Origin of the sequence: Tepidamorphus gemmatus (genome assembly GCF_004346195.1) — a bacterium.
Taxonomy (GTDB): domain Bacteria; phylum Pseudomonadota; class Alphaproteobacteria; order Rhizobiales; family Tepidamorphaceae; genus Tepidamorphus; species Tepidamorphus gemmatus.
Map to the genome: position 1 here is coordinate 54,754 of NZ_SMAK01000002.1, position 114,706 is coordinate 169,459.

Below are 114,706 nucleotides of genomic sequence, written 5' to 3' on the forward strand. Positions count from 1 at the left end.
CCCCATACAGCATGGCGAGCATGATCACGATCAGTCCGGCGTCGGACACGTATTCGCCAAGCTCGACCGACCGCGGCGTGATGCCACCGGTGGAAACGCTGGAGAATGCGAGCACCAGGGCCTCGAAGGCGTCGAGTTCGGTCGCCGCCAGTGCCAGGAAGGTCAGCGCGGTCGCGCTGAGATAGATCGGAAAGACATCCCGGACGACCAGCACAAGCCGGCGTTTCTCCGGCAATCCGCCGTGCTCGATCATCCGGGCGTGGGTTTCCGGCAGGCCGCCCACGCCGGTCGGCGCCAGCGCCAGCACGACGACGAGCAGCGTCAGTCCGCCGCCGATCCACTGCATCATGCCGAGCCAGAGCACGATCGAGCGCGGCAGCCGCTCCGGCGCAGGCAGCACGCTCGCCCCCGTGGTCGTCAGCGCCGAAACGGCCTCGAAATAGGCGTCGTTCGGCGACAGGCCAACCGCGCCCAGAAACAGCGGCAGCGCGCCGACCAAAGGCAAGAAGGTCCACAGCATCAGGGCGAGCAGATAGCGTTGCGCGGGCCGCAGCCGCCGTTCGCGGCCGCTGAGGCTGAGCATCATCGCGCCGGCGACGAATATGCACAGCACCGTGCTGATCAGGAAATCGACGACCTGCGCCCCCTCCCCCAGTCCCGCCGCGACGATGGCCGGGACGATCAGTGACAGCGACATGGCCGCCAGGAAGTATGCAAAGACGTAGACGACCGGAATCATCAGCGCGGGCGTCGCTCAGAAGAACTCGAGGCTCACCCGGAACATCTGTTCGACACGGCGCACCTGGTCGGCAAGCGCACACATGACGATGCGGTCATGTGGCTGGATCTGCGTGTCGCCGCGCGGCGTGATCACCTTCCCAGCCCTGTAGATGGCGCCGATCCGGATGCCGTCGAACAGGTCGAGCTCGCGCAGCGGCTTGCCGAGCAGGGGTGATGTCTCTAGCGCCTCGGCCTCGATGATCTCCGCCGCGCCATTCTGTACCGAATGCACGGCGCGGATGCGGCCCCGCCGTACGTGCTGAAGGATCTTGGAGACGGTGATCTGGCGCGGATTGACATAGGCCGAAATGCCGAGCGACCGGGTAAGGTCCGGGTAGCCGCGATTGTTGATCAGGCACAGGCTGCGCGAGGCCCCCAGGCGCTGGCTCATGACACAGGCGAGAATATTGACCTCATCGTTGTTGGTGACGGCAACGACGGTATCGGCATCGGTGACATCTGCCTCACGCAGCAGATCCTCGTCCAAGGCGCTGCCATGCAGGACGACGGTGCGTTTCAGTTCGTCGGCGATCGCCACGGCGCGGTCGCGCGAGGATTCGATGACCTTGACGCGGGTGCTGCGCTGCCGGGCCTCGATCTCGCGCGCGACGTAGAAGCCGATGTTGCCACCGCCGACAATCACCACACGCGAGGCTGCCTCCTCCTCGTGTCCGAAGATGCCGAGAGTCCGGCGGACCTGGTCGCGGTCGGCGGCGAAGTAGGCGATATCGCCCACCAGAATCTGGTCCTGGCCGGACGGCACGATGAAGCGGTCGCCGCGCTGCAGGCCGATGACGATGGCCTTGAGATCGGGGAACAGATCGGTCAGCTGGTGGAGTGGTGTATCGACGATCGGGCAATTCTCGTCACAATAGACGCCCGCGACCACCACCTTGCCGTCCGCGAACGTCACGGTGTCGAAAGCACCCGGAAGTGCGAGCCTGCGCAGCACCATCTCGCCGACTTCGACCTCCGGCGAGATGATGACGTCGATCGGAAGATGATCGCGCGAGAACAGGTCCCGCCAGTGTGGTGCCAGGTAGCTCTGCGCGCGCACGCGGGCCACCTTGGTCGGGACGGAGAACAGCGAATGTGCCACCTGGCACGCGACCATGTTGACCTCGTCATGCAGCGTGACGGCAATCAGCATGTCGGCCTGCTCGATCCCGGCCTGGGACAGAACGTCGGGATGTGCGCCATGTCCGACGAAGCCCCTGACGTCCAGCGATTCGGTGATCGACTGGATCAGCCTTGGAGAGCTGTCGATGATCGAGACATCGTTTCCTTCGGCAGCGAGCTTCTCCGCAATGCCGAAGCCGACCTGGCCGGCGCCCGAAATCACGACCTTCATGTGTCTTCGTCCCCGATTGCGCCCGCGCAGCCGAGCGGTTGCGCTTCGGCAGCGGTGTCATACCGCTTTTCCGCCGACTAGCCTACGCCGAGGCTCTTCAGCTTGCGGTGCAGCGCGGACCGCTCCATGCCGACAAACTCCGCCGTGCGGGAAATGTTGCCGCCGAACCGGTTGATCTGCGCGATCAGATATTCGCGCTCGAAGATCTCGCGTGCGTCGCGCAGCGGTAGCGCCAGCAGTTCCTCGGCCCGGCTGTTGCCCGGCGCCGGCGGCAGCGAGGCGCCGACTTCCGCCGGCAGGAGATCGGCCGTGATCACCGCCGATGGATCCCCGCCGGCGAGGATCATCAGCCGCTCCACGTTGTTGCGCAACTGGCGCACATTGCCCGGCCAGTCGTGCGATTGCAGCACCGCCATCGCGTCGGCGCCGATGCGCCGCGGCGGCAGGCCCGAAGAGGCGGAAATCTGCCGCATGAAGAAGTCGATCAGCTCGGGAATGTCGTCGCGACGTTCGGCCAGCGCCGGCACCCGTACCGGTACCACACTCAGCCGGTGGAAGAGATCTTCCCGGAACCGCCCTTCGCGGACCTCGACCTCGAGATCGCGACTGGTCGAAGAAATCACCCGAACATCCACATGGACACGCGTCGAACCGCCGACGCGCTGGAAATTCTGATCGACGAGGACGCGCAGGATCCGGCTCTGCGTCTCGCGCGGCATGTCGGCAACCTGATCGATGAACAGGGTTCCGCCATGCGCCTCCTCGAGCGCGCCGACGATCCGGCGCCCTTCGGCGGTCTCTGTGCCGAACAGCGCCACCTCCATGTTCTCGGGCGTGATCGTGGCCGCGTTGATCACCACGAACGGACCTCCGGACCGCGCCGACAGCGCGTGCAGGGTGCGGGCGGCCAGCTCCTTGCCGGATCCGGAAGGACCCGAGATCAGCACGCGGCTGTTGGTCGGCGCGATGCGCTCGATGGCGTTGCGCAACTGGTTCATGACGCTGGAGCGGCCGATAAGCTGGCCGGCGTCGACGGAGCGCTTCTTCAGATCCTGCACCTCGCGACGCAGCCGCAGCGTCTCCAGGGCGCGCGTTGCGACCAGGACGAGTCGGTCCGCCTTGAACGGCTTCTCGATGTAATCGTAGGCACCGCGCTTGATCGCCGAAACCGCGGTCTCGATGTTGCCATGACCGCTGATCATTACCACCGGCAGGTCTGGATGCTCGCTCTTGATGGCGTCCAGTAGCTCCAGGCCGTCCATACGACTTCCCTGCAGCCAGATGTCGAGGAAGACCATGGAGGGCCGGCGCGCCTGGATCTCTGCCAGCGCCTGATCGCTGTTGGCGGCCGATCGTGCGGCGAATCCCTCGTCCTCCAGGATTCCCGCGACCAGATCGCGGATGTCGGCCTCGTCGTCGACAATGAGAATGTCCTTCGCCATCTAACCCTGCTCCGCCCGCCGCTCCACGAGGGCGGTCTCCTGCCTTTCTGCCGTTCCGTCCGCCTGCTGGGTAGCGGCACGCGCGAAACGAGGGAAGGTCAGCCGCACCCAAGCGCCGCGGCCGCCGTCGGCAACCGATGGAGCATCCGCCAGTTCCACCCTGCCGCCATGCTCCTCCATGATGCGCGCCACGATCGCCAGTCCGAGTCCGGTCCCCTTCTCCCGCGTCGTCATGTACGGTTCGAGCAGGCGATGACGGTTCTGGCTCGGCAAACCGACACCGTTGTCGATCACGTCGATTGCAACCCAGCCTCCGATATCCTTCACAGATACCTCGATCAGCCCCTCGCCCCGGGCGTGCACGTCTTCGACGGCCGAGATCGCCTCGCTGGCATTCTTGATGATATTGGTCACGGCCTGCGAGATCAGCCGCCGGTCGCACAACGCCATCATCGGCGTTTCCGGACTGTCGAGCTTGATGGCAATTCCGGGATTGCCGACCCCCATCAGGAAGGTCGCCTGCTTCACCACCTCGCCGATATCCGTCGACTCCATGGCCGGCTTTGGCATCCGGGCGAACGCGGAGAACTCGTCGACCATACGCCCGATGTCGCCAACCTGGCGGATGATCGTATCGGTGCACTGGTCGAAGACATCGCGGTCGGTGGTGATCACCTTGCCATACTTGCGCTGCAGCCGCTCGGCCGAGAGCTGGATCGGCGTCAGGGGATTCTTGATCTCGTGGGCGATACGGCGGGCGATGTCGGCCCAGGCGGAGCTGCGCTGCGCGGTCACCAGCTCGGTGATGTCGTCGAGCGTGACGACGAATCCGAAGCCGCCGGAGGCAGACCGCTCCGCGGCGACTCGCACCGCGATCGTCCGCTCGCGGCCCGACCGCCGGATCATGATCTGGTCCTGCACTAGCCTGTTGGGCTGCTGGCGCGCCTGCTCGACGCAGGGCTGGAGCTCGGGAAGGATATCTTGGATTGCGGTCCCCACCAGGTCGTCCTGGGCGGACTCAAGCAGCAACGCCGCCGACCGGTTGGCCAGCGTGATCTCCCCGGTGTCGCTGACGCCGAGCACGCCGGCCGGAACACCAGCCAGCACCGCCTCGATGAAGCGGCGGCGCTCCTCCAGCTCGGCATTGGCTTCCAGCAGCTCATCGCGCTGCGAGCGCAGCTGCGTCGTCATCTTGTTGAAGGTCTGACCGAGGCTCGCCAGATCCCCCTCCTCCGGCCGGACCGGCACCTGGACATACAGATTGCCGTGCGAAACCTGGTCTGCGGCCCCGATCAGCCTGCGGATCGGCGAGACCAGCCGATTGGCGAAGCCAATGCCGATCCACACCGCCGAGAGCAGCAGGATCAGCGCGAATCCAACATACATCAGCGCGAAGGCTACCTGCACGCCGAAGCGGCGCCGCTCGAGACTGGAGAACTCGGCGACATTCGCCTGCGCCAACCGCAGATAGTTGATCACCAGCGGATCCACCGACCGCGCCACATAGAGCAGCGCGCCGTCGTACTTCTGCAAACGGACGATGGCGCCGACCTGGTTCGAGATGCCAGGTGCGATCACCACGACCTCGCCGTTCATCGCCTGTTCGACGGCGTTCTCGGGCGGCATCAGGAACTCCCGCTGTACCGGGATGTCGGCGCGCATCACCACGGACATGTCCTCGCGCAGGATGAAGGCTGCCGGAAGCGACCGGATCGCGGCCTGGGCATTGAAGAACTGCGCGAACCGCTCTGGGTCCTCGCGATACATCGGCTCGGCGCGATCGATGTCGGTCGCCATTGCCAGAAGATCGGCACGAATCACCTGTCCATGCTCGCGCAGATAGGCCTCGGCGACGGAGAGCGAGGTCTGGATGATCGTGCGCGTGCGCTCCGAGAACCACGTGTCCAGGCCCCGGTCGAGCGTGACGGTGGCAACGACCGCGACGAGCACCGCCGGCACCACCGCCATCAGCGCGAACAGGCTGAGGATCTGGAGATGCAGACGCGCGCCCGCGATTCCCCGGCGCCGCGCGATCAGCAGTCTGCCGACCTCGGTCGCGACGATCGCCGTCAGGCCCGCAACCAGGATGAGGTTGATGACGAGAGAGGCGGAGACCACCTCTTCGTCCGGCTCGATCGGGGTCAGCCCGGTAAGGATGGCGAAGGTTGCTCCGCCCGCGACAAGCGCCAGGGCGACGAGCAGCGACCCGGCAATGCGTAGCGATCTGCTGTGCCGGGTCGCCAGAACGGAAGGGGGAACCGGTCGCGTCTGTGAAGAAGACACTGGTCGATGATCCATCCGAACGAAACGGGTGTCCGGCGCGGCCGCCGGAGGCCGCGCCACGACACCGCCATCATCGGATCGTGGACTGCCCACCGATGCACATCAACCACAATTGTTGCAAAAATGAGACTGGCCGGATGACCGGTGGACAGTTCCGCTGTCAACGCCCGCCGCGGATCACCTGGATGTCGAGGTCGCGGATCTTCTTGCGCAGGGTATTCCGGTTCAGGCCCAGCAGCTCGGCCGCACGGATCTGGTTGCCCCGGGTCGCTGCCAGCGCCGCACCGATCAGAGGTTCCTCGATCTCGCGCAGGATCCGGTGATACAGGCCCGGCGGCGGCAGCCGATCACCGAATGCCTTGAAGTAGGTGGTGAGGTGTCGCTCCACCGATCCGCCCAGCGAGTCGTCCTGCGCTCCGCTGTCGATGGCCGGGGGCGGCAGCGACTCCGACAGCTCCGCCTCGACGATCCCTTCCGAGATCACCTCCTGCGGGTAAAGCGCGGCAAGCCGCCGCACGAGGTTTTCCAGTTCGCGGACATTCCCGGGCCAGCGATGCCGCCTGAGCCGGTCGAGCGCGGCCTGCTCGATCTGCTTGCGCGGCAAGCCCTCCTTCTCAGCCTGCGCGAAGAAGTGGCGCACCAGGTCGGGAATGTCCTCCGACCGTTCCCTCAGGGGCGGCAGCCTGATCGGCACGACGTTCAGCCGGTAGAAGAGGTCTTCGCGGAAGAGCCCCTGGTTGATGAGCAGCCGCAGGTCCTTGTTGGTCGCCGCGATGATGCGGACATTGGTTCGGATCGGGGTGCGGCCGCCGACGGTGGTGTACTCGCCCTGTTGCAGGACGCGCAGCAACGGGGTCTGCGCCTCCATCGGCATGTCACCGATCTCGTCGAGGAACAGTGTCCCGCCCTCGGCCTGCTCGAAGCGGCCGGTGTTGCGGGTCTGGGCCCCGGTGAAGGCCCCCTTCTCGTGGCCGAACAGCTCGGATTCGATCAGGTCGCGCGGGATCGCCGCCATGTTGATGGCGACAAACGGCCCCTTGGAGCGTTTGCCGTAGTCGTGCAGGGCACGGGCAACCAGTTCCTTGCCGGTACCCGACTCGCCGGAGATCATCACCGTCAGATCGGTCTGCATCAGCCGCGCGAGCATCCGGTAGATGTCCTGCATGGCCGACGACCGGCCGACGAGCGGGATGTTGTCGGCTTCCTCCTCGACGGTCAGCGACGCCTTCGGCTTCGGCTCGGCGAGCGCCCGGCCGACTATGGTCACCAGTTCGTTCAGGTCGAACGGTTTGGGCAGATATTCGTAGGCGCCGCGCTCCGAGGCCTTCACCGCCGTCAGGAAAGTGTTCTGCGCGCTCATCACGATGATCGGCATGTCCGGCCTGAGCTTCTTGATACGCGGCAGCAGGTCGAATGCGTTCTCGTCAGGCATCACCACGTCGGTGATGACGAGATCGCCATCCCCCTGCGCCACCCATCGCCACAGCGTCGCGGCATTGCCGGTCACCCGCACATCGTAGCCCACCCGCGACAGCGCCTGATTCAGCACCGTGCGTATCGCCGCATCGTCGTCGGCAACCAGAATGCTCCCCGTTGGCATCGGCGATCAGTCCTCGCTTGCGTGCGACGGCTCGTCACGGCCGCGCGTGTAGATCGGCATCAGGATCCGGAAGGTGGTGCGACGCGGCTGCGATTCGCACTCGATGACGCCGCCATGATCGCCGATGATCTTGGCGACCAGCGCCAGACCGAGGCCGGATCCCGACATCTTGGTGGTGACGAAGGGATCGAACAGATGTGGCATGAGGTCTTCGGCAACGCCCGGGCCGTTGTCGCGCACGCAGAACTCCAGAGGCAGCGAGACGCGCTCGGCATTTCCCGGCACAGACAGACGGACGCCGGGCCGGAACGCGGTGGTGAGCACGATCTCGCCATCACCCGCGGTCGGGCCGATCGCCTCCGCCGCGTTCTTGATCAGGTTCAGGAATACCTGCACGAGCTGGTCCCTGTTGGCCAGGACGGGCGGCAGCGAAGGATCGTAGTCTTCGGTGAAGCGGATGTGTCGGGCAAAGCCGTTCAGCGCGATCTGCTTCACACGGTCGAGCACCGCATGGATGTTGACCGGCTCGCGCTCGATCGGCCGCTGGTCGGCGAAGACTTCCATACGGTCGACCAGCTTGACGATGCGGTCCGTCTCCTCCCGGATCAGGCGGGCGAGCGCGCGATCGCCCTCATCCACGGTCGACTCGAGCAGCTGCGCGGCGCCCCGGATCCCCGACAGCGGGTTCTTGATCTCGTGGGCCAGCATGCTGGCGAGCCCGGTCACGCTGCGCACGGCGGCGCGATGGGTGAGCTGCCGGTCGAACTTCTCGGCGATGGTCCGCTCATGGACCATCACCACGACGTGTCCGGGTTCCTCGGGTACCGGCGAAACATAGATGTCGACGAGGCGCTCGCCGCCGGTGCGCGGCGTGCCGATCGCCACGCGGTACTCGCTGACCGGCGCGTTGCGCTCGCGCACCTGGCTGATGAGATCGAACAGCGGGCTGCCGAATGGCACGAGCTCGCTCAGTGTGAAGCGCCGGAGCACCGGCAGACTCGCCTGGAAGAAGACCTCGCCGGCCGCGTTGGCAGCGACGATCCTGTCGCGCGCATCGACCGCCACGATCGGATGCGGCAAGGCGTTGAAGACAAGTTCCGGTACCGGCATGGAGGAGCTTCCGGTCGGCAGGGACTCGATGATGTCCGCCATCATTACGCAGCGTCCTTGAGATCGATCTCGGCGAATGCCTCGGAGATCGCTGACAGTACGATCCTCGGGTCGTCCTCCGTCATCAGCCGCCGGCGCAGGCACGGGTCGACCGCGCAGCTGGCCGCGTGGTCGAGATACCAGCCGACATGCTTGCGGGCGACGCGCACCCCGACCGGCTCGCCGTAATGCGCCAGAATCGCCTCGTAGTGTTCCACGACGAGGCCGGCGAGATCCTCCGGCCCCGGCAGCGGCGCGCGACCCGAAAGAGCCCGGTCGATCTTGCCGACGATCCAGGGGCGGCCGCAGGCGCCCCGTCCGATCATCACTGCGTCGGCTCCAGACTCGCTGAGGGCGCGCCTTGCGGATGCAAGATCGATGATGTCGCCATTGACGACGAGCGGCAGCGAGGTCGCATCCCGCACCGCACGCACCGCGCGCCAGTCGGCCTTTCCCTTGTAGAAGTCGCAGCGCGTGCGGCCATGCACCGTGATCATCTTGACGCCGAGCAACTCGGCGCGGCGTGCCAGATCCGGCGCATTGATCGAGTTGCGGTCCCAGCCGAGCCGCATCTTCAGGGTCACCGGCACTGCCGCCGCCGCGACCGTCGCCTCGATCAGCCGACAGGCATGATCAAGATCGCGCATCAGTGCCGAGCCTGACCAACCGTTCGTTACCCGGCGCGCGGGACAGCCCATGTTGATGTCGATGATATCGGCACCTGCATCCATCGCCCGGCGCGCGCCCTCGGCCATCCAGAACGGATCGCGACCGGCGATCTGGATCACGTGCGGAACGAGACCGCGGCCCTCGGTGCGGAGCATCGTTTCGGGATGCGCCTCCGCCAAAGCCTCGCAGGCAGCCATTTCCGAGACCACGAGCCCCGCTCCGAAGCGATGGGCTAGACGCCGGAAGGGCGCATCCGATATGCCGGACATGGGTGCGAGGACGGCCCGCCCGCCCTGGGCGATGGCCGCGATCGCAACCTCTCCGCGCGATCGCGCGGCGCCGTCACTGCTCATTTCGTGTGCGATGGCCATTGTGCCCACATCTTAGACATGAAGTTGTGCGACGCAACCAAAACATCGGGGTGCCGCCGACATGGTGAACACTTTCGTTGGGATCGATATTATCCCATTAATATCAATATGTTGATGGAGATATTTTGACCGATATATCAGCCATCATCGTCGCCGGCGGTCTCGGTGTGCGGGCTGGCTGGCGCGCCGACGACCCGCCGAAACAGTATCGCAGGATCGGCAGCGACACGGTTCTTGCCCGCGCCGTCGCGCCATTCCTGTCAAACCCGCGTATCGCCACTGTCCAGGTCGTGATACGGGCAGGGCATGGCGAGGTCTATGCGGCTTCCGTCGCACCGCACGAGCGGCTGCTGCCGCCGGTCATTGGCGGCCATCGGCGGCAGGATTCGGTGCGGGCCGGACTGGAGGCGATCGCCGGACTCAACCCCGATGCCGTGCTGATCCACGACGCGGCGCGGCCTTTCGTGGGGCCGGATCTGATCGACCGGGTGATCGATGCGCTCGTGGACCACGACGGGGTCATCCCTGTTGTCGCCGTCATCGACACCATCAAGCGCGTTTCCGCCGACGGCCTCGTCGCGGCGACCGTCGCCCGCGCCGAGCTTCGCGCCGCCCAGACGCCGCAGGGCTTTCGCTATCGGGCGATCCGCGCTGCCCATTCTCGCGCCGCCGCGTCCGGCCTAGACTTCACCGACGATGCGGCCATTGCCGAATGGGCGGGAATCGCGGTCGCCTGCGTGGCGGGCGACCCGTCGAACCGCAAGCTGACAACGGCCGAGGACTTCGACCTGGCCGAGGCACTGATGGCACGACAGGCACATGTGGGCGCATTTGAACACGGGACCTGCGAATACAGGACCGGCTCGGGGTTTGACGTGCATCGGTTCGGTCCCGGCGATCACGTGATGCTGTGCGGTGTCCGGATCGCGCACGACCACGCGCTGATCGGTCATTCCGATGCGGATGTCGGCCTGCACGCGCTCACCGATGCCCTGCTCGGCGCCATCGCCGATGGCGACATCGGCAGCCATTTTCCGCCCTCCGACCCGAGGTGGCGGGGAGCGGAGTCGGCGCTCTTCCTGCGCCATGCCGCCGGGCTCGTGGCGGCACGCGGTGGCGAGATCATCCACGCCGATATCACGGTCATCTGCGAGACGCCGAAGATCGGCCCTCATCGCGACGCCATGCGCGCGCGCATTGCCGATATTCTCGGAATCGCTGCCAACCGAGTGGCCGTCAAGGCAACCACCAGCGAGGGTCTCGGCTTCGCCGGACGGCGCGAGGGCATCGCCGCCCAGGCGACCGCGACCGTGCGGCTTCCGGAGCAGCGGCCTTGATTGCGGACGAGGCGCTTATCGAGAAGGCCGCGGGCCTCTTGCAGGCCTGCCGGTCGGCGGGTGTGATGCTGGCAACGGCCGAATCCTGCACCGGCGGGCTCATCGCAGGTTACCTCACCGAGATTGCGGGATCCTCAGATGTCGTCGAACGCGGCTTCGTGACCTACTCCAATGCCGCCAAGCAGGAGCTGCTCGGCGTGCCTGCCGCCCTCATCGCGGCGCATGGCGCTGTCAGCGCCCCGGTGGCGCGCGCGATGGCTGAAGGGGCGATCCGGGCTTCTCATGCCGGCATAGCCGTTTCGGTCACCGGCGTCGCCGGTCCGGGCGGCGGCTCCGCGCAAAAGCCGGTCGGTCTGGTCCATTTTGGCTGCGCCAGCAGCAAGGGGCTGACGTTGCACCGCGAGCGCCGCTTCGGCGAACTCGGCCGCCATGCAATACGGCTGGCGAGCGTCGCCGAAGCCTTCGATCTCGTCGAGGAGATGCTCCGGCTGACGTGAGCCGTCAGGCGGAGTGGGCCGGGCGGCCGCGCGCGGCGACCGGTCGGGACCGTCCGTAGATCGCATCCGCCCGCCGTTCGAACGCCTCGGCGAATCGCGAGAAGGCGGCATCGAACATCGCGCCCATCAGCAGCTGCAGGCTGCGGCGGCGGAACTCGTACTCGAGATGGAAATCGACCTCGCAACCGCCGTCGTCCACCGGCACGAACCGCCAGCGGTTCTCCAGATGCCGAAACGGTCCGTCCAGATACGCGACGGAAATCTCGAGCCTGTCGCGATCGAGCGTCACGCGGCTCGTGAAGGTCTCGCGGAAGACCTTGTAGGCGGCAGTCATGTCGGCCACGAGCACCTCGCGACCGTCCTTGGCAACGCTGCGGCTGCGTACCCTCAGGGATTCGCACAGCGGGACGAACTGCGGATACTTTTCCACGTCGGCAACGAGATCGAACATCCTCGCAGCCGAGTGCGGCACCTTGCGGCGGGTGGCGAATGTCCGCATCGCGAGGCGTCAGCGTCCGAGCCGCTCGCGGCGCGCCGCGCGCAGTGCGGCGAAATCATCGCCTGCATGATAGGATGAGCGCGTCAACGGGCTCGCGGCAACCAGCAGGAAACCCTTGGCCTTGCCAATCGTCTCGTAGGCCCTGAACTCCTCCGGCGTGATGAAGGCAGCCACAGGATGATGCTTGCGGGTCGGCTGCAGATACTGGCCGATCGTCAGGAAATCCACGTCGGCGCTCCGGAGATCGTCCATCAGCTGCAGCACCTCGTTGCGCGTCTCGCCCAGACCGACCATGATGCCGGACTTGGTGAAGATCGCTGGATCGAGCTCCTTCACACGCTGCAACAGGCGAATCGAGTGGAAGTAGCGCGCGCCGGGACGCACGGTCAGATAGAGCGAGGGTACGGTCTCGAGATTGTGGTTGAAGACGTCCGGTCTCGCCTCGACGACGATCTCCAGCGCCCCTTCCTTGCGCAGGAAATCCGGCGTGAGCACTTCGATCGTGGTCGCCGGTGTCCGTCTGCGGATCGCGCGGATGGTCTCGGCGAAATGGCGCGCGCCGCCGTCCTCGAGGTCATCGCGATCGACCGAGGTTATCACGACGTGATCGAGCCCCAGCCGCGCGACGGCGTCGGCGACCCTGTCCGGCTCGCCTGCATCCAGCGGACCGGGAAGTCCGGTGCGCACGTTGCAGAAGGCACAGGCCCGGGTGCAGGTGTCGCCCATGATCATGAAGGTGGCGTGCCGTTTCGACCAGCACTCGCCGATGTTCGGGCAGCCGGCCTCCTCGCAGACGGTCACGAGCCCGTTCTTGCGCACGACATCGACCGTTTCACGATAGACCGGCGATCCGGGCGCCTTGACCCGGATCCACGCCGGCTTGCGCAGGATCGGTGAATCCGGACGCTTCGCCTTCTCGGGATGGCGCGGCCGGTTCGACGGATTCGTGACGGTGTCGAGGATGGTCACCATGCCATTCGCTTCGCCGATTGGAGTCGCCGCGTCAAGCGCCCCCGCCCCTGCATACGCCATACCGGGAGCGCTCGGGGCGGAATCTAGGGGATATCGTCCAGCCCGCCAGGTGGTGCGCGCTCAGACGGCAGGCCCCCCACACACTGGCGAACCGTCATCCGCCGCCGCGAGAGCCATCCCGTTCAGCGCGCCACGCAGGTCGGCTGCCGCGACGCTCGAGATATCACCGGGCCTCTCGAGCGTGTCGGTCTGGCAGCTCCGGGCCGCCTGCCCGGACAGTCCTGACCGATCCTGCCATCGCAATCTTCTGTCCCCGAACTTCTATCCCCGAACGGACCGTGGTCCGCACCATCCGCGCGGTCCGCCTCGGCACGCGGACGCGCGACCGCCATCCCGGCAATGGCCTCGGCGGACCGATCAAGTCAGCCAGGCTCAGAACGGGATGTCGTCATCCATGTCGTTGCCAGCGTATGGCTGGCGCCCGCCTCCGCCGCTGCGTTCCATCGGGCCGCCGCGGCCGAAATCCGCTCCCCCGGACGATCCGTAATCGGTCTGTCCGCTTTCGCCGCCCCGGGTATCGAGCATGGTCAGTTCGCCGCGATAGCGCTGCAGCACCACCTCCGTGGTGTACCTCTCCTGGCCGGACTGGTCCTGCCATTTGCGGGTCTGCAGCTGCCCCTCGACATAGACCTTGGAGCCTTTCCTGAGATACTGCTCGGCCACGCGCGCAAGCTGCTCGTTGAAGATGACGACGTTGTGCCATTCGGTACGCTCGCGCCGTTCGCCGGACTGCTTGTCGCGCCAGGTCTCGCTCGTGGCGATCCGCAGATTGACCACCGGCTCCCCGGAGGGCAGCCGCCGGACCTCCGGATCCCGGCCGAGATTACCCACCAGGATGACCTTGTTGACGCTTCCCGACATGTCGGCTTCCTCGCTGTCCCGTTTCGCGGTGACACTAGTCACTTCCCCGCCGCCCGTCGTCGCCTGCCCACGGACTGGCGCCGTTATCCACAGGCGTTTGGCCGCCTCTGCCGAACGCGGCGCGCCCGATCGGCCATTGCCGTGCGCGCATGTTCCTATTATGTTCCGACTGCGCACGCAAGAGCCAGGGATTCGCGACCGGGATCCGACTGCAATGTCGCCAGTTCTCAGCAGCATTGACGGCCATGCGAGATCGCGCCTTATCGGTCCGGTCGAGGCGCCCTATATTGGTCCGGGAACACCGATCCCCGCCCTTTGCCCTGGCCGATCCGGCGATGCCCGTCGCGCCGGGTCGCTCCTCGACTGACGAGAGCCGGACGCTCCATGCAGAAATTCATCTCCGTTTCCGGCGCGCGCGAGCACAACCTCAAGAACGTTTCGGTCGACATCCCGCGCGACAAGCTGGTGGTGATCACCGGGCTCTCGGGTTCTGGCAAGTCGTCGCTTGCCTTCGACACGATCTACGCAGAGGGCCAGCGCCGCTATGTGGAAAGCCTGTCGGCCTATGCCCGGCAGTTCCTCGAAATGATGCAGAAGCCGGATGTGGATCACATCGAGGGCCTGTCTCCGGCAATCTCAATCGAGCAGAAGACGACATCACGCAACCCACGCTCGACAGTGGGCACCGTCACCGAGATATACGACTATCTGCGCCTCCTGTTCGCCCGGGTCGGCATTCCCTATTCGCCGGCGACCGGTCTGCCGATCGAGAGCCAGACCGTCAGCCAGATGGTCGACCGCGTGCTGGCGCTGCCGGAGGGCACCCGGCTCTATCTGCTCGCTCCCATCGTGCGTGGCCGCAAGGGCGAATACCGCAAGGAGCTTGCCGAGCTGATGAAGCGCGGCTTCCAGCGCGTCAAGATCGACGGCGCCTTCCACGAGATCGCCGAGGCCCCGGTCCTCGACAAGAAGGTCAAGCACGACATCGACGTGGTGGTGGACCGCATCGTCGTCCGCGCCGACATGGCCTCGCGGCTGGCAGATTCGCTCGAAACCGCGCTGCAGCTGGCCGAGGGGCTTGCGGTCGCCGAATTCGCGGACGAGCTCGACGAGAAGGGCGGGCCGCGCCGGCTGATGTTCTCCGAGAAGTTCGCCTGCCCGGTTTCGGGCTTCACGATCCCGGAAATCGAGCCTCGGCTGTTTTCGTTCAACTCACCGCACGGTGCCTGTCCGGTCTGCGACGGCCTCGGCTCGGAAATGCGGATCGACCCCGATATCGTCGTGCCCGACCCGGAACTGACCCTGAAGGGCGGCGCGGTCGCCCCTTGGGCACGCTCCTCCTCCCCGTACTATCTCCAGACCCTGGAAGCGCTCGGCCGCCACTACGGCTTCAAGATCACTGCTCGCTGGAAGGATCTGCCGGAGGCGGGACGGCAGGCGATCCTGTTCGGCTCCGGCAAGGAGGTGATCCGGTTCGTCTACGACGACGGAATGCGCGCCTATCAAACCAGCAAGGTCTTCGAGGGCGTCATCCCCAATCTCGAGCGGCGCTGGAAGGAGACCGAATCCTCGTGGTCACGCGAGGAAATCGAGAAGTTCATGCGCCAGACGCCGTGTTCCGCCTGCGGCGGCTATCGGCTCAAGCCGGAATCGCTTGCGGTGAAGATCCGCGGAATGCACATCGGTGAAGTCGCAGATCTATCGATCCGCGCCGCGCATGCGTGGTTCGCGGCGTTACCGGATGCCCTGTCTGCAAAGCAGAACGAGATCGCCGTCAGGATCCTCAAGGAGATCCGCGAGCGGCTCGCCTTTCTCAACGATGTCGGTCTCGATTACCTGACCCTGTCGCGCGCCTCCGGCACGCTGTCCGGCGGCGAGAGTCAGCGCATCCGCCTCGCCTCGCAGATCGGCTCGGGGCTGACCGGAGTCCTGTATGTGCTCGACGAGCCCTCGATCGGGCTGCATCAGCGCGACAATGCCCGACTGCTGGCGACCTTGCGCCATCTGCGCGACCTCGGCAATACCGTCATCGTCGTCGAGCACGACGAGGACGCCATCCGTGAGGCCGATTACGTCATCGACGTCGGCCCAGGCGCAGGGATCCACGGCGGCCAGATCATCGCCAGGGGAACGCCCGACGAGATCATGGCCAATCCGGCGAGCCTGACCGGACAGTATCTGACCGGCTTCCGACAGATCCCGGTTCCGACCGAACGGCGCGCGATCTCGCCGCACCGGCGCATCCGCGTCGTCGGTGCGCGGGCCAACAATCTCAAGAATATCACCGCCGAAATCCCGCTCGGCACGTTCACCTGTATCACGGGCGTCTCCGGCGGCGGCAAGTCGACACTTCTGATCGAAACGCTCTACAAGGCGATTGCGCGCAAGCTTCATGGTGCCCGCGAACACCCCGGAGCCCATGACCGCATCGACGGCCTTGAGCACATCGACAAGATCATCGACATCGACCAGTCGCCAATCGGCCGCACGCCGCGCTCCAACCCTGCGACCTATACCGGCGCCTTCACGCCCATCCGCGAATGGTTCGCCGGGCTGCCGGAGGCCAAGGCGCGCGGCTATCAGCCGGGCCGCTTCTCGTTCAACGTCAAGGGCGGGCGCTGCGAGGCCTGCCAGGGCGACGGCGTCATCAAGATCGAAATGCACTTCCTGCCGGACGTTTACGTCACCTGCGACGTCTGCAAGGGCCGCCGCTACAACCGCGAGACGCTCGAGGTGACCTTCAAGGGCAAGTCGATCGCGGATGTCCTCGACATGACGGTGGACGAGGCGCGTGAGCTGTTCGACGCGGTGCCTGCGATCCGCGAGAAGTTCGAGACGCTGCAGCGGGTCGGTCTCGGTTACATTCATGTCGGGCAGCAGGCGACCACCCTTTCGGGCGGCGAGGCGCAGCGTGTCAAGCTCGCCAGGGAACTGTCGCGGCGTGCGACCGGCCGTACCCTCTACATCCTCGACGAGCCGACGACCGGCCTGCACTTCCATGACGTGGCCAAGCTGCTGGAGGTGCTGCATTCGCTTGTCGACCAGGGCAATACGGTTGCTGTGATCGAGCACAATCTCGAGGTCATCAAGACGGCCGACTGGATCGTCGATATCGGTCCTGAAGGCGGCGATGGCGGCGGCGAAGTTGTCGTCCAGGGCACGCCCGAGGACGTCGCCGCAGAACCGCGCAGCCATACCGGACACTTCCTCAGGGCACTGTTCGCGCGCCGCGCGGGACGGCCGACCGAAGCCGCCGAGTAGGCGGACTGCGCCCTAGCGCGTCCTGCGCATTCGCGTTGCTCGAAACGCCCGGACAGGCGCATGCTGCCCCCCCCCCCCGGCAACATCCGAGGGAACCACCACATGGCCGACGCGCTCGCGCAGAAGCGGGATGACCTCGTGCCGACCGACTGGTTCTCCGTCATGGCGCTGGTCCTGCTCGGCACCCGCTTCGTACAGGGCTTGATCTTCTGGGGCGGGGCGAGCTGCAGGTTGTTCTACGACTTCCACGAGACGGCGGGCGTCGATCTTGCGGTGAAGCTCGATTTCGACAGGCCGGGGTTCGTTGTCGGCGATCGTGGCCATTGCTTGCCTGCGTTGATGCGTCGAATCTCCTTGTCGACGGCTCATGGCACGTCTGGTTCCCTTCCCCGATCTGCCTATGAGAGGACAGCCCATCGGGTGACCGGGGTGCCCGCACCTGCCACGAGCCCTTTGCCTTTCTCTGGCAGCACGACTAGATAGCGCACATGGCTCACATTCACCCCGTCCATGTCGTCGGCGCCGGCCTCGCCGGCTCGGAAGCCGCCTGGCAGATTGCCGAGGCGGGGGTTCCGGTCGTCCTGCACGAGATGCGGCCCGTGCGCATGACCGAAGCTCATGTCGGCGATGGATGCGCCGAACTGGTCTGTTCGAACTCCTTCCGCTCCGACGACGCCGAAACGAATGCCGTCGGCCTGCTGCATGCCGAGATGCGCCGCTGCGGCTCGCTGATCATGGCGAGCGCCGACCGCAACCAGGTCCCTGCCGGCGGCGCGCTGGCGGTCGATCGGGTCGGCTTTTCCGATGCAGTGACCGCCGCGCTGTCGGCCCATCCGCGGATCGAGCTTCGTCGCGAAGAGATTGCGGGGCTGCCGCCAGAGGACTGGGACAGCGTCATCATCGCCACCGGCCCCCTGACCTCGCCTGCGCTCGCCGAGGCGATCCGCGCCGTCACGGGTGAGGACTCCCTTGCCTTCTTCGATGCGATCGCGCCGATCGTCTACAAGGACTCGATCGACTTCTCGAAGGCCTGGTTCCAGTCGCGCTACGACAAGGCCGGTCCGGGAGGAACCGGCGCCGACTACATCAACTGTCCGATGGACCGCGACCGGTACGAAGCCTTCGTCGACCTGCTGCTCGCCGGCGAGACATCGCAGTTCCGCGATTGGGAAAGGAACACGCCGTACTTCGACGGCTGTCTGCCGATCGAGGTGATGGCAGCACGCGGCCGCGAGACGCTTCGGCACGGGCCGATGAAGCCGGTAGGACTGACCAATCCGCACGCGCCGGACGTCAAGCCCTATGCGGTCGTACAGCTTCGGCAGGACAATGCGCTCGGCACGCTCTACAATATGGTCGGTTTCCAGACCAAGCTGAAATACGGTGCCCAGGCCGCAATCTTCCGAACGATTCCGGGGCTGGAAAAGGCCGAGTTTGCCCGTTTCGGCGGCCTGCATCGCAACACCTTCCTGAACAGCCCGAAGCTGCTCGACGGCACGTTGCGGCTGAAGGCGATGCCACGGTTGCGCTTCGCCGGCCAGGTCACCGGCGTCGAAGGATATGTCGAATCTGCTGCCATCGGGCTGCTCGCCGGTCGCTTTGCCGCCGCCGAGCGATTTGGTCGCCCGGTCGATGTACCGCCGGCGACAACTGCGCTGGGCGCGTTGCTCGGCCACATCACCGGCGGGCATCTCGCCGAGGATGGCACGACCCGCAGCTTCCAACCGATGAACGTCAATTTCGGTCTGTTCCCACCCGTCAAGATCCCCCGCGTCCCGGGTGTCCGGCTGCGCGGCAAGGACAAGACGATCGCGCGCAGACGGGCGATGACCGCGCGGGCGCTCGCAGATCTCGACGGCTGGCTGGGCGGACCGGCGCTGGCGGCCGAATAGGCGCACGTCCGCCAGGGACACCGCTTCACCGCGATCGAGCCTCTCCGCAGCGCTGCGCATGACGGGCCGCGCGCCACAGCACCAGTTGCCGACGCCACTGCGGCACCACGCAGTTCGAGGCGAACGGACGGTAGTCCGCCCGGTCCATTCGCTCGAGATAGGGCTTCACCAGCGCGATCGGCAGCAGGGCCGCCATCGCCTCCCTGCGGATGTCGGGAATGCATCCGCCCGCATCGCAAAGATGCGCCCAAGCGACCTTGCGCAGCTCCGCGAGGGCGGCGAGCAGCTGCGGCGTCTCACGGCCGGCGAGAACGGTGGCGATGTCGGCGCCGTGCCGCGCCAACAGGTCCTCGGGCAGGAACACCTGCCCTCGAGCGGCATGGAACGGTATCGCTCGCATCAGACCCGTGAGCGCATAGGCGACACCACCCTGCTGCGCCATGGCGGTGGCAGGCAGGCAGTCTCCGGCGCCCAGGACACGGATCCCGAGCCGCATCAGCGCCGAGGCCGTGGCGCGGCAGTAGCACTCCAGATCGGCGAGGGTTGGCATCGGATCGTCGTAGAGATCGAAGGTCCGCGCCTCGACCAGCTCCAGGAAGGGATCGAGCGGCAGATCGAACCGGTCGATAGTGTCGATCAGGGCAGCCGCGACCGGATGACGGCCGACCTCGCCGTGCCCGCAGCCGGTCAGCGCATCGCGCCACCATTGCAGGCGCATCTCGCCGGGAAGCGGATCGCTGACCAGATCCCGTACCCGCGCAACCTCGATGTTGAACGCGTAGAGCGCCTGCAGGGCCGGGCGCCGGTCGGCAGGCGCGAACAGCGTCGTGAGGTACCTGTCCTTGTCGCCGCGCCGGACGAGATCCTCACAAACCTCGAAGCTGGTCCACGACGCCGCCACTCCGCCCCTCACGCGACTGCGATCAGCGCCGCCCCGACCGACCGCTTCTCGGCCAGGAGAACGTTGTAGGTCCTCACTGCCGCACCGGTCGCCATCACCTCCAGCCTGATACCCTTCGACGACAGCGCCGCCCGGAGATCGCGCGGCACCGCGACGATGTCCGCGCCGGTGCCGAGCAAGAGGAGCTCGGGGCGCGCTTCGGCCTCGAGAATTCGCACGAGACTGCCAACGTTGATCTCGGACGGGCTCGTGACGGACCAGCCGTGAATGCCGTCCGGCGCGATCAGCAGGGATCCGCGATGCGACATGCCGGCGAACCGGAAGCCGCCATTCCCATAGGCCTCTATGGGCGCAAGGCCCGGATAGTGCGCTTCACGCATCCGCATGGGTCGGTCAGGGGCGGATCGCCACCCCTCTCACTGTCCGTCGTCCCGGTCAGCTGCTGCCCTGCGCGGCCGCCGCAGCGGCGTCGCCTCCGGGACGCAACCCGAGGTAATGCAGGATCGGCGCCGCCACGTAGATCGAGGAGTAGGTCCCCACCAGGACGCCCCAGATCATTGCGAAAACGAAGCTGCGGATCACCTCGCCGCCGAAGACATAGAGCGCCACCAGCGCGAGCAAAGTGGTGAGCGACGTCATGACCGTGCGTGACAGCGTCTGGTTGATGCTGAGGTCGATCAGTTCGGGCACCGCCATTCGCTTGAATCGACGCGCATTCTCGCGGATCCGGTCGTAGACCACGACCGTGTCGTTCAGCGAATAGCCGACGATCGTCAGGATCGCGGCAATGCTCGAGAGGTTGAAGTCGAGCTGCAGGACGGCGAACAGGCCGATCGTCAGCACGACATCGTGAATCGTCGCGACGACGGCGCCGACGGCGTACTGCCATTCGAACCGGAACCAGATGTAGATCAGGATCGCGATGATCGCCACGATGACGGCAATCGTGCCGGTGCGCGCCAGTTCTGCGCTCACGGTCGGTCCGACGATTTCGACGCGACGGTATTCGACGCTGTCGCCAAGTGCCTCGCGCACCTTCGTGATCACAGCCTGCTGGGCAAGTTCGCCGCCCGGCTGCTCCACCACGCGGATCAGCACGTCGTTGGGACCACCGAACTCCTGGATCTGGAGGTCGCCGAGCCCGAGCCCCGATAGCGTCGCACGCATCTGCGCGATGTCGGCGGGGCCATTCCGGGTCTGGACCTCGATCAGCGAGCCGCCGCGGAAATCGATTCCGAAATTCAGCCCGACAACCAGGAACAGCACGATCGACAACACCGACATGGCGGCCGACAGCGGCATCGTGAAGCGCCGCAGCCACATGAAGCGGATATGGGTGTCGTCGGGAACCAGCCGAAGCAGCCGCACTGTCGTGTTCCTTGTCGTCCGCTCAGATCGGCACCACGGATGGTCGCCGCAGGCGGACCCACTCGGCGACGATCAGCCGGTTGAACAGAAAGGCCGTGAATACGGTTGTGACGATGCCGATGGCCAGCGTCACCGCGAAGCCGCGGATCGGCCCCGATCCCAGATAGAACAGGATCACGGCGGCGATCAACGTCGTGATATTGGCATCCATGATCGTGCCGAGCGCTCGTCGGTAGCCCGAATCGATCGATGCGATGGCGCTCTTCCCGGCCTTCTGCTCCTCCCGTATTCGTTCGTAGATCAGCACGTTGGCGTCTACTGCCATGCCGATGGTGAGCACGATGCCGGCGATGCCCGGCAATGTCAGCGTTGCCCCCAGCATCGACAGCACGCCAATGATCAATGCGATGTTGACCGCCAGTGCGATGTCGGCGAACAGGCCGAGCAACCCGTAGACCCAGAGCATGAACACGACGACGGCGAGCGTGCCGATGATCGCGGCGATCTGCCCGGCGGCAATCGAGTCGGCGCCCAGCCCGGGTCCGACAGTGCGTTCCTCGAGGATCGTCAGCGGCGCCGGCAGCGCACCGGCTCTCAGCAGGATGGCGAGATCGTTCGCCTCCTCGACGGTGAAGTTCCCGCTGATCTGGCCCGATCCGCCCAGGATCGGCTCTCGGATCACCGGCGCGCTGATCACCTCGCCGTCGAGAATGATGGCAAAGGGACGGCCGACATTCTGCTGCGTCGCGGCGGCGAAACGGCGCCCGCCATTCGTGTTGAAGCGGAACGAGACGATGGGCTCGTTGGTGCGCTGGTCGAATCCCGGTTGCGCGTCGACGAGATCCTCGCCCGACACCATCACCCGGCGTTCGATCAGATATGGAACCGGCGGATCGTCGCGGGAGTAGAGGATCTCGGAGTCGGGCGGCGGACGGCCGTTCAGGGCCTCGGCCACCGGCATCGACAGATCAACCAGCCGGAAGGTGAGCTGCGCGGTCTGACCGATCAGCGCCTTAAGGCGCGACGGATCGTCGAGACCAGGCACCTGAACGAGGATCCGGTCCGGTCCCTGGCGCTGGATGGTCGGCTCGGTCGTTCCGAGTTCGTCGATGCGCCGCCGCACGATCTCGATGGACTGCGAGACCGCCGAGCTGATGCGCTGGTTGATGCCTTCTTCGGTCAGCGTCAGCGTGATCAGCCCGTCGCCGTCACTGGCAATGTCGACGGTGCGCCCTCCGCCACCGCCCAGCACCGATCCGACCGGCTCGGACAGACTGCGCAGTGCCCGCAACGCCTCCTCGACCTGTCCGGGCTCGCGAATGCGCACCTGGACCGTCCGGCCCTGCCCGGTGAGCCCGGTATAGCCGATGCGACGGTCGCGCAGCGTCTGGCGCACGTCATCGCGCAGGGCGTTGAGCCGGTCGGCGACAACCGCCTCGGCATCTACCGCCAGCAGGATGTGCGAGCCGCCCTGCAGGTCGAGGCCCAGCACCAGCTGACGGTGCGGAATCCAGTCCGGCCACGCGGCGAGCTGCTCCTTCGAGAAGAAGTTCGGAATGCAGGCGAGTATCCCGACGAGACAGACGCCGAGTATGAAGAGGACGTTCCAGCGGGAGAAGTGAAGCATGTGGGGTGCGCTGTGGGCGGGGCGGCGGCTGCCGGACTAGCCTTCGTCCTTGACCGGTTCGCCCTTTGCGCGGACTTCGGCGACCATCGGACGGGCGACACGTACTCGGATCCCCTCGGCGATCTCGACCTGGATCTCGCGCTCGTCGATCACCTTGGAGATCTTGCCGATCAGCCCGCCCGCCGTCACGATGGTATCGCCGCGGCGCAGCGAGGCGATCATCTCCTGCTGCTGCTTCATCCGGCGCTGCTGAGGCCGGAGGATCAGGAAGTACAGCACGACGAAGATCAGCACGAACGGCAGGAGCGAGATCAGGAAGTCGCCCCCTCCGCCCGCCGGCGATTGAGCGAAGGCTGGCGTGACGAACATTCTGTCCTCCCGGTCTTGCATGCGCCCTGCGGACCCGTGCGCGGGGCAAAACTCACCAGGCACCGTCCGCAGGATGCGGGCGGCGCGAGCCGGCGGAATATAACGACGCAGCCAAGCTTTGCAAACCGGCAGACACGCATGGCGCCGCGCGTCCGTTGCGATTGACCCGCCGGGTCCGCCCCACTACCGTCCGCGCGCGGCAGCGGTGGACAACAACTGCTCGGGCCAAAGGGAGATCGGAAGGTGACAAGCGACGCGGATCGACTGGCGGCGCTGCTCGGCCGGATCGCCGACAGCCTGGAACGCATGGCCCCCCCGCCCCCGCCCGCCACCGATCTGAACGCCACCGATGCCTTTGTCTGGCAGACGTCGCCGCCTGGACTGATCGCGGTTCCCGCCGTCAACCGTGTAGACATGGTGCTGCTGCGCGGCATCGACCGCGCCCGCGATATGCTTGTGGAGAACACCGAACGCTTCGCCCGCGGCCTGCCGGCGAACAATGCCCTGTTGTGGGGCGCGCGCGGCATGGGCAAGAGCTCACTCATCAAGGCGGCTCATGCCGATGTGAACGCCCGTCTGGCCCGTGAGGCCATTCGCCCGCTGAAGCTGGTCGAGATCCACCGCGAGGACATCCAGTCCCTGCCCGATCTGATGGCGCTGGCACGCGCCAGCGACTTCCGGTTCCTGATCTTCTGCGACGATCTGTCCTTCGACTTCGACGATACCTCCTACAAGTCGCTGAAGGCCGCTCTGGAGGGAGGCCTCGAGGGACGTCCTCACAACACACTGTTCTACGCCACCTCGAACCGTCGCCATCTCCTGCCCCGCGACATGATGGAAAACGAGCGCTCCACCGCGATCAATCCGTCCGAGGCGGTCGAGGAGAAGGTGTCGCTGTCTGACCGGTTCGGCCTCTGGCTCGGCTTCCACCGGTGCAGCCAGGACGACTACCTGGAGATGGTGCGCGGCTATGCGCGCCATTTCGGGCTCAAGGTGGATGCTGAGCAGCTCGAGCGGGCGTCGCTCGAATGGGCGACGACGCGCGGCAGCCGCTCCGGCCGCGTCGCCTGGCAGTTCATCCAGGATCTTGCTGGGCGCCTCGGGCAACGGCTGGATCCGGGCGCCGGTACCTGACCCCGGAACGTCAACAGGCCCGGGATGCCCGGGCCTGCGGTTCGGCGGTCAATGGCGCCCGTGGTGGCGATGCCCTCGGGCTCAGTCCCCCGCCAGGTACTTCAGCGGATCGACCGGCGTCGATCCCTTGCGAAGTTCGAAGTGAATCTGCGGCGTCTGCACCGATCCGGTCTGGCCCGCCTTGGCGATGACCTGACCGCGCGTCACCACGTCGCCGCGCTTTACCAGAATGTCGCTGTTGTGCGCATAGGCCGTCACCCAGTCGTCGGCATGGCGGATCAGCACAAGATTGCCGTAGCCCTTCAGCTCGTTGCCGGCATAGGCGACGACGCCATTCTCGGCCGCCCTGACGGAGGTGCCCTCCGGGACCGAGATGTTGATGCCGTCATTCTTGCCGCCGTCGGCCTTGTCGCCGAATGCGGAGATGATGCGACCACGCGCCGGCCAGCGGAAATTCGCTGCCGATAGGGCCGCCGGCTCCGGAATCCCGGCCCGCTTGTCGGCAGCCGCGTCACTGGCATCTGCCGGTGCGGCGTAGGCGACCTGCTGAGGCTGTTCCCCGGGCGCAGGCAGTGCATTGGCCTCGATACCCTGCTTCACCGCAGGCGGCTGTGCCGGCGCGGAGGCGATCGCCGGATCGATGCCGCGCGTCTCCCCTGCCGCCGACGGCGAGGTTGCGGCGGCGGATTGCCGGACGGGTTGGGCAGCGGCGGCGGATGCAACAGTCGTGGCACCGGGAATGCGGACCGTCTGCCCAATCTTCAGGCCGTAGGGAGGCTGCAGATTGTTGGCGGCGATGATGTCGCCCGGACGCACATTGTATTTCCTGCCGAGCGAGTAGACCGTCTCGCCCGATGTCACAGTGTGCGTCCCGCCGGAAGCGGCAGGACGCGTCTGAACCGGCGCACCGGCGGACGCGGCGACGCTCGCCGGCGTTGGACCGGCCACCTTCACGGTGGCGCCGGCGACCTCAGGCCGTACCCAGCCGTTATGCGCCTGCGAGAACACCGGGATTACCAGTCGCTGCCCGGGCGGCACGGCGTTCGGATCGGTGATGTTGTTGACCTTCATCAACGCGGTGGTCGGAACACCGTAGCGATTGGCGATGGTGAAAACCGTCTCGCCGGGCCCTACCACGACCGAGGTGCCGTCGGAGGGTTCGAGCGGCGCCGAGGCGACGGGCAACTGACCATAGGCCGGTTGTGCGAGCGGATTGGAAGCCGGCCGGCCGTTGGTCACGTCTGCCGTCGGCGTGATCGACCCGGTAACGTCCTGATCGAACGAGCCGCCGAAGAACGAGCCGAACCGAGTAGAATCGGAGCTGCAGCCGGCGACCATCATGCCCGCCGCTCCGAGGATCGCGATCCTCGCCAGCAACGACGAGGGCAGATTGTCCAGCACCTTACGCATCGTACCACTCACGCCGCTCGGAAACCTCGGACACCATTAATGCGCGTTGAGGTAAAGATTGACTTAAACGCCGGTGAGGTGCGGAAACCTGTTCCGGAACGTCAATTCGGAACTTCCCCCTTTACTCATCCGGGACCCCCGCGTGGTGGCTCATGTACCGGCCTTGCGGGTCGGCCCGATTCGATGCGCCGACATCCATGCCGGCGCCCGCCTCGCCCGTCCGAAACGACGCGGGGGATCGCTGTGCCCGAGACCGGCTCGCTCTTGCGATTCAGATCGCCTCGGCCTTGCCCGGCACCAGCGGCACGAAGCGCACGGGGATCAGTTCCTCGTCCTCGTAGCTCTCGTCCGTGCGCACCAGACGGTGCAGATGCTGGGCTCCGCCGACAGGCCCGACCGGGAGCACCATGATGCCGCCGACCTTGAGCTGCTCGACCAGTGCCTGCGGCACGCGCTCGGCAGCAGCGGTCACGATGATGCGGTCGAACGGCGCCTGCTGCGGCCAGCCCTTCATGCCGTCGCCTAGCATGGCGGTGATGTTCGCGATACCGAGCGCCTTGAACCGCTGCTCGGCCTGCCGCAACAGCGTGCTGTAGCGTTCGATCGTGTAGACGCGCCGGCACAGCCTGGCCAGCACCGCCGCCTGGTAACCCGAGCCGGTGCCGACCTCCAGCACCTTGTCGCGATCGCCGACCGACAGCTTCTCTGTCATGTAGGCGACAATGAAGGGCTGGCTGATCGTCTGACCGCAGTCAATCGGCAGCGATCGGTCGGCATAAGCGATATCGGCGTATGCGGCCTCGACGAACAACTCTCGGGGGACAGTCTCGATCGCCTTCAGCACGCGCGGATCGCGGATGCCCTGCGAGCGCAGGCCGAGGATCAGCCGTGCGACGGCGACCCTGCCCTCCCCGTCCTCGTCCAGACCTCCTGCCGCCATGAGCTGGTCATGCCTCCTGCCCGATCGCCAGGATCTCGAGCAGCCTCGCGTGCGCGACGGTATCGGTCAAGTTCAGTGTCAGCGGCGTGATCGAAATGCAGCCGTCGTAGACGGCTCTGAGGTCGGTACCGCGCGCTGGGCTCGATTTGCGACGTTCGAAGCCTGTCCAGAAATACGGGTTGCCGCGGCCGTCATGACGCTGCTCGATATAGAGGAGCGACTGGTCGCGCCGCCCCTGCTGGGTGATCTCGTGGCCGCGCACATCAGCCGGAGCGCAATCCGGGAAGTTGATGTTGAGAACGACGGACGGATCGATGTCCGCCTTGAGCAGCATCCGGATGATGCGGGCGCCGTGCCGGGCGGCCGTCTCCCAGTGGATCATCGAGGGATCGCGGTATGCCTGGCTCAAGGCGAACGACCGGACGCCGAGCAGTGAGCCCTCGAAGGCGCCGGCGATGGTGCCGGAGTAGGTCACGTCGTCGGCGAGGTTCTGACCGCGGTTGACACCCGACAGCACCAGGTCGGGGCGGCGATCCTTCATGACGTGCTTGAGGCCCATGATGACGCAGTCGGTCGGCGTGCCCTTGACCGCGAAGTGCCGGTCGCCGACCTCGCGCAACCGCAGCGGATCGTTCAGCGTCAGCGAGTGCGATGCCCCGCTCTGGTCGGTCTCCGGGGCGATGATCCATACGTCGTCGGAAAGTTCCCGGGCGATCCCTTCGAGGATCCTCAGCCCCGGCGCGTGGATACCGTCATCATTGGTGACCAGGATGCGCATGTGTCAGATATCCGTTCCGATCGCATGGGGCGAATGGACCGCAGCCGGCAACTGTCGCCAAATTCGCATCGCTCATTCCATTCGCTGTCCGTCAGGGCACTATTCGCTCGCGCGAATCACCTCGAGGCCGCCCATATATGGCCTGAGTGCCTCCGGCACGATGACGGTTCCGTCGGCCTGCTGGTAATTCTCGAGCACCGCGATCAGAGCGCGGCCGACCGCGACGCCGGATCCGTTCAGCGTGTGGACGTGGCGAACCCCGGAGCCGTCCCTGGGACGGTAGCGGGCATCCATGCGGCGGGCCTGGAAATCCCCGCAGACAGAACAGCTGGAAATCTCGCGATAGGTATCCTGCCCCGGTAGCCAGACCTCGATGTCGTAGGTTTTGCGCGAAGCGAAACCCATGTCGCCGGTACACAGCGTCACAACGCGGTAGGGCAGCCCGAGCCGCTTCAGGATCGTCTCGGCCGATTCCGTCATCCGCTCCAGTTCCGCCATCGACTGCTCCGGCGTGGTGATCGACACTAGTTCGACCTTCGAGAACTGATGCTGGCGGATCATGCCGCGCGTATCCCGCCCCGCCGCACCGGCCTCGGCCCGGAAGCACGGCGTCCACGCGGTGACGCGCATTGGCAGCGAGTCCTCCTCGAGGATCTGCTCGCGGGCAAGATTGGTGAGTGGCACCTCTGCGGTGGGGATCAGCCAGAAATCCTCCTTCAGCGGCGCCTTCTCGATCGTCCGCTCGACGAGCTCGGTCAGGTCGATCTCGCCGCGCGCAAAGGCCTCGCGGTCGCCCTCGTCAGCATAGCCGAGCGCGCTATGCAGAAGTTCGGCGCGGGTGATCGTCCGCGTCGCGAGGAACTGGTCGTCGACGAATTTGGGCAGCTGGGCGGTGCCGAACATGGTCTCGTCACGCACAAGCAGCGGCGGGTTGACTTCGGTGTAGCCGTGCTCGGTCGTATGGATATCGAGCATGAAGGTACCGAGCGCCCGCTCGAGACGCGCCAGCATCCCCTTCAGCACCACGAAGCGCGCCCCAGACATGCGGGCAGCGGCCTCGAAATCCATCAACCCGAGCGCCTCGCCGATCTCGAAATGCTGTTTCGGGGCAAAGTCGAATCGCTTCGGCTCACCGACGCGGCGTATCTCGACATTGCCGTGCTCGTCGGTGCCGTCCGGCACCTCGTCGAGCGGCAGGTTGGGCAAACCGGCCAGAAGGCCATAAAGCTCCGCCTCGACCGCCTTCACCTCCGCTTCCAGCGCTGGCACCTTCTCCTTGATCGCCCCGACCTCGGCGATCAGCGCTTGCGCGCGCGCCTCGTCCTTCGCCGCCTTGGCCTGCCCGACTTCCTTCGAGGCCGCGTTCCGGCGCTCCTGTAGCGCCTGCAGCTCGCTCACGAGCGCACGCCGCTTCTCGTCGATCCCGATCAGCCGCACCGCAGTGCCGGCGAAGTCGGGCGAACGGCGCATCAGCGCCGCGTCGAAGACGTCCGGGTTCTCGCGAATCCACTTGATGTCGTGCATGGCAACCGCCGCAAGCGCGGGCCCCGGGAGGGCCGTTCAACCGGGAAAACCGGTCAGGACGCGGCTTCTTCCGCCTCGCGCGCGGCCTCGGCCTCGGCGCGCCGCTTTTCCACCAGCCTGACCGAAAGGATCGACAGTTCGTAGAGAAGCAGGGTCGGCAGCGCAAGCCCGATCTGGCTGATCGGATCGGGCGGCGTCAGGAAGGCGGCAACCGCGAACGTGATGACGATCGCATACTTCCGCTTCGCCTTGAGGCCCTGCGAGGTGACGATGCCCACCTTGCCGAGCAGCGTCAGCAGGACCGGAAGCTGGAAGCAGACACCGAAGGCGAGGATCAGCGTCATGATCAGCCCGAGATACTCACTGACCCTCGGCAAGAGGACGATCTGAGCCTGCCCTTCCCCGGTCTGCTGCATCGACAGGAAGAAGGCCATCACCAGCGGCATGGTGAAGAAGTAGACAAGTGCCGCCCCCGCCAGGAACAGCAGCGGGGTTGCCACCAGGAACGGCAGGAAGGCGTTTCGTTCGTTGCGGTAGAGCCCCGGCGCGACGAACATGTAGAGTTGCGTGGCGATCACCGGGAACGCCAGGAACACCGCCCCGAAGAAGGCGATCTTGAGCTGCGTGAAGAAGAATTCCTGCGGCGCAGTGTAGATGAGCTCGAGGTCCTCCACCTTGCCCGTCGCCCATTCGTAGGGCTTGAGCAGAATGTTGAAGATCGGGTTGGCGAAGTAGAAGCAGAAGACGAACGCGATCGCCAGCGCGAGCAGCGACCACATCAGCCGCTGACGGAGCTCGATCAGATGCTCGACCAGCGGGGCCTTCGTGGCGTCGATGTCATCCTGGCTCATTTAGGACCGGCCGGCCTTCATGCTGCTGTACCGGTATCGGCGGGCTTGGCGGACTTGGCACGCGGCTTCGACGCAGGCTTCGCTTTGGCCGGCGTCGCGGCATTCTTGGCCGACGGAGCTTCCTTCGGCTTGGCTGCCGTCTTCATGGCAGCCGGTTTCGACGAAGCCTTCGCAGCAGGCTTTGCCTGAGCGCCCTTCGGCGCAGGCGAACCGGCGACACCGGCCGCGTCGGACGGGGCGACCTTCACGGAACCGGCCTTCGCCATCGCGGCAGGAGCCGGCTGCGGATGCGGCGACGCCCCGGTCGGCGGTGACGCCTGCGCGGACCCTGCGGCCGACGCAGCCGGCGCAGTGGCCGCGCCAGCCGTCTTCGGCGCAGCCGGATCCTCGATCGCCTTGCGCAGATCCTCCCCGGCCGACTTCAGCGGGTTGAGGCTGTCCTTCATCTGATTGAGCGGGTTCACCGAGCGCACGCTCTCGATGCCCTTGCGCACCTCGTCGAGTTCAGCCTCCTTCAGCGCATCGTTGAGCTGGCGCTGGAAGTCGCCGGCCATCCGGCGCATCTGACCCACATACTTGCCGAATGTGCGCAGCATTCCGGGAAGTTCGCGCGGACCGACGACGACCACCGCCACGATGGCGATGATCAGAAGTTCGCTCCACCCGATATCGAACATGGAACGTCTCCCACAGGCGAGCCTCGCGCCGGCCGGATCTCGGAAAGTCCGACCGACGGCGCAGCCCCCCGGAGGGGGCAGGGCCGATCTCAGCCGACCTTCTTCGCGGGCTCGGCAGCCGAGCTCTTGGCCTTCGCCTCGACCGTCTCGGCGGCCTGGTGCTCGATCGTCTTGGTCGGCTCGGCCGCTGCCGACTCATCCTCGCTCATGCCCTTCTTGAAGCTCTTGATGCCCTTGGCGACGTCTCCCATCAGCTCGGAGATCTTGCCCCGGCCGAACAGCAGAACGAGCAGCACGACGACGATGAGAATCTGAAACCAACTGGGAGCCATACGCGCTCTCCTCAAGTGTTCGCGATCCGGGAACGTCCGATCGGGGCTGATCCCCGGATATCAGGGTTCCGCGAGACATTATACGGGGCCCGGCCAGCCGGCAACACGCGTCTGGCCCGTTCGGTTACCACTTCCGCCGCCTGCCGCCTCCGGTTCCTAGACCGGAAACATGAGAACGGCCGCTTCGTCGATCAAGATGCCGACCTCGCTCCCGACGGCGGCCGTCACCGTCTGGCGCGCACGTGCCTTGATCGGCATGTCCAGCCCATCGACCGCTATCTCCAGCAGTTCGACCTCTCCGAGGAACCGGCGCGAGATCAGCCGGCCTGGCACCTGTCCGCTCCCGGCCGGCGCGACCTGGACCCCGTGCGGGCGCACGCAGACCGTTACCGCTTCGCCGTCGACCACGCCCTGTCGTCCAAAGGTTCCCAATGGCGTCGACACGACGCCGCCCGCGACGATGCCGGGAACCTCGTTGAGTTCGCTGAAGAAGCGCGCTACGGCCAGGTCGGTCGGACTGTGGTAGAGATCGGCGGCGCTGCCCGCCTGCACCACCCTGCCCGACCGCATCAACACGATCCGGTCGGCCATGCGCATCGCCTCTTCCGGATCATGGGTGACGATGATGCAGGTCGCGCGCGTCTCGCGCAGCACCGCCAGCGTCTCCTCGCGCACATCGTCGCGCAGACGGCTGTCGAGGCCGGAAAACGGCTCATCCATCAGTAGCACGGAAGGTCGGGGCGCGACGGCGCGGGCGAGCGCGACGCGCTGCTGCTCGCCACCCGACAGGGCATGCGGATACAGATCGGCATAGCGTTCGAGTCCGACCCGCTGCAGCGCCTTGCGGGCCTCTGCTTCCGCAACGTCGCGAGGCAGCCCTGCCAGGCCGAACTTGACGTTGGCGAGGATGCTCAGATGCGGGAAAAGGGCGAAGTCCTGGAACATCAGCCCCACTCCCCGCTTCTCGGGCGGCACGAAACGTGCCGGACCGGAGACTTCGAGCCCGTCGATCAGCACGCGGCCGGAGGCCGGTATCTCGAGACCCGCGGCGAGCTTCAGGAGCGTCGTTTTGCCGCAACCGGATGGCCCGAGCAGGCAGACGATCTCGGCCGGCTCGATCTGCAGATCGACGCGGTCCACGGCAAGCACCTCGTCATAGGCGTGCGAGACATTCTCGTAGGCGAGCCGGACCGCGATTGCGGCGCCCGTCGTTCCTCGCCGGCCCCATTGCGGGCGTGTCGAGCGGAGTTCGCTGACGGAAGATATGGCCCTGGTCGATGTGTCCACGGTCAGTCCCCGTCCTCGCCATCGAGCTCGCTGCCGTCGAGCGGATCCTCGTCCGCCGCTGGCAGTTCGCTCGGTGTCGGCACGCTGAAATCGGGCGGCAGGCGGCTGTCGAGCAGCCCGGCGCCCTTGAGTTCGTCCAGACCCGGCAGGTCGCGCAGGCTCTCGAGCCCGAAGTGATCGAGAAACTCCGGCGTCGTGCCATAGGTAACGGGCCGACCCGGCGTCCGCCGGCGCCCGCGCATCCTGACCCAGCCAGTCTCCATCAGCACGTCCAGAACCCCCTTGGACGCGCTGACGCCGCGGATTTCCTCGATCTCGGCCCGGGTCACCGGTTGATGATAAGCGATGATCGCAAGCGTCTCGAGTGCCGCGCGCGACAGGGGGCGTTGTTCCACCGCGTCGCGCCTGAGCAGGAAGGAAAGGTCCTCCGCGGTGCGGAACCGCCAGCGGCCACCGACCTTCACCAGATTGACACCGCGATTGGCATACGCCGCCTGCAATTCGCCAAGCAGGCCCTCGACATCAGCACCCTGCGGCAGTCGACCGGCCAGCGTCGCAATGTCGAGCGGCTCGGTCGCCGCGAACAACAGGGCCTCCAGCATGCGCAGATGCTCGCGTCGGTCGGCCGGGGTGAAATCGGCGACGTTTGACGGCGCGCCGCTCATTGCAGACGTCCTCGCCCGCGCAGGTAGAGAGGTCCGTACGTTTCGTCCTGCCGCAGCTCCAGCACGCCTTCGCGGCACAGTTCGAGGCTTGCCGAAAACGTGCTGGCAATCGCGCTGCGTCGCATCTGCGGATCCTCGATGACTTCGCCGATGAGCTGGTCCAGCGGCATCCAGGCACCGATCGTGCCGACGAGACGTTCCAGCATCTCGCGTGCCTCCTTAAGAGACAGAACGCTGCGCGGCTCGAGCACAACGCGCCGGACGGCATGCTGGCTGCGCTGATCGCCATAGGCCTTAAGGAGGTCGTAGAGGCTTGCGACATAGATGCTGCGCCGGTCGATGCCGACGCCCTCCGGCATGCCGCGAGGAAACACGTCGCGACCGAGCCTGTTGCGGTTGACGAGCTTTGCCACCGCCTCGCGCATGGCTTCCAGCCGCTTCAGCCGGAACGCCAGCGAAGCCGCCATCTCCTCGCCGCTCGGCTCATCATCCGGCTGGCGCGGCAGCAGTAGGCGCGACTTCAGATAGGCAAGCCAGGCGGCCATCACCAGATAGTCGGCCGCAAGCTCGAGGCGCAGCCGCCGCGCAGCATTGACGAATTCCATATACTGCTCCGCCAGCGCCAGGATCGAGATCCGTGACAGGTCCACCTTCTGCGTGCGCGCCAGTGCCAGCAGCAGATCGAGCGGCCCCTCGAAGCCCTCGACATCCACGAGGAACGCATCGTCGCGGTCGGGGCGCGGTGTCGAGGCCTCGATCCAGTCCTCGGTCGCGACCATCGCTCAGACCTCCTCGGGCCGTGCACTCAACGCCGACAGTTCCCGCCGCGCGGCAGCGAGGTCTGCCGCCTTGCGCGCCGCCCAGGCCGTCGCCGCCGCGGCGCGCTCGGCCGCCTTGCCAGCCAGCGGCGGACAGGCAGCGGCCACCTCCGCCATCTCGCCGAGATCGCCGTTGCAGTGCAGCGCGATGTCGCAGCCAGCCGCCAAAGCGCGCGCTGCGTTCTCGCCGACACCGCCGCTCAGCGCCCGCATCGACAGATCGTCCGTCATCACCAGCCCGTCGAATCCGATCGCCCCGCGAATCACCTCCTCGATCACCCGGCGCGACAAAGTTGCCGGTTCCTGCGGATCGAAGGCGCTGTAGACAACATGCGCCGTCATCGCCATCGGCAGCTGGTTCATCCGACGGAACGGCTCGAAATCGGCGGCCAGCGTATCGGCAGACGCATCGACGACCGGCAGCTCCAGATGGCTGTCGGCCAGTGCCCGCCCGTGCCCTGGAATATGCTTGACGACCGGCGCGACGCCAGCCGCCGACAATCCGTCGACCACCGATTCGGCGAGCGGCACGATGTCGTCGGCGCTCGCGCCATAGGACCGGTCGCCGACGATGTCGTGTGCGCCGGCGACCCGCAGATCCAGGACCGGTGCGCAGTCGACGGTGATGCCGAGCTCGAACAGATCCTCGCCGATCAGACGTCCGCACAGCCATGCCATCCGGCGCCCGGCCTGAGGATCGGCCGCGGCCAGTTCGGAGATCGCTGCGGCTGCCGGATAAGCTGTCCAGCGTGGCGGTTTCAGACGCTGGATGCGGCCGCCTTCCTGGTCGATGAGCACCGGCGCATCGGCCCTGCCGACGATCGAACGGAATGACGCGACGAGGCGGCGGATTTGATCGGGCTCGCCGCAGTTGCGCGCGAACAGGATCAGTCCCCAGGGCTGCTCGGCGCGCAGAAACGCCCGCTCGGGCTCGGTGAGCTCGAGGCCGGAGCATCCGCATATGAAGGCTTTCGGCGCCACCTTTGCGGCTTACCGCCCCGGCGTTCCCCGGTCAACCGACCAGAGTGGCGCCCGGATCAGTTCCTGCGAACGAAGCAGTCGAGTCCCGAGGACTTGAGCCGGGCACACAGTGCGCCGGCGTCGCTCTGCGACGACATGGGACCAAGTCCGACGCGGTAGTAGATGCCTCGATCGCCGAGATCGGCCCGTTCGACCACCGGCGTATAGCTGCCGAGTGCCGCCGCGTAGCGCTGGCTGATCGAGGCCGCCGTGCTGCGTGCGTCCTGTTCGTTCCGGCTGGCAGCCACCTGAACGACGTAGGATCCGGGCGGGAAGCTGCCGGTGGTGGGGGCTGGCGCGGCAGAGGGCGCGGACGCGGCAGGCGCTGGCGCGCCCGCAGGCGGCGGCGACGACGCGGCGGGCAACGCGGCGACGGCGCTCGGCTGCAGCGGGATCGGCTGTCCCGCCTGCGGCGCGCTTGGCGGCACGAAGCCACTTCCCGCCGGCCGCGGGGCGGCGACCGGCGCCGTTGCGACCGGGGCGGATGCAACGGCCGCGGGCTGCCGCGGCGCCTCCGCAGACCTCGGCAGTTCGGCCGGCCTTGGTACCGGCAGCGGAACCTCGACGCTGCTGGTCGCGGCCGCTGCGTCCTCGGTCGGCGCTTCCTGGGCGGTTTCGGCGGGACTGGCAGGGGTATCGCTGCCCGGCAGCGGTGCGGGCTGCAGGGGCACGGCCGGCTGTGGCGGAGCAACCTCGCCGACGATCGTGCCGTCAGGCCTCACCACCACCGTGCGGACCCGGCGCGGCAGATCGTCCGACGTCGCCTCGCCCGTGGCGCCGCGCAGGCCGTCGTCCTGGTTCGTGTCGATCCTGCGAACCTGACGGTCGCCGACATCGGCCACTGCTTCTTCGCGCGAGACAAGCCGTTCCTCGCTGCCGCTATCCGCGCCAACGCGATCATAGACCAGCTTGCCGGGCGACTGTGCCGCTGCCGCATCGCTCTCGCCGCTGCTCGGCGGCTGGATCTTCACCGGCGCGCGTTCGGCACGGATTACCGGCGGCGGAGCATCGGTGTCGCCGCCGGACAGGAATCCGTAGCCGACGACAGCGGCGCCGCCGACCACAACCAGGCCGACCATGCCGCCGGCAATCATCATGGCGCGGCGGCGATTCGATTTCGGCTCCTGGACCGGTTCGCCCTCGTAAGGGGCGAAATGTCCCGTCTGGTCAAATGCCGGATCGGTCTCGGCGTACAGCGGATCATAGGCCGGATCTCCGGGCATGTTCGCATAGCGGGGGTCCTCTACCCAGCTGTCGGCGAGATGTCCCTCGTCGGCATAGCCGTGGTCGCCATAGAGACCGCCGGCATCCCCTTGATGCGGTTCGAACGGCTCGTCGCCATAAGCCTCCGGTTCCGGCACCGGGGTCGAACGGGGGCCGGGAAACGACGTGTAGCGCGGGGCCTCTAAGCGCGGCTCGACCCGTTCGCTCGCAGCCGCAAGTTCGGCATACAGCCTGCCGATATCCGTCGCGTCATGGTCATGGCCGTCGAACGGACCTGCCGGCTCGTCGGCATGAGGCGTATAGCCCTGACGGGTGTGATGGGTAGGCTGGGACGCCAGGCTGTCATACCCGTGTGCGGAGGGCGCGCCATAGTGACTAGGATCGCCCGACACCTCGGGCTCCCTGCGCTGGCGGTTGAAGTCGGCAAACGGATCCTCGTCGATCAGCCGCGCCAGCTCGGCCAGCGGATCATCGGACTGTACGGCATCCGTTCGGCGGCCAGGTGTCCCTGCCTCCGCGGTCGTATCCCACTGCGCGTTGCGCCCGTGGTATCGCGTATCCGACATTCCTCGCCCTATCCCGCTGTATGTCTGTCGCGCAGGCGGCGGAATTCAATAGTCGTCTGACCGGAAACGCGATTCAACGCATTTCTTCGAGGGGCTCCACTCCGAGCACTCTCAGTCCGGCCGACAATACCGACGCAACAGCCTGAACCAATGTTAACCGAGCTATCGTCGAAACTCGGTCTCCGAGGTTAATAAAGCGTAATTGTGGCAAGTCCTTGCCGCGATTCCATAGTCCGTGGAAATCGCTCGCGACCTCGTGAAGATAGAAGGCGAGGCGGTGCGGTTCATGCGCGGCTGCCGCCGTTTCGATCGTGCGCGGAAACGCCGCAAGCAGCTTGAGCAGCGACATCTCGGCGGGATCGGCGAGGATTGCCAGGGCCGCCGCGCCGGGGGCCGGCATCGGGTAGGAGATGTCGGGAAAGGCTTCCGCCGCCTGGCGGAACACCGAATGGGCGCGCGCATGCGCGTACTGGACGTAGAAGACCGGATTGTCCTTCGACTGTTCGGTCACCTTGTCGAAGTCGAAGTCGAGCGTCGCGTCGTTCTTGCGCATCAGCATGATGAAGCGCACCACGTCGCGTCCGACCTCGTCGACGACGTCGCGCAGCGTCACGAATTCGCCGGCCCGTTTCGACATCTTTACCGGCTCGCCACCACGCAGCAGCCGCACGAGCTGGCATAGCTTGATATCGAGCTCGGCCTCCCCGCCGCTCACCGCCTTCACCGCTGCCTTCATCCGCTTCACGTAGCCGCCATGGTCGGCGCCCCACACGTCGATCATCGTGCGGAAGCCGCGCTCGAACTTGTCGCGGTGATAGGCGATGTCGGAGGCGAAGTAGGTATAACTGCCGTCGGACTTCATCAGCGGACGATCGACGTCGTCGCCGAACGCGGTGGCGCGGAACAGCGTCTGCTCGCGATCCTCCCAGTCGTCCGGGAGCTGCCCCTTGGGCGGCGGCAGCCTGCCCTCGTAAACGAGACCGCGTGCCCGCAGCTCGTCGATCGTCGCCGCCACGCGGCCGCCATCCGGGCCGATCAGCGAGCGTTCGGAGAAGAACACATCGTGATGGATGTCGAGTGCAGCGAGGTCGTCGCGGATCAACGCCATCATAGCGTCGATCGCGAACTGACGGACCGTCGGCAGCCACTCGCTCTCCGGCCGGGCCAGCAGGCTCTCTCCGTAACGCTGAGCCAGCGCCGCGCCGACCGGCTTCAGGTAATCGCCCGGATAGAGCCCCTCGGGAATGTCGCCAATCTCCTCGCCGAGCGCCTCGCGGTAGCGCAGATAGGCAGAGCGCGCCAGCACATCCACCTGAGCGCCTGCGTCATTGACGTAGTACTCGCGCGTGACCTCATATCCGGCGAACTCCAGAAGACTGGCCAGGGCGTCACCGAATACCGCGCCGCGGCAATGGCCGACATGCATCGGCCCGGTCGGATTGGCCGAGACGTACTCGACATTGACGCGCTCGCCGCCGCCGATCCGGCTGCGGCCAAAACCGGCGCCGGCGCGGATCAACGCATCGAGTACCTCGTGCCAGTATTCGGGCGTCAGCGTCAGGTTGACGAAGCCGGGCCCTGCCACATCGACGGATGCAACGCCGGGTTCGGCCCGCAGCCGGGAGGCCAGCCTCTCGGCGATGTCGCGGGGCTTCATGCCGGCATCGCGGGCAAGCACCATCGCCGCATTGGTCGCGAGGTCGCCGTGACTGCTCTCGCGCGGTGGCTCGACGGCGATGCGTGCGGCATCCAGCCCCGGCGGCAGTTCGCCCGCCGCCGACATCGCCTCGACGGCGCCGGTGATGCGGGCCGTGAAATCGCGGAAGACATCCATGCTCGAAGGATCCCGGCTGGTCCCCGGGCACCGACCTGCGGGGACGCGCGCCGCCTAACGCAATTCCGGCGCGGCGTCAAACAGCCGGCGATGTTCGCTCAGCGCAAAGCGGTCGGTCATTCCGGCGATGTAGTCGGCCACCACCCGCGCGCGATCCTCGCCGTCACCGCGCGCGGCCGCCCGCGCCCATTCCGGTGGCATCCGTTTAGGGGAGGTCAGGAACGCCTCGAACAACCGCGTCACCGCGTCGGCGGCATCTTCCATGATCCGGTTGACGCGCTCGTGCCGGTACATCCGGGTGAACAGAAACCGGCGCAGGTCGGCGACGGCGGTAGCAGCGGTCGCATCGAAGGCAATCATGGCGCTCGATGCCGCCCGGACCGCGTCGGCGTCGGCAGGCGCAGTGGCGGCGATCCGAGCGGCGGATTCTGCCAGCGCCCGCTCCATCAATCCGGTGATCACCCGCCGCGTCGTTTCGTGGATGAGCCGCGACGTCTCCAGCCTCGGATAGCGCCCACGCAGATCCGCGACGATCGCTGCGACGAAGGGCACCTCGCCCGCCACGTCGTCGAGTGCGAACAGACCGGCGCGCAGACCATCATCCATATCGTGGCTGTTGTAGGCGATATCGTCGGCGAGTGCGGCGGCCTGCGCCTCCAGGCCCGCCCAGGAGGCGAGCCTCAACTGGTAACGGGCATCCTGCTCGCGGATCGAAGCCGGCACACCGGCCGCATAGGTCCCGATCCCCTCGCCCGCCGCATCGACCAGCGGCCCATTGTGCTTGACGATGCCTTCGATCGTCTCCCAGCTCAGATTGAGCCCGTCGAACGCGGCATAGCGACGCTCGAGCAGCGTGACGACACGCAGGCTCTGAGCATTGTGGTCAAAGCCGCCGAAGTTCGCCATCGCCCGGTCGAGCGCGCGCTCGCCGGCATGCCCGAACGGCGGATGCCCAAGGTCGTGGGCAAGCGCCACCGCTTCGGCCAGATCCTCGTCGAGGCCGAGGCTGCGCGCGAGCGCACGCGACAACTGCGCCACCTCGAGCGTGTGGGTGAGGCGGGTGCGAAAGTAGTCGCCCTCGTGGAAAACGAAGACCTGCGTCTTGTACTGCAGACGCCGGAAGGCGGTGGAATGAACGATCCTGTCCCGGTCGCGCTGGAATTCGGTGCGGGTCGGGCTCGGCGGCTCGGGATGGAGCCGGCCGCGGCTGCGGGCGGGATCGGAGCCGTGCGGCTGCCGGCATCCGAACCATTCCCGAAAGACCCCTGCTCCGACGGCGGAGCGATTGACAGTCACGTCGTCCACCATACCTTTAGGTCGCTCCGGCGACGGAATGTCCATCCCGCATCCGCCGGACATCGAGGAGCCGCCAATGATCGAGGTCGACGAACAGCAGGTCACGCTCAGCGAACGGGCCGCGCGCCAGATCGTCCGCATCCTGGCGAAGGAACCGGGCAAGACGGCGCTACGGGTCAGCGTCTCCGGCGGCGGCTGTTCGGGATTCCAGTACGGCTTCGAGCTCGATTCGTCTCCCGGCGAGGACGATATCGTCATCCAGAGGGACGGCGCCACTGTCTTCGTCGACTCGGTGTCGATGATGTACATGGCGGGCTCCGAGATCGATTTTGTCGACGATCTGATTGGCGCCTCCTTCCAGGTGCGCAATCCGCACGCGACCGCGTCCTGCGGCTGCGGAACGTCTTTCTCGATCTGACCGCTGCTGCCGGCGCCGCCGGCGGTCACGCGCTGGGGGGCCGATGAAGATCGCGACCTGGAACATCAATGGAATCCGCGCGCGGATCGAGCTGCTGCGGCGCTGGCTCGCCGAGGCGGACCCCGATGTCGTCTGCCTGCAGGAGGTGAAGTCGGCCGACGAGGCCTTCCCGCACGAGGCGCTGGACGGCACCGGTTACAATGTCGCCGTGCATGGCCAGAAGGGATTCAACGGCGTCGCGATCCTAGCGAAGCGGCCGATCGAGGACGTGGTCCGTGGCCTGCCCGGCGATCCCGACGACGTCCAGGCGCGCTACATCGAGGCGACGATAGCCGGCGAGCATGGCGTCGCCCGAGTCGCCTCGATCTACCTGCCAAACGGCAACCCGGTTGGCTCCGACAAGTTTTCCTACAAGCTCGCCTGGACGAACCGACTGATCGCCCGCGCGCGAAGCCGGCTTCGCCTCGAGGAGCCGCTGGTGCTGGCCGGCGACTACAATGTCATCCCGATGCCCGAGGATGCGCGCTATCCGGAGAACTGGGTCGGCGATGCCCTGTTCCAGCCGGAGAGCCGGTCGAAGTTCCGCGAACTCCTTGCCGCCGGCTTCACCGACGCCATCCGCGCGGCGATGCCGGACAGCGATGTCTACACCTTCTGGGACTACCAGGCGGCTGCCTGGCAGAAGAACGACGGGATCCGCATCGATCATCTGCTACTCTCGCCGCAGGCAGCCGACCGGATGGTGCGGTGTGGTGTCGACAAGCACACCCGCGGCTGGGACAAGCCGTCGGACCACGCTCCCGTCTGGGTCGATCTGGAACTCTAGCCGGCCGACTTCCGCGTACCGCGTCCTGCGACGCGGCGTCGGGGCTTGCCGGCGACCTGCGGCTATTCGGTGCCCTTGGTCAACCACTTCTCCGCCAGGCCGGCGGCGGCAGTCTTCTGCTCCGGCGTCAGAATCTGGCTCGCCCGATGATCGAGCGCGAGTATCCAGTCGCGGTCCTCGGGGCCGGCGTTCTCGCGCGCCACCAACAGCCACATGTAGCCCTTCTCGGGCATTGGCCGGACACCATCGCCGTAGATCAGCATCTGCCCGAGCGTCGCCTGAGCGGCAACGTGATTCTTGCGGGCGGCGAGGCTCAACCAGCGCGCGGCACGGCCGGGGTCCGGCTGCACGCCGTCACCGTCGAGGTAGATGCGGGCCAGGTTGTACTGGGCGGATGCGTCGCCGAAATATGTTGCCGCATGGGTGAAAAGATCGACCGCACGGCCAACATCGGGCTTTATCCCGGCCTTCGCGATGCCATTCTTGTAATAGGTAGCCAGATTGACGAAGGCGTCGGCGACGACTCTCGCGGAGGGCGTGTAGGGATTGTCGTCGGCGTGTTGATCGGCGATCCGCGAGAACATCTGGAACGCCATGTAGTCATCCTCAGGCACGCCGTCGCCGCTGGCGTACATCTTGCCCAGCTTCCACTGGGCAATGGCATGTCCCTTGGAAGCGGCGTACTGAAAGGCGTTGAGGGCCGACTGCAGGTCGCCGACGCTGTAAGCCTCCGCGCCCATCCGGAAAGCATCGACGGGAGATGCGTCGGCAGACAGAGGCAGCGATGGATCGAGCGCTCGCGCCGACGGCGCCACGAGCACGACCGAGCCCAACATCGTCACCGCAAGAACGCCCAGAGACCGCATAGTCCAGCACTTTCACCCTGCGCCGCCCGATCCGGTCGCGGCTGCCCGCAAGTGCCGCTGACCGAAGGCCCCATACGAGACCGGATACCGCGTCCGCTGACTGCCACGACGCCCGGAGGCGGGCAATACGCCACTGTCGGTTCGAGCGTCTCACGACACTGCGGCGAAGTCGAGGCGGCCTTCAGAGCATCCCGGAAACCGTCTATTTAACAGACAGTTAACAAGATGAGGTAGCTTTGTGGCATGAACTGGGCGCGGCTGCGCCCGAACACCGATCGTTGCAGATTTCCCACGTTATGTGGCAGCTCCGCAACAGTCGCTCCAACACATCCTCACGTCATGCGCTGACCGAGGAATCCTCGGCAAGCCGATATCTGTATTATGGAATCTGGTCCCATATCGGACGTCAACGACCGGCGACGGCCAGCCATGTCGTATGCTGACGGATGAGCCTGATCGCAAGATAGGTCAGTGTTCCCAGGAAAAACAACATCACCCAGACCGGTTCCTCGCTGATCCAGACGTCGAGGGGCAACTCCTCTACGACCACGGCCTCGAGCGCCTCGACGACCAGGAAGAACACCGTGATCAGATAGAGCCCCGGATACTCCCGCCTCAGTACGGTCCTCAGCGAAAATGGCAGCTCGGGCCAGACCCAACCGCTGAACCGGGGCAGGATCGCGGGCGTGCGCTGCGCCCAATGGCGGTACGCGTCGCCAAACCGTTCCTCCATAAATCTCTCTTCCGCCAGCATTATGCGCTCGTAGTACAGGAAGAACGCCAGCGCGCCGCCGAGGCCGAACAGCAGGCTCTTGAAGACCAGCAGGAAACCGAGAAAGATCAGGAAGTTGGCGAAATAGAGCGGATGCCGCATCTGCGAATACATCCCGCTCGTGTTGAGAGCCTCCGCCCGCTGCATCCTGGTGGTGCGGCCCGAGCTGCCGCGTGGAACGAACCCGACGATCGCGCCACGGACTGCCAGACCGGACAATGCAATCAGCAGGCAACCAAAATCCCAGATGTCCTCGACCCCGTCGCCGAAGGCGTGGATCACCCAGTCCGACTGCGCGAATGCGACCATCGCCACTGGCAGGATGACGAGCGGCAGGTAGGAGCGTCGGCGAAACAGCCAGTTTCCCTGCCGAACAAGTTCGTTCTCCAGCATGAGAGCCCCGCATGCCATCTGCGCGACCAACCGCGCAAGGTTGCCATTCCCGCCTCATTGCGGCGAATGCGAGGCACCTCGATCAGGCGGCGCCCGACAACCGCTCGAGCGCCTGCGACAGGCGGACGCGTGCCGCCTCGGCTTCCTGGCGCCGCTCGCGCTGCTCCTCGACCACATGCTCGGGCGCGCGCGCGACGAAGCTGGCATTGCCGAGCTTTGCGTCGATCTTGCCAATCTCGTCGACGAGCTTTTGCACTTCCCGCTGCAACCGGGCCCGCTCGGCATCAAGGTCGATGACGTCTGCCAGAGGCAGTGCCGCCGTCGCCTCGCCGACCACGATCTGCACCGAACCGGCCGGCGCGCTGGTCGCCATGGCGACACTCGAGAGCCTCGCAAGTCGCTTCATAAACTCCCTGTAACGATCTATCCTGCCTTCTATTTCAGCGGAGGATGAGATCACGAATAGAGGCAACCGCGCGGCTGTCGGAACGTTCATCTCGGATCGCACCGAGCGAACGGCGCTCACCGCGTCGATCAGCCATTCGACGTCCGCCTTGGCTGTCGCGTCGATGAGTCCCTGCAGTTCCGGCCATGGCGAGAGGGCAAGGACAGTATTTCGCCCGCCGATCCCATCGCCGATCCGCTGCCACAGTTCCTCGGTCACGAATGGCATGAACGGATGCAGGAGCTTGAGGCCCTGGTCGAGAACCCAGGCCGCCGTCGCCCGCGTCTCCACCTTCGCAGCGCCATCCTCGCCGGACAGTACAGGCTTGATGAGTTCCAGATACCAGTCGCAGAACACATTCCAGACGAAACGGTAGGCGGCGCCCGCCGCCTCGTTGAACTTGTAGGCCTCAATCGCTTCGGTGACCGCGCGGGCGGTGGTCTCGACCTCCCCGACGATCCAGCGATCGATCGTTCCCGACACCCTGGCCGGATCGAATCCGGCAACCGGAACACAGCCGTTCATCTCGCAGAAGCGCGCGGCATTCCAAAGCTTTGTCGCGAAGTTCCGGTAGCCCTCGACACGGGATTCCGACAGCTTGATGTCGCGGCCCTGGGCTGCCATCGCCGATAGCGTGAAGCGCAGCGCATCCGCACCATACTTCTCGACAAGATCGATGGGATCGATGACGTTGCCTTTCGACTTCGACATCTTCTGGCCCTTCTCGTCGCGGACCAAGGCATGGATGTAGACGGTGTGGAACGGCACCTCCTTCATGAAGTGCAGCCCCATCATCATCATGCGCGCCACCCAGAAGAAGATGATGTCGAACCCGGTGACCAGCACGTCGGTCTTGTAGTAGCGGCGCAGTTCGGGCGTCTCGTCAGGCCAGCCGAGCGTTGAGAACGGCCACAGCGCCGAGGAGAACCAGGTGTCGAGCACGTCGGGGTCACGCCGCAGGAAGGCGGCGCGGCGCTCCGGATCCTCGGCCAGCGCGGCGGCCTCCTCTTCGCTGATGACCTCGTTCAGCACGTAGTGCGCCAGTGCCGCGGCAGAGGCCTCTTCTTCGGTCTCGGCGACGAAGACGTGACCATCCGGCCCGTACCAGGCGGGGATCTGATGCCCCCACCAGAGCTGGCGCGAGATGCACCAGGGCTGGATGTTGCGCATCCACTCGAAGTAGGTCTTTTCCCAGTTGCGGGGAACGAACACCGTTTCACCCCGCTCCACCGCCTCGATCGCAGGTTTCGCCAGGGTCGCGGCGTCGACATACCACTGATCGGTGAGCCACGGCTCGATGACGACGCCGGACCGGTCGCCGTATGGCACCGTGTGAACGTGGTCTTCGATCTTCTCCAGAAGCCCCAGTGCCTCGAATTCGGCAACCACCTTCCTGCGGGCCTCGAACCTGTCGAGGCCTCGATAGGCGGCGGGGGCCTCGTCGTTGATCCTGCCGTGCGCATCGAGCACGTTGATCATCGGCAGTCCGTGGCGCCGGCCGACCTCGAAGTCGTTGAAGTCGTGGGCCGGCGTGATCTTCACGGCTCCCGACCCTTGCGCGGGGTCGGCGTACTCGTCCGCGATGATCGGTATTTCGCGGCCGACGATCGGCAGGACGACGGTCTTGCCGACAAGATCGGCGTAGCGCGCGTCATCGGGATGAACGGCAACGGCCGTATCGCCCAGCATCGTCTCCGGGCGGGTGGTCGCCACCGTGATCGTCCGCCCCGGCGCGTCCTTGACCGGGTATCGCATATGCCACAGATGGCCCTTCGTCTCGGTCGGCTGCACCTCGAGGTCGGAGATCGCGGTCAGCAGTTTCGGATCCCAGTTGACGAGCCGCTTGTCCTTGTAGATCAGACCCGCCCGGTACAGGTCGACGAACACCTTGACGACGGCCCTCGACAGGCCCTCGTCCATGGTGAAACGTTCGCGCGACCAGTCGCATGAGGCACCGAGCCGGCGGAGCTGGCTCAGGATCATGCCGCCCGACTCGGCCTTCCAGGACCAGACGCGCCGCACGAACTCCTCGCGGCCGAGAGCCTGCCGCGTGGTACCGCTCGACTCGAGCTGACGCTCGACGACCATCTGCGTGGCAATGCCGGCATGATCCGTTCCCGGCTGCCAAAGCACGTCGCGGCCGCGCATCCGCTCGAAACGGACCAGCACGTCCTGCAGCGTGTTGTTCAGGGCATGGCCCATGTGCAGGCTGCCAGTGACATTCGGCGGCGGAATGACGATCGTGTAGGGCTTCGCGGCGAGACGTTCTGGCCGCCCGGCGCGGAACACGCCGGCAGACTCCCACGCCTCGTAGATCCGTGATTCCACCTCTGCAGGCAGGAAGGTCTTGTCGAGCATCGATTTTCTCGTCGCGCGCTGGAGCCGCCGGTCGGCGTGGGAACAAAGCCGAGGCGTCGCGACGAGTCAACCGAGGTGGAGATGAAACCGGAGGGCGACCGGGCTTCAGCGCCGGCCGCGCGACACTCGCTCGATTTCCTCGCGGACCAGCCGTTCGACGAGAACCGGCAGGTTGTCGTCCAGCCACTCCTTCAGCATCGGCCGAAGCATCTCCTTGACCAGATCCTCCAGGGTCTTCGGATCACGCGAGAGAATCGTGTTGGCCAGCCTTCCGAAGGCCGCTGCAACGGCACTGTCCGTCTGCGGCGACATCAGTGGGGAAGACGATTCGGCCACCGGCTCGGCCGGCCGGTCAGCGGCCTGCGATTGCGCCGGTGAGAATGTGTCCCGATTATCCATCTCGCGCGGCGCGGCAGCTGGCGTCGGGGCCGCAGCCGGCCGGGGTGGCGTAGAGGCCTCGATGGGTCGCTCGGCCTGGATCGACCGCCCCCCCGGTACGGTACGCATCGGTTCCTCGTCGGTTCGGAACTGCACGACTTCGGGCTCGACCAGTCGGGTTGCCGGCTCCGGGCGGGCCTGGCGCTCCTCGACCACCGGAGCGACGTCCTCCTCCGGACCGGCATCCACCGAATCGAAATCGAAGTCCGGTGCGACCGTCTCGGGCTTGGCCACCATCGCGTCGGTCAGGTCGAAGATGTCGGCATCATCCGCCGCGGTATCGGCGGCACTCCCTGCCACCGGTTCCGGCACCACTGCAGGCCGCACGGGCATCGGCGCCGCACTGCGCTGAGTGGCAGACGGCGGCGCACTACGCTGAGCCGCAGGAGGAGGCGGCGGCGGTGGTGGCGCCGAGGCCGCCATCTCGTCGCCATCGGAGATGATCCTGCGGATCGACGCGAGGATCTCCTCCATCGTCGGTTCGGGTGCCGGGTTCGGCTTGCTCATGATCCCCCATCTCCGCCGCGAGCAACCGGGGTGCTTCGCCGAATCGTTCGGCGTTCGCATCTCAGGCGACTATGGCACGGCACCCGAGGTTCGCAACCCTGCCCGAACCAAACCCACAGCCATGAATTGCAGCGGGCCGCGACGGTGCAATGCGCTGCCCCTGCCCCGCGCTGCCGCGCGGATCCTCAGTTCCGCTACTGGCCGCTCGGCGTGCGCAGGCCGAACCACTTGTCGCGAACCTGCTGATAGTGGCGTTCGGGCTGGTAGTAGTCCACCGCCAGGGCAAGGCGTTCCGCACTGAGCTGCCCGACGGCCGACAACAGCGCATATGATGCGACGACCCGCGCGCTCTCGGCCTGCACCAGCGACACCCGCGCATCGAGCAGCGTCTGCTCCGCGTTGAGAACGTCGAGCGTGGTCCGCTGACCGACATTGGCTTCTTCCCGCACACCGTTGAGCGCAATCTGGGCAGCCTTCACCTGCGCCTGCGCCGACGCGATCGATGCAGTTGCCGCCTCGAGCGAACCCCATGCCGAGGCAACCGCCTGGCGGACATTGGCGCGCGTCGCATCGATCTGCATCGTCCGCTCAGTCCGCAGCTCCTTGGCTTCGCGGACCTGCGAATACTCGATGCCTCCCTGATAGATCGGGATGGTCAACTGGGCCATGATGCTGGCCGAGGCCGAGCTGTCGACGGAGGCAGACGGGTTGTTCGTGTAGTCGACACTGCCCTGAAGGGTCAGGGTCGGCAGCAGCGTCCCTTCCACGACTTTCACCTGATAGGCGGACGCCTCTTCGGCATAGACCGCCGCGATGATGGCGGGGTGATTCGCCTGGCTGAGCCGGACAGCCTCGTCGAGACTGGACGGCAGGGAGCGCGCCGGCACCGCGGGTGTCAGGTTGACCGGATCACGACCGATGATCTGCCGGTACTGCGCCTTGCTCGTCAGCAGGTCAGCTTCCGCCAGGTTGAGCTGCGTGTAGGCGCCGGACAGCGCCGCCTCCGCTTGGGCGACGTCGGTGTTGGTGACTTCGCCGACCTGAAAACGGTCACGCGTCGCGCGAAGCTGCTCGGTCAATACCTCGATGTTCTGGCGCTGCAGTTCGACGATCGCCTGGTTGGTCAGGACCGCCATGTAGACCTGTACGCTGTCGAACAGGACGTTCTGCTCGGTATTGCTCAGAGAGGCCCGGTTGGCTCGAACCGTCGCCTCGGCCTGCTTGGTCGAATTGACCGTCCGGAAACCGCGGAACAGCGGCTGGGTGACCGTCACGCCGATCGTCGACGTCGTAAGGTCGAGACTGCCCCCCGGGGTCGTCGAGGTGTGGCTCTGGCGGACGGCCCCTTCTCCGAAGACCTGGGGACGCCAGCCCGACAACGCCTGCGGCACGAGTTCGTCAACCGCGCGCAGATTCGCCCGCGCAGCGTTCAACGTCGGATTGCTGACATAGGCGGAGGACAGCGCGGACATCAATGTCTCGGCTTGCGCGCCCTGCCCGGCGATCATGCCTGCAGCCAAGAGGGCCGCCGCGAGCAGATGTCTTCCCGCGCCGACCGTCAGAGCCGGACTCGAATCGACTTTGGCCATCACAACCCGGCGACGCTGAACCCTGTCACGTCCGTCCTTTGCCGGACGGTTGCAGGAACTATAGCGGCTCGCGCTGTCTGGAGAAGAGAGCGCCCGCCGGCGGATGGGAATTTGCCACGCCGGTGGGGTATATTCGCCACACCGGCTGCGAGTACAGTCCCGGTCGGCGGCAGCGCCGCGACGGCGCAACGGCGACTGTCGACCAGCACTCAGAACACGAACTCGACTGCCTTGCGAAATCCCGGCAGCGGCTGAACGTTGATGTCGAAGTCGACGCGTGACGAGATTTCACCGCCGCTCTTGGTGAACAGCGTCGCCTTGCCGATCGGTCCGTGCATCACAGGCGCAACCAGCCGCCCCCCGTCGCGGAGCTGCCGCAACAGCGCCTCCGGCACGACCTCGACCGCGCCCTCTAGCACGATCACGTCGAAGGGGGCCTGCCGCGGGCATCCCGCGGACAGTTCCCCGGTCAAGACGGCGGCATTGCCGATGCCAAGCTCGATCAGCAGTTGATCGGCCCGGGCCGCGAGTTCCGCCTCGCATTCGAGGCCGACGGCCGACTCGCCGAGGCGGGCGAGGACCGCCGTCGAGTAACCGGTGCCGCAGCCGACATCGAGCACCAGGTCCTCGGGCCGGACGCCCGCCAGCTGCACAAGCCGGGCGAACGGCATCGGTTCCATCAGCCAACGATGGCGACCGGGCCCGCTCTCGGCGAACGGCACGTCCTCGTCGATATAGGCGAGCTCCCGAATGGTCGGCGCGACGAAGCGCTCCCGGGGGATCTCCAGCATCGCCGCGATCAGTCGCCGGTCAGTCACATTGTTGGTTCGAACCTGCGATTCGACCATGTTGCGCCGCGCCAGTTCGAAATCGCTCATGCCTGTCTCTCCCGCCTCGACCGTCACGGCCGCACGCTCCGGCGCCCACGCATTGGCCCGGCGCGCACGCTATAGCATAGCCTGATCAGGCGCAGCCAGCCGCCGTCGTCCACGACCGGCAAGGCTGCAGGCTGACGTTTCGCACTTGCTTAAGCGCAAGCCCCCCAATATGTATCGCTCCCGGTCGGCCACGTGGCGGAGTGGTGACGCAGCGGACTGCAAATCCGTGTACCCCGGTTCGATTCCGGGCGTGGCCTCCAAGCTTGATCGATTCGCGCAGATCAGCGGCGGCGTTGACGCAGCCGCGTCGACTTGCGGCCGACCCAGACGTCGGTCCTGCGGCGCATTCGCCGCACCGGCGGCAGATCGACCGACAGCAGCAGCAATCCCAACGGCGCCATCCAGAAGCCGAGTATCGGCAGGAAGCCGAACAGTCCGCCGATCACCAGCAGCACGCCCAGCATCAAACGCAGCCATCTCGAGCGCGGCACGGGAAACTGCCGTCCGGCAACCGAGATCGTTCGCGGCCGCTCGCCAATCCGTTCCGGACCGGCTTGGGGATGTTCAGCTTCCAATCGCCCCTCCTCGGGCACCATCGAGGACTGGCACCTATATGGAGACGATCCTGGTCGCAACGAAGGTTCCGCGACAAGCGCTTTGCATCCCGGCGAAGGTTTGGTATAGGCGTCCGCGTCGGTGCCAGGCACCTGATCCCCGGTAGCTCAGTGGTAGAGCAATCGGCTGTTAACCGATTGGTCGCTGGTTCGAATCCGGCCCGGGGAGCCACCCATTCCTGAACGCCTGCTCAATGTCGCGCGGTCCGATCGCCTCGAATCGGCTGCGCCGCGCCTTGCCACAGCCTATTCCAGAACGTAGCCACTGCCGTTCAGAACGATCCGTCGACCGTTGATCAGGGCAACCTCGGTGATGGCCCGCCCGTCCTCGTCGATCCTGTGGGTCGGGATGCCGGCGACGAGAGGGTGGAACTGCAGCAGATGCGTCCAAACCGCCGGAAACGCCAGACCCTCTGCGCGCGCAGCCTCACACGCTGCAACCAGGTCGGGAGCCCCATCCCGGGCGACGCCTTTTCGCATTGTCGTACGGGTCCGATTTCGACGCGCGGCAATCTGGCGTACCTCATCAAACGGCGGATTGATCTGGATCAAAGTTCGACGTTTCGATCCGAGCCCATCCTGATCATTTGCCGGACAGTCGCGACCGCGTCCGGACCACAGGTTGCATCGGGTTTGCAGAAGGCGTCGTGCAGCGCATCGACGACGACCAGCACTTCGGGTCTGGCAATCCGGTAGTAGACGGTGGTGCCGTCCCGGCGCGCCTCCACCAGACCGTCGGATCGCAGCCGCATCAGTTGCTGCGACATGCGCACCTGCTCGATTCCGAGCTCCTGCCGGAGTTCGGCAACCGATTTCTCCTGGTGACTCAGCGCGCATAGCACCAGCAGGCGCTGCGGGTGCGACAGGCTGCGCATCAGGTCGGCTGCCTGTTTCGCCGCCGGGATCAAATCCTTTACATTCATATTCTTGAATTTAATATTTCTGAATGTTACATGCAAGCAAGAGGGGCGGAGTCTCCGAGCTGCCGACCGGTAGGTCCGGCCCGGACGCACACCCCAGACAGGGAGTTCGTTTCATGTCGCTCGATCGTGCCGTTCTGATGTTCGCGGGCTTCGTGGTGCTCGTGTCGCTCGCGCTCGGCTTCTACGTGTCGCCGTACTGGTATCTGCTGACGGCGTTCGCCGGTCTCAACATGATCCAGGCCTCGCTGACCGGGTTCTGCCCGGCAGCGATCGTCTTCCGCAAGCTCGGCGTCAAGCCGGGCACCGCCTTCAACTGACCGCGACGACGCGTCCGGACGATACAGGGCAATGTGTTGCGCCATGCAGGGCCTCCAATCGCGGGCGGTCGGTCTGCTTGCCCTCGCGCTCGTCGCCGGGCCGGCGACGGCTGCCGATTTTGAGGTGAAGGAGATCACCATCCCCGAGCTCAAGGCCGTGTTCGGGCAGATCGAGAGTCGCACCGTGGTTCCCGCCCGCGCCCGCATTGGCGGCACCGTCACCGAAATCCTGGTCGACGAAGGGCGCGAGGTCAGAGATGGCGAGGTCATCGCGCGTGTTGTCGACGACAAGATCGCCCTGGAGCTGAGCGCCGCCGAGGCCCGCATCCGCGCGCTCGAATCCCAGCTCGACAATGCCAGTACGGAGCTCGAGCGGGCCCAGCAGCTGCTCGGACGCGGCGTGACGACACAGAGTCGCGTCGACCAGGCTCAGACGACCTTCGACGTCATCACCAACCAGATCGCCGCGGCCATCGCCGACCGCTCGGTGATCGAACAGCGCAGTCGCGAGGGCGATGTCCTAGCCCCGGCTACCGGCCGGGTGCTGTCCGTGCCGGTGACGCAGGGTTCGGTGGTGCTGCCCGGCGAGCCGATAGCGCGCATCGCCACCGGCCGCTATTTCCTGCGCCTGTCGCTGCCGGAGCGCCACGCAGCCGCGATCGTGGAGGGCGACGAGGTTATGATAGGCCGGCGAGGTCTTGCGGCCAACCAGTCCGGGCGCCTCGCAGCGGCCACGCCTGGCAGGATCGTCAAGGTCTATCCCGAGATCGCGGACGGCCGTGTCATTGCCGACGTCGACGTCGCCGATATCGGCGACTACTTCGTCGGCGAGCGTACGCTGGTCTCGATTCCGATCGGCAGGCGCAGGGTGCTGGCCGTTCCGGCAGCCGCCGTCGTCACCCGGCACGGTGTCGACTACGTTGCGCTGCGCGCCGAGAAGGGCATCGCCGAAGTCGCGGTCATCCTCGGCGAGCGTTTCGAGGGTGAGGACGGGCCGATGGTCGAGATCCTCACCGGTCTCGAGGCGGGCGACCGGATCATCCTGCCATGAAGCTCGGAATCGCCGGGAACCTGACGCGGGCGTTCATCACCTCGCCGCTGACGCCGCTGTTCCTCGTCGCCTCCTTCACGGTGGGCCTGATCGCGCTGGTCACCCTGCCGCGCGAGGAAGAGCCGCAGATCTCGGTGCCGATGGTCGACATCCATGTCCAGGCCAACGGCCTCAGGGCCGAGGACGCGGTCAAGCTCGTCACCGAGCCCCTGGAAACCATCGTCAAGAGCATCGACGGTGTCGAGCACGTCTATTCGCAGACCGTCGATGACGGTGCGGTGGTGACGGCGCGGTTCCTGGTCGGCACCAGCTCGGACGCCGCGATTCTGCGCGTGCACGAGAAGGTGCGCGCCAACATGGACCGCATTCCGGTCGGCGTGCCCGAACCTCTGATCGTCGGACGGGGCATCGACGATGTGGCGATCGTCGTTGTCACCCTGACACCTGCGCCGTCTTCTGCCGAGCGCTGGACGGCGAACGGACTGACGCGGCTTGCCCGCGAGCTGCAGATCGAGATCGCCAAGCTGCCCGCCGTGGGCCTGACCTACATCGTCGGCGAGCAACCGGAGGAGATCCGCGTCGAACCCGACCCCGAGCGCCTGTCGCTCTACGGCATCACGCTGCAGCAATTGGCCGGCAAGATCGAGGGAGCGAACCGGGCGTTCCGGATCGGCCAGGTGCGTGATGCCGGCCAGCAGCGCGCGCTGATCGCGGGACAGACCCTCCAGACGCTCCCGGACATCGGCAACCTGCTGCTGACCGCCCGTGACGGCCGTCCCGTATATGTCCGTGACGTCGCCGACGTGGTCCTGGCCACAGATACTCGCGAAAGTCGCGTCAGCGACATCCGTCGCACCGCCTCCGGGCTGGAGCGTACGCCCGCGGTTTCGCTCGCCATCGCCAAGAAGCCGGGAACGAACGCGGTGATGATCTCCGAGGAGATCATCGAGCGGCTGCACCAGATCCGGGGAGAGATCTTTCCCGCCGACATCGAGATGACGGTGACCCGGAACTACGGCGAGACCGCCAACGAGAAGGCGAACGAGCTGCTGTTCCATCTCGGCCTTGCGACCGTTTCCATCGTGCTGCTGGTGATGGTCTCGATCGGCTGGCGCGAGGCGATCGTTGTGGCGGTGGTGATCCCGACCACGATCCTGCTGACACTGTTCGCGTCCTGGATCATGGGCTACACCCTCAACCGTGTCAGCCTGTTCGCTCTGATCTTCTCGATCGGCATTCTCGTCGACGATGCCATCGTCGTCATCGAGAACATCGCCCGTCACTGGGCGATGCATGACGGCAGGCCGCGCGCCCAGGCCGCCATCGAAGCGGTTGCCGAGGTTGGCAATCCGACCATCGTGGCCACCCTGACCGTCATCGCCGCGCTTCTGCCGATGCTGTTCGTCTCGGGGATGATGGGGCCGTATATGAGCCCGATCCCGGCGAACGCCTCGGCCGCGATGCTGTTCTCGTTCTTCGTCGCCGTCATCCTCACGCCGTGGCTGATGATGAAGGTCGACGGCCGCGGGCCGGGCGCGGTGCACGGAGCTGACAGCCATGGCGGCCACGGGGCGCTCGGCCGGGTTTATGTCGCGGTGGCGCGACCGATCATCGCTACGCGCTGGCGGGCTTGGCTGTTCCTGATCCTCGTCGGGATCGCGACGATCGGCTCGCTGTCGCTGTTCTACACCCGGGACGTCACCGTCAAGCTGCTGCCCTTTGACAACAAGCCCGACCTGCAGGTCGTCGTCGACCTGCCGGAAGGCTCCTCCGTGGAAGCCACCGACCGGACGCTTCAGACCATCGTGGCCGGCCTGGCGGACGTGCCCGAAATCGTCTCGTTCCAGACCTATGCCGGCACCGCGGCGCCCTTCAACTTCAATGGACTGGTCCGTCACTACTACCTGCGCGCCGCACCGGAAATGGGCGACATCCAGGTCAATCTCGTCGAGAAGAGCCATCGCGACCGCGCAAGCCATGACATCGCCCTTGATCTTCGCGAGCGCATACGTGCGCTGGAGCTGCCACCCGGAACCGCCGTCAAGGTCGTCGAGCCGCCGCCCGGACCGCCCGTGCTCGCCACCCTGCTGGCCGAGATCTACGGGCCCGATCCGCAGACCCGCAGAGCGGTCGCAACGAAGGTGCGCGAAGCTTTCGAAGCGGTGCCCTTCATCGTCGATGTCGACGATTCATTCGGCCAGCCCACCGAGCGGGTGCGGATAGCGGTGGATCAGGACAATCTCGAGTATCACCGCGTGGAGCAGGCGGACGTGTATGACGCGATCCGGTATCTCTACGCCGGCGCGACGGTCGGCTATTCCCATCGCGGTGGCGGCCGACCCCCGATCCCGATCCGACTGGCGCTGTCGAAAGGAGCGCAGGTGGTGGATGCCCGCGCGCTGGCAACCCCTGTCCCGGCCAACGCGCTGCCCGGCGAACGCGACATCATCGAGCTTGGCGATGTCGTCACGGTGTCGCGCGAGTTGTCATCCCACCCGATCTTCCGCCGTAACGGCCGTCCCGCGGAGATGGTAATGGCCGAACTCGCCGGCGACTACGAGGCACCGATCTACGGGATGCTCGCGGTCTCCGACGCCCTTGCGGCGATCGACTGGGGAGATCTGCCGCGGCCGGAGATTGCCCTCCACGGCCAGCCAGCCGACGAATCACGGACCACGCTGCTCTGGGATGGCGAATGGGAAGTCACCTGGGTCACGTTCCGCGACATGGGCGCAGCGTTCATGATCGCCATCCTCGGCATATACGTGCTGGTCGTCGCCCAGTTCCATTCCTTCAAGCTGCCACTGGTCATTCTGACACCGATCCCGCTGACCTTCATCGGCATCGTGTTCGGCCACTGGCTGTTCGCTGCGCCGTTCACCGCAACCTCGATGATCGGGTTCATCGCGCTCGCAGGCATCATCGTGCGCAACTCGATCCTGCTGGTCGATTTCATCCGCCACGCCCCGCCAGGTGCGGCAACCCTGCAGGAGGTGCTGCTGGAGGCAGGCGCCATCCGCTTCAAGCCGATCCTGCTCACCGCGATTGCCGCGATGATCGGAGCGGCGGTGATCCTGGCCGACCCGATCTTCCAGGGGCTGGCGATCTCGCTGCTGTTCGGGCTCGCCTCTTCGACCGCCCTCACCGTGCTGGTGATCCCGTCAATTTATGTCGCACTCAAGCGCGGCTACCCGCGTCGGGCAGCAACGGTCTAGACCACAAGTCTTCTTTCGATTGAGGAGTTTACGATGACCTACTACTTTGCCAGACAGCTCAGCTGCGGTTTCGACGAGGCGATCGCCCGGACGACCGAAGCGCTGCAGAAGGCCGGCTTCGGAATCATCACCGAAATCGACGTCACCGCGACCCTGAAGAAGAAGATCGGCGCCGATTTCCGCAACTACCGGATTCTCGGCGCCTGCAACCCGACCATCGCGCACGAGGCGCTCAAGATCGAGGACAAGATCGGCACGATGCTGCCCTGCAACGTCATCGTGCAGGACATCGGCGGTGGACAGGTGGAGGTCGCCGCCATCGATCCGGTCGCCTCGATGCAGGCGGTTGCGAATCCGGCGTTGCGCGAACCTGCCACCAGGGTGCAGGCCATGCTGAAGAAGGTCGTGGACACGCTGTAGCCGCTGGGCGATCCGATCGGGCAGCCGGGTCGTACCATCGGCCGGTCCGCAGCCATCTGCCCACGGAGCGAACATGTCCGATCGACCGTCGAACGACGGCCCCGCGCTGGTCTGGTTTCGCGACGATCTGCGGCTTTCCGACAATCCGGCGCTCGACGCGGCCGCCCGCAGCGGCCGGGCCGTGATCGCCCTCTATGTGCTTGATCAGACGAGCCCCGGATCTCGTCCGCTGGGCGGAGCGGCCCGATGGTGGCTGCACCATTCGCTGCGAAGCCTCGCCGCGGACCTCGACGGAATCGGCATCCCCCTGGTGCTCCGCCAGGGCAGCGCGCTGGACGAAATGCTGGATGTCGCCGACCGGTCTGGAGCAGCCGCCGTCTTCTGGAACCGCCGCTATCGGCCGGCCGAGATCGCCGTCGACAAGGCCGTGATGGCGGCATTGCGGAAGGCGGGCTGCGATGTCTCGAGTTTCCAGGCCAACCTTCTGTTCGAGCCGTGGACCGTGCTGACTGGCGCCGGGCAACCTTTCCGGGTCTTCACGCCGTTCTGGAAGGCGGCGCGCGCCAGGGGCATCGCTCGAACGCCGCTGCCGGCGCCCCGCCCTGTCTCTCGCCGAACCTGCGCCCCCCGATCGAATAGCCTCGCCGACTGGGCGCTGCTCCCGACACGGCCAGACTGGGCAAAGGAGATCGCGTCAGTCTGGACGCCCGGCGAAACCGCTGCACAAGCGCGGGTGGCGGCGTTTGTGGACGAACGCCTTGCCACCTATGCCCGCGACCGGGACCGCCCGGCGCGGGCTGCGACCTCACGGTTGTCCCCGCACCTGCGGTTCGGCGAGATCAGCCCGCTGCAGATCTGGCATGCGGCCGGACTGCGGCACGATTCGGCCGGCCTCGAAAAATTCCTCTCCGAGCTCGGCTGGCGCGAGTTTTCATGGCATCTGTCGTATCATTTCGGAGACTTGGAGAAGCGCAGCTTCAATCCGAAATTCGACCGCTTCCCCTGGCGCACCGACGATGCAGCCTTCCGGCTCTGGGCTCGCGGGCAGACCGGCTACCCGATCGTCGACGCGGGCATGCGGCAGCTCTGGCGCACCGGATGGATGCACAATCGGGTCCGGATGATCGCAGCCTCGTTTCTGTGCAAGGACCTGCTGATCGACTGGCGGCGGGGCGAGGACTGGTTCTGGGATACCCTGGTCGATGCCGATCCGGCCAACAATCCGGCTGGATGGCAGTGGGTTGCCGGCAGCGGCGCCGATGCCGCGCCCTATTTCAGGGTGTTCAACCCGGTGCTGCAGGGCGAGAAGTTCGACCCCGACGGACATTACGTGCGCGAATGGGTGCCGGAACTGGCGGATCTATCCCCACGCTGGATTCATCGCCCCTGGGAAGCTCCGCAGCCGGAACTGGCCCGCGCCGGTGTCCGCCTGGGTGAGACCTATCCCGTCCCGATCGTCGATCACAACGCCGCACGTCGGCGTGCGCTGGGTGCGTTCGAGGCGCTTGGCTGAGCGTGCGAATGCCGGACCGGCATCAGCCTGCCGCCGCGTTCTCGCCGAACCGCCGCATCAGAGCGATGATCAGGATGTACAGCACCACCGCGTTGAGGACATGCCAGAGAAAGTGCGTACCGAGCGGGAATGACCCGCAAGCCGCCATGTCGATGCTGCGCGCGCCCAGCGAGACGGCAAAGACACTCCCGGCAGCGATCAGCCTGCGGGCCGACTCGCGATCTCGGGGGATGAGGATCGCGCCGACCACCAGGATCGCGCCGAGCGCCGGCAGATAGCCGCCGGACCCGTTAAGGAAACCCGGCGGCAGCATGGCTCCGATCGCCGCCGATACCGCGAAGAAGCCGATGGTCAGCACGAGCGCGAACAGCGGGTTCAGCCCGAAGAACCGGCGCATGGCGAAGAAGAAGTAGACGTAGATGAAGATCGTGATCGGGATCACGTCCGCCAGCATCGACCAGCGGTTGGCAAAGGTATGGAACAGGAAGGATCCTAGTCCGATCGCCGTGAGCACGAGGATCAGGGTCAGGGCCGGCCGGTCCGACCGCGACTGTCTGCGCCAGGCATGGAAGGCAAGTGCGGCAGCGATCAGGAATGCCGCATTGGTGACCGCATTGACCGGCTCCGACCAGAAGCTTGCATCGGTACGTTCGCAATAGGCATCGATCGCTGCCGTCCAGCTCCTGTCCATCGCTCGGCTCCACCATCACCTCGGCCTGCGGGAACTTAGTGCCGATGTCCGGGCGGTACAGAGGAGGCTGTCGTCAGCCCGCCGCCCGCTCCGGTTCGCTCGCCGATTGCGGCGCATCTCGCAGCGGGATCATCGCGGCAACGAGTGCGGCGAAGGAGGCCGCCGGCAAGGGCGGGGCGAACAGGTATCCCTGCGCCTGGTCTACCCCCTTGGCCCTGAGGTAATTGACCTGATCGAGGGTCTCAACGCCTTCCGCAACCATCGCCATGCCGAAGCTCTTGGCAAGGGCGACGAGGCTGTCGACGATCGGCGCCTGCGTGGTCGATGCGTCGATCGGATCGATGAAGAGCTTGTCGATCTTCACGATATCCATGCCGAGCCGATGCAGCGCGGCAAGTCCGCTGTGGCCCGTCCCGGCGTCGTCGAGCGCGACCTTGGCGCCGAGAGCCTGGAGCCGGGCGATGATCGTCTTGGCCTTGGTGAAATCGGCAAGCGGGAAGCGCTCGGTGACCTCGAAGACGAGCTGGCTCGGCCGTATCGGCGACCCCGAAAAGATCTCATCCACATCACGGACGATCTCGTCGTCACGGAAATGCTGCGCGCAGAGATTGAAGGCGACGGTAAGCTGCGGCCGCCGGGCATAGAGTTCGCCAACATCGTTGATGACACTGTGCATGAGCTGCCGGGTCATCGGCACGATCTGTCCATCGATTTCCGCCTGCGCGATGAACGCGGCCGGAACCTCTATCGAGCCGTCGCGCCGGCGCCGTCGGACCAGTACCTCGCAGCCCTCGAGACGACCGTTGCTGATGTTGATCACAGGCTGATAGTAGGGAATGAACTCCCCCTTGCGCATGCCCGCGGCGATGTCGTCGCTGGTCGTCGGCCCGCGGCGTGCGATGTAGACGGCGATGCCGAGAACCACCGCGGCGAACACGCTCATCGCCACCAGCGCATATGCCTTGATGCTCTGGAAATCCTGCATGACCGTTGCGCGGGCGACCCGCACCACGGCGTTGATCGGGTAACGGTTCGAGACTGCGGTGGCAACCAGTGCGTCTTCGATGTCCTCGGGCGGCTTGCCATAGAAGGCGGATTGGCGCGGCACCGTCGGGAATTCCGTTCCGTCCGTCAGCGCCAGGCGCGCCAGCCCGTTGTTCCGCCACTGCTCTGGCAGGATGTCCAGTCCGAGACTGTTGGGCGCGAAATAGGCGACGACCATCCGATCCTCGCCGACCCGGTAGCGCAAGGCGAGCGAGCGCTGGAATGTCGCCTCGTCGACGACCACCGCCACATCGATGGCGGCGTTGACCGCATAGTCTCGCGACAGCGTCCATCGCTCGGTGTGGTAGATCGTGTCGCTGCACAGGCGTGTTCCCGCAGCATCGACCACTGCGATCTCGCGCAGCAGATATGAGTCGAAGATCGCCCTGCGCATCGCCTCCATCGACGCGGGATCGCAGCGCACGACCCCGGCCTCCGCCAGTTGAGTCAGCACCAGGACGGCCTCGTCGAGCGTCAGCTCGAGGTGCTCGATAACCCGATCCGCATAGCCGGCGAGGTCTTCCTCGATCCGCTGGGTGGCGTTGGTCTCGAGGAAGCCGACAAAGCCCAGCGGCGGCACGCCGGCGATGACGGCGCACGCGATCAAGGCTGCAAACTTGATGCTTCGCGCGCGCACGGACCCCGATCGCTCCCGGAAGCGATATCGATCCATAATAGGTCGCCGCGGGTTAAGCTCGGCTTAAGAGGCCGGACTGTCGGAAGAATTCGTCGGCGACCGGGGCGGCGAACCTGCCGCCTCGAGCAGCTTCACCACCCGCAGGAAGCGGAAGAACGCGTTGATCATCGCGAAGGTGAAACCTTTCCGTCCGCCGGTGAAATGCCGGCGCAGCAGGTAGTACTTGGTGAATGCCACCGGAAACTCGAACGGCAGGCGAAGCGCCAGCAGCGTCGGAGCCTGCTTGCGGATCGTTTTCGCTTGCAGGTCGCCGTAGGAGTTCAGCTTCTCCACCAGATAGCTGAACGAACGATAGGAGAAGTGGTACGCCACGCCGCGCAGTTGCACCGTGCGCCCGCCGGAGGTCTGGACGGTATCGTGAACCGGACTGTCGGAAAAGCGACCTGCGCGGCGGTCATAGAGCCGGATGTAATTGTGGTAATCCGCCCACAGGCGCGGACGCGTGTCTCCGGGATAGACGAGCTTGATGCGGAACCGGTAGAACGGCGCCGGCGGCCGCCCATGATCGAACAGGGCGATCATCTCTCGGCACAGCTCGTCGGTCGGAACCTCGTCGGCATCGAGATTCAGTACCCAGTCGTTGCGACACTGATCCTCGCCGAAGCGCTTCTGTGGCCCGTATCCCGGCCAGTCATTGTGCACGACGCGGGCGCCGAGCCCGCGGGCGATGTCGATCGTGCCGTCGGTCGAGCCCGAGTCGATCACCACGACCTCGTCGACCCAGCCGACGACGCTCTCGATGACGGGGCCGATCCGGTCGGCCTCGTTCTTGGCGATGATGAAGCAGGAGACCGGGACCGGGCTCGTCAGGCGGACCGTCATGACCGGCTCGGCAAACCGTCAGACCGGCCGGCGGGCGACATGGATCGCCTCGTCGCGCAACAACCCGTAGCGCACCTCGTCGGCCGGCGGCATGCGGAACACCTCTGTCTCGAATCCCGCCGCCGCCAGCCGCTTCTCGAAATCCCGACCGTAGAAGCGCCGGTGGTCGCGGGCGCCGAAGGCGGCGACCCGCTCCGCCTCCGCGGAGAGTCCGTCATCCTCCCAGGTTTCCATGCGCGACCAGTTCTGCGGTACCGACAGGATCGCCCGGCCGCCCGGCTTCAGCACGCGGAACAGTTCCGATATGGCCAGCCGGTCGTCGGCAATGTGTTCGAGGACGTGATGGGCGATGGCGATGTCGAACGAGGCATCGGCAAAGCTCAGCGCCGTCATGTCCTCGCGCCGGTCGACCCCCGGCATGATCGGATCGGTTGTCACATAGCCGGGATCGCCGGCCATCAGCGCCTTGAAGAAGGCCTCGGGCGCAAAGTGCAGGATCTTCAGCCCCCGTCCAGGTCCGATCCCGGCGCGAACATAGTAGAGATAAGCCAGTCGGTGCCGCTCACGGCTGTCGCAGGCGGGACAGCGGGCGTTCCACCGCGGCGGATTGCCTGCGGCAACGAACAGCCCCCGGAACCCGCAGATCGGGCATTCGCGCGCAAGCTGGCGATGGCCGAACTGTCGCCAGTCCTTCAGCCAGGCCTTGGCATATTGCTTGGCGACCCTGAGCTTCACGCGCTCATTCTCCGCGTCGTTGTGAATCTGCATGCCCCGCGGCCTGCTGGGCCTCGGCCACTGCGACAGCAGACATGTTGATGACACCGCGAGCCGTCACCGAAGGCGTCAGGATATGCGCCGGTTTGGCCGGGCCGATCAAGATCGGCCCGACCGGCAACGCATCAGCCAGCGCCTTCAAGAGCTCGTAGGCGATGTTCGCCGCGTCGAGATTGGGCATGATGAAGACATTGGCCTGCCCCTCGAGCCGCGCGCGCGGATAGACCCGCCGGCGCAGCGCCTCGTCGAGCGCGGCATCACCATGCATCTCGCCCTCGACCTCGAGGTGCGGATCGCTCTGCATCAGGATCTCGACGGCGCGCCGCATCTTGCGGGCGCTCTCGGTGTCGGCGCTGCCGAAATTCGAGTGCGACAGCAACGCGAACTTGGGTTCCATGCCGAAGCGGCGCACGTGCGTCGCCGCCAGCCGAACCATTTCGGCGATCTCGTTGGCACTCGGCTCAGGCGTCACGTAGGTATCGGCGAGGAAATAGGCGCCGTGCGGTAGGATCAACAGGCTCAGCGCGGAGAACTCCTCCACTCCCGGGGCCTTGCCGATGATGTCGCGCACCCATCGCAGGTGCCGGTCGTAACGGCCTTCCACCCCGCAGATCATTGCATCCGCCTCGCCGCGGTGCACGGCCAGCGCGGCGATGACGGTGGCATTCGTGCGCACCACGGTGCGGGCAAGATCGGCCGTGATGCCCTTGCGCCCGGCAAGCTCGATCAGTGTGTCGACATAGTCACGATAGCGTGGATCGTCGTCCGGATTGACCAGTTCGAAGTCCCGGCCCGGACGGATCGACAGGCCATACCGCTCGAGCCGTGCCTGCACCACCTGCGGACGGCCGATCAGTATCGGCTGAGCGATCCCCTCCTCAATCACCGCCTGGGCGGCGCGCAGGATCCGCTCGTCCTCCCCCTCCGCGTAGATGACTCTCTTCGGATCCGTCTTCGCCCGCGCGAAGATCGGTTTCATGATGAAGCCGGACCGGAACACGAAGCGGTTCAGCCGCTCCTGATAGGCATCGAAATCCTCGATCGGACGGGTCGCCACGCCCGACGCCATGGCGGCGCGCGCAACCGCCGGCGCGATCCTGAGGATCAGCCGGGGGTCGAACGGATTCGGGATCAGATAGTCGGCCCCGAACAGCCGGGTCTCGCCGCCATAGGCCTTGGCAGCCACCTCCGACGGCGGCTCGAAGGCAAGACCCGCGATCGCCTCCACGGCAGCGAGCTCCATCGCCTCGTTGATCGCCGTGGCTCCGACGTCGAGCGCGCCGCGGAAGATGTAGGGGAAGCACAGGACATTGTTGACCTGGTTCGGATAGTCGGACCGGCCGGTGCACATCATCGCGTCCGGCCGGACCTCGAAGACGGCCTCGGGCATGATCTCCGGAAACGGATTGGCAAGCGCCAGGATGAGCGGCCGATCGGCCATCATCTTCACCATTTCCGGCTTCAGCACGCCACCGACCGACAGGCCGAGAAACACGTCCGCGCCGGCGATCACCTCGGCAAGCGTCCGCGCCTCGGTCGCCTGCGCGAAGCGGGCCTTCCAGGGGTCCATTTCCTCCTGGCGACCTTCGTAGACCACCCCGGCGATATCGGTGACCCAGATATTCTCCCGTCGGACGCCGAGCTTGACCAGCAGGTTCAGGCAGGCGAGCGCCGCAGCGCCCGCGCCGGAGGCGACGACCTTGATGTCCCCGGCCGACTTTCCGGTGAGCTTCAGCGCGTTGGACACGGCCGCCCCGACGATGATCGCGGTGCCGTGCTGATCGTCGTGGAAGACCGGGATCTTCATCCGCTCGCGAAGGCGCGTCTCGACCTCGAAGCACTCCGGCGCCTTGATGTCCTCGAGATTGATGCCGCCGAAGGTCGGCTCCAGCGCGGCCACCACCTCGACCATGCGGTCGACGTCCGGTGCATCGATCTCGATGTCGAATACGTCGATCCCGGCGAACTTCTTGAACAGAACGGCCTTGCCCTCCATCACCGGCTTGCCGGCAAGAGGACCGATGTTGCCGAGTCCGAGCACGGCACTACCGTTCGAGATGACGGCGACGAGGTTGGCCCGCGCCGTCAGGTTGGCCGCCTCGGCCGGATCCTCGACGATCGCTTCGCAAGCCGCCGCGACGCCCGGCGAGTAGGCGAGCGCCAAGTCGCGCTGGTTGCCGAGCGGTTTGGTTGCCCGAATCTCCAGCTTCCCGGGTCTTCCCGACCGGTGATAGGCGAGCGCCCCTGCCCTCAGTTCGTCGGATAGCTTGGCCACGCCGACCTCCCCGCTGTTACCGCCTGTCAGGATAGCCGCACAGTGCACGTGCCGTCGGATGCCGGACCGCAACCGGCCGCGCTGTCATGCCGGCGGCACCACCCGGATATGCAGCTCGCGGAGCTGTTTGGCCGACACCTCAGACGGTGCCCCCAACATCAGGTCCTGCGCCTGCTGGTTCATCGGGAACATCACCACCTGGCGCAAATTCTCCTCGCCGCACAGCAGCATGACGATGCGGTCGACCCCGGGCGCAATGCCGCCGTGCGGCGGCGCGCCGTACTGCAGAGCCCTCAGCATGCCGCCGAACTTCGCCTCCAGCACGTCCTCGCCATAGCCGGCAATCGCGAACGCCTTGCGCATGATCTCCGGCTTGTGGTTGCGGATCGCACCCGATGACAGCTCGATACCATTGCAGACGACATCATACTGATAGGCGAGGATCTCGAGCGGATCCTTGGTCTCAAGGGCCTCGAGCCCGCCCTGCGGCATCGAGAACGGGTTGTGCGAGAAATCGATCTTCTTCTCGTCCTCGTTCCACTCGAACATCGGGAAATCGACGATCCAGCAAAACTCGAAGCGGTCCTTGTCGATCAGGCCGAGGTCCTCGCCGATCTTCCTGCGGGCATTGCCCGCGAAGGCTGCAAACAGCTTCGGCTTGCCGGCAACGAAGAACACGGCGTCGCCGTCGCCAAGCCTGAGCTGGGCGCGGATTGCTGCGGTGCGTTCGGGCCCGATGTTCTTGGCAACCGGTCCGGCGCCCTCGCCCTCGCGGAAGAAGATGTAGCCGAGCCCGGGCTGGCCCTCGCCCTGCGCCCAGGTGTTCATGCGGTCGCAGAACGCCCGGTTGCCACCGCCGGGTGCCGGGATCGCCCAGACCTCTGCATCCGGATCGCTTGCGAGAATGTTGGCGAAGACCTTGAAGCCCGAGCCGCGGAAATGCTCGCTGACCGCCTCCATCACAATCGGATTGCGCAGATCGGGCTTGTCCGAGCCATACTTGCGCATCGCCTCGGCATAGGGAATGCGCGGAAAGGATTGCGTCACCGGTTTGCCGTCTGCGAACTCCTCGAACACACCGCGCAGCACCGGCTCGACGGCGGCGAACACGTCGTCCTGGGTGACGAAGCTCATTTCGATGTCGAGCTGGTAGAATTCGCCGGGCGAACGGTCCGCGCGGGCATCCTCATCGCGGAAGCAGGGCGCGATCTGGAAGTAGCGGTCGAAGCCCGCGATCATGGTGAGCTGCTTGAACTGCTGGGGCGCCTGCGGCAGCGCGTAGAATTTGCCCGGATGCAGCCGCGATGGCACCAGGAAGTCTCGCGCGCCTTCCGGGCTCGAGGCGGTCAGAATCGGCGTCTGGAACTCCGTGAAGCCACTCTCGATCATCCGCCGGCGCAACGAACTGATGATCGCCGAGCGCTTGACGATGTTGCGGTGCAGCCGCTCGCGACGGAGGTCCAGGAACCGGTACTTGAGCCGGATCTCCTCGGGATAGTCCGGCTCGCCGAACACCGGCAGCGGCAGCTCGGCGGCTGCACTGAGAACCTCGATTGCAGTGATGAAGACCTCGATGGCCCCGGTGGCGAGGTTGGCGTTGACGGTTTCCGGAGGACGGCGACGCACCTCCCCGTCCACCCGGATCACCCACTCCGACCGAACCGTCTCGGCCAGCCTGAAGGCGGGCGAATCCGGATCGGCGACGCACTGCGTTATTCCGTAATGGTCGCGCAGGTCGATGAACAGCAGCCCGCCATGATCGCGGACCCGATGCACCCAGCCCGACAGTCGCGCCGTGGTGCCGACATCGGCCTCGCGCAGCTGGCCACAGGTGTGGGAACGGTAGGCGTGCATTTGATCCTCGTGCGGAAGGGGGGAATTGCCGCGGAGAGGCGCACAGGGGGTGCTGAAAGTCAATATGCGGACACCGCTGCTGCACGACTCGGCTCACACGGCTGGGAATCGCCGCGGCTTGATCTATACAGGACCGCATGAACCTCATCTCGACGACCGCCGATCTTGCGTCGGCCTGCAAGTCCATCGCCGCCTCGGACCACGTCGCCGTCGATACCGAATTCATGCGCGACACCACGTTCTGGCCGAGGCTCTGTCTCATCCAGATGGCGACACCGGATACCGGTGTGGTGCTTGTCGACGCCCTTGCTACGGGCCTCGACCTTGCCCCGTTCTTCGAGTTGATGGCGGATGAGCGGGTGACAAAGGTCTTCCACGCCGCCCGTCAGGATATCGAGATCGTGTTCCATCTCGGTGGACTGATTCCCCATCCGCTGTTCGATACCCAGGTCGCCGCGGCGGTGTGCGGGCACGGCGAGTCGGTTGGCTATGAGGCTCTGGTGCGCGCCCTGACCGGCGCAACCATAGACAAGACGCATCGGTTCACCGACTGGTCGCGCCGCCCGCTGACCGAGGATCAGCTCGTCTACGCAGCCGCCGATGTGATCCATCTGCTGCCGATCTATGCGAAGCTGCAAACCGAGATCCAGGACCTCGGCCGGCACGACTGGATCCGCGAGGAGATGGATATCCTGACCTCACCTCAGACCTACGACACGGATCCAGAACTCGCCTGGAAACGGCTGAAGCTGAAGGTGCGCAAGCCGCGGGAATTCGCGATCCTGAAGGCGGTCGCCGCCTGGCGTGACCGCGAGGCACAGACCCGCGACGTGCCGCGCAGCCGCATTCTCAAGGACGATGCGATCTACGAGATCGCCCTGCATGCCCCCGACTCGGAGGCGGCCCTGCGCCGGTTGCGGACGGTGCCGAGCGGCTACGAGCGCTCGGCGGCCGGCCGCGAGCTCGTCGCGCTCGTCCAGGCCATACGGGCACAGCCACCGGAGGCCCTGCCGCCGGTCCCCCGCAACGACGGCCCGGCTAGGCTGCCCGGTGCAGTGAGTGATCTGCTCAAGGTGCTTCTGAAGCATGTCGCCGAACAGAACCGGGTGGCGGCCCGTCTCATCGCCAATTCCGACGACATCGAGGCGATCGCCGCCGATGACGATGCCGACGTGCCCGCGCTGCATGGCTGGCGCCGGGAAATCTTCGGAGAGCAGGCCCTCGCCCTCAAGCATGGCCGCCTGACCCTCGCCATCGACGGCGGCCGCATCGCCCTTGAACCGCGCGAGCCCTCCGAGCGCCCCTTGCCGAAAGCCCGCCGCCGACGCCCACGCCGGCCGGCCACCGCAAGGATGGCGGCCACCGACCCGAACAGCGACGGGCGCGCGGAGACGTCGCTACCGTGACGAAAGCGGGACGCTGATATCCGCTACACCGTCACGATCTCGGCGCGGCGTCCGATCAGTTTGGCCAGCTGGCGCAACCTGCCGAGCACGCGGCCGCCGGCGAGATTGGCAAGTTCGCCGGGCAGATGCAGCACCACGGTGCGGTGTTCGACCGCCAGCTTGGCCTTGTCGATCACGCCCGGCATGGCGCCGCTGAGCAGATAGGCAACGCGTAAGGCCGCTCCCAGGATGCGGGCTCGGTCGATCATCCGTGCGGTTGCGAGTTCGCGGATGCGCGGGCTGAGCTGCACGTCCTCCAGCCCAGCGTGCCTGTAGTAGACGGTCAGGGCGAGGAACGCCCGGCCTGGATGGTCGATACCCGTGAAGTTCGCATGGGCGATGATGTTGAGGCTCTGCTCGCCGCGATAATCCGGATGCGCCCGCCAGCCGATGTCGGCGAGCAGGCATGCCGCATGCCGAAGGCGCCGTTCCTCCGCCGACTCCTCCAGACCGGTCGACAGCATGAACGCGTCGGTCCAGAAGCACAGTTCCCGCGAGAACCGCGGCGAGCGGGACCGCAGATAGGACAGGTCGGCACAGGCCGCGAGCAGCGGATCCTGCGCCCTCCCCTCCGCGTCCAGCAACGTGAAGAGCAGCCCCTCGCGCAGGCCGAGCGCCGAGATCACGACCCGTTTGGGTTGCGCGCGGCGCAGCACGTGCTCGAGCACCAGAGCACCGTAGGGCAGCAGCTCCTGGCGGGCGGCATTGACCACGTCGATCGCCGACAGCGATGCGGGCTTGACCCGCCGTACCAGCCGCGCGAACTCGAGCGCCTCGCCAGCGGGAATAGCGTAGCCGTGCATCACGTTGAGCGGGTAGCCGCTCTGCGACATGTGCAGGCGGGCGAGCGCGCGGAAGGTGCCGCCGATGGCGTAGAAATCGCGTCCGCTCCCCTCGCCGAGCACTGCCGAGGCGTCCACCGCGTCGGCGACCAGCCGCTCGGCCCGCTTCATCGACCTGCCGGCCAGATCCTTCAGACGCAGGCCACCGAGCGGCAGGGTCTCGCCCTCGCCGATATGGTTGCCCACCACCCTGACAACCTCGAAGCTGCCGCCGCCCAGGTCACCCGCGATACCGTCCGGCTCGTGCATGCCGGCGACGATGCCGTAGGCGGCGAGCTGCGCCTCCTCGGCGCCGCTGAGCACGCGGATCGGCCCGCCGAACACCTGTTCGACCCGGGTCACGAAGGCCGGACCATTGCTCGCCTCGCGTACCGCCGCCGTGGCAAGCACATGCACCTGGCGCGCGCCGATCTGCCGCGCCATCGCATTGAACCGCCTGAGAGCCAGCAGCGCATCGACGACGGCCTCCTCGTCGAGCACGCCCTTGCTGGCCACGAGACGGCCGAGCCCGCACAGCACCTTCTCATTGAAGAGCGGGGTCGGGCTTCTCGTCAGGCCTTCGTAGACGACGAGACGAACCGAATTGGAGCCGATGTCGACGACGCCGACAGGTTCGAGATGATTGAGGCGGCCGGGCGCGGTCTCCAGTGCCCGTGCGGCCTCAGCTGTCAGGGGTTGCGCCGATTGGCTTCGGGGAATGCTGTTGGAGAGACTTTCCACGTCCAGACAGGCTCGGATTGGTCATGAAGTAGCGATGAGCGTTGAACCTCTCCTCGCCCTCGGCCGGGATGATGCGTTTCGATCCGCCATCGGGCAAGAGCCGCCAGCTTTGCTCGTTGTCTTTCAGATTCGCCATCATGATCTGATCGAGAACCTGTGCATGGACCGTGGGGTTTGTGATCGGCGCGAGCGCCTCCACCCGCCGGTTCAGATTGCGTGGCATCCAGTCCGCCGATGTGATGTAGACCTTCGCCTTGCGCGAGGGCAGAGGCTGCCCGTTGGCGAAGGCGCAGATGCGCGAATGCTCCAGGAACCGGCCGATGATGCTCTTGACCCGGATGTTGTCCGAAAGGCCGGGAATGCCAGGCCTCAGGCAGCAGATGCCGCGGATGATCAGGTCGATCTCGACGCCGGCGCGCCCTGCACGGTAGAGCGCGTCGATGATGTCTGGATCGACCAGCGCGTTCATCTTGGCCCAGATGGCTGCCGGCTTGCCGGCCCGCGCGTTCTCGGCTTCCTGCTCGATATGCTCGAGGATCGTCGACTTCAGGGTGAATGGCGAAACGGCCATCGCCTCGAGCCCCTGCGGTTCGGCATAGCCGGTGATGAAGTTGAAGATCCGCGCAACGTCGCGCGTGATGGCCGGGTCCGTCGTGAAGAACGACAGATCCGTGTAGATGCGGGCGGTCACGGGGTGATAGTTGCCCGTTCCGATATGCACGTAGGAGGCAAGGTGGCCGGCCTCCCTGCGAACCACCAGCGACAGCTTGGCGTGCGTCTTAAGTTCGACGAACCCGAACACCACCTGGACACCGGCCCGTTCCAGGTCCCGGGCCCAGCGGATGTTAGCCTCCTCGTCGAACCGCGCCTTGAGCTCGACGACAGCCGTGACCGATTTCCCGGATTCCGCCGCATCGGCGAGCGCCCGCACGATCGGTGAATCGTTGGAGGTGCGGTACAGCGTCTGCTTGATCGCCACGACATCGGGGTCGGCGGCCGCCTGCCTGAGGAACTGCAATACGACGTCGAAGGACTCGTAGGGGTGGTGGACGATCAGCTCCTTTTGCCGGATGGCCGCAAAGCAGTCACCGCCGTGATCGCGGATCCGCTCCGGAAACCGCGGGGCATAGGGCGGGAACCGCATCTTCGGCCGATCGACCGAGACGAGCTGCGAGAAGTCGGAGAGCGCCAGGAACCCGTCGATGACCTGCACCTCGTCGTCCGAGACACCCAGCTCATCAGCTACGAAGGAGCGCAGCTGCGGGGGCATCGAGGCGGCGAGCTCCAGCCTGATCACCGACCCGCGCCGCCGGCGCTTGAGCGCTGTCTCGAAGAAGCGGACGAGATCCTCGGCCTCCTCCTCCACTTCGATGTCGCTGTCGCGCACTACCCGGAAGGCACCACCGCCGCGCACCTTGTAGCCGGGAAACAGTCGGCCGATGAACAGCTCCACGACACTTTCCAGACGCATGAAGCGCAAGGCGGGTTCGCCACCCTGCCCCACGGTGCCGGTCTCCGGCAGCGGCACGAAGCGCTCGATCTTGTTCGGCATGCGGACCAGCGCCCGCATCACCTTGGCGTCCTCGGGGCGCACCAGTTCGAGCGCGACAGTGAAGCCGAGATTGGGAATGAACGGGAACGGATGCGCGGGATCGACCGCGAGCGGTGTCAGCACCGGGAAGACATGCTCGAGAAAGTACTGGTCTAGCCAGTCCTTGTCCGCTGCCGTCACATCCGCCGGTTCGACCAGTATGATGCCGGCTCCGGCCAGCTCCGCCAGGAGCGTGGCAAGGCTCTTCTGCTGGTCGATGGTCAGCTTGCGCACCGCTTCGGCGATCCGGGCCAGCTGCTGGCGCGGCGACAGACCGTCCTGGCTCGGCGTCGTGATCTCAGCGCGCTCCTGCCCCTTGAGGCCGGCCACGCGCACCATGAAGAATTCGTCCAGGTTGTTGGCTGAGATCGACAGGAAGCGCAGTCTTTCCAGCAGGGGATGATCGACGTTGTCGGCCTCTTCGAGGACGCGCCTGTTGAAACCGAGCCAGGATAGCTCGCGGTTCACGAAGCGGTCGGGTGCGTGCATCCACTGCTCGAAGGCGTCCTCTGCCTGCGGATCAGCAGCCGCCACACCGGCCTCCTCGGACGCCATTGAAGCGCCGCGTTCATCGCGAGCGCGCCGTACCGCCGTTGCCTTCTTGCTGCTCGGCGCCGCCGTCTGATCCATCGTCCGCTCCTCCGACTCGCGACCAGCATATGCGACGACTGTTACAGAATTCAGTCTGTCGCCGGCTCGCCCGGGGATGTTTCTGCGACCGGCAACGGCCGGCACGCCGCCAGGACGCGCGCGGCAAGGGCACGCGTCACCGGCTTGCCCTCGGCCATTGCCAGCCGGTCGGCCTGGTCGACGAATGATTGCATGGCTTCGAAGCTCCGCTCCAGTCTCGGCAGCACGTAGTCGACCACGCCCCGCTCGATCGCGATCTGCCGATCGGCGAACAACTTGACGATCAGGGCCGCGAGCAGGTCCTCGTCCGGGGCCTGCATCACCACCGCCGGCAGACGCCGCAGCCGCGACAGCAGATCGGGGATCGTGACCCGCCAGAACCCCGGCGCCGACCGGGCCGTCAACAGCACGTCGACGCCGCGACGCTCCGCAGCATTGAGCAGATGGAACAGCGCCCGCTCGTCGACACCCGCCCCGCAATCCTCCACCGCGACGGCGCTGACGTCGTCGAGCCCGTCGACGACGTTTTCCGGCAAGGCGTCGGCCGCAAAGCGGCGCGCACCCGACCGGCGGCGCCAGACCTCGACGAGGTGCGACTTGCCGCTGCCGGTCGGTCCGATCAGCAGCAGACCGCCATCGGGCCACTCCGGCCATCCGTCGATTGCCGACACCGCCGCGACATTGGCCGCTCCGACCAGGAAGTCCTCCCGGCCGAGTGCCGCGCGGAAGGGAAACGCGAGCGGAAGCTGCCGGGCTGCGCTCATGCCACCGGCTTGCCGGAATCGCCGCCCGTCCCGGTGTAGTAGCTGCTGAGCAGGTACTGGCGGACGGCAAAGCGGCTGAGCACGCCGACGATGGCCGCCAGCGGCACGGCGAGCAGCATGCCGACGAACCCCATCAGGTATCCGAACGCGAACAGCGCGAAGATCAGCCAGACGGGGTGCAGCCCGACATGCTCGCCGACGAGCTTGGGCTGCAGCACATTGCCTTCCAGGGCCTGGCCCGTGATGAAGATGCCGATCACGATGCCGATCATCAACCAGTCCGGCCAGAACTGCGCGAGCGCCACGCCAACCGCCACGAGGAAGCCGAGAATCGTGCCCACGAACGGAATGAAGCTGATCAAGCCCGCACCGAGCCCGATCAGCAGTCCGAAGTTGAGGCCGACGAGGGTCAGACCGATGGCATAGAACAGCCCGAGGATGAGGCACAACAGCGCCTGCCCGCGCACGAAGCCGGCCAAAGCGTCGTCGACCTGCCGCGCGAGAGCCCGGATCGTCGCAGCATGCTGGCGCGGGAGCCAGGAATCGATGCGGGCGACCATCCGATCCCAGTCGTTCAGGAGATAGAACGCCACCACCGGCGTTACCACCAGCAACGACAGGAAGTTGACGAGCGCGAGCCCGCCGGAGACGACCGACTGGGCGACGCCGGCAAGCCAGCTCGCGGCCTGCCCGACCAGCTCCCCAACCGAGAAGCTGGTCGACCCGCCGGCCTCGCCCGTTCCCAGCATGTCGCGCAGCCAGCCAAGCTGGGCGCTCTGACTGGCCTTCAGGAACAGTTCCTGGAGCCGCGCGATATTGGCCGGCAGGCTCTGCGCGAACAGTGCGATCTGCTGGCCGAGGAGCGGCGCCAGCGCGGCGATCGCAACGATGAACACGACGGCGAACAGGAACAGGATCAAAAGGCTCGCGACCAGACGCCCGAGCCCGAGCCGCTCCAGACGATCGGCCAGGGGGTCCAGCGCATACGCAAGCGCCATTCCGGCCACAAAGGGCAGAAGGATCGGCCGCAGCACGACCAGTATCAGGATGAGGACGGCGAGCGCCGCCATCCAGAACCCCATCTGCCGCTGCAGGCTCATTGCTGTCCGCCCCTTTGGTGGATCCGCTCGGTGGTCTGGCCGCCGGCCATGTGCCGTATCCAGTTGACAAGATAGGCTGCGGCCGAAACGACGGTCAGCAACCCGACCAGCGCCACCAGCGCCGCCCGGATATGTGCCAGATCGAGCTGAAAGCCAAGATCGGCGAGAACCGTCGCGGCGAGCAGGATCTGCCCCGTCGTGTTGGCCTTGCTCACCATCAGCGGTGCCATTGCAACGGGCTTTTCCAGCATCCAGGACAGCAGCACGCCACAGACGATGAACAGATCGCGACTGACGACCAGGAACACCAGCCAGACCGGCAGCGCGCCCAGGATGCCGAGCGCCACGAAGATGCTCACCAGGAGCGCCTTGTCGGCAAGCGGATCGAGATAGGCCCCGAGATCCGTCACCCAGCCGTAGCGTTTGGCCAGAAACCCGTCCACGGCATCCGAAAGCCCTGCCACGGCGAACAGCCAGAACGCGACGAGGATTTCGCCCGTCACGATCAGATAGACCACGGCAGGCACGAGCAGCAGGCGCAGGATCGTGATCAGATTGGGGATGTTCAACGACGCACCGCTGTTCCCGCCGACATCCCGGAGCGAATGAAACCGCACGAACTCGATGGCTGCCGGAGCGATACGCCCGGGCTCAATAGGACTGCAACAGCCATGCATTGCCCGCCTGAAAAAGGTCCAGCCCGTCCTCGGCGAGTCGACGCGGCAGGTCGTCGAGCCGACCCGAATACCACAATACCACGTTGGCGGCGGAGGCCTCCATGCCTTCGACCGCCAGACCGGTGACCCATTTCGAGCGTTCCAGCCGCTGCCTCAGCTGCGTCCACCCGTCGGGTCCGGCGAACAATACCCGTACCGGCATGCTCGAGTCGATGCCGATGGTGACGCCTGCGCGTCGGGCGATGGCGGCCTTCCAGCGGCCCGACAGCGCCGCCGCCACCCGGCCGGCCGCGCCGGCGAATCCGCCGTCACCTATCTCCATCGTCAGGTCGATCGCGCCGGCCCCGTCCTCGCCTCTGAGACCGAGCAGCATTGCCGATGTCGAGGACTCGGTGTCCAGGCGGGCAACGACCACGCCCTGGGCGCGATAGCGGATGCGGAGCTCCTGCAGCGCGATGCGGTCGCCGGCAATGATCCGGTCGAGATCGGCCTGCCGGTCGTAACGCGAATTGCGTGGGAGGACGACCGGCGTCAGCCCCTCCTCCATTCCCGCCGCCCGCAGTGCCTGCGCCCAGACCTCGGCCGCCTCCCAGGCGCGCGGCACGCCATTCTCGAACAGGATCGGCACCAGCAGGATCAGTGGCGCGGGAACATCCGCCACGCCAAGTTGGTGTCGCGCGAGATATCCGCGCACCAGAAGCGGCGAGAAGAGGAGGTTCACCTCCGCCGCATACCCCGTCCGCCCGATTGTCTCCGCCGCGATCTCGATCGTCGAGATCAGCTTTTCCGCCTCAACCGCATCGATATCGGCGGCGCGCTCGGTTTCCGCGCCGACGGCAATCCGCCCGATTACCCTGGCCGCGCCGATCCGCGCGGCCTCGGCCATCGCTTCTGCCTTCGCAGCAACAGCGTCGGCTGCCGAGGCGCTGACGCGAAGGTTGCGTACCATGTAGGGATCGAACTCCGCGCGTGCCGAGCTCGCAGCGATCAGCGCCGAAACCCCCACGGCGAGGCTCAGGGCAATGGAGGCGAAGGTCGAATCGGCGCGGTGCATGGCGACTGGCATCGTGGCGACGCCACCGGGCGGCGCAAGTCCACCAGTTCCTGTCCGCGCTCAGACAGATTTGAGACGGGTTGAATGAGAGGAGGGGTTCTCCGAAGCTCGGGATGCTCAGGCTCGAGATACAGGAAACCCCATGCAGGTTTTTGGCCTGCCCGGCGACATTATCAGAATCGGCAAGCTTGCGTCGCGGATCGCGGCGAAGTCCCCAGATAACGAAGCCGCGATCCGCTGACGCCGCAGTCGCCCGCTGGCGGCAGGCGCTGGCCGACGAGCTGACCGCCGATCAGGCCGCCGAGGCGGTCGGCGTGCCGCATTCGACACTGTATCGCTGGCAAGAGCGGCCGGAACGGCGCTCAAGGCGCCCCAAGCGAACCCGGCCCAAGACGTGGATGCCGGCCCTCGTCGAAGCGGTCGAGAGCTTGCGCCTCGATCATCCGATGTGGGGCAAGGCCAAGCTCGGCCCGCCCCTGCGCCGCCAGGGCTTTGCGGTCTCCGACGCCACCGTCGGTCGCATCATCGCCCACCTGATCGCGCGCGGCCGGGTCGCCCCGGTGCCGACCCTGCGACGGCGCAAGGGTCGGGGCCCCCGTCAGTGGCGGCGCAAACACGCCCAGCGCCTGCCCAGGGGTCTCGACCGCAGGCGCTGAGAACGGGCCGGCGCTGGGCCTGGTCCGAGGTTGCCCGGGCATGTGCGCCTCGTTCGGCATCGCCGCGAGCCCTGCAGCCGCGGCGTCGATCCGCTCGGTCGGGCGGGCGACCGGTTCGAGCAGCCCGCGGCCGGGATCCTGGGCGAGGTCCGGAACTCCAGCTTGGCGATCCTCGGCGACCTTCGCCGGGCGCGGCAGGTCGGCGATGTCCCCGGGCGCCGTACGACCGGATACGCAGGGATGCGACGGCAGCGCGGTCACGGCCTCCGCAGGCCGCCTCACGAGCCGTTTCCGCATCCCGAATGCGACGGCACGGGCGGCCGGTCGGCGGTTTCCGGTTCGGCGAAGCGCGACACGTCCCGGCCCGAACCGCCGACGGCATTGCTGCTGGCCTGGCCCATCCACCCGATCGCGATGACGGGCGGATCATATCTCACCAGCCATCCAAGCGATTCAGGTTGTCACCGAAACGCATTGCGGCCCGGGGGACAACAGACCGCGGCTACCTGCCGAACAGGAGGTCGGGCAGAAAGAGAACAAGGCCGGGCAGGAAGATCATAGCCAGCACGACCAGCGTCACCGCGATCAGCATGGGAACCGCTTCGCGGCTGTATTCCCCCAGCGGCACCTTGAGGATCGAGCAGACGGCATACATCGCCGCCCCGACCGGCGGCGTGAAGTTGCCGATGGTGGCCGCGATGATGAAGACCATGCCGAAATGCACCGGGTCGCCGCCAAGCGACCGGATCAGCGGCAGGAAGATCGGCGTCAGCATGATGATCAGCACCGTCGCATCGATGAAGAACCCGGCCGCGATCACGGTCAGAACGATCAGGATCATCACCAGCTGCAAATTGTCGGTCAGCCCGATCATGGCATTGGCAATGGTCTCGGGAACGCGTTCGAACACGATGCCGTAGGAAAAGATCGCCGACAGGGCGATCAGGAACATCACCGACCCGATGTCGGTCAGGCTGCCCTCCAGCGCCTCGGCGGTGCTGCGCCGGTCAAGGCGGCGATGGACAATGAAACCAAGGAATGCCGCATAGACCACAGCGAAGGCGCCGATCTCGGACGGCGTGAACACCCCCATCCGTAGCCCTACCAGCAGCAGCACCGGAAACAGCAGCGCCAAGGCCCCGCCCCGCCAGGCGGCAAGGTGAGCGCGCAGCGGCATCCCCTCGCTGCGTTCGGGGACAAAGCCGCGGCGCAGCGCGACAAGCCAGATCGTCAGCGCAAGGCCGAGCCACAGCATGGCGGCCGGCACGAAACCGGCGGCGAACAGGCGCCCGATCGACACCTGTCCGATCGAACCGTAGAGGATCATGCCGATGCCCGGCGGAATGATCGGGGTCAGGATCGCGCCGAAGGCGAGCACGGCGGCAGCGAAGGGGCGCGGCAGCCCCCGGCGGGACATCTCGTCGCCGAGCATCCGCGCCTGCATCGACGCATCCGCGATGGCCGAACCCGAAACCCCGCCCATCAGCGCCGACAGTGTGACTGACACCTGCGCAAGCCCGCCGCGCATCCGTCCGGTCAAGGCCGAGGCGACGTTCAGCAGGCGCTCGGATACGCCGGCACCGTTCATCAGGTTGCCGGCGAGGATGAACAGCGGGATCGCCAGAAGGGCGAAGTTCTGGGTCTGCGAAACGGTGACCTGGACCGGTATCGTCGACGGCAGTTCGGGGTGCTGGATGAAGAACACCGTGCCGGCCATGCCGATGGCGAAGGCCAGCGGCATGCCCATCAGCATCAGCACGACGAAGGTGGCGACGACGAGGATCATCCCCGCCTACCTTCCGAAGGGTCGTCGGATCGGGCCTCGCGCAGCAGGGCCACGATCTTGGTTCCGGTGGTCAGAAGCAGCAGCGTGGCACCCACGGGCAGGCTCATCGTCACCCACGAATAGCTGATCCAGGGGATGCCCTGGAAGCTGCGCGCGCTGGACAGGATCGCCAACCGGGTTCCCGCCCAAATGACGTAGATCAGGAAGAAGCAGATCAACACGAGGTTGACGAGCCTCAGCCAGCGCCGCGCCGGCGCCTCCAGCCGGCCCGCGATGACGTCGATGCTCAACAGCGAGTCGCGTCTCCAGGCCACGTCGGCGGCCAGAAACGCCGCCCAGGCGAAGAAGCAGGTGGCAAAGTCTGTGGTCCAGTTCAGGGGGTGGCGCACCATCCGCGCCACCCCGCCGACGAAGATCAGAACCGCCATCGCAACCAGAAGCACCGCGGCCAGCACGGCCTCGGTCCGTCCGAGGGCACGCAACACGGCGTCAAGGCGTCCTCGCCCTCGGGTCGTTGCGGCAGCCATCCGGGTCATCGGCTACCGGCTGGCCATCTCGGCGCGGACCTGTTCGACCGCCTCGGTCAGACCCAGCTTGGCATAGGCCGCCTTGCCCGCCTCGCGGAAGGCGTCCAGATCGACATCCTCGACCACTTCCATGCCCATCTCCTGCACCGTGGCCTTGGCCTTGGCCGTCGCCTCGGCGATCACGGCCGAGGTTTCCTGACCGGCGGCGCGGCACTCCTCGACCAGGGCGGTCTGGTAGTCGGCCGGCAGCTTGTTGAACCAGGCCGAACTGACAACCTGGAAGTTGACCAGCAGTATGTGCTTGGTCTCGTTGGCATATTTCAGCACTTCGAACAGCTTGCCGGCGGTGATGTTGGGGTAGACCAGCTCCGCTCCGTCAATGGCGCGCTGCTGAAGCCCAGGATAGACTTCGCCAAAGGCCATCGCCACCGGCTCGGCCCCGAGAGCGCGGATCGATTCCTGCCAGATCGGCGCGGGAGGGGTGCGTATGCGCTGACCGGCCAGGTCGGCGGGGCTGCGGATCGGCTTCATGGTGAAGAAGTTGCGGAACCCCTGGACCCAGTCGAAGCAGACCACCTTGAGCCCGTGGTCATCGGCCAGTTCCTGCAGCCATTTCTGGATTGTCGGCAATTCGGTCAAGGCAAACACCTCGTCCATGCTCGACACGAAGTAGGGGCCGTTGATGATCGCGATCCCCGGCACGTAGTTGCCCAGCCGGGCGGAGTCGGTGTTTTGGCCGATGTTCGCGCCCTGCCGGATCTGCTCGATGATGTCCTCCTCGACGCCCAGCTGGGCGCTGTGGAACACTTCCATCTTCAGGCCGCCATTGGTGCGCTTGTTCACGCGTTCGGCCCAATTCAGGAAGCCCTGGTGGAAAGGTTCGGACGGGCCGAGAACGTGGTTGAAGCGCAGTGTGAATTCCTGCGCCGTGGCGGGCAGCGCGGCCGCCCACAGGGCGGTCGCCGCGAGGGCGGCGGTCACGGTTCTGGCCAGTGGCATGTCTTCCTCCATCGTTGCGTTGGATATTGTTGTGTCTGATCCGGTACCGGTGCCCGGCACCGGCTTCGCAGGCTTTGCGCGCTTCTGTGTGACGCGCTTGTCTTCATGGCTGCTTCTCCGCCACGGATGAAACCGGAATGGGCGGTGTCAGGCCGTAGGTCCGCGCCAGCTGCACGAAGGCGGCCGCTGTCGCCGGGTCGATCGGGATCCCGTCCCGCATGCGCCGGTCGCGCTCCGCCCATTCCCGGTCGCCGGGGGCGAGAACCCGGGCGCCCGGCAGCGGGCGCGACTGGCGCAGTGCGGCAAGGTAGCGGGCCATGCCGGCCAGGAAGACCTCCGCCGGCAGGAAGGCGCCAGGGTCGATGGCAAGCACGAAGGCGCCCATCTCGCGCGGGCTGGACAGGTCGGGGCCGGCCATCGGCAGGATTTCCGGGCTGATCCGCATTCCGGTCAAGACGGCGCTCAGTATTTCGGACAGGCCCGCAAGGCCAGCGCCCTTGTAGCCGTAGGGGCCGCCCAGCGGGGCCAGCATCGAGGCGCGTTCGGGGTCGGTGGTTGCGCTGCCATCCTCGGCAGCGGCCACGCCCGGGTCCAGCGGCCGGCCGAGGCTGCGGTGCAGCTGTACCCGGTTGTAGGTTATCGCACTCGTCGCCATGTCCAGCAGCCACGGCTCGCCCCCGGCGACGGGCGCCGCGACGGCCAGCGGATTGGTGCCGTGGAACCGCTCCGCGCCGTCGTGGAGGCTCACGAAACTATCGGAGTTGCAGGTGGCAAGGCCGATCAGGCCGCGCTCCGCCGCGGCAAGGGCGTAGGCCCCGGCTGGGCCGAAATGGGACGAGTTGCGAATGGCCACCGCGCCCGTGCCGTGGCTCCCCGCCAGCCGAACCGCGTGATCCATTGCGGTATAGGCGGCCAGTGCACCATGCCCGTGCCCGGCATCAAGCACTGCCGTCGCCCCGACCTCCCTGACCAGACGAAGAGTTGGCGCCGGATTCACGCGACCGCCCTTCAGGGCGGCGACGTAATGTGCCAGCAGCCGGATGCCATGGCTGTCGACCCCCAGGCACGACCCGTGCATCATCGCACGGGTGGCCGCCTCGGCGGTCGCCGCGTCGGCGCCGGCGCGGCTCAGGACATCGATGCTGAAGGCACGAAGGGCACCCGCCTCGGCGCACAGGACGGCTTCGTCCTCGGGATGCGAATTATGCACCGTCAAAGCGTCTGCCCCCCGTCGATGATCAGCAGTTGGCCGGTCATGAAAGCGGCCTCGTCGCTGGCCAGGAACAGGGCCGCCGCGGCCATCTCGGCGGCGGTGCCCAGGCGCCCCATCGGCTGCCTCGCGACAAAGGCGCGCCGCGCCGCCTCGGGGTCCGCGCTGGATCGTATGCGTTCCTCCAGCGACGGCGTGTCGGTGGTTCCCGGGCACAGGGCATTGCACCGCACGCCATCGCCGATGGCTTCCCGGGCGACACCCTTGGTCAGCCCGATCAGTGCGGCCTTGGACGCGCCGTAGGCGGCGCGCCGGTCAACCCCGGCAACGCTCGACGCCACCGAGGCGACGTTGACGATCGCCCCGCGGCGTCGCGCCGCCATGCCCGGCAGCACGGCGCGAATGGCACGGAACGCCGCGGTGACGTTGACCGCGAGTCCATACTCCCAGTCTTCATCGCTGCACTCGGTGATCCTGCCGTCGAATACCCAGCCGGCACAGTTGACCAGGATGTCTATCGCGCCGGCTGAAGCGATCGCGGATTCCAGAGCGGGCCCGTCAGTGACGTCCAGTTCCACCGGCACGATCGCCGCATTGGCCGCAGCAAGCGTTGCCAACTTGGATGCGGTTCGGCTGACCGCCATGACCCGCGCGCCTTCGGTGGCGAAGGTCAGCGCGATCTCGCGTCCGATCCCCTGGCCCGCACCCGTGACGAATGCTGTCCTTCCTGCAAGCCGCCCGGCCAAGACCCGCCTCCGGTTCCCTGGCGGCCAACCGCCGCCGCCTCGATTCGTATAGAGTATACATTGTGCCGAGTATAGTGCATACTTTATCCAAAGTATAGTGCATACTTTGTACGGAACCCTGGCGAACACGCCCGTGGCCGGGCGGAACCGAAGTTGAGGCAACATGGACGGATTGTTCGACCTGACAGGAAAGACCGCGCTGGTGATCGGTGGCAGCGACGGCATCGGGCGGGAACTCGCGCAGGGCCTGGCGGGCGCCGGCGCCGCGGTCCTGCTGTCCGGGCGTGACCCGGAACGCCTGCGCATGGCAGCGGATCTGCTGCCCGCCCGCAGCACGGGGCCGACAACCTACGCCTGTGACGCACGCGACGTCGGGCAGCTTTCCAGGCTCTGCGCCGCGGTTTGGGCCGATCACGGGCGCATCGACATTCTCGTCAACTGCCAGGGCGTGACCGCGATCAAGCCGGCGCTGGACATCTCCGAACCCGAATACGACGCGATCCTCGACACCAATCTCAAGAGCACGTTCTTCGCCTGCACGCGGTTCGGGGCCCGCATGATCGCCGCGGGTGGCGGCACCATCATCAACATCGCCTCGCTGGCGGCCCATACCGGCTGGGACCAGGCCGCCGCCTACAGCGCCAGCAAGTGGGGGGTGGTCGGCCTGACCAAGAGCCTGGCGTGGGAATGGGGTGAACTGGGGGTGCGGGTGAATGCCATCGCCCCCGGATTCTTCCTGACCGATCTCAACCGCGACCGCATGTCCGCCGACCGCAAGGCGCGTGCGGGCCGACGAGCGGCAATGCGCCGGATGGGAGAATTGCGGGAACTGGTGGGTGCCGCTATCTATCTCGCATCGCCGGCCTCGGGCTTTGTCACCGGATCCGTGCTGTGCGTCGATGGCGGTTACCTCGCATCCGGCATCTAGGGACACGTGATTTGAAGTCGGAAAGGCAACGGGCAACCGGTGGCGTGGGGCGTGCCACCCCCCTTTACCAACAGGCAACCGACCTGTTGTCGGCGCAGATCGTCAGCGGCGAGATTCCGGCCGGGAGCCTGCTGCAGGAAACCCGGCTTGCGTCTGATCTGGGGATCAGCCGCGCTCCCGCACGCCGGACCCTCGCCCTGCTGGCCGAACGCGGCCTGCTCGCGAAACGGCCCGGACGCGGCTATGTCGTCGCCGCTCCGCCGGGGCGGGTCCAGCCGGGCGCGGCCGCTCACCCGGTCGCGGCCCGCGCGCCCGAACGTCCGCTGGTGGCGCTTGCGGCTTGGGAGACCATCCTCGCCGAGGTCGAAAGCCAGATCGTCGCGCGCATTCCCTTCGGAAACTGGCGCCTGAAGGAGGCAGACCTGGCGCGGCATTTCGCTGTCAGCCGCACGGTGGCTCGCGACGTGCTGGGGCGGTTGCAGCAACGCGGACTGGTCCGCAAGGACGAGCGTTCGCACTGGTTCGCGCCGGCGCTGACCCCCGATCGCATCGTCGATCTCTACGAGATGCGCGCGCTGTTGGAACCGGTCGCGCTGGCCAAGGCGGCGCCGCTCATTCCTGCGATGGAAGTCTCCGCGGTCCGGGCGCGGCTGATCGAGGCGCTGGAACGTGACAGCGCCGAAATCGACGGCAATCTGCTGGACCGGCTCGAGGCCGATCTGCATGTCGGTCTGCTGGGCTACTGCCCTAACCGCGAGATGATCCGCTCGATCACCCATCACCAGTCGCTGCTGATCGCACACGGCTTTCTCTACCGCTGGACCCGGACGATGTTCGACCGCGAACCCTTCCTGCCGGAGCATTTCGAGATCGTCGACCGGCTCGCCCGCGGCGACGGCGACGGCGCCGCGCGGGCGCTGGGCGACCACCTGCGCATGTCGTCGGACCGGGCGATCGCCCGGGTGGCCCATGTCTCGGGCCGGTTTGCGGCCGAACCCCTGCCATACCTCGAGCGGATATCGGACTGATCGAGCCGAGGTCTCGCGCACCTGCGTTCCGGAACAGCGATCCCCTAAGGCAGGCCAATCGAGTGTTGGCAATCCGTCCGACCTGACGCGCCCCGACCTCAGTCAGCTCCCAACGGCGATCGAGCCCCGGAAGAGGTCTTAAATCCCCGAGCGACAGATCGGCAGTGCGGTTCATACGTGTCTGCTTTCGGTTGGAGGGAAGGCGCTGGAGATGATGTTGCCGAGCGCCGACTGAACTGATGCGGGTTTGCCGGAGGCTGCCAACCTTAGGTAGGTGGAGCGATCATCAGCAAGACGACGAACAGGTTTTCTGCCGAGGTGCGCGCCCGAGCGGTTCGGTCGCGCTGGGCAGCAGTGTCCCCGATCGCGGCAAAGATAGGCTGCACGGCGCAGTCGCTCAATGAGTGGGTGAAGACGACAGCAGCGACAAGGCCGCCTCCTGTCCGCTCGATCAGGTCAATCGCCAGTTCCACGCACCGGCACCGAACTGGCTCTGGGCCTCCGACTTCACCTGTGTCGCCACCTGGGTCGGCTTCGTCTACGTCGCCTTCGTCATCGACGCCTATGCCCGCCGGATCGCCGGCTGGCGGGCGAGCCGAACGGCGCAGACGGGCTTCGTCCTCGATGCCCTGGAACAGGCGATTCCTGATCGGCGCCCGTTGCATGGCGGCAGGCTGTTTCACACAGCGACAGGGGAAGCCAACGCCAATGTGACAGCCACTTCTTCAACGACCCCACGGGTCATAGGGGAGAGAAGGCGAGCGGCCGCAGGACGACGCGTGACGCGGAAACGAGGGGGGCCGAGGGGACCGGGTCATCCTGCCGGGGGAGCAGCGTCACGACCCGGGCGTCGCCGCCAGAAACAGGCAGCCATTCCGCGACCGCAGATCCGTCCGCGGCCCCGACCAGCAGGGCGGCGCACGGCCCGGTGAAGAGCGGCGATCCGGCCGGTCGGGCCGGCCGGACCTCGCGACGCCGCGCCAACGCCGCGTCGTAGGCCGGCGATGACCGTCGCAGCCGGAAGAACCTGTTCTCCTGCTCTTCGACGAGGGCGAACGCCTTCGGGATGAAGCCCGCCACCCAGCCCTCCTCACGGGCGAGCGCGGCGCGTGCCGCCTCGCGTTCGGCCCAGTCGGCGTAGACCCAAAGATGATGGATGACGTTCAGCGTGCCCGTCTCGGCCAGCCAGTAGCCCATCAGCGGCAGGTGCCGCGTGACGAGCGGCAGCCCTTGATCGGCGAGCAGCGAAAGATACGCATTGGCCGCGCCGGGTTTCAGCCTGTAGGTGCGCCATTCGTGGATCATCGGGACCTCCACCCGACAAATTTGCCGGCCGTGGGCGGGACGGGAAATGGACCGACCGCGTCAATCATTGGACAAACGTTTGCGCCGGAAGGCGCCGGTCCGGGATCATTCCGCGGAGCGCCGCGCCTCCCTGCGGAACGCGCCCGGCGCGATGCCGACGCGCTGCGTGAAGAAGCGGTTGAAATAGGCCGGGTCGTCGAAGCCGATCATGTGCGCGATCTGCGCGACGCTGTTCTCGCTGTAGACGAGATGGCGCTTGGCCTCGATCACGATGCGTTCGTGAAGCAGGTCGGAGGCCGTCTTGCCTGCCCGGCTCTTGCAGGCAGCGTTGAGCCGCGCCCGCGTCACCGCCAGCGCTTCGGCGTAGAAGCCGAGGCTCCGCTGATCCCTGAAATGGCTTTCGAGCAGCGCCCGATAGCGCACGAGCAGGTCGTAGTCGCGGTTTGGCGCGGCGATGCCGCCGTCGTCGCGGCTGATGCTGAGGCGCAGGATCATCACGAGGATACGCATGCATTGCGCCATAATCACCGTACGCCGGCCGGGCGCAGACCAGATGAACTCGCGGTGCAGCCAGGTGAACGTGTCCTCCACGGCGGCGGTGTTGAGGCCGGTGCCGGCGAGCGGATAGACGCCCGGGCGGGCGACGGCGACATCGAGGCGGGCGTCGCCTGCCGCGGCCCTCCTCAGGCATCCCAAGGAGGCGGTGACCACATAGCCGTCGGTCCCAGCGAGAAAGTTGATCTGGTGGACGATGCCGGCTGGAATGACGATCACCGCGGGCGGTTCGATCGGGAGAGCTTTCTCCTCCATCCGGATGACCCCGCCGCCCTCGCGCACCAGAAGCACCTGCGTGTGGTCGGGGTGCGAATGCGGACTGATTCTCCAATAGTTGGCGCCGCTGCGCTCGCGGATCGCCTCGATGTGGAGGAAGTCGAGCTCGACGTCCTCGCCTTGATCGCCATAGAGATAGTAGCGTGGGATCGGCTCGCCACGCATGTCTGGCATCCCCCGGTCTGCCCTTCCTCCCGGAACCACCCGAAACCGATTGTGCAAGAAATGGACGCCAGCGTCCATTGGTCGCCGGACCGCTCTGACGTTAGCCTCTGCACCCGCAACGGACAGGGGAGGAAGGCATGGACCGGTGCGGGTGCGAGGTTCTCGTGATCGGTTCCGGCGCGGGCGGGCTTGCCACCGCAATCACCGCGCGGAGGCACGGGCTGTCCGTGCTCGTCATCGAGAAGGAACCGCTGTTCGGCGGCACGACCGCGCTTTCGGGCGGCGTACTGTGGATCCCGGGCAACCGCCACGGCAAGGCGAACAATCCTTCGGACACGCGCGATGCGGCGCGTGCCTATCTCAAGGCGGAGACCGGCAACTGGTTCGACGAGGCAGCGATCGACGCCTTCCTCGATGCCGGGCCGGCGATGCTCGACTGGTTCGAGCGCGAAACGGAAGTGAAGTTCGTGCCGACGCTCTACCCCGACTACCACCCGACGGTGGACGGCGGCGTGGACGTCGGCCGCTCGGTGCTCGCCGCTCCGTTCGACACGAGTGTGCTCGGGGAGAACCTCAAGCGCCTGCGGCCGCCGCTCTCGACGATCACCTTCATGGGCATGATGTTCAACTCGTCGAACGCGGACATCAGGCACTTCTTCAACACGACGAAGTCGCTGACCTCGTTCGCCTACGTGACGAAGCGCCTGATCGCCCATGCCGGCGAGGTGCTCCGCTACGGACGCGGCGTGCAGGTGACCAGCGGCAACGCGCTCGTGGCGAGGCTCGCCAAGACCTGCTTCGACCTCGGCATCGAGATCCGCACCGAAACTCCCGCGCTCAGGCTGATCCGCGAGGACGGCCGGGTCTGCGGCGTCGAGACGGGCGGGAAGACACCGGGGCGGCTCCTCGCGTCGAAGGGCGTGGTGCTTGCCTGCGGCGGCTACGCCCAGGACCTCGCGCGGCGGGCCGGCATCTACGCGCATCTCAAGGCGGGCGGCGCGCACCACTCGCCCGTGCCCGACGGCAACACCGGCGACGGCATCCGCCTCGCCGAGGAGGTAGGCGGCGCCTTCGAGGCACGGTACCCGCAGCCGGCGGCCTGGATACCGGTGAGCCGCGTGCCGGACAAGGGCATCTTCCCGCACCTGCTCGACCGCTACAAGCCAGGCGTGATCGCTGTGCTTTCCGACGGCCGCCGCTTCACCAACGAGAGCGAAAGCTATCACGACGTCGGCGCCGCCATGATCGCCTCGGGCGAAGCCTCTGCCTGGCTGATCTGCGACAGCCGCACGATCCGCAAGTACGGCCTCGGCCACGCCAAGCCGGCGCCGATGCCGCTGAGGCCGTGGACGCGGAGCGGATATCTCAAGACCGGGCACACGCTGGCGGAGCTCGCGCGCGCCTGCGGCATCGACGCAGCGGGTCTGGAGGCTACGGTCGAGACGTTCAACCGCGGTGCCCGCCATGGCCGCGACGAGCAGTTCCACCGCGGCGAGACGTCATTCAACCGCTATCTTGCCGACCCCGACCACAAGCCCAATCCCGCGGTGGCTCCCGTCGAGAAGGCGCCGTTCTATGCGGTCAAGCTCGAGATGGGCGACCTCGGCACCTTCGACGGGCTGCAGACGACGGTGGCGGGCGAAGTGCTTGACCGCAGGGGAGAGGTCATTCCTGGTCTGTTCGCCGTCGGCAACGACCGCGCCTCGATCATGGGCGGCAACTATCCCGGCGCGGGCATCACGCTCGGGCCAGCCATGACGTTCGGCTGGCTCACCGGCCGCTATCTCGCCGGGATCGCCCCCGGCACATCCACGGAGAAGACTGCATGAGCTGGCTGGGTCTTGAGGGAAGGACCGCCGTGGTCACCGGCGCGGGCGGCGGCATCGGCCAGGCCGTTTCTGCCGCGCTGGCGGCGGAGGGCGTGCGCGTCGTGCTGCTCGACCGCGACATTGCGCGCGCCGAGGACCTGGCTACCGCGCTCGGCGGCGCCGCCGTCGCGCTGCGCTGCGAACTGACCGAGCCCGAGCAGCTCGCCGAAGCCGCCGCGCGGGTCGAGGCCGAGGGCGGCGCCGACATCCTCGTCAATTCGGCGGCGATCCTGCGACCCGGCACGCTCGACACGCTCGCCGAGGCGGACTGGTCGGCGATGCTGGCGGTGAACCTGACGGGGAGCCTCGCCGCCTCACAGGCCTTCGGCCGGGGCATGCTGGCACGCGGCCGCGGCTCCATAGTCCACATCGCGTCGATCGCGGCCAGCCAACCGCAGCCGGCGAGCGGCGCCTATTCGGCGTCGAAGGCGGCGCTGGCGATGCTGTCGCGGCAGCTCGCCTACGAGTGGGGTCCGCGCGGGGTGCGCTCGAACTGTGTCAGCCCTGGGCTCGTGATGACGCCGATGTCGGCGGCCTTCTATGCCGATCCCGAGGTCAGGGCGAAGCGGGAATCGATGGTGCCGCTGCGCCGCATCGCGACGCCGGAGGACGTGGCTGACGTCACGCTCTTTCTTGCGTCCGACCGCGCCTCCTATATCACCGGCCAGGAGATGGTGGTGGACGGCGGCCTGTCGCAGAGCCTGATGGGGCTGGTGCCGAGGCCCGGCTATGCGTGAGGCGCTGGTCACCGGCGGGCGCCCGCCCGGATCAGGCCGCGTCCTCGATGTGGCCGCCGAGGAAGAGTTGTCCGACGCGCGGATCGGCGAGGAGCTTGTCGGCCCGGTCGTGCATGCGCGTCTGGCCGAGCTCAAGCACCAGGCCATAGTCCGACACGGCGAGCGCTGCCTTGGCGTTCTGCTCCACCATCAGGATGGTCACGCCCTGGTCGCGCAGGCGGATGAGGGTCTGGAACACCTCCTGCACGAGGTTGGGCGACAGGCCGATCGACGGCTCGTCGATCAGCAGCAGCTTGGGATCGAGAAGCAGCGCGCGGGCGACCTCGAGCTGCTTCTGCTGGCCGCCGGACAGCTCGATCGCCTTCTGGTCGCGCCGCTCGCGCAGCATCGGAAACTGGTCCATGACCTCCTCGATGCGGCGACGCACCTTGGCCTGGTCTTTCGAGGTGATGCCGCCGAGCTCGAGATTGTGAAATACCGAGAGCTGCGGCACGACGTTGCGCCCCTGCGGCACGTAGGTGACGCCGCGCGCGATCATCTCGGCCGGCTTGCGGCGCGTCACGTCCTCGCCCTCGAGCAGGATCTGGCCGGAATGGATTGTGAGTAGGCCGAAGATGGCCTTGAACACTGTCGACTTGCCGGCCCCGTTCGGCCCGATGATGGTGGTGATCGACGCCCTCGGGATTTCGAAGCTGGTGCCGTTCAGGATCGTGATGCGGCCGTAGCCGCCGGTCACGTTCTTCAGTTCCAGCATGTCAGCCCCCCAGATAGGCGTCGATGACGGTCTGGTTCGTCCGGATTTCCTCCGGTCTTCCTTCGGCGATCACCTCGCCCTGCGCGAGCACGATGATGCGTGTGCACATCGACATGACGAACTCCATGTTGTGCTCGATCACGACGAAGGTCGTGCCGTGCTCGCAGTTGTAGGTCATCAACCGTTCCTTCAGATGCGCGAGCATGGTCAGGTTAACCCCGCCCGCCGGCTCGTCGAGCAGGACGATGTCGGGGCCGGCCATGAAGGCCATCGCCGCGTCGACCAGCTTCTGTTGGCCGTAGGAAAGCGAGCCGGCCTCGGTGTCGCGGTAGGGGGTCAGGCGGAAGAACTCGATCAGCTGCTCCGCCTTCTTCGTCAGCCCGGCATCGCTCGGGCCGAACAGCCGCGACAGCATCGTGCCCTCGTGCTCTTGGCCGGCGAGGATGACGTTGTCGAGCACCGTCATCTTCGGGAACACCGAGAGCTGCTGGAAGGTGCGGCCGACGCCCATCAGCGACAGGTCTGCCGGGCGGACGCCGTCCGTCGACCTGCCCTTGATCTCGCAGTGGCCCGAGCTCGGCCTGAGCTGGCCGAGGATGCAGTTGAACAGCGTCGACTTGCCCGAGCCATTGGGGCCGATCAGACCGAGGATCTCGCCCCTCTTCACGTCGAAGCTGACATTGTTGACGGCGCGGATGCCGCCGAACTGCTTCGACATGTTGCGGACGGACAGGACCGTCTCCGTCACAGCTGCACCCCCTGCTCGATGTCGCGGCGAGCCTCCTGCCCCGGCTTCATCCAGTCGTAGAGCTTGCGGCCGAGGCCAATGAGACCGCCGGGCGAGTAGACCATCAGGACGATGACCAGCACTGCGTAGATGATGAGGTAATAGCCCTCGGTGAAACGCAAGACCTCGGGCAGCAGGATGACGACGGCAGCGCCTAGCATCGGGCCGAAGAAGTAGCCGGCGCCACCTACCACCACCATCAGCAGGAGCTTGAGCGAATGGATCAGGCCGAAGCTGCTGGGCTCGATGAACTGGACCAGCGGCGACTGGAGCGCGCCGGCAAGGCCGGCGAACGCCGAGCCGAAGGCGAAGGCGAGCAGCGTCTGGCGGCGAATCTTCAGGCCCAGGCTCTCGGCGCGGATCGGATTCTCGCGCAACGCCTTGAAGGCGCGCCCCCAGGGCGAGCGCAGGATCCACCACATGACTCCCGCCGCGAGAAGGAAGCAAACGAGGGTAAAATAGTAGAACTGGAGGTTCTTCATGGTGGAGAAGCCGAAGAAGTCAGGCCGCGGCATGCCCACCAGCCCGAACGAGCCGCCGGTGATCTCCTCCTCGTTGCGCAGCACGAGGAACAGCAGGGTGTTGAAGGCGAGCGTGACGAAGGCGAGGAAGTGGTGCTGCACACGCAGCGCCGGGTAGCCCAGCATCAGCCCGATGAGGAAGCAGGCCGAGATCGACGCCACAGCGGCGAAGAGCCAGTGTATGCCGGCGAGCGTCATCAGCGCCGTGACATAGGCGCCGATGCCCATGAAGCCTGCCTGCGCCAGCGACACCTGGCCAGCGTAGCCGAGCGTCAGGTTGAGCCCCATGGCGGCGATGGAGAACAGCAGCCATGAGGAGAGCGTGTAGATGATGTAGTTGCCCTGACCGATGGGCGCGACAATCAGCGCGGCGACGCCGATGCCGACGAGCAGGCGTCTCAACGGGATCATACCGTGCGTCCTTCCGAGGTTCCCAGCAGACCCTGGGGGCGTACCAGGATGATGACGATGAGCAGGATCAGCGGCACGGCGTTGCGATATGCGGCCGAGATGTAGACCGCCGAGAGATTGTCGATGACGCCGATCAGCAGGCCGCCGGCCAGTGCTCCGCGGATCTGGTTGAAGCCGCCAACGATGGCGGCAATGAAGGCAACCAGGCCGAGTGTCTCGCCGTTGGAGAACTTCGCCAGGTAGATCGGCGAGATCAGCACCGACGCCACCGTTGCCAGGGCGGCGTTGACGAGGAAGGTGTACATCACCATCCGCTTCACGTTGACGCCGAGAATCTCGGCGACGGCGGGGTTCTGCGCGGTGGCCTGCATGCAGCGACCAGTCCGCGTCCGGTTGAGGAAGAGTTGGAGCCCGGCGATCGCGAGCATTGAGACAGCAAGGTTGCCGAGATCCTGCACGGAGATGCTGGCGCCGGCGATGTTGTAGACCGTCTGCGGGAACACCGGCGGGAAGGGCTGCGCCGTCGCTCCATAGAACTCCTTGACGCTCTCCTTCATCAGCAGGCCCAGCGCGATCGTGGCGATGACCAGCGGCAGCGTGCCGTGCGGCAGCATGGGTTCCACGATGAGCTTCTTGAACATCACGCCGAGGATCAGCAGCGAAAGGACCAGCGCGAACAGCACCGAAGGCCACATCGGCATTCCGAGCACGGTCATCCCCACCAGGACGAAGAAGGCCGGCAGCATGACGAACTCGCCCTGGGCGAAGTTGATCGTCTGCGAGGCCTGCCACAACAGGGTGAAGCCGACCGCCGCCAGGGCATAGATCGAGCCCGCGGCAAGGCCGGAAAGGATGAGCTGTAGGAACTCGACCATGGGTCGTCCTCACTGGAAGGCTCTTTGTTGGCACACAACCCGGCCGGCGTGAACCAACGCCGGCCGGGCGACCTGGCGATCTCAGTTCGGCGGCAGGACGGCCTTCACGGTCTGCTTGCCGCCCTCGACGACGACGAAGAAGCTCTCGCGCGACATCTCGCCGGTATCGTCCCAGCTCGTGTCCATCAGGACGCCAGGGCATTCGGCGGCCGTCAGCGTCAGCCCGTGCATCTTGTCGGCGAAGGCCTGGCGGTCGGTGCTGCCGATCATCTCGGTCACGCACTTGATCGTCCATGCCGACGTGTAGCCCTTGATGGCGTTGTGGTCGGGCGTGTAGTTGTACTTCGCCTTGAAGCGGGCCACCATCTCGGAAACAGCGGGAATGCCGGCATCGGCGGTGAGTCCGACATGGCCCATCGCCCCGTTGGCGGCATCGCCCGCCAGCTCGATCACCTTGGCGCCGATCAGCGTGGTCTCGCCGATCATCGGCAGGCCGATCGACTGCTTCTGGGCCTCGCGCAGGAAGCGGGCGCTCTCCTCCTCGGTCAGGTAGACGAAGACGGCGTCGGCGCCGGAGTTCTTGGCCTTCAGCACGTCGGCCGAGAAGTCGGTCTGGGCCTGCTCGGTGGGCACGTCGGCAACTATCTCGAAGCCGTAGATCTTGGCCTGCTCCATGAAGGCGCCGTAGCCGCCCTTGCCGAACTCGGTGTTGGCCCACACGATGGCCACCTTCTTGATGCCCATCTCCTCGGCCATGTACTTGGCCACCTTCGGCATGCCCTTCTGCGACCCGAAGGCGGTGCGGAAGATGTAAGGGTTGCCCTTCTGCGTGATCGACGGCGCCTCGGAGCCGGTGAACTGCGGAATGCCGGCCTGCTGGGCGACCAGCATGTTCACGACGGTCGAGGACGAATACACCGTGCCGGTGATGACGTAGACGCCCTCGTCGATGGCCTTCTGCACCATCGCGCGGCTGACCTGCGGATCCGTCTGGCTGTCATATTCGAGGAGCTGGACCTTCTCGCCGAGAATGCCGCCGGCGGCGTTGACCTCCTCGAAGCCCAACTTGACGCCGTCACGGAAATTCGTGCCCGCGGCAGCGCCGGGGCCCGAAAGCTCCACGATCGACCCGATCTTGACGTCGGCCATCGTGGGCGGCGCCGACAGAGCCAGCACGACGGCGCTTGTTCCCAACAGCTTGCGAAGCATGGATTTACCTCCCTGTGAGTTCCGGATGTACATCGACCGCCCCCGCGACCATCCGGACGCCGCGGAAAGCAGAAGCGGGCTGGGAATCGCTTCGATTGCAAGGCGGTCCGTCGGCAGCAAAAGCCGGCCCAGTGTCGCGATCCCGCGCATGGAGCCTCCAGTTGCTGGCGCCCATCTGTGCCGGACTATCCCACCCGATCAGCCTCTATCGTCCTTACCCCCATCAGCATCTCGGCGAGCAGCACGGCCTGCGCATTGAACATGCCCGACCCCGGCATCGTACCGCAGCCGACCGACCGCGCCGCCGCGATCAGCGGCGGGATCGCCGGCCGGGTGACGACGTCGGCGACGAACTGATCCGGCGCCAAGAGTTCGACGCACACCGGCAACGGGTCGCCCTCGCCCATGCCGAGCGGCGTCGCGTTGGCCACCAGCGCGAAGCCGCGCGGATCGGTACCGCCGACGCGGGCGCGGCCCGGGAAGGTGACGTTGAGCCGCTCGATCAGCGCGTCGCGGCGCGCCGTGTCGATGTCGTGGAGCGCGAGCTCCGAGGCGCCGCGTGCGAGAATTTCGTAGGCGATCGCGGATCCCGCCCCGCCCGCCCCGACGAGGAGTGCGGTCTTGCCGGCAACGTCGAAGCCCTCGGCGGCGATGCCGTCCATGTAGCCCACGCCATCGGTCGCGTCACCGACCCAGGCGTCGCCATCACGGACCAAGATGTTGACCGCTGCCGCCGCCCTGGCGCGCGCCGTCACGCGCTCACAGAAGTCGAGGCACGCCCCCTTGTGCGGCACCGTGACGACGATGCCGCCGCAGTTCTGCATCGACCTTGCCTGGGCGAGCCACCCGGCGAGATCTTCGGGCAGCACGTGGACCGGCACGACCATGCCGTTGTAGCCGCGGTCGGCCATGATCTGGCTCAGTGACGCGGGCGACTTCACCTGGCCGATGGGATGCCCGATGACGGGGAAGATCCTGGTCTCGCCGTCGATCCTGAGCGGTGCGGTCATTCAAATCCCCCAAGGCTGCCGGCCGATCGGACGGGCAGCCGCATGCGAACGACGAAACCATGCCGCCATCCAGCGAGAAATGGACGATAGGCTCGAATGGTTGGACTATTCGGCACGTGTCGCTCCCCGCAGGGCGGCCAGCGACCGGGCGATTCCGTCCTCGATGGTCGTGACGGGTTGATCGCCGTACGCGGCCGGAACGGGATCCGAGGCCAGGTCCGCGGGTATCCGCAGCGGCGGCCCTTCCACGCGGATACCGTCCCATCCGGTCTGGCGCACAAGCTCGGTAATGAAATCGTCCATCTCGCGCGTGTCGCCGGCCATCGTCAGCGCCTCGGCACCGGCCGGCGGACGGGCGATCGCCGCGGCGAGCAGCCGCGCCACATCCTCGACGTGAACGAACCCGACGCGGCCGGAAAAGCGGATCGTCACCGGTTCGCGGCGCAGCGACGCGGCGATGGCGATGGATGGCCCCGCCGCGATCCCCGAGCTGACGCCGGGTCCGTAGACGACGTAGGGCCTAAGCCCGAGGCTCGGCACCCCGTGGTCGAGCCAGTAGGCGCGGGCCACGCCCTCGACCGCCAGCTTGCTTGTGCCATAGATCGTCATAGGTTTCGGATGCGCAGCATCCTCGGGCCCGAACACCCCGGCCGTGCTCAGATAGGCGACCGGCAGGCGGCGCTCCCGGGCGGCCTCGAACACGTTGATGCTGCCGATCACGTTGACCCGCGCGCCGAGCAGGGGGTCGCGGGCGCAATCGACCGTCATGAGGCCGGCGAGATGCACAATGCCGTCGCACCCTTCCACGGCGCGGGCGACAGCGTCCGTGTCGGTCACGTCGCCGGATAAGATCTCCACCGCCGCCGGCAGCGCATCCCCTTGCGGCCGAAGGTCGAAGATGCGGACCGCATGGCCGGCGGCCAGCAGCGCGGCGATCGTCGGCCGGCCGACGAAACCCGACCCGCCGGTGACGAGGATCCGGCTCATGCAGCCTGGCTCCGCGGCGCGGCGCCGGCTCGCGCCGCGGCGTGACGCCCCGCGATCGCGCCGAAGACAATGGCAGGACCAACCGTGATGCCAGGTCCGGGATAGACGCCGCCCATGATCGACTGGAGGTCGTTGCCGCAGGCGTAGAGCCCCTCGATCACCGACCCGTCGCGGCGCAGCAGCCGGGCATTCTCGTCGCCGACGAGGCCGGTCGCCGAGCCGATGTCCCCCGGCCACAGCCTGACGGCGTAGAACGGTGCGGTCTCCAGCTTTCCGAGCGTCGGGTTCGGCCCGTGCGCGGGATCGCCGTTGGCCTTGTCGTAGACCGTCGTGCCACGCCCGAAATCCTCGTCGACGCCGGTCTCGGCGTAGCGGTTCATGCGCGCCAAGGAATCCTTCAAACCCTCCGCATCGATGCCGAGCTTCGCGGCGAGCTCGTCGAGCGTCGCGCCCGCGGTAAGATAGCCATCGTTGAGGTAGGGCCTGATGTCGGCGCCGCCGGGCCGGATCATGCCCATGCCGTACTTCGCCAGCGCCCTGGCGTCGGCGATCAGGTAGGCGGGGATGTGCGAACCGTCCCTGTTGGCCGCGAACTGAGCAGCTCCGAACAGGTGATAGCTGGTCGCTTCGTTGACGAAGCGGCGGCCGTCACGTCCGACCGAGATGATGCCGGGTTTGGAACGGTCGAAGACGAAGTGCGGAAAAACGGCCATCGTGCCATCCGGCCGGCGGCGATGCGAGCACGGCGCCCAGAAGCAGGGCTGTGCGGCGTCTTCCCCGTGATAAGCGCCCAGCTCGAAGGCGAGGTCGTGCAGCGCGCCTGTGTGCCCGGGCGCCGACGGGCTGAGTTCCGGCACCGGCTGCGGCAGTTTCTCCCGCCGCATCTTCGGATGCCGGGCGAAGCCACCCGTGGCGAGCACGATGCCGCCGCGGGCAGAAACGCGACGCGTCGTATCGTCCTGGCGCAGCGTCAGGCCGGTCACAACCGAGCCGGTCGCCTCGAGCGCGACGGTCTCGGTTTCGGTCAGGATGTCGACGCCGAGGCGCAGCGCCGCGGCCAGCATCCTGCCGATCAGAGCGTTGCCCATCAGCAGGCGAGCATCGCGTCCGTAACGCAGCCGCGAAAGACAGTACTTGCCGATGATGTGCGCCGAGTAGACGGCCGACTTCAGCGACTTGCCCATCGCCATTAGGTGCGGGATGTCGTCGCGATCGACCATCATGCCGCCGAGGATGGTGAATTCGGGGATGGGCGGGCGAATGAGCTTCAGCGTATTGCCGAGCACGTCGGCCTGGAATGGTTCGGGCTCGAGCGCTCGACCGCAGGGCGTAGCGCCCTCCAGCTCGTAGAGATAGTCTGGGTGGAACGGCCGCGGACGGAACCTTACCTCGGTGCGCCGCTCCAGTTCGGCGACGACGTTCGGGCCGGCCCGAAGGAACGCCTCGCGCATTGCCCGGGGCGAGCGGTTGCCGACCGCGCGGTCGAGGAAGCCAGCCACCTTCTCGAAGCTGTCTTCGGCGCCGACCGTGGCCGCGTGGTGGGTGAGCGGTATCCAGGTTGTCGCGGCTGAATAGGCCGAGGTTCCCCCAAGATACTCCGTCCGCTCGACGAGAAGCACGTCAGCTCCCTGCAGCGCGGCGAAAATCGCTGCAGACATGCCGCCGGCGCCGGAGCCCAGAACCACAACATCGTACTCCTTCGCGATGTCAGTCAACGTGCGATGCATGAGGCCCCCAACCCGGCTTTCCCCACCGGACGCGACCCACTATGAACGATTGTTGAATCACATTCAAGAATGAAAAGTTCTTCCGTTTCCCTTGAAATGCGACTATCCATTCATCCGGTCCGAGGAGGAGCACATGACCGAGGCCATCGGCATAGCCGTCGTCGGCGCGGGCGTGATCGGGCGCACACATGTTGACACGCTGGCGCGGGTCAGCGGCATGCGCCTCAGCGCGCTGACCGATCCATCCCCGGCGGCGGCAGGCATTGCAGAAGCGGCCGGCGTGCCCTTCCTGCCTGACGTCGCGGCCCTGATCTCCTCAGGCCTCGCGCAAGCTGCGATCGTAGCGACGCCGAATGAAACCCACCTGCCCGTCACCGAGGCCCTTCTACGCGCCGGCTTGCCGGTCCTGCTGGAAAAGCCGGTGGCCGAGAGCCTCGAATCGGCCCTGAAGCTGATCGCCGTCGCCGACGAGACGAGGCTGCCCGTACTCGTCGGCCATCATCGCCGCCACAATCCTGTCGTATGCTCGGCGCACCAGGCGCTCCGATCCGGCAGGATCGGCGAACTTGTGATCGCCAGCGTGACGTGCTCGCTCTACAAGCCCGACACCTACTTCGAGGCGCAGTGGCGGCGCACGCCCGGCGCCGGCGGCCCACTGCTCATCAATCTCGTCCACGAGGTCGACCTCCTGCGCCACTTCTTCGGCGAGATAGCGAGCGTGCAGGCGATAACCTCGAACGCCCGCAGGGGTTTCGCCGTCGAGGACAGCGCCGCCGTGGTGCTGACCTTCGCGGAAGGCGGCATCGCGAGCCTCGTCATCTCCGACGCGGCCTCCGGGCCGTGGGCCTGGGACCTGACCTCGGGCGAGAACCCCGCGCGGTTTCCCGCCCACAAGGTGACGGCGCACCACTATGCCGGAAGCCGCGGGGCGCTGTCGCTGCCCGACCTGACGCTTTGGTTGCCGGACGGCGAGCCCGATTGGACGCGCGAGCTCCGCACCGAGCGGCTTCCGGTCGTCCCTGGCGACCCCTACGAGGCGCAGCTCGCACACTTCGCGGACCTCGTCCGGGGGCGCGAGACCACCCCGCGCGTGTCGCTGCGCGATGCGACTGCCAACCTGATCGTCCTCGATGCTATCCGCGAGGCCGCCGCCAGCGGCCGGCGCGTCGAGGTCGACCTTTCGCCACTGGAAGACCGTTCCGCGCCAGACAAGGGAACCAGCCGATGAGCAGCGTCGTCGAAAAGTCACTCGCGATCATCGAGCTCCTCGTCGAGCATCCCGCCGGCCTCTCCGTGTCGGCGATCGCGGCCGCGACGGATCAGCCGGCCTCGGGCGTACACCGGACGTTGCAGGAGTTGGCGCGTCTCGGCTACGTGCACCAGACGCATGCACAGGGCGACTACGCGATGACCATCAAGCTGCCCGCCATGGGGCTCGGCTTCCTGGCGCGGGCAGGCATCACCGACGTGACCCAGCCGGTGCTCGACGCACTGGCGGCCGACACCGGGGAGCTGATCCGACTCTCGGTGATCGACGGCGACAACCTGATCTGGGTCGCGGTGGCGCAAGGCGCGACGCGCGGCCTGCGCTACGACCCCGGCCAGGAGCAGGGCGTGATCGTCCACCTCGCCAGCTCGGCGGGCGGCCAGGCGTGGCTCGCCACGATGAGCGACGAGGAGGCCCTGGCCAAGGTGTCCGCGCAGGGGCTCATCCGCCAGGCGGAGGGCATCGGGCCGAACGCGCCGCGAAGCCTCACCGTGCTCCTGCAGCATCTCGCCGAGGCGCGGCAGCGCGGCTACGCGGTGGCGGTGGACAGCTATCTGCGTGGCATGGCCGCCATGGCGGTTCCGGTCCGCTTCCGCGGCGACGGCCCCGTGCTGGGCTGCCTGTCGATCGCCGGGCCCGCGGTCAGGATGAGCGACGAGCGGATGGCGAATCTTGCGCCCCGGCTGCAGGCGGCGGCGGCGGAACTGGGCGAGGCGGCCGCCGGCTCGCAGTACTTCCGGTCCCGGGTACGGATGCTCGACCCCACCCCCGCCGAGGAGCACGAGCAGGCTTGAGGTGTTTCCGGCCGCACGACGCCGCAAAACCGTGCGGACATCAGTAGGCAGGGATGAATGGACTCGCAACCGCTCCGCCAGATCGAATGCGACGTGCTGGTGATCGGCTCCGGGGCCGCGGGCCTCGCGGCCGCGGTGACGGCGGCGCATTTCGGGTTGAAGGTGGTGGTGGCGGAGAAGGCACCGGTTTTCGGCGGCACGTCGGCGTGGTCTGGCGGGTGGCTCTGGATCCCGCGCAACCCGCTGGCGGTCGAGGCCGGCATCGAGGAGCCGCCCGAAGGCCCAATGCGGTATCTGCGCAGCGAGTTGGGCAACCGTGCCGGCGACCCGCGCATCCCTGTCTTCCTCGCGAACGGGCCGGAAATGGTCTCCTTCTTCCGGGCGCATACGGCGGTGCGCTGGATCGACGGCAACCGCATTCCCGACTTCCACGAGACCCCGGGCGCGCTGAAGGGCGGACGCTCGGTCTCCGCCGCGCCCTATGACGGGCGCGAGCTCGAGGGGTGGATCGCCAAGCTGCGGCCACCGCTCGACGTCGTAACGCTGTGGGGCATGGGCATCGCCAGCGGGACCGACATGGCGCACTTCTTCAGGGCGCGGAGAAACCCGCGCTCGGCCCTCTACGCGGCTGGGCGCATCGCCCGCCATCTGCGCGACCGCCTCCTGCACGGGCGGGGGCTGCAGCTCGTCAACGGCAACGCGCTGATCGGGCGGCTGCTGCGCTCGGCGCTCGACAAGGGCGTCACCCTCATCGACAGCGCGCCGGCGACGGCGCTCTTGCGCGAGGGGGCGCGCGTGGCCGGCGCGCGGCTCGCGACGCCCGGCCGCCCGCTCGTCGTGAAAGCCTCCAGGGGCGTGGTACTCGCCACCGGCGGCTTCCCGCACGACCCGGAGCGCCTCGACGCGCTCGCCGCCCAGGCCGGGGGAGGCGCGGAGCACCATTCGGCCGCACCGCGCGAGAACACCGGCGACGGCATCCGGCTCGGCGAGACCGAGGGCGGCGCGGTGGCACGGGACCTCGCGTCCAGCGTGGCGCTGGCGCCGGTGTCGCTCGTGCCGCGACCGGACGGCACTGTGGCGAACTTCCCGCACCTAGTCGAACGCGCCAAGCCGGGCATCATCGCCGTGACGCCGCAAGGTCGGCGTTTCGTCTCTGAGGCCGACAGCTATCACGACTTCATGCAGGCGCTCATCGCGGTGACTCCCGCCGGCGAGACGCCGACATGCTGGCTCGTCGCCGACCATCGCGCGCAGCGCAGCTGGGGCCTCGGCTGGTCGAAGCCGTTCCCCTTCCCGCTCGGCCCGGCGATCCGCTGCGGCTATCTCAGGCGCGGCAGGACCCTCGAGGAACTGGCGCGGCAGTGCGGCCTTCCGCCGGACACGCTCGCCGAGACCGTGGCACGGTTCAACACGTTCGCGAAGCGCGGCGAGGACCCGGATTTCCATCGCGGCGAGAGCGCATACAACCGCGTTCAGGGCGACGCCGACCACCGGCCCAATCCGTCGCTCGCGCCGCTCGACCGCCCGCCGTTCTACGCGGTGAAGATCGTGCCGGGCTCGCTCGGTACCTTCGCGGGCCTGAAGACCGACCCGCTGACCCGCGTGCTCGACGCGCGCGGCCGCCCGATCCCGGGTCTGCATGCCGTGGGCAACGACATGGCCTCGATCATGGGCGGCAACTATCCGTCGGGCGGCATCACGCTGGGGCCCGGCATGACCTTTGGCTACGTCGCCGGCCGCGTTCTGGCCGGCCAGCCCGTGGCGGGCATCACCGCCGACAAGGAGGAAGCAGCATGAGCCATTACGAGCTGGCGACGCTCGACACGGTGATCTTCGGCGCGGGCAAGGCCGCGGCAGGGATCGAGGCGTGGGTGAAGGCTGGCAGGGGCCGGCTGTGCGGCGCATGGAGCACCGACATCGGGACGCTGAACCGGGTATTCGTGCTGCGCACCTTCGACAGCCTCGCCGAGATGATGGAGGAGCGCGAGCGCGCCCTGCGTAGTGACGACCCGTTCGGCTGCACGGAGTACCTGACCGCGCTCAGCATGGAGAGCTACCGTGCGCTCGACTTCATGCCCCCCGTGGAGCCGGGCAGCTTCGGCCCGATTTACGAGTTCCGCACCTATCGCACGAAGGTCAATGGCATCGTGCCGACGATGGAGAAGTGGCGTGTCGCGGTGCCCGAGCGCGAGGCCTATTCGAAGCTCACCGTCGCCATGTACGGTCTCGACGGCGCTCCGCGGCTCACGCAGATCTGGCCGTATCCCAGCCTCGCGGCGCGCGCCGAGGCCCGCGCCAGGTCGGTCGCCGACGGCAAGTGGCCGCCGAAGGGCGGGCCCGATTGGCTCAGCCCCGACATGACGAGCCAGATCGCCATGCCGCTGCCCTTCTCGCCGCTGAAGTGAGGCCGCGATGAGCCACCCCCTCTCGCTCGCCTTCCTCACCACGTTCGACGTCGGTCCGGTCGAGGCCGTGCGGATCGCCGCGGAAATCGGCTACGACATGGTCGGCCTGCGCATCCTCCCGGCAGCGGCAGCGGGCGAGCCCGACTATCCGCTCCTGACCGACGACCGGCTGCTCGCGGAGGTCAGATCAGCCCTGGCCGACACGGGCGTGACCGTCGGCGACGTCGAGATCATCCGCCTGAAGGCGGAGAACGACTGGGCGCTGTTCGAGCGCTTCTGCGACCGTTGCGCCGCACTCGGGGCGCGCCACGTGCTCGTGGCCGGCGACGACACCGACCATGGGCGCCTCACGGAAAGCTTCGCGCGGTTCTGTGGCATGGCGGCCTCGCACGGGCTGACGGCCGACCTCGAATTCATGCCGTGGACCGGCGTGCCGAACCTCGCCGCAGCGCGGCGGATCGTCGAGGCGGCCGGGTGCGACAATGGCGGGGTGCTCGTCGACGCATTGCACTACGACCGCTCGGCGACGACGCTCGACGAAATCGCGGCCCTGCCGCCGGACCGGGTCAACTACGTCCAGTTCTGCGACGGCGCGGTCCCCTACGACCCGTCGGACGAGGGTCTGATCCGTGTCGCCCGCGGCGAGCGCCTGTTCCCGGGCGAAGGCGGAATCGACCTCGCCGGATTGGCGCGCGTGATACCCGAGGGCACGACGATCAGCGTCGAGGTTCCGCACCGGCGCCTCGCCGAACGGATCGACGCGCCGGGACGCGCCGCCATGGCCCACGCCGCGACCAGGGCGATCCTGCGGGCCGCCGGCCGCGCCTGAGCAGCCGTCGCCCAGGAAACCATGCCATCGCGCGATAGTCGATGTCGTCCCCTCTCCTCGACGGCCTGACGCGGAGGCGGCTGTCGCCGCCCCGCCTGGCGCGATGGATCGCACGGTAGTCGCGCGCCATCCGCTCGACCGAGAAGCGGCACTCGAAGCGCTCGCGGTCGCCACGCGATCGAGCCGCCCCGCCTGCTCGACCGCCTCAACCGCCTCGTCGATCCCATCGACGATCAGGCCCGTGACCGTCGTGACCAGCGACGAGCTGCACCACGGTCCGCCTGCCGATGACTGCGCCCGGCGTGGAACCGATCACGGCCATGGCAGTTGTCGCGGCCTTCGATGATGCCTGCCGCTTCCGCCGATCGTCCAGCGCGGGCGCCCATCTAGGGCTGACGCCCAGACGGTACGCGTCCGGCAAGATCAGTCGGAACGGGCAGGTGTCCAAACGGGGCGACGGCTTCACCAGGAGGTGCCTGTTCGAGGCCGCGAACGCCATCTTCCGCGGGAACCTTGACGGCCCACGCCTGCCGGATTGGGTCAAAGCGATTGCCGAGAGAACCGGGCCGCGCAAGGCCAAGGTCGCGCTGGCCGGACCGGAAGTCCTTGCCGAGCGGGATGACGGGTATTGTCAGCCCATCGGCGCCTATCCCGGGACAGACGCCTGTGTTTCATGCGGTCTGGCCGTGGCCCAATAGCGCGAAAGCCGTCATGCCGGGACAATACAGGTTGCGGAGAAGGTTCCCATCGTCGGCATTCTGAAGCGCCTCGATCAGCGCCTTCCTGTCGTCAGATATCGGGACCTCGTGGCTCAGCCTGGTGTCGGCAAACTCCAGCTCAGCCGCACATCCCGATGGCCACCTCGGCCGAAAAGTGAAAATCCACCACTTCCCTGGCTGCCAACGACTGATCTTCTGGCGCTTACCGAAGATGTCGTCAGCCTGCGCAGGGCCGCCCGAACCCGAGTCGGCGGCAGGCGGGTCGGATCCGGGTCGCCTTCGAGGAAGGTGGAGACCATCACCATCAGGGCTTGGCGGTCTGCCATGGTGCCGGAAGGTGCCTTGTTCAGGATCCCGCGGCCGGCAGCTCGAGCCGGGCGACGAGACCTCCCCCGGGCGCCTCCGCCAAGGTGAGGCTGCCGCCGCAGGACTTCGCCCGGTCGGCGGCAATGGCAAGCCCGAGGCCGTGACCGCTGCTATCGAGCCGAACGCCGCGGGCGAGGAGACGATCGCGTTCGCCGGGCGGGATACCAGGGCCGTCGTCGGCAATCTCGAGGATCAGCCGACCGGCGGCGCCGCGGGCGAGGATTTCGATCCGGTGACGCGCCCATCTCACGGCATTCTCGGCGAGCGCCGCTACCATTTCGGCCAGATCTTCGGCATCACCCCGGAAATCGGGAGCACCTTCGGCCGTGATCGCCATCTCCAGGCCGCGCCTGCGGGCCTCCGGGCCGAGCACGAGAGCGATGTCGTCGAGCACCGGCGTCACCGCGGATCGCGCGGTGGCATCGACGGGCCGGCCGGCCGCGCGGGCTCGGGTAAGATGCCAGCGCAGGATCCGCTCCATCCGCCCGATGAGCGCGCGATCCTCTTCCCCGATCCGGTTTGCGAGCACTGCGAGCGGAGTCTTGAGCGCGTGGGCAAGGTCTGCCGCCTCGGAACGGGCCCGTGCGATCTGGTCGCGGTTGGCCTCCAGCAGCCGGTCGAGTTCGGCCGCGAGCGGCACGAGTTCGCGCATCTTCGGGCGCGGCACCGTGGCGGCCTGCCCGTCGCGCAGCCGGGACAGGCCCCGGGCGAAGTGCCCCAGATCGGACAGCCCGGCCTGCACCGCCACCACCTGCGCAGCGATCAGCGCTACTGCGAGCACGACTAGCGACATAGCGAGTGGTCGGCGGATCGCGGTCAGTTCCGCCGCGGCCTCGGCCGCGGGAAGGGTGACGGTGGCGGTCAGTCTGCGGCCGTCGCCCGGCGCCGTGAAGAACTCCCGATGTACGATCAGATCGAGGCCATGCGCCTGCTGCGCCTGTCCGTCGACGCCGAGATCGGCCGACATCAGCGAGGGCGATCGGGCCAGCACCGTCTTGCCGTCGGCCACCTGCCAGAACCACCCCGAACGCGGCGTTTCGAAGCGCGGATCAGCCGGTGGTGGGTCGAGGCGGAAGCTGCCTTCATCCTCATCCCATTCGGAAGCCGCCATGATGCCACGCGCCGTTGCCGTAAGCTCCGCCAACAGTCGCCGGTCCACGAAATCGGCCAGCAGCATCGAAAGTGCTGCCCAGGCCGCAACCAGCGCCAGCACGGTCAGCGCGCCGGCGGCCAGCATCAATCGGCCACGGATCGAGTGCATCACGACGGATCGCCGGGCAGAAGCCGCCACCCCTCACCCCGACGGGTCTCGATCCGCGCCTCGCCGATCTTTCGCCTGAGCCTGCCGATCAGCACCTCGAGCGACCGGAAGTCGCGGTCGGTGTCGCCATCATAGAGCTGTTCTGCCAGTTCGCTCCGGCTGACCGTGCGGCCGATATTGAGCATCAGCTGGCGAAGGATCCTGGTCTCGAAGGCGGTCAATCGCAATGGCAGGCCGTCCAGCGTTGCGATTGCGGTCGCGGTATCGAACACCAGACTGCCGGCAGCGATCTCGGCGCTGGCATGACCGGCAGCACGTCGCAGCAGCACCGACAGGCGCAGCACCACCTCCTCCATCCGGAAGGGTTTCAGCACATAATCGTCGGCGCCGGCCCGGAAGCCGGCGACCTTGTCGCCCCAGGCATCGCGCGCGGTGAGGATCAGAACGGGAAAGGCCAGCCCCTGACCTCGCCAGCCGCGCAGTACCTCGATTCCGTCCATCCCCGGCAGGCCGAGATCGAGCACCGCCGCCGCCACCTGTTCGGTGGCGCCGAGATACTCTCCCGCCGTCCCGTCATGGGCGCATTCGACAGTATAGCCGGCCTCCGTCAGTGCCGTTCTGAGCTGCGCGGCAAGTTCCACGTCGTCCTCGACCACCAGCACCTTCACGGCGTTTCCCCCGGCAGGATGCGCGCCTCCGTCTGGCCGATCCCGCGCACCTCCAGGAACAGGCAGCCGGGACCGGACAGACGGATCTCGAGGACATTGCCGGCAGGCGTGAGCCAGCGAATGTCCCGGATCAGCCCTGCCTCGCGCGCGGCGATGCGCAACGCCTCGCCCCGGTAGCGCGCCGCCACACAGGCGAGCGCTGCCTCGGGGGCGAGCGGCTCGGCACCCGGCGGCGCGACAGGATCGGCAGACAGCGCCGATGCAACGAAGAGCGCGGCCAGGAACAGTCCGGGCGGGAGAGCGGATCGGCGCATGGCAAGAATCTATTCCCTGAAGCTCAACAGAAGCTCAACAGCATCGTTGCGGCGGGGTTCCGTGGCGGTTCGGCAGACTTGCTCGATTCCGCAATCGGGAGGAGACATGTGATGAACTTGGCCGACACTGCCGAAGCGAACGAAACCTTCGCCGGCGCCGGGCGCGCACCGCTCGGCGCAATCGCCAGCCGCGCCCTGCCCTTGCTGGCGGCCTCTGCCGGGTCGATCCTCATCTCTTGGGTCGTGCTCGCGGCCATAGCGGCACTTTCCCCCGCGGTCGGCTGGATGGGCAAGCAGATGATCGACGGGCTCGAAGGGGCAGGTGGCGGACTGCTGGACATCCTGCTGATCAATGGCTGGCAATTCGGCCTGCTGTTCACAGCATTGAAGTTGCTGGAGGTGCTCGACAAGCCGGTGGGCAAGTGGGTCGAGTCGCGGCTGGTGATCGGTCTGCAGGACAGCTATCTGGCACGCCGCCGCGAGGCCTGCCCGACCGACGACGCCGCACAGATGCTCTATGGCGCAGACGAGGCCAAGAAGGGGCTCAAGATCGTCATCGACGACGTGCCGAAGCTCGTGTTCACGCTCGCTTCGGTCGGGCTCTGGCAGATGGCGCTCGCGCCCGAATGGCTGCCGTTCATGACACTGGCGATCGTTCCATCCCTGCTGTGGCTATGGCTGCTGATCGGTCCGGTGCAGGCCTCCGCCGAACGGGCGCTGGCTGCCCAGATCGCCATTGCCGGCGCGACGGACGGCGCCGCGCGGTCCGGTCTGTCGCAGGCGCAGCGTCGCTGGCTCGTTGCCTCGGTGATCATCGATGCCTTCAAGGGACTTGGCGAGAAGGGGCTCGTCTGGCTGATCTGGGCAGCCTTCGTGGGCAGCGTCCTTGCCTTCCTGCTGGCCTTCCCGGACACGACACTGGGGCGAGACATGTCGCCAGGCGAATTTGTGGTGACGATGGTGAACCTGTCGCTGCTTGTCGATCCGCTCTCCCGGCTCGGCAAGATCGCCATGCACATGGCCCAGGCGCGGCCGGCGCTGGAATGCGCGCTCGGGCTGGCCAGAAATCCAAACCATTTCTGAACCGGATCGTTGCCGTCCCGTTGCAGGGGCATCGGGCAGGATACTGCCGTTTCCTGAAAGGAGGATGTGACATGCGACAGACCAAACCGATCCTTGCCGCCCTCATCCTGTCGACCGCGCTGGCCGGACCGTCACTGGCGCAGGAGGCCCGCCTGACGGGCACTGTCGCCGAGATCTTCGGCAATCAGGTCGTGGTAACCGGTCCCCAGGGACGCACTCTCGTGACCCTTCCGGACGGGGCTGCGACGCCTGCCGTCGGCACCCGCGTCGAGTTCGAGGGCCAGGCGAATGGCCAGACCTTCGCCGCCAGCCGGCTGAACCTCGTCACCAGCCCGCCTCCCGCTACGGCACCAGCACGAGGCCTGCCAAGCGAACTGGCCGGACTCGGCCTCACCGAGGTGACGATGCGCCATGAGATCAGCCGCAGCGGCAGTCAGGAGACCCATGTCCATGGCCGGCTGGGCGACGGGTCCTGGTTGCGCGTCAAGACCCGCGACGGCCGCCTGGTCGAGGCCCGGACTTCGGGTTCCGCACTGCCACCGGTGGTCATCGACGCGCTGCTTCCGCCGATGCTGCGCGGAGCTCGCGAACTGGACGACTTTGCGCGCATCACCGAGATCGACATCAAGCGCCGCGGTGAGGTCGAGATCGAGGGCGTCGGCCGCGACGAATTGCGCCTTGAGATCGAGTTCGGTCCCGACGGACGCCTGCGCGATTACGAACGCGAGAGGGCCGGCCGCCATCGGTCCATCAGCGAGGAGGCCGCCCGCGCTGAACTCTCCCGTCTGGGCTATGACGAGGTCGGCGTGATCAAGCGTGGCCCCCGCCATGTCGATGCGGTGGCACGCAACCCCTGGGGCGAATGGGTCGACGTGAGGCTCGATGACCGTGGCCGTGTCGAACGCGAGCGTGCTCTGACGCGCTGAGGGGGCCCACCTGCCGACAGCCCGGTCCCAAGCCGGGCTAGTCGAGCAACGCAGTCAAAGGAGATCCGACAATGACCGAAGAATTCACCCACGACACCTCGCCCGCTGCCGATGACCCGCTGGCCGAGCTGAGGGCCGAGATTCGCGCGCTGACCTTGCGTCTCGATGCTCTCGAGGCCCGCAGCGCTGCCGCGGCCGGACAGGTCGGCCCCGGCGTTACCGACCGGCTTGCCGCTGCCGCTGACACTGCCGCCATGCGTGCCGGCGCGGCCTGGGCTGCACTGCGTGGCCGTCCTACCAGCAGCGACGAAGCCGACCGGCAATCGACCGGCGTTGGATCTTCCACATCGGCACAGGCCGTCGTTCGGCCTGGATCCGGCCTTGCCGCCCTCGGCATGGTCATTCTCGCCCTCCTCGCCGCCCTCCTCGCCTTCGAGGTCGTCGAGGAAGCCTTCAAGGGGCTGCGCCATTTCCTGCGCTGGGTCTTCTGAGGCACGACCCGCGGCCTTGGGCCGCGGGTCACCCCTCGTCTTTCCTCCCGTTCCGCTACGGCAGCGCCTGCGATGCCCTGCCCCTGTCCTGCGCGCCGCTGATGCCCCTATCCTGCACGAGGACCGCAGCAAGCGCTTCGCTCTACACGAGGGACAGCGACCAACCGGCGCATTTCACGGCAATCTGGTCCGCCCGATTGCGCCGTCGCATATCCGGACGATCATCCACCGCTTCGCAGGCAATGACCTGACCGGCGATCCGTCTCACCCGCCCATCTGACGAGGATACTTCCCGCCAGCATGCTGATGCCGATCGCAAGGAGCAACGGACCAGCGATCGCTTCGCCGATGAGACCCGACGACATCGATACCGAAATCAGCATCAGGCTGAACTCGCCGCCATGAGCGAGGATGATGCCCGCCCTCGATGCAGACGGTCCAGGATCGCCGAACCAAGAAGCCAGAATTGACACGAGCACCGCCTTGCCCGGCACAAGGATGACGAGCCAGGCAAGCACGATCGGCCAGAATTCCGGGATCAGGCCGAGCGGCATCTTTGTTCCGATGCTGATGAAGAAGATGCCGACAAACAGATCCCGGAATGGGCGAATCTCCCGTTCGACGACATGTCGCGCATCACCTTCGCCGATGATCATTCCGGCCGCGAAGGCCGCGAGGGCCGGCGAGAGCCCCACCGACATGGCGGCAATGCCGGAACCGAGGGCGATTGCGAGTGCGAGGAGCTGGGCCAGTTCGGCGTCGCCGTGTGCAGCCGTCCACCTTGCAAGGGCTTGCAGCGGGCCCCGTGCAAAGAACAATGCCGCGACGAGCGCCGCCGCGCCGCCAATCACGGTAGCCACACCGTAGCCCTCTGCTGCACCGGTTGCCGCATCGTGCAGCAGCAGGAGCCCGGCCGCCGCCAGATCCTGGAAAAGCAGAACGGAGATCGCCAGGCGGCCGGCAGCGGAGCCCAGGGCGTCCACGCCAGACAGCACCTTGAGACACATCGCCGTGGACGACATCGCCACCGCCCCGCCGAGAACGACGGCCGGAACGGCAGCGAGATCGAACACGAAGCTGGCCGGCACGGCGACGAGCAGGGCCGTGACGGCAACTTGAGCGGCACCGACCCCGAAGACATGACGCCGGAGCGTAACGAGCTTCTCGAAAGAGAACTCGAGCCCGAGCGCAAACAGCAGCAGAATGACGCCGATCTCGCCGACGGTGGTGAGCGCCTCACCTTCGGCCAGCAGCCCGCTTCCGGCCGGACCGATCAGCACGCCCGTGAGAATGTAGCCGACGATGCTCGGAATACCGGCACGCGAACAGATCGTCACGAGCACGAATGCCGCGAAGACCAGCAGTGCCGCGGTCTCTGGCAATCCGGTCACGCCGTGCATGGGTGCCCTCGGTCCGAATCCCCGCTGGCAGGACGGGTGGCCCGGATCATGCTGCCTGTGACCGCGCCCAGTGTTCGATCTGTCGAGCCGACATTGCGCCGCTGGTTCTCGCAATCTCCCGTCCGCCACTGAACAGGATCATGGTCGGGATGCTGCGTATGCCGTAACGGCCGGCGAGCTGCTGTTCGGCTTCGGTATCGAGTTTGCCCAGCCGGAAATAGGGTTCGAGGGTGCGGGCCGCGGCCTCGAACTGCGGCGCCATCATCTTGCAGGGCCCGCACCACTCTGCCCAGAAATCGACGAGCAATGGCAGTTCGGCATTGGCATGACGCTCGAAATTGCTCGCGGTAAGCGTCACGGGCCGTCCTTGAAAGAGGGCAGCGCCACAGCGGCCGCACTTGGGATTGTCGGTCAACCGCCCCGGCGGCACGCGATTGGTGGAACTGCATTGCGGACATGCGACGGTTGGCATCGTGTCTTCCTTTCGTTCGTCGCTGCGACGGGGCGGATGCGAGCGGCGCTCGGTCAGCGAGCTTCCGACGCGCCCCTCGCGTCCCGGTGCCGCGGTGCCGGCAGATATTCGACACCTCCGCCCTGACGCCGCACCGGCTGCGGATAGAGTGTCATCAGCTCGAGGATCTCCGGCGGCATGTCGGTTCGCACCGGCAGGCCCATTTCGCGCGCCTCGTCGGCCGAGATGGGATAGTCATGCGTCCAGGTACCCGTTGCCAGCGTCTCTGCGAGCGCCGCTGCCCTGCCCTCGTCCATCTTGTCCGCCAACAGCCGCTTCACGAATGCCTCGATCTGGGCGACCGCCTTGCGTCCGACATCGGCCATGATGAGGGTCTGGTCGTCGACCTCGGCGATCGGCTTGCGTTCGACGACCGCGAGCAGCGAGGCGGCCGGCATCTGGCCGATCTGCGGATCGACCGGACCCAGTGCGGAATGGTCGCACATCACGATCTCGTCCGCAGCAAGGGCAATCAGCGTACCTCCGGACATCGCGTAATGCGGCACGAACACGGTGACCTTGCCCTTGTGTCCCTGAATGGCGCGGGCGATCTGCGTCGCCGCCAGCACCAGTCCGCCGGGTGTGTGCAGCACGATGTCGAGCGGCACCTCGGCATCCGTCAACTGGATCGCGCGGAGAACTTCCTCGGAATCGTTGACGTCGATGTAGCGCATCAGCGGAAAGCCCAGGAGGTTCATCGTTTCCTGGCGATGGATGAGGAGGATGACGCGGCTGCCGCGATTGCGCTCGATCTGGGCAATCTTGCGGGCACGCATCGCTTCCAGATACTTGCGCTGCAGAACCGGCTGCAGCGCGGAGACGATGAAGAACAACCAGAGCAGCTGCATCACGTCCATGGACCTATCCCTCCTTCCCGACGGCCATCCGGCAGGAAGCCGTAGACGCCCTCATCACGGTAATGGTGTCTGTAGGCGCTGGCCGGCCTCTTCAGGAGCGGCGTCACGAGCCAACCGGCGACAAAGCCACCGATATGCGCCCACCAGGCGACACCGCCCGTTGCCTGATCGCCGATCGACAGCAGACCGGGGATGACCTGCGTCGCGAACCAGATTGCCGCGAACACGATTGCGCGGATCTCGAAGAACAGCGGGATGAACAGGATCGGCACGATCACCACCAGCCGGGCCGCCGGGAACATGCGCGCGTAGCAACCGATCACGCCCGCGATCGCTCCCGATGCGCCCAGCGCCGGAACGACTGATTCGGGGTTCGCCAGCGCGTGCGCCAGCCCGGCCGCGACACCGCAGAACAGATAGAACAGCACGAAGCGACCCGGTCCGAGCCTGTCTTCGACCGCCGGGCCGAAGATCCAGAGCGTCCACATGTTCACGATGAGGTGCAGCCATCCCCCGTGCAGGAACATGTTGGTGACGAACGGGGTCGGGTCGGATGGAGCGACAAGGCTCAATCGTCCGAAGAAGCGCGACGGCACCAGCGCGAAGTCGAACAGGAACCGGTCGAGCGCGCGCGGCGGAAGGCCGACCTGGTAGAGGAAGGCGAGGAGGTTCACCCCGATGAGCGTCCAGACGACGATCGGGGGGAACCTGCGGGCAACGGTATCAGCCCAGGGCAGCATGGCGGGACTCCATGGGCGTGCCGCAGCACCTGTTCACGCCTTCCTCGACGCAACCGTCACACCCGTCCATGCCGGGGGATCGGATGCCGGGAACGACTCGAGCGAGGCTTCGAGTACCGGATCGAGCCTCTCCGGCTGCCGCTCGGAAAGATCCACCACACCGTCCATGTCGATCGCGCGTTGCACACGGTGATTGGTGATGCCGCCTGAGGGTGGACGAATGAGATATGCGCCTGCCGCGTCGACGCCCCTGAACAGCCGGTGCCGCTCGCGGCCCTGCCACGGGTTCGCGATCCGACGCACGGGTCGATCCTCCTGGACGACATAGCGCCAATCCTGCTGTTCGGCGAAGGCGACCGCACTGTCACGATCGGGGAACTTGAGACAGATCGAACGATAGGGATCGTCGCTCGAGATCCATCCCATCAGCGGATCCATCTGCGGCGGCCGGGATGGCTCGAACTCGAGGATCCAGTAGTTCGGTCGGGGAGCCGACGTCATCGCCGACCGGGCGGGACGGTAGATGATCGCCGTCGGAACGTCCCACGACCGCATATTGGTCCCGGGAATCTTTGGCGGAATGGGTGGACGGTTATGGCCGCGCATCATGCCTCGTCCTCCCGTACCTGCCCGAGCAGGGCACGCTCGAGCCGCCGACGATCTGCCAGGGGTTGCGGCAGGCGCCCTGATCGGCGATGCAGCGCGTCGAGCGTCCGGTCGGCAAGCTCCGGCGGCTGGCCCAGTTCGGCCAGCCTGTCGCGGAGAAAGGCACGCGCCGCGTCGCCGATCCGTGCCACCTCGTCCTTTTCAAGCCCGTCGAGAGCGGCGGCAGCTTCCGACGTCGTGTCGTTGAGATCGACGTGGATCAGCACCCGTCGCCATAGGGCGGGAAGTTGGGCGATCGCGCGGTGGAGCATCCGTGCCGCCTCATGGCGTTCGGCCTCGGTCTCAGCGTCGGTCGCTGACTCGTCGACGACGAGATCCTCAAGCCGCAGGACCTCGTCAGGCTGATAGAACTCGTACATCTCCTGATCGGAGCCGGTCGGATCCACGGCCGGCTGCTCGGGTTCTGCCTCCAGCGAGACGGCGGCCTCGGGCCCCGCCCGGCGAGCGGCGCGCGCCTCCTCCTCGATCGTGTCCAGCGCCAGCCGCGTCAGCCAGTCGCCGATCGAGAACCGCGTTGGCCGCTGTTCGAACCGCTCCAGACCCTTGAGGATCGTCGCATCGACGAGATCGCGGACACTCAGGTAGCCCTCGGGGACCGATCCGCTGCATTCGAGATAGGTCAATTCGCGCCGGACCACGTCATAGACCGTATCGAGGTGATCCTCGATCAGGTCGAAGAAGAGCTTGCGCCGATCGGCTTCTGCCGCATCACGGGCGGGCGGCAGCAGGGCGCCGATCCGGCGGCGGTGCGCCGGTCGCTTCCATTCCGATTCGTGCCTGAGGCGCGCCACGTGGCGATCAACCCGGTGGCGCAGGTCATCAAACGCCTTGCGCAGGACGGGCTCGATCTCGAACCCCTCTTCCCGTGCCACGATCACGCCCGAAGGAAGCTGCAGACGCAGGCTGGCCTGCAGGCGCGTCTTCCCGTTCGCCTGGGATAGGGTCACCTCGAGCCGGACAAGGCCATCTCCGAAGTGCTTCAGATGCGGTTCGAGATGCCGGATTTCCCTGTCGACGATCTCTGTCGCCCGCCGTCGGGCGTCGCCGTCAAGATTACGGAATGCCTTCAGCAGCTTCATGTGTCTCTCCGGTGCCCGAACGCGGCCGGGCGCGACATGTTGCGCACCCGGCCGCCCTGTTGCAGTCAATTCGCGGAAGACTGTCCCTCGTTCGCCGCTGCGGCTGCCGCCGCATCCGCCGCATCGGCCGATCCCGACGTCGCGGCAGCCGCCTGGTCGCCGTTGCCGGCAGTCGTCTCGCCCGGTCCGGTTGCTGCGGCGCCATCCGCCCTGGCGATCTTCTCGAAGGCCACCTTCTGCTCGTCGGACGACCAGACCACACGCACCCTGTCGCCGTCGCCGACGCGTCCGGCGAGCATTTCGCGCGCCAGTTCCGTCTCGAGTTCAGACCGGATCAGCCGGCGCAGCTCGCGCGCGCCATATTCGGGACGGAAGCCCGCGGCGGCGAAGTGGTCGATCACGCTCACGTCGAACTCGAGCTCGACGCCCTGGGTCAGCGCCGTCCGCTTCACGCGGTTCAGCTGCAGTTCGACGATCTGGCGGATTTCCGACTGGTTCAGCGAATGGAAGACGATGATCTCGTCGATCCGGTTGATGAACTCGGGCCGGAAGTGCCCGCGCAGCACCTCCATAAGCTCGGCCTTCTGTTTCGCCTCGTCGAATTCCTTGGTGCCCCGCTTCTTGAGGTTCCTCTGGATGATGTCGGACCCGAGGTTCGAGGTGGCGATGATGATGGTGTTGGTGAAGTCCACCACGCGGCCCTTGCCATCGGTCAGCCGACCGTCGTCGAAGACCTGAAGCAGGATGTTGTAGACATCCGGGTGTGCCTTCTCGATCTCGTCCAGAAGCACGACTGAATAGGGGCGGCGGCGCACCTTCTCGGTAAGCTGCCCGCCTTCCTCGTAGCCGACATAGCCGGGCGGCGCGCCCACCAGCCTTGCGACCGAATGGCGTTCGCCGTACTCCGACATGTCGATGCGGATCATCGCATCCTGATCGCCGAAGATCACCTCGGCAAGCGTCTTGGCGAGTTCGGTCTTGCCGACACCGGTCGGACCGAGGAACAGGAACGTCGCGGTCGGTCCGCGCCCCTCGCGCAGACCGGCACGCGCCAGACGCACCGCATCGGCCACGGCGCGAATGGCCTCGTCCTGCCCGATGACCCGCTCGTGCAGCCTCTCCTCCAGCTTGAGGAGCTTGTCCCTCTCTTCGGCGGTCAGTTCGGTCACCGGGATACCGGTGATCTTGGACACGATCTGCGCAACATGGTCGGCGCGCACCTCGGCGGTCGCCGAAGCCTGGTCGCGCTTCCAGATCTCGAGGAGTTCATCCAGCTCCTTCTGCTTGGCTTCGAGCTCCTGCTTGAGTTCGGCCGCACGATCGAACTGCTTGCGGTTCGTGGCATAGTCGAGCTCACGCCGGAGCTGCCCGACCTCGGCCTCGAGTTCCTGCACGTCCACGGGCCGGGCGGTAGCGCTGATCTTGACCCGTGCCGCTGCCTGATCGATGAGGTCGATCGCCTTGTCGGGCATGAAGCGCCCGGAAATGTAGCGGTCCGACAGCTCGGCCGCCGCGACAATGGCCTCGTCGGTGATCGTCACCTTGTGGTGTGCTTCGAGCGTATCCCGCAATCCGCGCAGGATCATGATGGTTTGGGCGACTGTCGGCTCGGCGACATAGACCGGCTGGAAGCGGCGTTCGAGCGCTGCGTCCTTCTCGATGTGCTTCTGGTACTCGTTGAGCGTCGTCGCGCCGATCAGATTCAGTTCACCGCGCGCCAGCGCCGGCTTGAAAACGTTGGCGATGTCGAGACCGCCCTCGCCGCCGCCCTGCCCGGCGCCGACGATGGTGTGGATCTCGTCGATGAACAGGATCAGCTCGTCCTTGTTCTCCTGTATCTCCTTCAGAATTTTCTGAACTCTCTCCTCGAACTCGCCACGGTACTTCGAGCCCGCGACCATGGAATTGATGTTGAGTTCGACCAGCCGCTTGTTGCGCAGCGCCTCCGGCACCTCGCCCGCAACGATCCGTTGTGCGAGTCCCTCGACGATGGCGGTCTTGCCGACACCCGGTTCGCCGATAAGTACGGGATTGTTCTTCTTGCGCCGGGCCAGAACCTCGATGGTCGTCTCGATCTCGCGGGCGCGGCCGATGACCGGATCGAGCTTGCCCTCGCGTGCGAGCTTGGTCAGGTCGCGGCTGAACTGGTCGAGGTCGGGTGTGGTCGACGGCGCCTCGACCCTGCCCTCCTCGGCGCCCTTGCCGACAACCTTCGTCACCTGCTGACGGAGCGCCTGCGGCGTGAGGCCGTACTTGCGCAGGATCGAGGCCGCGAGGCCCTCGCCCTCCTCGGCAAGACCGATCAGCAGATGCTCCGGACCGACATAGGAATGGCCCAGCTCGTTCGAGGCGATGAAGGCTCGGTTCAGCGCGTCCTTGAGGCGCGGACTGACGCCGATCTCGCCTTCCGGCTTTGCGTCGCCGCGCTTGGCCTCCGTCTCGATCTGGCGGCGCAGATCGTCCGCATCGACCTTGAACTGCTCGAGGACAGTCCTGACGACCTCGGAGCCGGTCAGCGCGAGCAGGAGGTGTTCCGTATCGACTTCGCCGCGCCCGAAATCTCCTGCCTTCTGCGCCGCATCCTGCAACAGCCGGTTGCCCTGTTCGCTCAGCCGATCAGCCAGAGACCGCCCGCCGCCGCGGCGCGTTCCGCGGCGGGGGGCTGGCTCGCCGAAGGTGGCGTCGACTAAATCGTTATCGCCGTCGCCACTCGCGCCAAGGACCCTGCCCCGCAATGGGCTGTCGCCGAACAGGCTGCCGAAGCCGCCGTCGCCGAAGAACTCGTCAAGGAGGGAATGCCGTCCGAACAGCGATTCCAGGGGCGAGGCGCTGCGCCCCGACCGGCGCACCATCTCGCGATAGTGCTGATCGCACAGTTCCAGGGTCTGCACCCTGCCATTGACCGTGGCGCGCACGCGCGCTGTGGCCGGGCGGCCGCAGATGTCACAGGTTCCGTTTGCCATTTGCCGTCTCCGTTGCTCGCCTCACACCTCGTCACCGGTCGTTGCTGGCCGGCCGGCTGTGTCGTCCATCGTGTCACGCTGCGGCCGAGCCGATCCGCTTCACCTGCGCCGCGATGGCGGCGAGATCGGATT

104 protein-coding genes, 2 tRNA genes and 2 pseudogenes (2 of these 108 running past the window's edge) are annotated in these 114,706 nt (G+C 66.7%); 30 read left to right on the plus strand and 78 right to left on the minus strand.

Features of this window, described 5'->3' with window-relative positions; translation table 11 throughout:
* The 7 genes from EDC22_RS03175 to dusB all read right to left on the minus strand — a co-directional run.
* A protein-coding gene (locus EDC22_RS03175) for a TrkH family potassium uptake protein (protein ID WP_132805178.1) crosses the window boundary here: on the minus strand, window positions 1–739 show its 5' portion. It extends 710 nt beyond the left edge of the window; 739 of the gene's 1,449 nt are visible here — the first part of the coding sequence; the start codon lies at window positions 737–739; its stop codon lies beyond the left edge, outside the window.
* Window positions 740–754: 15 nt separating this feature from the next.
* Window positions 755–2,131: a Trk system potassium transporter TrkA gene (gene trkA, locus EDC22_RS03180; protein WP_132805179.1), complete on the minus strand. Its 1,377-nt coding sequence runs from the start codon at window positions 2,129–2,131 to the stop codon at window positions 755–757.
* Window positions 2,132–2,208: 77 nt separating this feature from the next.
* On the minus strand, window positions 2,209–3,573 hold the full coding sequence (gene ntrX / locus EDC22_RS03185; RefSeq protein ID WP_132805180.1) for a nitrogen assimilation response regulator NtrX: 1,365 nt from the start codon (window positions 3,571–3,573) through the stop codon (window positions 2,209–2,211).
* Window positions 3,574–5,856 carry a sensor histidine kinase NtrY-like gene (locus tag EDC22_RS03190; protein WP_165926767.1) on the minus strand — a complete coding sequence of 761 codons (2,283 nt, stop codon included), beginning with the start codon at window positions 5,854–5,856 and terminating at the stop codon, window positions 3,574–3,576.
* A 160-nt stretch (window positions 5,857–6,016) separates the two neighbouring features.
* The gene (gene ntrC, locus EDC22_RS03195) at window positions 6,017–7,456 is read right to left on the minus strand and encodes a nitrogen regulation protein NR(I) (RefSeq protein ID WP_132805182.1); all 1,440 of its coding nucleotides are present in this window, start codon (window positions 7,454–7,456) and stop codon (window positions 6,017–6,019) included.
* 6 nt (window positions 7,457–7,462) lie between these two features.
* A complete protein-coding gene (locus EDC22_RS03200; protein WP_245499638.1) occupies window positions 7,463–8,608 on the minus strand; it encodes a two-component system sensor histidine kinase NtrB in 1,146 nt (381 codons plus the stop codon).
* Window positions 8,609–8,610: 2 nt separating this feature from the next.
* Window positions 8,611–9,645, minus strand: coding sequence for a tRNA dihydrouridine synthase DusB (gene dusB, locus EDC22_RS03205; RefSeq protein WP_281048261.1), 1,035 nt, complete (start codon window positions 9,643–9,645; stop codon window positions 8,611–8,613).
* Window positions 9,646–9,770: 125 nt separating this feature from the next.
* On the opposite strand from dusB, the gene EDC22_RS03210 reads away from it, so the two are divergent.
* A complete protein-coding gene (locus EDC22_RS03210; protein WP_132805183.1) occupies window positions 9,771–10,982 on the plus strand; it encodes a bifunctional 2-C-methyl-D-erythritol 4-phosphate cytidylyltransferase/2-C-methyl-D-erythritol 2,4-cyclodiphosphate synthase in 1,212 nt (403 codons plus the stop codon).
* Window positions 10,979–11,479, plus strand: coding sequence for a CinA family protein (locus EDC22_RS03215; protein ID WP_132805184.1), 501 nt, complete (start codon window positions 10,979–10,981; stop codon window positions 11,477–11,479). Before EDC22_RS03210 ends, EDC22_RS03215 begins: the two co-directional genes overlap by 4 nt.
* A 4-nt stretch (window positions 11,480–11,483) precedes the next feature.
* Here EDC22_RS03215 and EDC22_RS03220 read toward each other — a convergent pair whose 3' ends face one another.
* The 3 genes from EDC22_RS03220 to ssb form a co-directional block, all read right to left on the minus strand.
* On the minus strand, window positions 11,484–11,978 hold the full coding sequence (locus EDC22_RS03220) for a type II toxin-antitoxin system RatA family toxin (protein ID WP_132805185.1): 495 nt from the start codon (window positions 11,976–11,978) through the stop codon (window positions 11,484–11,486).
* 9 nt (window positions 11,979–11,987) lie between these two features.
* Entirely contained in the window at window positions 11,988–12,950 is a 963-nt protein-coding gene (gene lipA, locus EDC22_RS03225) for a lipoyl synthase (RefSeq protein WP_132805186.1), read from the minus strand.
* A 432-nt stretch (window positions 12,951–13,382) separates the two neighbouring features.
* The gene (gene ssb, locus EDC22_RS03230) at window positions 13,383–13,871 is read right to left on the minus strand and encodes a single-stranded DNA-binding protein (protein WP_132805187.1); all 489 of its coding nucleotides are present in this window, start codon (window positions 13,869–13,871) and stop codon (window positions 13,383–13,385) included.
* 384 nt (window positions 13,872–14,255) lie between these two features.
* On the opposite strand from ssb, the gene uvrA reads away from it, so the two are divergent.
* The 3 genes from uvrA to trmFO all read left to right on the plus strand — a co-directional run bounded on the left by uvrA (window position 14,256) and on the right by trmFO (window position 19,024).
* On the plus strand, window positions 14,256–17,132 hold the full coding sequence (gene uvrA / locus EDC22_RS03235; RefSeq protein ID WP_132805188.1) for an excinuclease ABC subunit UvrA: 2,877 nt from the start codon (window positions 14,256–14,258) through the stop codon (window positions 17,130–17,132).
* A gap of 102 nt (window positions 17,133–17,234) precedes the next feature.
* Complete coding sequence (locus EDC22_RS03240; RefSeq protein ID WP_132805189.1) at window positions 17,235–17,615, plus strand: hypothetical protein; 381 nt, start codon at window positions 17,235–17,237, stop codon at window positions 17,613–17,615.
* Between the two features lie 5 nt (window positions 17,616–17,620).
* The gene (gene trmFO / locus EDC22_RS03245) at window positions 17,621–19,024 is read left to right on the plus strand and encodes a methylenetetrahydrofolate--tRNA-(uracil(54)-C(5))-methyltransferase (FADH(2)-oxidizing) TrmFO (RefSeq protein WP_132805190.1); all 1,404 of its coding nucleotides are present in this window, start codon (window positions 17,621–17,623) and stop codon (window positions 19,022–19,024) included.
* Between the two features lie 25 nt (window positions 19,025–19,049).
* On the opposite strand, the gene EDC22_RS03250 is transcribed toward trmFO, so the two are convergent.
* Genes EDC22_RS03250 through yajC form a run of 5 tightly spaced genes read right to left on the minus strand, consistent with a single transcriptional unit; the run spans window position 19,050 to window position 23,289 of the window.
* Window positions 19,050–19,925: a phytoene/squalene synthase family protein gene (locus EDC22_RS03250; RefSeq protein WP_132805191.1), complete on the minus strand. Its 876-nt coding sequence runs from the start codon at window positions 19,923–19,925 to the stop codon at window positions 19,050–19,052.
* A gap of 8 nt (window positions 19,926–19,933) precedes the next feature.
* Window positions 19,934–20,311 carry an Mth938-like domain-containing protein gene (locus tag EDC22_RS03255; protein WP_132805192.1) on the minus strand — a complete coding sequence of 126 codons (378 nt, stop codon included), beginning with the start codon at window positions 20,309–20,311 and terminating at the stop codon, window positions 19,934–19,936.
* Between the two features lie 49 nt (window positions 20,312–20,360).
* Entirely contained in the window at window positions 20,361–21,293 is a 933-nt protein-coding gene (secF, locus tag EDC22_RS17865; protein ID WP_165926769.1) for a protein translocase subunit SecF, read from the minus strand.
* Between the two features lie 22 nt (window positions 21,294–21,315).
* A complete protein-coding gene (secD, locus tag EDC22_RS17870) occupies window positions 21,316–22,920 on the minus strand; it encodes a protein translocase subunit SecD (RefSeq protein ID WP_165926770.1) in 1,605 nt (534 codons plus the stop codon).
* A 36-nt stretch (window positions 22,921–22,956) separates the two neighbouring features.
* Window positions 22,957–23,289 carry a preprotein translocase subunit YajC gene (gene yajC / locus EDC22_RS03265; RefSeq protein WP_132805193.1) on the minus strand — a complete coding sequence of 111 codons (333 nt, stop codon included), beginning with the start codon at window positions 23,287–23,289 and terminating at the stop codon, window positions 22,957–22,959.
* Between the two features lie 306 nt (window positions 23,290–23,595).
* On the opposite strand from yajC, the gene EDC22_RS03270 reads away from it, so the two are divergent.
* The gene (locus tag EDC22_RS03270; RefSeq protein WP_132805577.1) at window positions 23,596–24,423 is read left to right on the plus strand and encodes an ATP-binding protein; all 828 of its coding nucleotides are present in this window, start codon (window positions 23,596–23,598) and stop codon (window positions 24,421–24,423) included.
* A gap of 81 nt (window positions 24,424–24,504) precedes the next feature.
* Here EDC22_RS03270 and EDC22_RS03275 read toward each other — a convergent pair whose 3' ends face one another.
* From EDC22_RS03275 to EDC22_RS03340, 14 genes are all read right to left on the minus strand, one after another.
* Window positions 24,505–25,833 (minus strand): peptidoglycan DD-metalloendopeptidase family protein, encoded by a 1,329-nt coding sequence (locus EDC22_RS03275; protein WP_132805194.1) that lies wholly within the window; start codon window positions 25,831–25,833, stop codon window positions 24,505–24,507.
* 271 nt (window positions 25,834–26,104) lie between these two features.
* Window positions 26,105–26,773, minus strand: a complete 669-nt coding sequence (locus EDC22_RS03280) for a protein-L-isoaspartate(D-aspartate) O-methyltransferase (protein ID WP_132805195.1) — start codon at window positions 26,771–26,773, stop codon at window positions 26,105–26,107.
* 7 nt (window positions 26,774–26,780) lie between these two features.
* On the minus strand, window positions 26,781–27,551 hold the full coding sequence (gene surE / locus EDC22_RS03285) for a 5'/3'-nucleotidase SurE (protein WP_132805196.1): 771 nt from the start codon (window positions 27,549–27,551) through the stop codon (window positions 26,781–26,783).
* Between the two features lie 99 nt (window positions 27,552–27,650).
* A complete protein-coding gene (gene serS / locus EDC22_RS03290) occupies window positions 27,651–29,075 on the minus strand; it encodes a serine--tRNA ligase (protein WP_132805197.1) in 1,425 nt (474 codons plus the stop codon).
* Window positions 29,076–29,128: 53 nt separating this feature from the next.
* Window positions 29,129–29,926: a twin-arginine translocase subunit TatC gene (gene tatC / locus EDC22_RS03295; protein ID WP_132805198.1), complete on the minus strand. Its 798-nt coding sequence runs from the start codon at window positions 29,924–29,926 to the stop codon at window positions 29,129–29,131.
* Between the two features lie 17 nt (window positions 29,927–29,943).
* Window positions 29,944–30,603: a Sec-independent protein translocase protein TatB gene (gene tatB, locus EDC22_RS03300; protein WP_132805199.1), complete on the minus strand. Its 660-nt coding sequence runs from the start codon at window positions 30,601–30,603 to the stop codon at window positions 29,944–29,946.
* 89 nt (window positions 30,604–30,692) lie between these two features.
* Complete coding sequence (locus EDC22_RS03305; protein ID WP_132805200.1) at window positions 30,693–30,935, minus strand: twin-arginine translocase TatA/TatE family subunit; 243 nt, start codon at window positions 30,933–30,935, stop codon at window positions 30,693–30,695.
* A 156-nt stretch (window positions 30,936–31,091) separates the two neighbouring features.
* Window positions 31,092–32,222 carry an ABC transporter ATP-binding protein gene (locus EDC22_RS03310; RefSeq protein WP_245499609.1) on the minus strand — a complete coding sequence of 377 codons (1,131 nt, stop codon included), beginning with the start codon at window positions 32,220–32,222 and terminating at the stop codon, window positions 31,092–31,094.
* Between the two features lie 2 nt (window positions 32,223–32,224).
* Window positions 32,225–32,887, minus strand: coding sequence for an SMC-Scp complex subunit ScpB (gene scpB, locus EDC22_RS03315; RefSeq protein ID WP_132805201.1), 663 nt, complete (start codon window positions 32,885–32,887; stop codon window positions 32,225–32,227).
* Entirely contained in the window at window positions 32,884–33,666 is a 783-nt protein-coding gene (locus EDC22_RS03320; protein WP_132805202.1) for a segregation and condensation protein A, read from the minus strand. The genes scpB and EDC22_RS03320 overlap by 4 nt, the downstream gene beginning before the upstream one ends.
* 3 nt (window positions 33,667–33,669) lie before the next feature.
* Window positions 33,670–34,686: a beta-N-acetylhexosaminidase gene (nagZ, locus tag EDC22_RS03325; RefSeq protein WP_132805203.1), complete on the minus strand. Its 1,017-nt coding sequence runs from the start codon at window positions 34,684–34,686 to the stop codon at window positions 33,670–33,672.
* 56 nt (window positions 34,687–34,742) lie between these two features.
* Window positions 34,743–36,515, minus strand: coding sequence for an SPOR domain-containing protein (locus tag EDC22_RS03330; protein WP_132805204.1), 1,773 nt, complete (start codon window positions 36,513–36,515; stop codon window positions 34,743–34,745).
* Between the two features lie 73 nt (window positions 36,516–36,588).
* On the minus strand, window positions 36,589–38,349 hold the full coding sequence (argS, locus tag EDC22_RS03335) for an arginine--tRNA ligase (RefSeq protein ID WP_132805205.1): 1,761 nt from the start codon (window positions 38,347–38,349) through the stop codon (window positions 36,589–36,591).
* 54 nt (window positions 38,350–38,403) lie between these two features.
* Complete coding sequence (locus EDC22_RS03340; RefSeq protein WP_245499640.1) at window positions 38,404–39,645, minus strand: deoxyguanosinetriphosphate triphosphohydrolase; 1,242 nt, start codon at window positions 39,643–39,645, stop codon at window positions 38,404–38,406.
* Between the two features lie 76 nt (window positions 39,646–39,721).
* Between EDC22_RS03340 and erpA the strand changes: the two genes are divergently transcribed.
* Both erpA and xth read left to right on the plus strand, forming a co-directional pair.
* A complete protein-coding gene (erpA, locus tag EDC22_RS03345; RefSeq protein WP_132805207.1) occupies window positions 39,722–40,063 on the plus strand; it encodes an iron-sulfur cluster insertion protein ErpA in 342 nt (113 codons plus the stop codon).
* Window positions 40,064–40,106: 43 nt separating this feature from the next.
* Window positions 40,107–40,889, plus strand: coding sequence for an exodeoxyribonuclease III (gene xth / locus EDC22_RS03350; RefSeq protein WP_132805208.1), 783 nt, complete (start codon window positions 40,107–40,109; stop codon window positions 40,887–40,889).
* 62 nt (window positions 40,890–40,951) lie between these two features.
* On the opposite strand, the gene EDC22_RS03355 is transcribed toward xth, so the two are convergent.
* The 6 genes and pseudogenes from EDC22_RS03355 to EDC22_RS03380 form a co-directional block, all read right to left on the minus strand.
* A complete protein-coding gene (locus tag EDC22_RS03355) occupies window positions 40,952–41,704 on the minus strand; it encodes a tetratricopeptide repeat protein (protein WP_245499610.1) in 753 nt (250 codons plus the stop codon).
* A 457-nt stretch (window positions 41,705–42,161) separates the two neighbouring features.
* Complete coding sequence (locus tag EDC22_RS03360) at window positions 42,162–42,920, minus strand: methyltransferase family protein (RefSeq protein ID WP_165926771.1); 759 nt, start codon at window positions 42,918–42,920, stop codon at window positions 42,162–42,164.
* 82 nt (window positions 42,921–43,002) lie between these two features.
* The gene (locus EDC22_RS03365) at window positions 43,003–45,723 is read right to left on the minus strand and encodes a valine--tRNA ligase (RefSeq protein ID WP_132805211.1); all 2,721 of its coding nucleotides are present in this window, start codon (window positions 45,721–45,723) and stop codon (window positions 43,003–43,005) included.
* 105 nt (window positions 45,724–45,828) lie between these two features.
* Window positions 45,829–46,041, minus strand: a pseudogene (locus EDC22_RS18280) (PopZ family protein); the annotation flags it as partial.
* Window positions 46,042–46,862: 821 nt separating this feature from the next.
* Window positions 46,863–48,446, minus strand: coding sequence for a TolC family outer membrane protein (locus EDC22_RS03375; protein WP_245499611.1), 1,584 nt, complete (start codon window positions 48,444–48,446; stop codon window positions 46,863–46,865).
* 20 nt (window positions 48,447–48,466) lie between these two features.
* The gene (locus EDC22_RS03380; protein ID WP_132805213.1) at window positions 48,467–49,135 is read right to left on the minus strand and encodes a protein-L-isoaspartate O-methyltransferase family protein; all 669 of its coding nucleotides are present in this window, start codon (window positions 49,133–49,135) and stop codon (window positions 48,467–48,469) included.
* A gap of 186 nt (window positions 49,136–49,321) precedes the next feature.
* On the opposite strand from EDC22_RS03380, the gene EDC22_RS03385 reads away from it, so the two are divergent.
* Window positions 49,322–49,395 (plus strand) — tRNA-Cys (locus tag EDC22_RS03385).
* Between the two features lie 21 nt (window positions 49,396–49,416).
* On the opposite strand, the gene EDC22_RS18285 is transcribed toward EDC22_RS03385, so the two are convergent.
* Window positions 49,417–49,599: a hypothetical protein gene (locus EDC22_RS18285; RefSeq protein WP_425385505.1), complete on the minus strand. Its 183-nt coding sequence runs from the start codon at window positions 49,597–49,599 to the stop codon at window positions 49,417–49,419.
* A 247-nt stretch (window positions 49,600–49,846) separates the two neighbouring features.
* Between EDC22_RS18285 and EDC22_RS03395 the strand changes: the two genes are divergently transcribed.
* Window positions 49,847–49,921, plus strand: a tRNA-Asn gene (locus tag EDC22_RS03395).
* A gap of 74 nt (window positions 49,922–49,995) precedes the next feature.
* Here EDC22_RS03395 and EDC22_RS03400 read toward each other — a convergent pair.
* On the minus strand, window positions 49,996–50,229 hold the full coding sequence (locus tag EDC22_RS03400; RefSeq protein WP_132805214.1) for a hypothetical protein: 234 nt from the start codon (window positions 50,227–50,229) through the stop codon (window positions 49,996–49,998).
* A gap of 68 nt (window positions 50,230–50,297) precedes the next feature.
* Entirely contained in the window at window positions 50,298–50,624 is a 327-nt protein-coding gene (locus tag EDC22_RS03405) for an ArsR/SmtB family transcription factor (RefSeq protein WP_245499612.1), read from the minus strand.
* Window positions 50,625–50,785: 161 nt separating this feature from the next.
* On the opposite strand from EDC22_RS03405, the gene EDC22_RS03410 reads away from it, so the two are divergent.
* The 5 genes from EDC22_RS03410 (at window position 50,786) to EDC22_RS03430 (ending at window position 57,188) form a co-directional block, all read left to right on the plus strand.
* The gene (locus EDC22_RS03410; RefSeq protein WP_132805215.1) at window positions 50,786–50,989 is read left to right on the plus strand and encodes a YgaP family membrane protein; all 204 of its coding nucleotides are present in this window, start codon (window positions 50,786–50,788) and stop codon (window positions 50,987–50,989) included.
* Window positions 50,990–51,032: 43 nt separating this feature from the next.
* Window positions 51,033–52,040, plus strand: coding sequence for an efflux RND transporter periplasmic adaptor subunit (locus tag EDC22_RS03415; RefSeq protein ID WP_132805216.1), 1,008 nt, complete (start codon window positions 51,033–51,035; stop codon window positions 52,038–52,040).
* Window positions 52,037–55,255 (plus strand): efflux RND transporter permease subunit, encoded by a 3,219-nt coding sequence (locus EDC22_RS03420; protein WP_132805217.1) that lies wholly within the window; start codon window positions 52,037–52,039, stop codon window positions 55,253–55,255. Before EDC22_RS03415 ends, EDC22_RS03420 begins: the two co-directional genes overlap by 4 nt.
* A gap of 33 nt (window positions 55,256–55,288) precedes the next feature.
* The gene (locus tag EDC22_RS03425) at window positions 55,289–55,675 is read left to right on the plus strand and encodes a DUF302 domain-containing protein (RefSeq protein ID WP_132805218.1); all 387 of its coding nucleotides are present in this window, start codon (window positions 55,289–55,291) and stop codon (window positions 55,673–55,675) included.
* Between the two features lie 73 nt (window positions 55,676–55,748).
* Window positions 55,749–57,188 (plus strand): cryptochrome/photolyase family protein, encoded by a 1,440-nt coding sequence (locus EDC22_RS03430; RefSeq protein WP_132805219.1) that lies wholly within the window; start codon window positions 55,749–55,751, stop codon window positions 57,186–57,188.
* 22 nt (window positions 57,189–57,210) lie between these two features.
* Here EDC22_RS03430 and EDC22_RS03435 read toward each other — a convergent pair whose 3' ends face one another.
* The 6 genes from EDC22_RS03435 to aspS all read right to left on the minus strand — a co-directional run bounded on the left by EDC22_RS03435 (window position 57,211) and on the right by aspS (window position 65,345).
* Window positions 57,211–57,879: a ceramidase domain-containing protein gene (locus tag EDC22_RS03435; protein WP_132805220.1), complete on the minus strand. Its 669-nt coding sequence runs from the start codon at window positions 57,877–57,879 to the stop codon at window positions 57,211–57,213.
* Window positions 57,880–57,952: 73 nt separating this feature from the next.
* Complete coding sequence (locus EDC22_RS03440) at window positions 57,953–59,530, minus strand: EAL domain-containing protein (protein WP_165926772.1); 1,578 nt, start codon at window positions 59,528–59,530, stop codon at window positions 57,953–57,955.
* A gap of 93 nt (window positions 59,531–59,623) precedes the next feature.
* Complete coding sequence (locus EDC22_RS03445; RefSeq protein WP_207903685.1) at window positions 59,624–60,442, minus strand: glycosyltransferase family 2 protein; 819 nt, start codon at window positions 60,440–60,442, stop codon at window positions 59,624–59,626.
* A gap of 18 nt (window positions 60,443–60,460) precedes the next feature.
* Entirely contained in the window at window positions 60,461–61,210 is a 750-nt protein-coding gene (locus EDC22_RS18060; protein WP_132805222.1) for a class I SAM-dependent methyltransferase, read from the minus strand.
* Window positions 61,182–63,491 carry an NADP-dependent malic enzyme gene (locus EDC22_RS03455; RefSeq protein ID WP_132805223.1) on the minus strand — a complete coding sequence of 770 codons (2,310 nt, stop codon included), beginning with the start codon at window positions 63,489–63,491 and terminating at the stop codon, window positions 61,182–61,184. The genes EDC22_RS18060 and EDC22_RS03455 overlap by 29 nt, the downstream gene beginning before the upstream one ends.
* Window positions 63,492–63,575: 84 nt before the next feature.
* The gene (aspS, locus tag EDC22_RS03460; protein ID WP_132805224.1) at window positions 63,576–65,345 is read right to left on the minus strand and encodes an aspartate--tRNA ligase; all 1,770 of its coding nucleotides are present in this window, start codon (window positions 65,343–65,345) and stop codon (window positions 63,576–63,578) included.
* Window positions 65,346–65,482: 137 nt separating this feature from the next.
* On the opposite strand from aspS, the gene rnd reads away from it, so the two are divergent.
* On the plus strand, window positions 65,483–66,751 hold the full coding sequence (rnd, locus tag EDC22_RS03465) for a ribonuclease D (RefSeq protein ID WP_132805225.1): 1,269 nt from the start codon (window positions 65,483–65,485) through the stop codon (window positions 66,749–66,751).
* Between the two features lie 23 nt (window positions 66,752–66,774).
* On the opposite strand, the gene EDC22_RS03470 is transcribed toward rnd, so the two are convergent.
* The 12 genes from EDC22_RS03470 to EDC22_RS03525 all read right to left on the minus strand — a co-directional run bounded on the left by EDC22_RS03470 (window position 66,775) and on the right by EDC22_RS03525 (window position 80,092).
* Window positions 66,775–68,352 carry a Ppx/GppA phosphatase family protein gene (locus EDC22_RS03470; RefSeq protein WP_165926773.1) on the minus strand — a complete coding sequence of 526 codons (1,578 nt, stop codon included), beginning with the start codon at window positions 68,350–68,352 and terminating at the stop codon, window positions 66,775–66,777.
* The gene (locus tag EDC22_RS03475) at window positions 68,294–70,573 is read right to left on the minus strand and encodes an RNA degradosome polyphosphate kinase (protein ID WP_245499613.1); all 2,280 of its coding nucleotides are present in this window, start codon (window positions 70,571–70,573) and stop codon (window positions 68,294–68,296) included. The genes EDC22_RS03470 and EDC22_RS03475 overlap by 59 nt, the downstream gene beginning before the upstream one ends.
* Before the next feature lie 50 nt (window positions 70,574–70,623).
* On the minus strand, window positions 70,624–71,337 hold the full coding sequence (locus EDC22_RS03480) for a P-loop NTPase family protein (RefSeq protein WP_132805226.1): 714 nt from the start codon (window positions 71,335–71,337) through the stop codon (window positions 70,624–70,626).
* Window positions 71,334–72,437 (minus strand): AI-2E family transporter, encoded by a 1,104-nt coding sequence (locus tag EDC22_RS03485; protein ID WP_132805227.1) that lies wholly within the window; start codon window positions 72,435–72,437, stop codon window positions 71,334–71,336. Before EDC22_RS03485 ends, EDC22_RS03480 begins: the two co-directional genes overlap by 4 nt.
* Entirely contained in the window at window positions 72,434–73,006 is a 573-nt protein-coding gene (locus EDC22_RS03490; RefSeq protein WP_132805228.1) for a CDP-alcohol phosphatidyltransferase family protein, read from the minus strand. Before EDC22_RS03490 ends, EDC22_RS03485 begins: the two co-directional genes overlap by 4 nt.
* 82 nt (window positions 73,007–73,088) lie before the next feature.
* Window positions 73,089–74,168 carry a DUF2066 domain-containing protein gene (locus EDC22_RS03495; RefSeq protein ID WP_165926774.1) on the minus strand — a complete coding sequence of 360 codons (1,080 nt, stop codon included), beginning with the start codon at window positions 74,166–74,168 and terminating at the stop codon, window positions 73,089–73,091.
* 362 nt (window positions 74,169–74,530) lie between these two features.
* A complete protein-coding gene (locus EDC22_RS17875) occupies window positions 74,531–75,085 on the minus strand; it encodes a hypothetical protein (protein ID WP_165926775.1) in 555 nt (184 codons plus the stop codon).
* A gap of 241 nt (window positions 75,086–75,326) precedes the next feature.
* Window positions 75,327–76,610: a TRAP transporter large permease gene (locus EDC22_RS03505; RefSeq protein ID WP_132805231.1), complete on the minus strand. Its 1,284-nt coding sequence runs from the start codon at window positions 76,608–76,610 to the stop codon at window positions 75,327–75,329.
* A complete protein-coding gene (locus EDC22_RS03510; protein WP_245499614.1) occupies window positions 76,607–77,095 on the minus strand; it encodes a TRAP transporter small permease in 489 nt (162 codons plus the stop codon). Before EDC22_RS03510 ends, EDC22_RS03505 begins: the two co-directional genes overlap by 4 nt.
* 54 nt (window positions 77,096–77,149) lie before the next feature.
* On the minus strand, window positions 77,150–78,148 hold the full coding sequence (locus EDC22_RS03515; RefSeq protein ID WP_245499615.1) for a C4-dicarboxylate TRAP transporter substrate-binding protein: 999 nt from the start codon (window positions 78,146–78,148) through the stop codon (window positions 77,150–77,152).
* Between the two features lie 91 nt (window positions 78,149–78,239).
* Window positions 78,240–79,352 (minus strand): Ldh family oxidoreductase, encoded by a 1,113-nt coding sequence (locus EDC22_RS03520; RefSeq protein WP_425385506.1) that lies wholly within the window; start codon window positions 79,350–79,352, stop codon window positions 78,240–78,242.
* The gene (locus EDC22_RS03525) at window positions 79,349–80,092 is read right to left on the minus strand and encodes an SDR family oxidoreductase (protein ID WP_132805587.1); all 744 of its coding nucleotides are present in this window, start codon (window positions 80,090–80,092) and stop codon (window positions 79,349–79,351) included. The genes EDC22_RS03520 and EDC22_RS03525 overlap by 4 nt, the downstream gene beginning before the upstream one ends.
* 163 nt (window positions 80,093–80,255) lie before the next feature.
* Here EDC22_RS03525 and EDC22_RS03530 point away from each other — a divergent pair, with 163 nt between their 5' ends.
* On the plus strand, window positions 80,256–81,020 hold the full coding sequence (locus EDC22_RS03530; protein ID WP_132805233.1) for an SDR family NAD(P)-dependent oxidoreductase: 765 nt from the start codon (window positions 80,256–80,258) through the stop codon (window positions 81,018–81,020).
* A gap of 44 nt (window positions 81,021–81,064) precedes the next feature.
* Window positions 81,065–82,048: a GntR family transcriptional regulator gene (locus tag EDC22_RS03535; RefSeq protein ID WP_281048262.1), complete on the plus strand. Its 984-nt coding sequence runs from the start codon at window positions 81,065–81,067 to the stop codon at window positions 82,046–82,048.
* Window positions 82,049–82,314: 266 nt separating this feature from the next.
* On the opposite strand, the gene EDC22_RS17880 is transcribed toward EDC22_RS03535, so the two are convergent.
* A complete protein-coding gene (locus tag EDC22_RS17880; RefSeq protein WP_165926763.1) occupies window positions 82,315–82,521 on the minus strand; it encodes a hypothetical protein in 207 nt (68 codons plus the stop codon).
* On the opposite strand from EDC22_RS17880, the pseudogene EDC22_RS03540 reads away from it, so the two are divergent.
* Window positions 82,471–82,751, plus strand: a pseudogene (locus EDC22_RS03540) (DDE-type integrase/transposase/recombinase); the annotation flags it as partial. The gene EDC22_RS17880 and the pseudogene EDC22_RS03540 overlap by 51 nt on opposite strands.
* Window positions 82,752–82,789: 38 nt before the next feature.
* Here the strand turns inward: EDC22_RS03540 and EDC22_RS03545 are convergent.
* Together EDC22_RS03545 and EDC22_RS03550 are read right to left on the minus strand one after the other, a co-directional pair.
* The gene (locus tag EDC22_RS03545) at window positions 82,790–83,353 is read right to left on the minus strand and encodes an NIPSNAP family protein (RefSeq protein WP_132805235.1); all 564 of its coding nucleotides are present in this window, start codon (window positions 83,351–83,353) and stop codon (window positions 82,790–82,792) included.
* A gap of 105 nt (window positions 83,354–83,458) precedes the next feature.
* Window positions 83,459–84,349 carry a helix-turn-helix domain-containing protein gene (locus EDC22_RS03550; RefSeq protein ID WP_207903686.1) on the minus strand — a complete coding sequence of 297 codons (891 nt, stop codon included), beginning with the start codon at window positions 84,347–84,349 and terminating at the stop codon, window positions 83,459–83,461.
* A gap of 137 nt (window positions 84,350–84,486) precedes the next feature.
* Between EDC22_RS03550 and EDC22_RS03555 the strand changes: the two genes are divergently transcribed.
* Together EDC22_RS03555 and EDC22_RS03560 are read left to right on the plus strand one after the other, a co-directional pair.
* The gene (locus tag EDC22_RS03555; RefSeq protein ID WP_132805237.1) at window positions 84,487–86,178 is read left to right on the plus strand and encodes an FAD-dependent oxidoreductase; all 1,692 of its coding nucleotides are present in this window, start codon (window positions 84,487–84,489) and stop codon (window positions 86,176–86,178) included.
* On the plus strand, window positions 86,175–86,954 hold the full coding sequence (locus tag EDC22_RS03560; protein WP_132805238.1) for an SDR family NAD(P)-dependent oxidoreductase: 780 nt from the start codon (window positions 86,175–86,177) through the stop codon (window positions 86,952–86,954). Before EDC22_RS03555 ends, EDC22_RS03560 begins: the two co-directional genes overlap by 4 nt.
* Window positions 86,955–86,985: 31 nt before the next feature.
* On the opposite strand, the gene EDC22_RS03565 is transcribed toward EDC22_RS03560, so the two are convergent.
* The 8 genes from EDC22_RS03565 to EDC22_RS03600 form a co-directional block, all read right to left on the minus strand.
* Window positions 86,986–87,708, minus strand: coding sequence for an ABC transporter ATP-binding protein (locus tag EDC22_RS03565; RefSeq protein WP_132805239.1), 723 nt, complete (start codon window positions 87,706–87,708; stop codon window positions 86,986–86,988).
* Window position 87,709: 1 nt separating this feature from the next.
* Window positions 87,710–88,426 (minus strand): ABC transporter ATP-binding protein, encoded by a 717-nt coding sequence (locus EDC22_RS03570; RefSeq protein WP_207903699.1) that lies wholly within the window; start codon window positions 88,424–88,426, stop codon window positions 87,710–87,712.
* A gap of 26 nt (window positions 88,427–88,452) precedes the next feature.
* A complete protein-coding gene (locus tag EDC22_RS03575; protein WP_132805241.1) occupies window positions 88,453–89,427 on the minus strand; it encodes a branched-chain amino acid ABC transporter permease in 975 nt (324 codons plus the stop codon).
* The gene (locus tag EDC22_RS03580) at window positions 89,424–90,302 is read right to left on the minus strand and encodes a branched-chain amino acid ABC transporter permease (protein ID WP_132805242.1); all 879 of its coding nucleotides are present in this window, start codon (window positions 90,300–90,302) and stop codon (window positions 89,424–89,426) included. Before EDC22_RS03580 ends, EDC22_RS03575 begins: the two co-directional genes overlap by 4 nt.
* Window positions 90,303–90,383: 81 nt before the next feature.
* The gene (locus tag EDC22_RS03585) at window positions 90,384–91,511 is read right to left on the minus strand and encodes an ABC transporter substrate-binding protein (RefSeq protein WP_132805243.1); all 1,128 of its coding nucleotides are present in this window, start codon (window positions 91,509–91,511) and stop codon (window positions 90,384–90,386) included.
* Window positions 91,512–91,696: 185 nt separating this feature from the next.
* Complete coding sequence (locus EDC22_RS03590) at window positions 91,697–92,521, minus strand: shikimate dehydrogenase family protein (RefSeq protein ID WP_132805244.1); 825 nt, start codon at window positions 92,519–92,521, stop codon at window positions 91,697–91,699.
* A 105-nt stretch (window positions 92,522–92,626) separates the two neighbouring features.
* Window positions 92,627–93,508 carry an NAD-dependent epimerase/dehydratase family protein gene (locus tag EDC22_RS03595; RefSeq protein ID WP_132805245.1) on the minus strand — a complete coding sequence of 294 codons (882 nt, stop codon included), beginning with the start codon at window positions 93,506–93,508 and terminating at the stop codon, window positions 92,627–92,629.
* A complete protein-coding gene (locus EDC22_RS03600; RefSeq protein ID WP_245499616.1) occupies window positions 93,505–95,166 on the minus strand; it encodes an FAD-dependent oxidoreductase in 1,662 nt (553 codons plus the stop codon). The genes EDC22_RS03595 and EDC22_RS03600 overlap by 4 nt, the downstream gene beginning before the upstream one ends.
* 202 nt (window positions 95,167–95,368) lie before the next feature.
* Between EDC22_RS03600 and EDC22_RS03605 the strand changes: the two genes are divergently transcribed.
* The 6 genes from EDC22_RS03605 to EDC22_RS03630 all read left to right on the plus strand — a co-directional run bounded on the left by EDC22_RS03605 (window position 95,369) and on the right by EDC22_RS03630 (window position 101,228).
* Entirely contained in the window at window positions 95,369–96,463 is a 1,095-nt protein-coding gene (locus EDC22_RS03605; RefSeq protein WP_132805247.1) for a Gfo/Idh/MocA family protein, read from the plus strand.
* Window positions 96,460–97,296 carry an IclR family transcriptional regulator gene (locus EDC22_RS03610; RefSeq protein ID WP_132805248.1) on the plus strand — a complete coding sequence of 279 codons (837 nt, stop codon included), beginning with the start codon at window positions 96,460–96,462 and terminating at the stop codon, window positions 97,294–97,296. Before EDC22_RS03605 ends, EDC22_RS03610 begins: the two co-directional genes overlap by 4 nt.
* 57 nt (window positions 97,297–97,353) lie before the next feature.
* The gene (locus EDC22_RS03615; RefSeq protein WP_132805249.1) at window positions 97,354–99,093 is read left to right on the plus strand and encodes an FAD-dependent oxidoreductase; all 1,740 of its coding nucleotides are present in this window, start codon (window positions 97,354–97,356) and stop codon (window positions 99,091–99,093) included.
* Complete coding sequence (locus EDC22_RS03620) at window positions 99,090–99,701, plus strand: NIPSNAP family protein (protein WP_132805250.1); 612 nt, start codon at window positions 99,090–99,092, stop codon at window positions 99,699–99,701. Before EDC22_RS03615 ends, EDC22_RS03620 begins: the two co-directional genes overlap by 4 nt.
* A gap of 7 nt (window positions 99,702–99,708) precedes the next feature.
* The gene (locus EDC22_RS03625; RefSeq protein ID WP_132805251.1) at window positions 99,709–100,530 is read left to right on the plus strand and encodes a sugar phosphate isomerase/epimerase family protein; all 822 of its coding nucleotides are present in this window, start codon (window positions 99,709–99,711) and stop codon (window positions 100,528–100,530) included.
* A gap of 287 nt (window positions 100,531–100,817) precedes the next feature.
* On the plus strand, window positions 100,818–101,228 hold the full coding sequence (locus EDC22_RS03630; protein ID WP_281048263.1) for a transposase: 411 nt from the start codon (window positions 100,818–100,820) through the stop codon (window positions 101,226–101,228).
* 367 nt (window positions 101,229–101,595) lie between these two features.
* On the opposite strand, the gene EDC22_RS03640 is transcribed toward EDC22_RS03630, so the two are convergent.
* From EDC22_RS03640 to EDC22_RS03650, 3 genes are read right to left on the minus strand one after another with little or no spacing between them, the layout of a single operon-like run.
* Window positions 101,596–102,876, minus strand: a complete 1,281-nt coding sequence (locus EDC22_RS03640; RefSeq protein ID WP_207903688.1) for a sensor histidine kinase — start codon at window positions 102,874–102,876, stop codon at window positions 101,596–101,598.
* The gene (locus tag EDC22_RS03645; protein WP_132805253.1) at window positions 102,876–103,544 is read right to left on the minus strand and encodes a response regulator transcription factor; all 669 of its coding nucleotides are present in this window, start codon (window positions 103,542–103,544) and stop codon (window positions 102,876–102,878) included. The genes EDC22_RS03640 and EDC22_RS03645 overlap by 1 nt, the downstream gene beginning before the upstream one ends.
* Window positions 103,541–103,858 (minus strand): Cys/Met metabolism pyridoxal-phosphate-dependent enzyme, encoded by a 318-nt coding sequence (locus EDC22_RS03650; RefSeq protein ID WP_132805254.1) that lies wholly within the window; start codon window positions 103,856–103,858, stop codon window positions 103,541–103,543. The genes EDC22_RS03645 and EDC22_RS03650 overlap by 4 nt, the downstream gene beginning before the upstream one ends.
* A 111-nt stretch (window positions 103,859–103,969) precedes the next feature.
* Between EDC22_RS03650 and EDC22_RS03655 the strand changes: the two genes are divergently transcribed.
* From EDC22_RS03655 to EDC22_RS03665, 3 genes are all read left to right on the plus strand, one after another.
* The gene (locus tag EDC22_RS03655) at window positions 103,970–104,941 is read left to right on the plus strand and encodes a hypothetical protein (RefSeq protein ID WP_132805255.1); all 972 of its coding nucleotides are present in this window, start codon (window positions 103,970–103,972) and stop codon (window positions 104,939–104,941) included.
* A gap of 71 nt (window positions 104,942–105,012) precedes the next feature.
* Entirely contained in the window at window positions 105,013–105,867 is an 855-nt protein-coding gene (locus EDC22_RS03660; RefSeq protein ID WP_132805256.1) for a prevent-host-death protein, read from the plus strand.
* 71 nt (window positions 105,868–105,938) lie between these two features.
* Window positions 105,939–106,358, plus strand: coding sequence for a hypothetical protein (locus tag EDC22_RS03665; protein WP_132805257.1), 420 nt, complete (start codon window positions 105,939–105,941; stop codon window positions 106,356–106,358).
* A gap of 221 nt (window positions 106,359–106,579) precedes the next feature.
* Here the strand turns inward: EDC22_RS03665 and EDC22_RS03670 are convergent, their stop codons facing one another.
* The 8 genes from EDC22_RS03670 to ftsH all read right to left on the minus strand — a co-directional run.
* Window positions 106,580–107,758, minus strand: a complete 1,179-nt coding sequence (locus EDC22_RS03670) for a cation:proton antiporter (RefSeq protein WP_132805258.1) — start codon at window positions 107,756–107,758, stop codon at window positions 106,580–106,582.
* A 46-nt stretch (window positions 107,759–107,804) separates the two neighbouring features.
* Entirely contained in the window at window positions 107,805–108,230 is a 426-nt protein-coding gene (gene trxC / locus EDC22_RS03675) for a thioredoxin TrxC (protein ID WP_132805259.1), read from the minus strand.
* Between the two features lie 53 nt (window positions 108,231–108,283).
* Window positions 108,284–109,126 (minus strand): SDH family Clp fold serine proteinase, encoded by an 843-nt coding sequence (locus EDC22_RS03680; RefSeq protein ID WP_132805260.1) that lies wholly within the window; start codon window positions 109,124–109,126, stop codon window positions 108,284–108,286.
* Window positions 109,117–109,866, minus strand: coding sequence for a rhomboid family intramembrane serine protease (locus EDC22_RS03685; protein ID WP_132805261.1), 750 nt, complete (start codon window positions 109,864–109,866; stop codon window positions 109,117–109,119). The genes EDC22_RS03680 and EDC22_RS03685 overlap by 10 nt, the downstream gene beginning before the upstream one ends.
* Before the next feature lie 33 nt (window positions 109,867–109,899).
* On the minus strand, window positions 109,900–110,421 hold the full coding sequence (locus tag EDC22_RS03690; RefSeq protein ID WP_245499617.1) for an NADH dehydrogenase ubiquinone Fe-S protein 4: 522 nt from the start codon (window positions 110,419–110,421) through the stop codon (window positions 109,900–109,902).
* Window positions 110,422–110,471: 50 nt separating this feature from the next.
* Window positions 110,472–111,611, minus strand: a complete 1,140-nt coding sequence (locus tag EDC22_RS03695) for an HPF/RaiA family ribosome-associated protein (RefSeq protein WP_132805263.1) — start codon at window positions 111,609–111,611, stop codon at window positions 110,472–110,474.
* Window positions 111,612–111,676: 65 nt separating this feature from the next.
* Entirely contained in the window at window positions 111,677–114,574 is a 2,898-nt protein-coding gene (locus EDC22_RS03700) for an ATP-dependent Clp protease ATP-binding subunit (RefSeq protein WP_132805264.1), read from the minus strand.
* A 73-nt stretch (window positions 114,575–114,647) separates the two neighbouring features.
* Window positions 114,648–114,706 carry the final stretch of an ATP-dependent zinc metalloprotease FtsH gene (gene ftsH / locus EDC22_RS03705; RefSeq protein WP_132805589.1) on the minus strand. 1,774 nt of this gene lie beyond the right edge of the window, so the window shows 59 of its 1,833 coding nt (coding positions 1,775–1,833); its start codon lies off the right edge, out of view; it ends in the stop codon at window positions 114,648–114,650.

Coding starts and splice junctions, on each gene's coding strand:
- trxC (WP_132805259.1), bottom strand. CDS start 108,230: ATGCCAACCGTCGCATGTCCGCAATGCAGTTCCACCAATCGCGTGCCG.
- EDC22_RS03570 (WP_207903699.1), bottom strand. CDS start 88,426: ATGTCGAAGCAGTTCGGCGGCATCCGCGCCGTCAACAATGTCAGCTTC.
- ntrC (WP_132805182.1), bottom strand. CDS start 7,456: ATGCCAACGGGGAGCATTCTGGTTGCCGACGACGATGCGGCGATACGC.
- EDC22_RS03305 (WP_132805200.1), bottom strand. CDS start 30,935: ATGGCTCCCAGTTGGTTTCAGATTCTCATCGTCGTCGTGCTGCTCGTT.
- EDC22_RS03680 (WP_132805260.1), bottom strand. CDS start 109,126: ATGGACGTGATGCAGCTGCTCTGGTTGTTCTTCATCGTCTCCGCGCTG.
- EDC22_RS03220 (WP_132805185.1), bottom strand. CDS start 11,978: ATGCGGACATTCGCCACCCGCCGCAAGGTGCCGCACTCGGCTGCGAGG.
- xth (WP_132805208.1), top strand. CDS start 40,107: ATGAAGATCGCGACCTGGAACATCAATGGAATCCGCGCGCGGATCGAG.
- EDC22_RS03620 (WP_132805250.1), top strand. CDS start 99,090: ATGAGCCATTACGAGCTGGCGACGCTCGACACGGTGATCTTCGGCGCG.
- EDC22_RS03425 (WP_132805218.1), top strand. CDS start 55,289: ATGACCTACTACTTTGCCAGACAGCTCAGCTGCGGTTTCGACGAGGCG.
- argS (WP_132805205.1), bottom strand. CDS start 38,349: ATGGATGTCTTCCGCGATTTCACGGCCCGCATCACCGGCGCCGTCGAG.
- tatC (WP_132805198.1), bottom strand. CDS start 29,926: ATGAGCCAGGATGACATCGACGCCACGAAGGCCCCGCTGGTCGAGCAT.
- EDC22_RS03420 (WP_132805217.1), top strand. CDS start 52,037: ATGAAGCTCGGAATCGCCGGGAACCTGACGCGGGCGTTCATCACCTCG.
- EDC22_RS03560 (WP_132805238.1), top strand. CDS start 86,175: ATGAGCTGGCTGGGTCTTGAGGGAAGGACCGCCGTGGTCACCGGCGCG.
- EDC22_RS03640 (WP_207903688.1), bottom strand. CDS start 102,876: ATGCACTCGATCCGTGGCCGATTGATGCTGGCCGCCGGCGCGCTGACC.
- EDC22_RS03495 (WP_165926774.1), bottom strand. CDS start 74,168: ATGCACCGCGCCGATTCGACCTTCGCCTCCATTGCCCTGAGCCTCGCC.
- EDC22_RS03515 (WP_245499615.1), bottom strand. CDS start 78,148: ATGGAGGAAGACATGCCACTGGCCAGAACCGTGACCGCCGCCCTCGCG.
- EDC22_RS03630 (WP_281048263.1), top strand. CDS start 100,818: ATGACTGCGCCCGGCGTGGAACCGATCACGGCCATGGCAGTTGTCGCG.
- secD (WP_165926770.1), bottom strand. CDS start 22,920: ATGCTTCACTTCTCCCGCTGGAACGTCCTCTTCATACTCGGCGTCTGT.
- EDC22_RS03610 (WP_132805248.1), top strand. CDS start 96,460: ATGAGCAGCGTCGTCGAAAAGTCACTCGCGATCATCGAGCTCCTCGTC.
- EDC22_RS03415 (WP_132805216.1), top strand. CDS start 51,033: ATGCAGGGCCTCCAATCGCGGGCGGTCGGTCTGCTTGCCCTCGCGCTC.
- EDC22_RS03200 (WP_245499638.1), bottom strand. CDS start 8,608: ATGGCGGACATCATCGAGTCCCTGCCGACCGGAAGCTCCTCCATGCCG.
- EDC22_RS03575 (WP_132805241.1), bottom strand. CDS start 89,427: ATGATCCCGTTGAGACGCCTGCTCGTCGGCATCGGCGTCGCCGCGCTG.
- EDC22_RS03255 (WP_132805192.1), bottom strand. CDS start 20,311: ATGCGGATGCGTGAAGCGCACTATCCGGGCCTTGCGCCCATAGAGGCC.
- EDC22_RS03275 (WP_132805194.1), bottom strand. CDS start 25,833: ATGCGTAAGGTGCTGGACAATCTGCCCTCGTCGTTGCTGGCGAGGATC.
- EDC22_RS03320 (WP_132805202.1), bottom strand. CDS start 33,666: ATGGTCGCGACCGAGGACTGGATCGAGGCCTCGACACCGCGCCCCGAC.
- EDC22_RS03505 (WP_132805231.1), bottom strand. CDS start 76,610: ATGATCCTCGTCGTCGCCACCTTCGTCGTGCTGATGCTGATGGGCATG.
- EDC22_RS03365 (WP_132805211.1), bottom strand. CDS start 45,723: ATGCTCGACAAGACCTTCCTGCCTGCAGAGGTGGAATCACGGATCTAC.
- surE (WP_132805196.1), bottom strand. CDS start 27,551: ATGCGCATCCTGGTCACCAATGATGACGGTATCCACGCGCCGGGGCTG.
- uvrA (WP_132805188.1), top strand. CDS start 14,256: ATGCAGAAATTCATCTCCGTTTCCGGCGCGCGCGAGCACAACCTCAAG.
- lipA (WP_132805186.1), bottom strand. CDS start 12,950: ATGGTGACCATCCTCGACACCGTCACGAATCCGTCGAACCGGCCGCGC.
- EDC22_RS03660 (WP_132805256.1), top strand. CDS start 105,013: ATGCGACAGACCAAACCGATCCTTGCCGCCCTCATCCTGTCGACCGCG.
- EDC22_RS03270 (WP_132805577.1), top strand. CDS start 23,596: ATGGCCCCCCCGCCCCCGCCCGCCACCGATCTGAACGCCACCGATGCC.
- scpB (WP_132805201.1), bottom strand. CDS start 32,887: ATGAGCGGCGCGCCGTCAAACGTCGCCGATTTCACCCCGGCCGACCGA.
- ssb (WP_132805187.1), bottom strand. CDS start 13,871: ATGTCGGGAAGCGTCAACAAGGTCATCCTGGTGGGTAATCTCGGCCGG.
- EDC22_RS03280 (WP_132805195.1), bottom strand. CDS start 26,773: ATGGCGGCAGGAGGTCTGGACGAGGACGGGGAGGGCAGGGTCGCCGTC.
- EDC22_RS03685 (WP_132805261.1), bottom strand. CDS start 109,866: ATGCTGCCCTGGGCTGATACCGTTGCCCGCAGGTTCCCCCCGATCGTC.
- EDC22_RS03485 (WP_132805227.1), bottom strand. CDS start 72,437: ATGAGCCTGCAGCGGCAGATGGGGTTCTGGATGGCGGCGCTCGCCGTC.
- EDC22_RS03650 (WP_132805254.1), bottom strand. CDS start 103,858: ATGCGCCGATCCGCTCTCCCGCCCGGACTGTTCCTGGCCGCGCTCTTC.
- rnd (WP_132805225.1), top strand. CDS start 65,483: ATGAACCTCATCTCGACGACCGCCGATCTTGCGTCGGCCTGCAAGTCC.
- yajC (WP_132805193.1), bottom strand. CDS start 23,289: ATGTTCGTCACGCCAGCCTTCGCTCAATCGCCGGCGGGCGGAGGGGGC.
- EDC22_RS03555 (WP_132805237.1), top strand. CDS start 84,487: ATGGACCGGTGCGGGTGCGAGGTTCTCGTGATCGGTTCCGGCGCGGGC.
- EDC22_RS03530 (WP_132805233.1), top strand. CDS start 80,256: ATGGACGGATTGTTCGACCTGACAGGAAAGACCGCGCTGGTGATCGGT.
- EDC22_RS03240 (WP_132805189.1), top strand. CDS start 17,235: ATGGCCGACGCGCTCGCGCAGAAGCGGGATGACCTCGTGCCGACCGAC.
- EDC22_RS03435 (WP_132805220.1), bottom strand. CDS start 57,879: ATGGACAGGAGCTGGACGGCAGCGATCGATGCCTATTGCGAACGTACC.
- trkA (WP_132805179.1), bottom strand. CDS start 2,131: ATGAAGGTCGTGATTTCGGGCGCCGGCCAGGTCGGCTTCGGCATTGCG.
- EDC22_RS03690 (WP_245499617.1), bottom strand. CDS start 110,421: ATGCGGTCGTGGGACGTTCCGACGGCGATCATCTACCGTCCCGCCCGG.
- erpA (WP_132805207.1), top strand. CDS start 39,722: ATGATCGAGGTCGACGAACAGCAGGTCACGCTCAGCGAACGGGCCGCG.
- dusB (WP_281048261.1), bottom strand. CDS start 9,645: ATGGCCATCGCACACGAAATGAGCAGTGACGGCGCCGCGCGATCGCGC.
- EDC22_RS03480 (WP_132805226.1), bottom strand. CDS start 71,337: ATGAGCGCAGCCCGGCAGCTTCCGCTCGCGTTTCCCTTCCGCGCGGCA.
- EDC22_RS18285 (WP_425385505.1), bottom strand. CDS start 49,599: ATGCTGGGCGTGCTGCTGGTGATCGGCGGACTGTTCGGCTTCCTGCCG.
- EDC22_RS03545 (WP_132805235.1), bottom strand. CDS start 83,353: ATGATCCACGAATGGCGCACCTACAGGCTGAAACCCGGCGCGGCCAAT.
- EDC22_RS03670 (WP_132805258.1), bottom strand. CDS start 107,758: ATGCACGGCGTGACCGGATTGCCAGAGACCGCGGCACTGCTGGTCTTC.
- EDC22_RS03655 (WP_132805255.1), top strand. CDS start 103,970: ATGAACTTGGCCGACACTGCCGAAGCGAACGAAACCTTCGCCGGCGCC.
- EDC22_RS03595 (WP_132805245.1), bottom strand. CDS start 93,508: ATGAGCCGGATCCTCGTCACCGGCGGGTCGGGTTTCGTCGGCCGGCCG.
- EDC22_RS18060 (WP_132805222.1), bottom strand. CDS start 61,210: ATGCAGATTCACAACGACGCGGAGAATGAGCGCGTGAAGCTCAGGGTC.
- EDC22_RS03605 (WP_132805247.1), top strand. CDS start 95,369: ATGACCGAGGCCATCGGCATAGCCGTCGTCGGCGCGGGCGTGATCGGG.
- EDC22_RS03695 (WP_132805263.1), bottom strand. CDS start 111,611: ATGAAGCTGCTGAAGGCATTCCGTAATCTTGACGGCGACGCCCGACGG.
- EDC22_RS03665 (WP_132805257.1), top strand. CDS start 105,939: ATGACCGAAGAATTCACCCACGACACCTCGCCCGCTGCCGATGACCCG.
- serS (WP_132805197.1), bottom strand. CDS start 29,075: ATGCACGACATCAAGTGGATTCGCGAGAACCCGGACGTCTTCGACGCG.
- EDC22_RS03565 (WP_132805239.1), bottom strand. CDS start 87,708: ATGCTGGAACTGAAGAACGTGACCGGCGGCTACGGCCGCATCACGATC.
- EDC22_RS03615 (WP_132805249.1), top strand. CDS start 97,354: ATGGACTCGCAACCGCTCCGCCAGATCGAATGCGACGTGCTGGTGATC.
- EDC22_RS03700 (WP_132805264.1), bottom strand. CDS start 114,574: ATGGCAAACGGAACCTGTGACATCTGCGGCCGCCCGGCCACAGCGCGC.
- EDC22_RS03330 (WP_132805204.1), bottom strand. CDS start 36,515: ATGTCGGATACGCGATACCACGGGCGCAACGCGCAGTGGGATACGACC.
- trmFO (WP_132805190.1), top strand. CDS start 17,621: ATGGCTCACATTCACCCCGTCCATGTCGTCGGCGCCGGCCTCGCCGGC.
- ntrX (WP_132805180.1), bottom strand. CDS start 3,573: ATGGCGAAGGACATTCTCATTGTCGACGACGAGGCCGACATCCGCGAT.
- tatB (WP_132805199.1), bottom strand. CDS start 30,603: ATGTTCGATATCGGGTGGAGCGAACTTCTGATCATCGCCATCGTGGCG.
- EDC22_RS03625 (WP_132805251.1), top strand. CDS start 99,709: ATGAGCCACCCCCTCTCGCTCGCCTTCCTCACCACGTTCGACGTCGGT.
- EDC22_RS03405 (WP_245499612.1), bottom strand. CDS start 50,624: ATGCGCAGCCTGTCGCACCCGCAGCGCCTGCTGGTGCTATGCGCGCTG.
- EDC22_RS03445 (WP_207903685.1), bottom strand. CDS start 60,442: ATGACGGTCCGCCTGACGAGCCCGGTCCCGGTCTCCTGCTTCATCATC.
- EDC22_RS03585 (WP_132805243.1), bottom strand. CDS start 91,511: ATGCTTCGCAAGCTGTTGGGAACAAGCGCCGTCGTGCTGGCTCTGTCG.
- EDC22_RS03580 (WP_132805242.1), bottom strand. CDS start 90,302: ATGGTCGAGTTCCTACAGCTCATCCTTTCCGGCCTTGCCGCGGGCTCG.
- EDC22_RS03380 (WP_132805213.1), bottom strand. CDS start 49,135: ATGAGCGATTTCGAACTGGCGCGGCGCAACATGGTCGAATCGCAGGTT.
- aspS (WP_132805224.1), bottom strand. CDS start 65,345: ATGCACGCCTACCGTTCCCACACCTGTGGCCAGCTGCGCGAGGCCGAT.
- EDC22_RS03550 (WP_207903686.1), bottom strand. CDS start 84,349: ATGCGTGGCGAGCCGATCCCACGCTACTATCTCTATGGCGATCAAGGC.
- EDC22_RS03475 (WP_245499613.1), bottom strand. CDS start 70,573: ATGGATCAGACGGCGGCGCCGAGCAGCAAGAAGGCAACGGCGGTACGG.
- EDC22_RS03600 (WP_245499616.1), bottom strand. CDS start 95,166: ATGTCTGCAGCGATTTTCGCCGCGCTGCAGGGAGCTGACGTGCTTCTC.
- EDC22_RS03590 (WP_132805244.1), bottom strand. CDS start 92,521: ATGACCGCACCGCTCAGGATCGACGGCGAGACCAGGATCTTCCCCGTC.
- EDC22_RS03410 (WP_132805215.1), top strand. CDS start 50,786: ATGTCGCTCGATCGTGCCGTTCTGATGTTCGCGGGCTTCGTGGTGCTC.
- EDC22_RS03400 (WP_132805214.1), bottom strand. CDS start 50,229: ATGCGAAAAGGCGTCGCCCGGGATGGGGCTCCCGACCTGGTTGCAGCG.
- EDC22_RS03430 (WP_132805219.1), top strand. CDS start 55,749: ATGTCCGATCGACCGTCGAACGACGGCCCCGCGCTGGTCTGGTTTCGC.
- EDC22_RS03360 (WP_165926771.1), bottom strand. CDS start 42,920: ATGCTGGAGAACGAACTTGTTCGGCAGGGAAACTGGCTGTTTCGCCGA.